The sequence below is a fragment of the Halorubrum xinjiangense genome (assembly GCF_049604745.1).
GTDB lineage: Archaea > Halobacteriota > Halobacteria > Halobacteriales > Haloferacaceae > Halorubrum > Halorubrum xinjiangense_A.
The window spans coordinates 607,595-716,766 of the sequence record NZ_CP187140.1 but is presented as its reverse complement, the minus strand read 5'-3'; the positions used below and the strand labels follow the sequence as shown (position 1 = coordinate 716,766).

At 68.6% G+C, this 109,172-nt stretch carries 114 protein-coding genes and 2 tRNA genes (2 of these 116 running past the window's edge); 51 read left to right on the top strand and 65 right to left on the bottom strand.

Annotation, left to right across the window (positions count from 1 at the left end; translation table 11 throughout):
• The 5 genes from ACOZ35_RS04600 to ACOZ35_RS04580 all read right to left on the bottom strand — a co-directional run.
• On the bottom strand, window positions 1-176 hold the start of the coding sequence (locus ACOZ35_RS04600) for a hypothetical protein (RefSeq protein WP_424015277.1). It extends 352 nt beyond the left edge of the window; 176 of the gene's 528 nt are visible here — the first part of the coding sequence; its start codon is at window positions 174-176; its stop codon lies beyond the left edge, outside the window.
• 120 nt (window positions 177-296) lie between these two features.
• Complete coding sequence (locus ACOZ35_RS04595) at window positions 297-620, bottom strand: BolA family protein (protein ID WP_424015276.1); 324 nt, start codon at window positions 618-620, stop codon at window positions 297-299.
• Between the two features lie 72 nt (window positions 621-692).
• The gene (locus tag ACOZ35_RS04590) at window positions 693-1,631 is read right to left on the bottom strand and encodes a DUF1028 domain-containing protein (RefSeq protein ID WP_424015275.1); all 939 of its coding nucleotides are present in this window, start codon (window positions 1,629-1,631) and stop codon (window positions 693-695) included.
• 100 nt (window positions 1,632-1,731) lie between these two features.
• Window positions 1,732-2,829: a TrmB family transcriptional regulator gene (locus ACOZ35_RS04585; RefSeq protein WP_424015274.1), complete on the bottom strand. Its 1,098-nt coding sequence runs from the start codon at window positions 2,827-2,829 to the stop codon at window positions 1,732-1,734.
• A gap of 73 nt (window positions 2,830-2,902) precedes the next feature.
• Entirely contained in the window at window positions 2,903-4,258 is a 1,356-nt protein-coding gene (locus ACOZ35_RS04580; RefSeq protein WP_424015273.1) for a sulfatase family protein, read from the bottom strand.
• Window positions 4,259-4,453: 195 nt separating this feature from the next.
• Between ACOZ35_RS04580 and ACOZ35_RS04575 the strand changes: the two genes are divergently transcribed.
• Together ACOZ35_RS04575 and ACOZ35_RS04570 are read left to right on the top strand one after the other, a co-directional pair.
• The gene (locus tag ACOZ35_RS04575) at window positions 4,454-5,698 is read left to right on the top strand and encodes an ABC transporter substrate-binding protein (RefSeq protein ID WP_424016029.1); all 1,245 of its coding nucleotides are present in this window, start codon (window positions 4,454-4,456) and stop codon (window positions 5,696-5,698) included.
• A gap of 2 nt (window positions 5,699-5,700) precedes the next feature.
• A complete protein-coding gene (locus tag ACOZ35_RS04570; RefSeq protein WP_424015272.1) occupies window positions 5,701-6,006 on the top strand; it encodes a hypothetical protein in 306 nt (101 codons plus the stop codon).
• A gap of 103 nt (window positions 6,007-6,109) precedes the next feature.
• Here the strand turns inward: ACOZ35_RS04570 and mvaD are convergent, their stop codons facing one another.
• A complete protein-coding gene (gene mvaD, locus ACOZ35_RS04565) occupies window positions 6,110-7,108 on the bottom strand; it encodes a phosphomevalonate decarboxylase MvaD (protein WP_424015271.1) in 999 nt (332 codons plus the stop codon).
• A 521-nt stretch (window positions 7,109-7,629) separates the two neighbouring features.
• Here mvaD and ACOZ35_RS04560 point away from each other — a divergent pair.
• Window positions 7,630-7,965 carry a 2Fe-2S iron-sulfur cluster-binding protein gene (locus ACOZ35_RS04560; protein WP_424015270.1) on the top strand — a complete coding sequence of 112 codons (336 nt, stop codon included), beginning with the start codon at window positions 7,630-7,632 and terminating at the stop codon, window positions 7,963-7,965.
• A 72-nt stretch (window positions 7,966-8,037) separates the two neighbouring features.
• Here the strand turns inward: ACOZ35_RS04560 and ACOZ35_RS04555 are convergent, their stop codons facing one another.
• From ACOZ35_RS04555 to ACOZ35_RS04540, 4 genes are all read right to left on the bottom strand, one after another.
• Entirely contained in the window at window positions 8,038-8,553 is a 516-nt protein-coding gene (locus tag ACOZ35_RS04555) for a hypothetical protein (RefSeq protein WP_424015269.1), read from the bottom strand.
• Between the two features lie 158 nt (window positions 8,554-8,711).
• Window positions 8,712-9,197, bottom strand: a complete 486-nt coding sequence (locus ACOZ35_RS04550; protein ID WP_424015268.1) for a hypothetical protein — start codon at window positions 9,195-9,197, stop codon at window positions 8,712-8,714.
• A 71-nt stretch (window positions 9,198-9,268) separates the two neighbouring features.
• Window positions 9,269-10,738: a short-chain fatty acid transporter gene (locus ACOZ35_RS04545; protein ID WP_424015267.1), complete on the bottom strand. Its 1,470-nt coding sequence runs from the start codon at window positions 10,736-10,738 to the stop codon at window positions 9,269-9,271.
• Between the two features lie 107 nt (window positions 10,739-10,845).
• Window positions 10,846-11,163 carry an ASCH domain-containing protein gene (locus ACOZ35_RS04540; RefSeq protein WP_424015266.1) on the bottom strand — a complete coding sequence of 106 codons (318 nt, stop codon included), beginning with the start codon at window positions 11,161-11,163 and terminating at the stop codon, window positions 10,846-10,848.
• A gap of 186 nt (window positions 11,164-11,349) precedes the next feature.
• Between ACOZ35_RS04540 and pyrB the strand changes: the two genes are divergently transcribed.
• The 3 genes from pyrB (at window position 11,350) to ACOZ35_RS04525 (ending at window position 13,927) form a co-directional block, all read left to right on the top strand.
• Window positions 11,350-12,297 carry an aspartate carbamoyltransferase gene (gene pyrB / locus ACOZ35_RS04535; protein WP_424015265.1) on the top strand — a complete coding sequence of 316 codons (948 nt, stop codon included), beginning with the start codon at window positions 11,350-11,352 and terminating at the stop codon, window positions 12,295-12,297.
• Window positions 12,294-12,752, top strand: coding sequence for an aspartate carbamoyltransferase regulatory subunit (gene pyrI / locus ACOZ35_RS04530; protein ID WP_004595636.1), 459 nt, complete (start codon window positions 12,294-12,296; stop codon window positions 12,750-12,752). Before pyrB ends, pyrI begins: the two co-directional genes overlap by 4 nt.
• Window positions 12,753-13,066: 314 nt before the next feature.
• Window positions 13,067-13,927, top strand: coding sequence for a hypothetical protein (locus ACOZ35_RS04525; protein ID WP_424015264.1), 861 nt, complete (start codon window positions 13,067-13,069; stop codon window positions 13,925-13,927).
• A 618-nt stretch (window positions 13,928-14,545) separates the two neighbouring features.
• Here ACOZ35_RS04525 and ACOZ35_RS04520 read toward each other — a convergent pair.
• A complete protein-coding gene (locus ACOZ35_RS04520) occupies window positions 14,546-15,289 on the bottom strand; it encodes a ThuA domain-containing protein (protein ID WP_424015263.1) in 744 nt (247 codons plus the stop codon).
• A gap of 91 nt (window positions 15,290-15,380) precedes the next feature.
• Between ACOZ35_RS04520 and ACOZ35_RS04515 the strand changes: the two genes are divergently transcribed.
• The gene (locus tag ACOZ35_RS04515; protein WP_424015262.1) at window positions 15,381-15,596 is read left to right on the top strand and encodes a hypothetical protein; all 216 of its coding nucleotides are present in this window, start codon (window positions 15,381-15,383) and stop codon (window positions 15,594-15,596) included.
• A gap of 33 nt (window positions 15,597-15,629) precedes the next feature.
• Here ACOZ35_RS04515 and ACOZ35_RS04510 read toward each other — a convergent pair whose 3' ends face one another.
• The gene (locus tag ACOZ35_RS04510) at window positions 15,630-16,016 is read right to left on the bottom strand and encodes a TlpA family protein disulfide reductase (protein WP_424015261.1); all 387 of its coding nucleotides are present in this window, start codon (window positions 16,014-16,016) and stop codon (window positions 15,630-15,632) included.
• Between the two features lie 594 nt (window positions 16,017-16,610).
• On the opposite strand from ACOZ35_RS04510, the gene ACOZ35_RS04505 reads away from it, so the two are divergent.
• From ACOZ35_RS04505 to ACOZ35_RS04490, 4 genes are all read left to right on the top strand, one after another.
• Window positions 16,611-17,540, top strand: coding sequence for a PLP-dependent cysteine synthase family protein (locus ACOZ35_RS04505; RefSeq protein ID WP_424015260.1), 930 nt, complete (start codon window positions 16,611-16,613; stop codon window positions 17,538-17,540).
• 56 nt (window positions 17,541-17,596) lie between these two features.
• Window positions 17,597-17,992, top strand: coding sequence for a hypothetical protein (locus ACOZ35_RS04500; protein WP_424015259.1), 396 nt, complete (start codon window positions 17,597-17,599; stop codon window positions 17,990-17,992).
• Complete coding sequence (locus tag ACOZ35_RS04495) at window positions 17,992-18,645, top strand: MOSC domain-containing protein (protein WP_424015258.1); 654 nt, start codon at window positions 17,992-17,994, stop codon at window positions 18,643-18,645. The genes ACOZ35_RS04500 and ACOZ35_RS04495 overlap by 1 nt, the downstream gene beginning before the upstream one ends.
• Before the next feature lie 151 nt (window positions 18,646-18,796).
• On the top strand, window positions 18,797-20,014 hold the full coding sequence (locus tag ACOZ35_RS04490; RefSeq protein ID WP_424015257.1) for an MFS transporter: 1,218 nt from the start codon (window positions 18,797-18,799) through the stop codon (window positions 20,012-20,014).
• A 57-nt stretch (window positions 20,015-20,071) separates the two neighbouring features.
• Here ACOZ35_RS04490 and ACOZ35_RS04485 read toward each other — a convergent pair whose 3' ends face one another.
• Window positions 20,072-22,132, bottom strand: a complete 2,061-nt coding sequence (locus ACOZ35_RS04485; RefSeq protein WP_424016028.1) for a peroxidase family protein — start codon at window positions 22,130-22,132, stop codon at window positions 20,072-20,074.
• A gap of 198 nt (window positions 22,133-22,330) precedes the next feature.
• On the opposite strand from ACOZ35_RS04485, the gene ACOZ35_RS04480 reads away from it, so the two are divergent.
• Window positions 22,331-23,116 (top strand): PHP domain-containing protein, encoded by a 786-nt coding sequence (locus ACOZ35_RS04480; protein ID WP_424015256.1) that lies wholly within the window; start codon window positions 22,331-22,333, stop codon window positions 23,114-23,116.
• 341 nt (window positions 23,117-23,457) lie between these two features.
• On the opposite strand, the gene ACOZ35_RS04475 is transcribed toward ACOZ35_RS04480, so the two are convergent.
• Window positions 23,458-24,696: a mandelate racemase/muconate lactonizing enzyme family protein gene (locus ACOZ35_RS04475; protein ID WP_424015255.1), complete on the bottom strand. Its 1,239-nt coding sequence runs from the start codon at window positions 24,694-24,696 to the stop codon at window positions 23,458-23,460.
• A 97-nt stretch (window positions 24,697-24,793) separates the two neighbouring features.
• On the opposite strand from ACOZ35_RS04475, the gene ACOZ35_RS04470 reads away from it, so the two are divergent.
• Window positions 24,794-25,279, top strand: coding sequence for a TRAM domain-containing protein (locus ACOZ35_RS04470; protein WP_424015254.1), 486 nt, complete (start codon window positions 24,794-24,796; stop codon window positions 25,277-25,279).
• Window positions 25,280-25,341: 62 nt separating this feature from the next.
• On the opposite strand, the gene ACOZ35_RS04465 is transcribed toward ACOZ35_RS04470, so the two are convergent.
• Together ACOZ35_RS04465 and ACOZ35_RS04460 are read right to left on the bottom strand one after the other, a co-directional pair.
• The gene (locus ACOZ35_RS04465; protein ID WP_424015253.1) at window positions 25,342-26,442 is read right to left on the bottom strand and encodes a geranylgeranyl reductase family protein; all 1,101 of its coding nucleotides are present in this window, start codon (window positions 26,440-26,442) and stop codon (window positions 25,342-25,344) included.
• 92 nt (window positions 26,443-26,534) lie between these two features.
• Window positions 26,535-28,775, bottom strand: a complete 2,241-nt coding sequence (locus ACOZ35_RS04460; protein ID WP_424015252.1) for a thioredoxin domain-containing protein — start codon at window positions 28,773-28,775, stop codon at window positions 26,535-26,537.
• Window positions 28,776-28,917: 142 nt separating this feature from the next.
• Between ACOZ35_RS04460 and purD the strand changes: the two genes are divergently transcribed.
• Together purD and ACOZ35_RS04450 are read left to right on the top strand one after the other, a co-directional pair.
• Window positions 28,918-30,201, top strand: a complete 1,284-nt coding sequence (gene purD, locus ACOZ35_RS04455; RefSeq protein WP_424015251.1) for a phosphoribosylamine--glycine ligase — start codon at window positions 28,918-28,920, stop codon at window positions 30,199-30,201.
• 65 nt (window positions 30,202-30,266) lie between these two features.
• Window positions 30,267-30,815 (top strand): acyltransferase, encoded by a 549-nt coding sequence (locus tag ACOZ35_RS04450; RefSeq protein WP_424015250.1) that lies wholly within the window; start codon window positions 30,267-30,269, stop codon window positions 30,813-30,815.
• On the opposite strand, the gene ACOZ35_RS04445 is transcribed toward ACOZ35_RS04450, so the two are convergent.
• On the bottom strand, window positions 30,812-31,171 hold the full coding sequence (locus tag ACOZ35_RS04445; RefSeq protein ID WP_424015249.1) for a DUF5798 family protein: 360 nt from the start codon (window positions 31,169-31,171) through the stop codon (window positions 30,812-30,814). The two genes, ACOZ35_RS04450 and ACOZ35_RS04445, sit on opposite strands and share 4 nt — an antisense overlap.
• A gap of 121 nt (window positions 31,172-31,292) precedes the next feature.
• Here ACOZ35_RS04445 and surE point away from each other — a divergent pair, with 121 nt between their 5' ends.
• Window positions 31,293-32,087: a 5'/3'-nucleotidase SurE gene (surE, locus tag ACOZ35_RS04440; protein WP_424015248.1), complete on the top strand. Its 795-nt coding sequence runs from the start codon at window positions 31,293-31,295 to the stop codon at window positions 32,085-32,087.
• A 39-nt stretch (window positions 32,088-32,126) separates the two neighbouring features.
• Here the strand turns inward: surE and grpE are convergent, their stop codons facing one another.
• Entirely contained in the window at window positions 32,127-32,825 is a 699-nt protein-coding gene (grpE, locus tag ACOZ35_RS04435) for a nucleotide exchange factor GrpE (RefSeq protein ID WP_424015247.1), read from the bottom strand.
• 75 nt (window positions 32,826-32,900) lie between these two features.
• Window positions 32,901-34,424 (bottom strand): trehalase family glycosidase, encoded by a 1,524-nt coding sequence (locus tag ACOZ35_RS04430; RefSeq protein WP_424015246.1) that lies wholly within the window; start codon window positions 34,422-34,424, stop codon window positions 32,901-32,903.
• Window positions 34,425-34,580: 156 nt separating this feature from the next.
• On the opposite strand from ACOZ35_RS04430, the gene ACOZ35_RS04425 reads away from it, so the two are divergent.
• Genes ACOZ35_RS04425 through ACOZ35_RS04415 form a run of 3 tightly spaced genes read left to right on the top strand, consistent with a single transcriptional unit; the run spans window position 34,581 to window position 37,545 of the window.
• Window positions 34,581-35,630, top strand: a complete 1,050-nt coding sequence (locus tag ACOZ35_RS04425; protein WP_424016027.1) for an ABC transporter ATP-binding protein — start codon at window positions 34,581-34,583, stop codon at window positions 35,628-35,630.
• 4 nt (window positions 35,631-35,634) lie between these two features.
• Window positions 35,635-36,573 (top strand): carbohydrate ABC transporter permease, encoded by a 939-nt coding sequence (locus ACOZ35_RS04420; RefSeq protein WP_424015245.1) that lies wholly within the window; start codon window positions 35,635-35,637, stop codon window positions 36,571-36,573.
• Between the two features lie 6 nt (window positions 36,574-36,579).
• Complete coding sequence (locus tag ACOZ35_RS04415) at window positions 36,580-37,545, top strand: carbohydrate ABC transporter permease (protein WP_424015244.1); 966 nt, start codon at window positions 36,580-36,582, stop codon at window positions 37,543-37,545.
• Between the two features lie 34 nt (window positions 37,546-37,579).
• Here ACOZ35_RS04415 and ACOZ35_RS04410 read toward each other — a convergent pair whose 3' ends face one another.
• The 7 genes from ACOZ35_RS04410 to ACOZ35_RS04380 form a co-directional block, all read right to left on the bottom strand.
• Window positions 37,580-39,139 carry a cryptochrome/photolyase family protein gene (locus ACOZ35_RS04410; protein ID WP_424015243.1) on the bottom strand — a complete coding sequence of 520 codons (1,560 nt, stop codon included), beginning with the start codon at window positions 39,137-39,139 and terminating at the stop codon, window positions 37,580-37,582.
• Between the two features lie 69 nt (window positions 39,140-39,208).
• Complete coding sequence (locus ACOZ35_RS04405) at window positions 39,209-39,655, bottom strand: phosphate-starvation-inducible PsiE family protein (protein ID WP_007344711.1); 447 nt, start codon at window positions 39,653-39,655, stop codon at window positions 39,209-39,211.
• Window positions 39,656-39,703: 48 nt separating this feature from the next.
• The gene (locus ACOZ35_RS04400; RefSeq protein ID WP_424015242.1) at window positions 39,704-42,157 is read right to left on the bottom strand and encodes a DEAD/DEAH box helicase; all 2,454 of its coding nucleotides are present in this window, start codon (window positions 42,155-42,157) and stop codon (window positions 39,704-39,706) included.
• Window positions 42,158-42,244: 87 nt separating this feature from the next.
• Complete coding sequence (locus tag ACOZ35_RS04395; RefSeq protein ID WP_424015241.1) at window positions 42,245-42,910, bottom strand: N-acetyltransferase family protein; 666 nt, start codon at window positions 42,908-42,910, stop codon at window positions 42,245-42,247.
• Window positions 42,911-43,028: 118 nt separating this feature from the next.
• On the bottom strand, window positions 43,029-43,817 hold the full coding sequence (locus ACOZ35_RS04390) for a mechanosensitive ion channel family protein (RefSeq protein WP_424015240.1): 789 nt from the start codon (window positions 43,815-43,817) through the stop codon (window positions 43,029-43,031).
• A 3-nt stretch (window positions 43,818-43,820) separates the two neighbouring features.
• Window positions 43,821-44,630 carry a diadenylate cyclase DacZ gene (gene dacZ, locus ACOZ35_RS04385; RefSeq protein ID WP_424015239.1) on the bottom strand — a complete coding sequence of 270 codons (810 nt, stop codon included), beginning with the start codon at window positions 44,628-44,630 and terminating at the stop codon, window positions 43,821-43,823.
• A 65-nt stretch (window positions 44,631-44,695) separates the two neighbouring features.
• Window positions 44,696-46,321 (bottom strand): GMC family oxidoreductase, encoded by a 1,626-nt coding sequence (locus ACOZ35_RS04380; protein WP_424015238.1) that lies wholly within the window; start codon window positions 46,319-46,321, stop codon window positions 44,696-44,698.
• Window positions 46,322-46,453: 132 nt separating this feature from the next.
• On the opposite strand from ACOZ35_RS04380, the gene ACOZ35_RS04375 reads away from it, so the two are divergent.
• The 4 genes from ACOZ35_RS04375 to ACOZ35_RS04360 all read left to right on the top strand — a co-directional run bounded on the left by ACOZ35_RS04375 (window position 46,454) and on the right by ACOZ35_RS04360 (window position 50,393).
• A complete protein-coding gene (locus ACOZ35_RS04375; protein WP_424015237.1) occupies window positions 46,454-47,074 on the top strand; it encodes a class I SAM-dependent methyltransferase in 621 nt (206 codons plus the stop codon).
• A gap of 93 nt (window positions 47,075-47,167) precedes the next feature.
• Window positions 47,168-48,280, top strand: coding sequence for an aldo/keto reductase (locus tag ACOZ35_RS04370; protein ID WP_424015236.1), 1,113 nt, complete (start codon window positions 47,168-47,170; stop codon window positions 48,278-48,280).
• A gap of 92 nt (window positions 48,281-48,372) precedes the next feature.
• Complete coding sequence (locus tag ACOZ35_RS04365) at window positions 48,373-49,038, top strand: hypothetical protein (RefSeq protein ID WP_424015235.1); 666 nt, start codon at window positions 48,373-48,375, stop codon at window positions 49,036-49,038.
• Window positions 49,035-50,393 carry a hypothetical protein gene (locus ACOZ35_RS04360; protein WP_424015234.1) on the top strand — a complete coding sequence of 453 codons (1,359 nt, stop codon included), beginning with the start codon at window positions 49,035-49,037 and terminating at the stop codon, window positions 50,391-50,393. Before ACOZ35_RS04365 ends, ACOZ35_RS04360 begins: the two co-directional genes overlap by 4 nt.
• 62 nt (window positions 50,394-50,455) lie before the next feature.
• On the opposite strand, the gene ACOZ35_RS04355 is transcribed toward ACOZ35_RS04360, so the two are convergent.
• Both ACOZ35_RS04355 and ACOZ35_RS04350 read right to left on the bottom strand, forming a co-directional pair.
• On the bottom strand, window positions 50,456-50,626 hold the full coding sequence (locus tag ACOZ35_RS04355; RefSeq protein ID WP_004595617.1) for an HVO_0758 family zinc finger protein: 171 nt from the start codon (window positions 50,624-50,626) through the stop codon (window positions 50,456-50,458).
• Window positions 50,627-50,837: 211 nt separating this feature from the next.
• Window positions 50,838-50,993 carry a hypothetical protein gene (locus ACOZ35_RS04350; protein ID WP_343777575.1) on the bottom strand — a complete coding sequence of 52 codons (156 nt, stop codon included), beginning with the start codon at window positions 50,991-50,993 and terminating at the stop codon, window positions 50,838-50,840.
• Window positions 50,994-51,153: 160 nt separating this feature from the next.
• Between ACOZ35_RS04350 and ACOZ35_RS04345 the strand changes: the two genes are divergently transcribed.
• From ACOZ35_RS04345 to ACOZ35_RS04335, 3 genes are all read left to right on the top strand, one after another.
• Window positions 51,154-52,338, top strand: a complete 1,185-nt coding sequence (locus ACOZ35_RS04345; RefSeq protein ID WP_424015233.1) for a CynX/NimT family MFS transporter — start codon at window positions 51,154-51,156, stop codon at window positions 52,336-52,338.
• 105 nt (window positions 52,339-52,443) lie between these two features.
• Window positions 52,444-53,610, top strand: a complete 1,167-nt coding sequence (locus tag ACOZ35_RS04340; protein ID WP_424015232.1) for a glycosyl transferase family 2 — start codon at window positions 52,444-52,446, stop codon at window positions 53,608-53,610.
• 1 nt (window position 53,611) lies between these two features.
• Entirely contained in the window at window positions 53,612-54,142 is a 531-nt protein-coding gene (locus ACOZ35_RS04335) for a DUF7109 family protein (protein WP_424015231.1), read from the top strand.
• Window positions 54,143-54,164: 22 nt separating this feature from the next.
• Here the strand turns inward: ACOZ35_RS04335 and ACOZ35_RS04330 are convergent, their stop codons facing one another.
• Window positions 54,165-54,617, bottom strand: coding sequence for a DUF5804 family protein (locus ACOZ35_RS04330; RefSeq protein WP_424015230.1), 453 nt, complete (start codon window positions 54,615-54,617; stop codon window positions 54,165-54,167).
• An 82-nt stretch (window positions 54,618-54,699) separates the two neighbouring features.
• Complete coding sequence (locus tag ACOZ35_RS04325; RefSeq protein ID WP_424015229.1) at window positions 54,700-55,902, bottom strand: methionine adenosyltransferase; 1,203 nt, start codon at window positions 55,900-55,902, stop codon at window positions 54,700-54,702.
• A 180-nt stretch (window positions 55,903-56,082) separates the two neighbouring features.
• Here ACOZ35_RS04325 and ACOZ35_RS04320 point away from each other — a divergent pair, with 180 nt between their 5' ends.
• Window positions 56,083-57,126: a hypothetical protein gene (locus tag ACOZ35_RS04320; RefSeq protein WP_424015228.1), complete on the top strand. Its 1,044-nt coding sequence runs from the start codon at window positions 56,083-56,085 to the stop codon at window positions 57,124-57,126.
• Between the two features lie 24 nt (window positions 57,127-57,150).
• Here ACOZ35_RS04320 and ACOZ35_RS04315 read toward each other — a convergent pair whose 3' ends face one another.
• The 4 genes from ACOZ35_RS04315 to ACOZ35_RS04300 form a co-directional block, all read right to left on the bottom strand.
• The gene (locus ACOZ35_RS04315) at window positions 57,151-58,272 is read right to left on the bottom strand and encodes a pyridoxal phosphate-dependent aminotransferase (RefSeq protein ID WP_424015227.1); all 1,122 of its coding nucleotides are present in this window, start codon (window positions 58,270-58,272) and stop codon (window positions 57,151-57,153) included.
• Window positions 58,273-58,307: 35 nt separating this feature from the next.
• Window positions 58,308-59,303, bottom strand: a complete 996-nt coding sequence (locus ACOZ35_RS04310; RefSeq protein ID WP_424015226.1) for a transcriptional regulator TbsP domain-containing protein — start codon at window positions 59,301-59,303, stop codon at window positions 58,308-58,310.
• An 83-nt stretch (window positions 59,304-59,386) separates the two neighbouring features.
• Complete coding sequence (locus ACOZ35_RS04305; RefSeq protein ID WP_424015225.1) at window positions 59,387-60,127, bottom strand: methyltransferase domain-containing protein; 741 nt, start codon at window positions 60,125-60,127, stop codon at window positions 59,387-59,389.
• A complete protein-coding gene (locus tag ACOZ35_RS04300; RefSeq protein ID WP_424015224.1) occupies window positions 60,124-60,543 on the bottom strand; it encodes a nascent polypeptide-associated complex protein in 420 nt (139 codons plus the stop codon). The genes ACOZ35_RS04305 and ACOZ35_RS04300 overlap by 4 nt, the downstream gene beginning before the upstream one ends.
• A 166-nt stretch (window positions 60,544-60,709) precedes the next feature.
• Here ACOZ35_RS04300 and ACOZ35_RS04295 point away from each other — a divergent pair, with 166 nt between their 5' ends.
• Complete coding sequence (locus tag ACOZ35_RS04295; RefSeq protein WP_424015223.1) at window positions 60,710-61,495, top strand: creatininase family protein; 786 nt, start codon at window positions 60,710-60,712, stop codon at window positions 61,493-61,495.
• Here ACOZ35_RS04295 and ACOZ35_RS04290 read toward each other — a convergent pair.
• The 3 genes from ACOZ35_RS04290 to ACOZ35_RS04280 form a co-directional block, all read right to left on the bottom strand.
• Window positions 61,492-62,202, bottom strand: a complete 711-nt coding sequence (locus ACOZ35_RS04290) for a 6-hydroxymethylpterin diphosphokinase MptE-like protein (protein WP_424015222.1) — start codon at window positions 62,200-62,202, stop codon at window positions 61,492-61,494. The two genes, ACOZ35_RS04295 and ACOZ35_RS04290, sit on opposite strands and share 4 nt — an antisense overlap.
• 162 nt (window positions 62,203-62,364) lie before the next feature.
• Window positions 62,365-63,651 carry a dihydropteroate synthase gene (folP, locus tag ACOZ35_RS04285; protein ID WP_424015221.1) on the bottom strand — a complete coding sequence of 429 codons (1,287 nt, stop codon included), beginning with the start codon at window positions 63,649-63,651 and terminating at the stop codon, window positions 62,365-62,367.
• A gap of 466 nt (window positions 63,652-64,117) precedes the next feature.
• Complete coding sequence (locus ACOZ35_RS04280; RefSeq protein WP_424015220.1) at window positions 64,118-64,678, bottom strand: DUF192 domain-containing protein; 561 nt, start codon at window positions 64,676-64,678, stop codon at window positions 64,118-64,120.
• A gap of 114 nt (window positions 64,679-64,792) precedes the next feature.
• Between ACOZ35_RS04280 and ACOZ35_RS04275 the strand changes: the two genes are divergently transcribed.
• Genes ACOZ35_RS04275 through ACOZ35_RS04260 form a run of 4 tightly spaced genes read left to right on the top strand, consistent with a single transcriptional unit; the run spans window position 64,793 to window position 67,356 of the window.
• On the top strand, window positions 64,793-65,383 hold the full coding sequence (locus ACOZ35_RS04275) for a hypothetical protein (RefSeq protein ID WP_424015219.1): 591 nt from the start codon (window positions 64,793-64,795) through the stop codon (window positions 65,381-65,383).
• Window positions 65,380-66,261 (top strand): RNA methyltransferase, encoded by an 882-nt coding sequence (locus tag ACOZ35_RS04270; RefSeq protein ID WP_424015218.1) that lies wholly within the window; start codon window positions 65,380-65,382, stop codon window positions 66,259-66,261. The genes ACOZ35_RS04275 and ACOZ35_RS04270 overlap by 4 nt, the downstream gene beginning before the upstream one ends.
• Before the next feature lie 2 nt (window positions 66,262-66,263).
• On the top strand, window positions 66,264-66,953 hold the full coding sequence (locus tag ACOZ35_RS04265; protein WP_424015217.1) for an AzlC family ABC transporter permease: 690 nt from the start codon (window positions 66,264-66,266) through the stop codon (window positions 66,951-66,953).
• A 46-nt stretch (window positions 66,954-66,999) separates the two neighbouring features.
• Window positions 67,000-67,356 (top strand): AzlD domain-containing protein, encoded by a 357-nt coding sequence (locus ACOZ35_RS04260; RefSeq protein ID WP_424015216.1) that lies wholly within the window; start codon window positions 67,000-67,002, stop codon window positions 67,354-67,356.
• Between the two features lie 25 nt (window positions 67,357-67,381).
• Here ACOZ35_RS04260 and ACOZ35_RS04255 read toward each other — a convergent pair whose 3' ends face one another.
• The 3 genes from ACOZ35_RS04255 to ACOZ35_RS04245 form a co-directional block, all read right to left on the bottom strand.
• A complete protein-coding gene (locus tag ACOZ35_RS04255) occupies window positions 67,382-67,750 on the bottom strand; it encodes a hypothetical protein (RefSeq protein ID WP_424015215.1) in 369 nt (122 codons plus the stop codon).
• Between the two features lie 103 nt (window positions 67,751-67,853).
• Window positions 67,854-68,192 (bottom strand): hypothetical protein, encoded by a 339-nt coding sequence (locus tag ACOZ35_RS04250; RefSeq protein WP_424015214.1) that lies wholly within the window; start codon window positions 68,190-68,192, stop codon window positions 67,854-67,856.
• A gap of 108 nt (window positions 68,193-68,300) precedes the next feature.
• On the bottom strand, window positions 68,301-70,232 hold the full coding sequence (locus ACOZ35_RS04245) for an aldehyde ferredoxin oxidoreductase family protein (RefSeq protein ID WP_424016026.1): 1,932 nt from the start codon (window positions 70,230-70,232) through the stop codon (window positions 68,301-68,303).
• A gap of 278 nt (window positions 70,233-70,510) precedes the next feature.
• Between ACOZ35_RS04245 and ACOZ35_RS04240 the strand changes: the two genes are divergently transcribed.
• Window positions 70,511-71,005 (top strand): VanZ family protein, encoded by a 495-nt coding sequence (locus tag ACOZ35_RS04240; RefSeq protein WP_424015213.1) that lies wholly within the window; start codon window positions 70,511-70,513, stop codon window positions 71,003-71,005.
• 11 nt (window positions 71,006-71,016) lie between these two features.
• Here ACOZ35_RS04240 and ACOZ35_RS04235 read toward each other — a convergent pair whose 3' ends face one another.
• A complete protein-coding gene (locus ACOZ35_RS04235) occupies window positions 71,017-72,906 on the bottom strand; it encodes a bifunctional metallophosphatase/5'-nucleotidase (RefSeq protein ID WP_424016025.1) in 1,890 nt (629 codons plus the stop codon).
• A gap of 214 nt (window positions 72,907-73,120) precedes the next feature.
• On the opposite strand from ACOZ35_RS04235, the gene ACOZ35_RS04230 reads away from it, so the two are divergent.
• Complete coding sequence (locus tag ACOZ35_RS04230) at window positions 73,121-74,215, top strand: archaeosine biosynthesis radical SAM protein RaSEA (RefSeq protein ID WP_424015212.1); 1,095 nt, start codon at window positions 73,121-73,123, stop codon at window positions 74,213-74,215.
• Window positions 74,216-74,418: 203 nt separating this feature from the next.
• Window positions 74,419-74,622, top strand: a complete 204-nt coding sequence (locus ACOZ35_RS04225) for a hypothetical protein (RefSeq protein ID WP_424015211.1) — start codon at window positions 74,419-74,421, stop codon at window positions 74,620-74,622.
• Here ACOZ35_RS04225 and ACOZ35_RS04220 read toward each other — a convergent pair whose 3' ends face one another.
• Window positions 74,623-75,372: a 5-formyltetrahydrofolate cyclo-ligase gene (locus ACOZ35_RS04220; protein WP_424015210.1), complete on the bottom strand. Its 750-nt coding sequence runs from the start codon at window positions 75,370-75,372 to the stop codon at window positions 74,623-74,625. It lies immediately after the preceding gene.
• 145 nt (window positions 75,373-75,517) lie between these two features.
• Here ACOZ35_RS04220 and ACOZ35_RS04215 point away from each other — a divergent pair, with 145 nt between their 5' ends.
• Together ACOZ35_RS04215 and engB are read left to right on the top strand one after the other, a co-directional pair.
• Entirely contained in the window at window positions 75,518-76,219 is a 702-nt protein-coding gene (locus ACOZ35_RS04215) for a DUF4013 domain-containing protein (protein ID WP_424015209.1), read from the top strand.
• 76 nt (window positions 76,220-76,295) lie between these two features.
• The gene (gene engB / locus ACOZ35_RS04210) at window positions 76,296-76,916 is read left to right on the top strand and encodes a GTP-binding protein EngB (RefSeq protein WP_423997922.1); all 621 of its coding nucleotides are present in this window, start codon (window positions 76,296-76,298) and stop codon (window positions 76,914-76,916) included.
• Between the two features lie 485 nt (window positions 76,917-77,401).
• Here the strand turns inward: engB and ACOZ35_RS04205 are convergent, their stop codons facing one another.
• The gene (locus ACOZ35_RS04205) at window positions 77,402-78,448 is read right to left on the bottom strand and encodes a hypothetical protein (RefSeq protein WP_424015208.1); all 1,047 of its coding nucleotides are present in this window, start codon (window positions 78,446-78,448) and stop codon (window positions 77,402-77,404) included.
• A gap of 58 nt (window positions 78,449-78,506) precedes the next feature.
• On the bottom strand, window positions 78,507-79,214 hold the full coding sequence (locus ACOZ35_RS04200) for a DUF1405 domain-containing protein (protein WP_424015207.1): 708 nt from the start codon (window positions 79,212-79,214) through the stop codon (window positions 78,507-78,509).
• 125 nt (window positions 79,215-79,339) lie between these two features.
• On the opposite strand from ACOZ35_RS04200, the gene ACOZ35_RS04195 reads away from it, so the two are divergent.
• From ACOZ35_RS04195 to ACOZ35_RS04185, 3 genes are all read left to right on the top strand, one after another.
• The gene (locus ACOZ35_RS04195) at window positions 79,340-79,984 is read left to right on the top strand and encodes an FxsA family protein (protein ID WP_424015206.1); all 645 of its coding nucleotides are present in this window, start codon (window positions 79,340-79,342) and stop codon (window positions 79,982-79,984) included.
• 103 nt (window positions 79,985-80,087) lie between these two features.
• Window positions 80,088-80,161, top strand: a tRNA-Ile gene (locus ACOZ35_RS04190).
• Window positions 80,162-80,716: 555 nt separating this feature from the next.
• Window positions 80,717-81,943 (top strand): threonine synthase, encoded by a 1,227-nt coding sequence (locus ACOZ35_RS04185; protein ID WP_424015205.1) that lies wholly within the window; start codon window positions 80,717-80,719, stop codon window positions 81,941-81,943.
• Window positions 81,944-81,964: 21 nt separating this feature from the next.
• Here the strand turns inward: ACOZ35_RS04185 and ACOZ35_RS04180 are convergent, their stop codons facing one another.
• From ACOZ35_RS04180 to ACOZ35_RS04165, 4 genes are all read right to left on the bottom strand, one after another.
• A complete protein-coding gene (locus ACOZ35_RS04180) occupies window positions 81,965-84,160 on the bottom strand; it encodes a type B DNA-directed DNA polymerase (RefSeq protein ID WP_424015204.1) in 2,196 nt (731 codons plus the stop codon).
• Between the two features lie 2 nt (window positions 84,161-84,162).
• Window positions 84,163-84,441: a hypothetical protein gene (locus ACOZ35_RS04175; RefSeq protein WP_424015203.1), complete on the bottom strand. Its 279-nt coding sequence runs from the start codon at window positions 84,439-84,441 to the stop codon at window positions 84,163-84,165.
• Window positions 84,441-85,139 (bottom strand): hypothetical protein, encoded by a 699-nt coding sequence (locus ACOZ35_RS04170; RefSeq protein ID WP_424015202.1) that lies wholly within the window; start codon window positions 85,137-85,139, stop codon window positions 84,441-84,443. The genes ACOZ35_RS04175 and ACOZ35_RS04170 overlap by 1 nt, the downstream gene beginning before the upstream one ends.
• Window positions 85,140-85,221: 82 nt before the next feature.
• Window positions 85,222-85,671 (bottom strand): DUF6653 family protein, encoded by a 450-nt coding sequence (locus ACOZ35_RS04165; RefSeq protein WP_424015201.1) that lies wholly within the window; start codon window positions 85,669-85,671, stop codon window positions 85,222-85,224.
• A gap of 64 nt (window positions 85,672-85,735) precedes the next feature.
• Here ACOZ35_RS04165 and ACOZ35_RS04160 point away from each other — a divergent pair, with 64 nt between their 5' ends.
• Together ACOZ35_RS04160 and ACOZ35_RS04155 are read left to right on the top strand one after the other, a co-directional pair.
• The gene (locus ACOZ35_RS04160) at window positions 85,736-85,948 is read left to right on the top strand and encodes a hypothetical protein (protein WP_424015200.1); all 213 of its coding nucleotides are present in this window, start codon (window positions 85,736-85,738) and stop codon (window positions 85,946-85,948) included.
• Window positions 85,949-85,993: 45 nt separating this feature from the next.
• Window positions 85,994-86,122: a hypothetical protein gene (locus ACOZ35_RS04155; protein WP_424015199.1), complete on the top strand. Its 129-nt coding sequence runs from the start codon at window positions 85,994-85,996 to the stop codon at window positions 86,120-86,122.
• 77 nt (window positions 86,123-86,199) lie between these two features.
• Here the strand turns inward: ACOZ35_RS04155 and ACOZ35_RS04150 are convergent, their stop codons facing one another.
• The 4 genes from ACOZ35_RS04150 to ACOZ35_RS04135 all read right to left on the bottom strand — a co-directional run bounded on the left by ACOZ35_RS04150 (window position 86,200) and on the right by ACOZ35_RS04135 (window position 90,027).
• A complete protein-coding gene (locus tag ACOZ35_RS04150) occupies window positions 86,200-87,015 on the bottom strand; it encodes a uracil-DNA glycosylase family protein (RefSeq protein WP_424015198.1) in 816 nt (271 codons plus the stop codon).
• Window positions 87,016-87,106: 91 nt separating this feature from the next.
• The gene (locus ACOZ35_RS04145; protein WP_424015197.1) at window positions 87,107-87,802 is read right to left on the bottom strand and encodes a hypothetical protein; all 696 of its coding nucleotides are present in this window, start codon (window positions 87,800-87,802) and stop codon (window positions 87,107-87,109) included.
• A gap of 12 nt (window positions 87,803-87,814) precedes the next feature.
• A complete protein-coding gene (locus ACOZ35_RS04140; protein WP_424015196.1) occupies window positions 87,815-88,948 on the bottom strand; it encodes a hypothetical protein in 1,134 nt (377 codons plus the stop codon).
• Window positions 88,945-90,027 carry a hypothetical protein gene (locus ACOZ35_RS04135; RefSeq protein ID WP_424015195.1) on the bottom strand — a complete coding sequence of 361 codons (1,083 nt, stop codon included), beginning with the start codon at window positions 90,025-90,027 and terminating at the stop codon, window positions 88,945-88,947. Before ACOZ35_RS04135 ends, ACOZ35_RS04140 begins: the two co-directional genes overlap by 4 nt.
• 509 nt (window positions 90,028-90,536) lie before the next feature.
• Between ACOZ35_RS04135 and ACOZ35_RS04130 the strand changes: the two genes are divergently transcribed.
• On the top strand, window positions 90,537-90,821 hold the full coding sequence (locus ACOZ35_RS04130) for a hypothetical protein (protein WP_424015194.1): 285 nt from the start codon (window positions 90,537-90,539) through the stop codon (window positions 90,819-90,821).
• Between the two features lie 37 nt (window positions 90,822-90,858).
• On the opposite strand, the gene ACOZ35_RS04125 is transcribed toward ACOZ35_RS04130, so the two are convergent.
• On the bottom strand, window positions 90,859-91,098 hold the full coding sequence (locus tag ACOZ35_RS04125) for a transcriptional regulator (RefSeq protein ID WP_424015193.1): 240 nt from the start codon (window positions 91,096-91,098) through the stop codon (window positions 90,859-90,861).
• 954 nt (window positions 91,099-92,052) lie between these two features.
• On the opposite strand from ACOZ35_RS04125, the gene dhaK reads away from it, so the two are divergent.
• From dhaK to ACOZ35_RS04110, 3 genes are read left to right on the top strand one after another with little or no spacing between them, the layout of a single operon-like run.
• Entirely contained in the window at window positions 92,053-93,051 is a 999-nt protein-coding gene (dhaK, locus tag ACOZ35_RS04120; RefSeq protein WP_424015192.1) for a dihydroxyacetone kinase subunit DhaK, read from the top strand.
• A complete protein-coding gene (gene dhaL, locus ACOZ35_RS04115; protein ID WP_424015191.1) occupies window positions 93,048-93,806 on the top strand; it encodes a dihydroxyacetone kinase subunit DhaL in 759 nt (252 codons plus the stop codon). Before dhaK ends, dhaL begins: the two co-directional genes overlap by 4 nt.
• Window positions 93,806-94,219: a PTS-dependent dihydroxyacetone kinase phosphotransferase subunit DhaM gene (locus tag ACOZ35_RS04110; RefSeq protein ID WP_424015190.1), complete on the top strand. Its 414-nt coding sequence runs from the start codon at window positions 93,806-93,808 to the stop codon at window positions 94,217-94,219. The genes dhaL and ACOZ35_RS04110 overlap by 1 nt, the downstream gene beginning before the upstream one ends.
• A gap of 30 nt (window positions 94,220-94,249) precedes the next feature.
• Here ACOZ35_RS04110 and ptsP read toward each other — a convergent pair whose 3' ends face one another.
• From ptsP to ACOZ35_RS04090, 4 genes are all read right to left on the bottom strand, one after another.
• Entirely contained in the window at window positions 94,250-96,004 is a 1,755-nt protein-coding gene (gene ptsP, locus ACOZ35_RS04105) for a phosphoenolpyruvate--protein phosphotransferase (protein WP_424015189.1), read from the bottom strand.
• Complete coding sequence (locus tag ACOZ35_RS04100) at window positions 96,001-96,345, bottom strand: HPr family phosphocarrier protein (protein WP_424015188.1); 345 nt, start codon at window positions 96,343-96,345, stop codon at window positions 96,001-96,003. Before ACOZ35_RS04100 ends, ptsP begins: the two co-directional genes overlap by 4 nt.
• A 99-nt stretch (window positions 96,346-96,444) precedes the next feature.
• On the bottom strand, window positions 96,445-97,647 hold the full coding sequence (locus ACOZ35_RS04095) for a redox-regulated ATPase YchF (RefSeq protein WP_424015187.1): 1,203 nt from the start codon (window positions 97,645-97,647) through the stop codon (window positions 96,445-96,447).
• Window positions 97,648-97,745: 98 nt separating this feature from the next.
• Window positions 97,746-98,003 (bottom strand): DUF5789 family protein, encoded by a 258-nt coding sequence (locus ACOZ35_RS04090; protein WP_424015186.1) that lies wholly within the window; start codon window positions 98,001-98,003, stop codon window positions 97,746-97,748.
• Between the two features lie 122 nt (window positions 98,004-98,125).
• Here ACOZ35_RS04090 and ACOZ35_RS04085 point away from each other — a divergent pair, with 122 nt between their 5' ends.
• A complete protein-coding gene (locus ACOZ35_RS04085; RefSeq protein ID WP_424015185.1) occupies window positions 98,126-98,704 on the top strand; it encodes a universal stress protein in 579 nt (192 codons plus the stop codon).
• 34 nt (window positions 98,705-98,738) lie between these two features.
• Here the strand turns inward: ACOZ35_RS04085 and ACOZ35_RS04080 are convergent, their stop codons facing one another.
• Window positions 98,739-99,740: a biotin--[acetyl-CoA-carboxylase] ligase gene (locus tag ACOZ35_RS04080; RefSeq protein WP_424015184.1), complete on the bottom strand. Its 1,002-nt coding sequence runs from the start codon at window positions 99,738-99,740 to the stop codon at window positions 98,739-98,741.
• 95 nt (window positions 99,741-99,835) lie between these two features.
• Between ACOZ35_RS04080 and ACOZ35_RS04075 the strand changes: the two genes are divergently transcribed.
• On the top strand, window positions 99,836-100,276 hold the full coding sequence (locus tag ACOZ35_RS04075; protein ID WP_424015183.1) for a 2Fe-2S iron-sulfur cluster-binding protein: 441 nt from the start codon (window positions 99,836-99,838) through the stop codon (window positions 100,274-100,276).
• A gap of 152 nt (window positions 100,277-100,428) precedes the next feature.
• Window positions 100,429-101,022 (top strand): hypothetical protein, encoded by a 594-nt coding sequence (locus ACOZ35_RS04070; protein ID WP_424015182.1) that lies wholly within the window; start codon window positions 100,429-100,431, stop codon window positions 101,020-101,022.
• Between the two features lie 28 nt (window positions 101,023-101,050).
• Here ACOZ35_RS04070 and ACOZ35_RS04065 read toward each other — a convergent pair whose 3' ends face one another.
• Complete coding sequence (locus tag ACOZ35_RS04065) at window positions 101,051-101,992, bottom strand: DMT family transporter (protein ID WP_424015181.1); 942 nt, start codon at window positions 101,990-101,992, stop codon at window positions 101,051-101,053.
• Between the two features lie 182 nt (window positions 101,993-102,174).
• Between ACOZ35_RS04065 and ACOZ35_RS04060 the strand changes: the two genes are divergently transcribed.
• Window positions 102,175-102,657, top strand: a complete 483-nt coding sequence (locus ACOZ35_RS04060) for an Lrp/AsnC family transcriptional regulator (RefSeq protein ID WP_121595868.1) — start codon at window positions 102,175-102,177, stop codon at window positions 102,655-102,657.
• A gap of 21 nt (window positions 102,658-102,678) precedes the next feature.
• Here ACOZ35_RS04060 and ACOZ35_RS04055 read toward each other — a convergent pair whose 3' ends face one another.
• The 4 genes from ACOZ35_RS04055 to ACOZ35_RS04040 all read right to left on the bottom strand — a co-directional run bounded on the left by ACOZ35_RS04055 (window position 102,679) and on the right by ACOZ35_RS04040 (window position 106,318).
• A complete protein-coding gene (locus ACOZ35_RS04055; protein WP_424015180.1) occupies window positions 102,679-103,152 on the bottom strand; it encodes a hypothetical protein in 474 nt (157 codons plus the stop codon).
• Between the two features lie 73 nt (window positions 103,153-103,225).
• The gene (locus tag ACOZ35_RS04050; protein ID WP_424015179.1) at window positions 103,226-103,750 is read right to left on the bottom strand and encodes a phosphate-starvation-inducible PsiE family protein; all 525 of its coding nucleotides are present in this window, start codon (window positions 103,748-103,750) and stop codon (window positions 103,226-103,228) included.
• 69 nt (window positions 103,751-103,819) lie between these two features.
• On the bottom strand, window positions 103,820-105,703 hold the full coding sequence (gatE, locus tag ACOZ35_RS04045; RefSeq protein WP_424015178.1) for a Glu-tRNA(Gln) amidotransferase subunit GatE: 1,884 nt from the start codon (window positions 105,701-105,703) through the stop codon (window positions 103,820-103,822).
• A gap of 530 nt (window positions 105,704-106,233) precedes the next feature.
• Window positions 106,234-106,318, bottom strand: a tRNA-Leu gene (locus tag ACOZ35_RS04040).
• A 164-nt stretch (window positions 106,319-106,482) separates the two neighbouring features.
• Here ACOZ35_RS04040 and ACOZ35_RS04035 point away from each other — a divergent pair.
• Window positions 106,483-107,043, top strand: a complete 561-nt coding sequence (locus ACOZ35_RS04035) for a DUF420 domain-containing protein (protein WP_424015177.1) — start codon at window positions 106,483-106,485, stop codon at window positions 107,041-107,043.
• 34 nt (window positions 107,044-107,077) lie between these two features.
• Here ACOZ35_RS04035 and ACOZ35_RS04030 read toward each other — a convergent pair whose 3' ends face one another.
• Together ACOZ35_RS04030 and purF are read right to left on the bottom strand one after the other, a co-directional pair.
• Window positions 107,078-108,163, bottom strand: coding sequence for a halocyanin domain-containing protein (locus ACOZ35_RS04030; RefSeq protein ID WP_424015176.1), 1,086 nt, complete (start codon window positions 108,161-108,163; stop codon window positions 107,078-107,080).
• Between the two features lie 123 nt (window positions 108,164-108,286).
• Window positions 108,287-109,172 carry the 3' portion of an amidophosphoribosyltransferase gene (gene purF / locus ACOZ35_RS04025; RefSeq protein WP_424015175.1) on the bottom strand. Its footprint extends 614 nt past the window's final position, so the window shows 886 of its 1,500 coding nt (coding positions 615-1,500); its start codon lies off the right edge, out of view — the gene reads right to left on this strand; the stop codon is at window positions 108,287-108,289.

Below are 109,172 nucleotides of genomic sequence, written 5' to 3'. Positions count from 1 at the left end.
CGGACTCCCGATCGGCCCGCGGCCGCGAGCAGCGTCGCCGTCCCGAGCGCGGCGAGCCCGCCGAGGACGGCCGGGGAGGTGACGCGCGCTTCGAGGGCGAGAAAGAGCACGACGAACGCGAGCAGCGAGACGGCGGCGAGGACCCCGCGGACGGCGCGAACGAGTTCGGAAGGCATCGGGTTTGGAGGGCGTTGGAGGACGGTGGAAGGCGTTGGAAGACGGTGGCAGGCGTTGGAAGCCGGTGGGTGGGTGGAAGGCGGTGGAGGGTCTGTGGAGGGTCCGACGCGGCCGAGCGGTCAGGCCTCGTCGACCGGGAACAGCCCGGCATCGCGGAGGTCGGCGTCGAGGCTCCCGTCGCCGTGTTCCGCGTACGCCTCGGGCGTGTACGTCTTGATCTCTAAGGCGTGGACGGACCGCGTCATGTGGTCGCCGACCGCGTCGTACACGCGCTGGTGCTGGTCGACGAGCGACTCGCCCTCGAAGGCGGGCGAGACGACGACCGCGGCGAAGTGGGCGTCCTCGTCCTCGTCGTTGTGGATCCGGGGCGCGGTCACGCGGGCGACCGCGTCCGGGAGGTTCTCCTCGATGAGGTCCGCGACCGCGTCGGGCTCGATGGTCATGGTCCCGCTCGGTCGCGGACGGGCAAAAGTCGACCGGCCCGGCGCGTCGCGGACCGGGGACGAACCGGAGGGCTACACCCGGTCGAGCCGCGAGAGCCCGCGCCAGATCGCATCGACCAGCCGCGCCTCGGGCCCGTCGCCGGGATCGGTCTCGTCCCACCCTCGCGCGATGGCGTCTTCCAGGACGGCGAGCGAGTGGTTCTCGAAGTTGTTCATGCCGCGGAAGGATTCGAGCGCGTCGCGGGCGTCCTCGCCGAACTCGGCGGTGGGTTCGCCCTCGTAGAACCCGAGGTCGGACAGCGCCGACTGGACAGCGGTCGCCGTCTCACCGGTCGGCGCCCGGGTCTCGTCGGGCGCCTCGCGTTCCAGGAGGGTCACGTCGTAGATCTTGAACACCCGCTCTAACTCGTCGATCGGGCGCTCGTGGTCGTCGACGCGGACGTCGACCCAGCGGTCGTTCTTCCCGTCGTAGCCGCCCTCGGGCTTGGCGACGTACAGCGCTGCGGACTGCTCGCCGCGCCTGTCGCCGCCCGCGTCGTTGCCCGCGTGAAGCGCGGCGATCAGGCGCTCCGGGAGGCCGCCGTCGGTCCCCTCGAACGCCTCGGCCATCGCGTCGAGGGTGTCTGCGTTCTCCAAGATGTTCCCTTGGACCGTGTAGTGGTCGCCCTGCCGATCGCCGGCGTGGTCGTGGCACTCGTCGCCGGTGAACGCCGCGGGGTCCTCGTCGGGGTCGACGCTCACGACGCCTACCTGTCGCGAGGGGGCCTCGTCGTCGGGGGCTGTGAGCCGATCGATCGCCTCGGCCGGCGCGCGTCCCTCGCGGAGCAAGTCGAGCCCGTCGGGGCCGTAGGCGACGTTCGCGAAGCTCTGCGTGGCGATCGCGCCCGCGTCCGCGCTCACGAACGGGACGACAGCGCCGACGCCGACGAACTTCGACTGAACGGCGACGCCGACCGCGTCCGTCTCCGGGTCGCGGGCGGCGATTGAGAAGGTCGAGAGTTGAGGTGGCATGCGGGACCGATGGTGGGACGCCGCGATCATAAATCCGATCGTCGCGCTGCCGCCGGACGAGGCCGACCCGATCGAGGTCAGTCGGTGGTCCCGTCCGGCGTCACTCCGCCGGTTCGGCGCCGAGCTCGGCGCCGGCGCCCATCACCTCGATCCGGTTCGCCTCCACCTCCTCGTAGGTCGCGCCCCACCCGCCGACGGTCCACCGCTTCTCCCCGTCGTCGACGACCATGGAGGCGGTGCCCGTCAGCGCCAACACGGACGGGGCGCCGTCCTCGTCGCCGTCGCCCTCGGAGAGGTTTTCGGCGTCGACGACCTCCCCGGAGATGGTCACGGACCGGTCGCTGTCGGTCTCGCGCCCCTCGATCTCGACGCGGAGGGGTTCGTCTCCGCGAATCAGGTCGCGGTTCTCGAGCAGGAACTGCCGGATGTCGGCGTACCGCTTCGGGCCCGCCGCGTCGGCCTCGTACGCGACGGGCGAGGGGAGCCACATGAAAAGCAGCGAGTGCCAGAAGAAGACGTAGGTGAACGACCGGTTGCGGAGGATGAGGCCGTAGTCCTCGACCGCCGCGGGGTTCGGCGCGAACGCCGTGCGCCGGAGGTCGGAGGTGAGCACGAACGGGGCGGGCCGAGAGAGCCGGTGTGCGACGCTCACGGCGCCCTCGTAGTCGGCGTCGTCGAGCGGCTCGTCGCCGTCGCGGGCGAGCATCGTGACGTTGACCGTGACGCCGCGGTCGCGGGCGTCTACCAAGTCGCCCCGAAGCGCGTCGAACTGGTCGCGGGTGAGCGTCGCGTGGATCTGGGTGTCCGCGTCGCGGACGAACGTCCGCGCCGCCTCAAGCACGGTGTCGAACCGCTTGACGATGCTGACCGTCTGGGTGTCCAGCGTCGGTCGCTCGTAGCGCTCCTCGATCTCCTCAGCGGCCGACTCGAGCGCGGTCGCGCGGTCGGTGAGCCCGGAGACGATTGTCTCGGGGTCCGTCGCGCGCGCCTGGAACGTCTCCTGTTCGTACAGCTCCACGTACCCGAAGTCGTCGAGGTCGCGGAGCACGTCGTAGATCCGCGCATCGGGCACGTCGCTGGCCTGCGCGACCTCGGTCGCGGAGGCGGTCCCCAGTTCGAGCAGCGTGACGTACGCGTTCGCCTGATAGTAAGAGAGGTCCGCGGCCTGGAGCGTCTCCAGGAGTTCCTCGGTGTCCATGACGATAGATTAACTACTTCGGTGCTTAAAAATCACCGAGTCCGGTCGGCGCCTCACACCACCGTCTGGCGGCTCACTCCACGTCCGGGTACGGCACGGGGCCGTCGAGCAGCGGGTCGTCGGTCGACGCCATCCACGTCTCCAGTTCGTCGCGCAGTCGGTCGAGGGCGTCGACGTGGGCCGGGTCCGGGTCGCTCGCCTCGGCCGCCGGCTCGAACGGCTTCTTGTCCGAGGCGAGGTTCTCCGACTCGTGCGGGTCGGCCTCGAGATCGTACAGCTCCTCGGTCGGGCGCTGCGGGACGTGGAACTCCTCGTGGACCGCTCGGCCGGAGGCTGTCGGCGCGACGTCCATCGGGACGAACACCTTCGGCAGCACGGAGAAGTTCCGGACGTACTTGTACCGCTCCGTCCGAATCGCGCGGATCGGGTTGTAGCGGTCGTGCCACGTCATCTCGGCGAAGATCCGGTCGCGCTCGTCGTGCGGGTCCCCCCGGAGCAGCGGCGCGAACGACTCGCCCGAGACGTCCGTCGGCGGGTCGATCCCGAGCAGGTCGAGCATCGTCGGCGTGAAGTCGGCGTTGGTGACGAGCGCGTCGTGGACTGCGCCGCCCTCGACGGCGCCCGGCTGGTGGAGTAAGAGCGCAGTCTCGATCCCCGGATCGTAGCAGGTCCCCTTCGCGCGGGGTATCGCCAGTCCGTGGTCGGTCGTGAACACGAAGACGGTCTCTTTGGCCAGCCCGTGGTCCGCGAGCGACTCACGGTAGCGACCCACCGCCGGGTCGAGGACCTCCTCGATCAGGGCCGCGAGGTCGGCGGCGTCCTCGCGAACGCCCGGTTCGTCGGGAAGGTACGGGAAATCGTCGAGGTCGACCGCCTCGGGGTCGGCACCCTCGTACGTCTCTTCCGGGAGATACTCCCGGCGGAAGGGGCGATGCGGCTCCTCGATGCCGATGGAGACGAAAAAGGGCTCGTCGTCGTCCGCGCGCTCGGCGAAGAAGTCGTCGACGACATCGACGAGTTCGAGCGCGCGCTTCGTCCCGCTGTCGACGTAGTCGTAGCCGAGCCGCTCTGGTTCGTCGGGGACCTCGTGCTGGAAGCCGAGCAGGGCCGTGTCGTACCCGGCCGAGCGGAGGCGCTTCGGGAGGGTCTCCCAGTCGTCGCCGAGCGCCCAGCCCATGTGCGCGAGCCCCATGACGCCGTTCTCGTGGGGGTAGTAACCCGTCATCATGCTGGACCGGCTCGGCGAGCACTGCGGGGCCGTACAGAAGCTGTTCGCCATCCGGGCGCCGTCGGCCGCGATCCGGTCGATGTTCGGCGTGTCGACGTCGGCCCCGTAGCAGCCGAGGTGTTGACCGAGGTCGTGACAGTGAACAAGGACGAGATTCGGGCGGCCCGACGTGTCGGGATCAGAGTCGGCTCTATCGGTCATATCCTCCACTACCGCCCGATACATCCATAAATAGCCGTGGTCGGGTTTCGTCATCGATCGGTTGAGATTAGTAACTATAGCGGTAATTAATAACCAAATTTGAAGTAACTGGGCCGAGTGGGTTGGGACGACATGTCCGATGATCGATCCTGTACTACGCGGCGGGACGTACTGAAGACGACCGGCACCGCGTCGGTGCTCGGGAGCGTTGCGCTCGCGGGCTGCTCCGGCAACGGTGGCGACGGCGGAGATGGCTCCGACGGCTCCGACGGCAGCGACGGTTCCGACGGCGGGAGTAACAACCTCGAAGTCACGGGCGTCTGGTCCGGCGGCGAGCAGGAGTCGTTCAGCAAGGTGATGGACTTCGTGGAGGAGTCGACGGGCATGAGCCTCGAGTACTTCCCGCGCGACACCGACAGCCTGCTCACCGGGACTCTGATGGACTACGAGTCCGGCGTCGCCTCCGCGGACATCGTCGTGATGCCCTCGCCGGCGCGGATCATCTCAGACGCCGAAAACGGCCACCTCGCGCCGGTCGGCGACGCGTGGGACGCCGACAACTTCGCGGTCGACCCGTCGCGAGTCACCGTCGACGGTGAGGTGTACGCCGCGCCGTTCAAGATGGACCTCAAGCCCGGCTTCTGGTACCGGCAGTCGTTCTTCGACGAGCACGGCCTCTCCGAGCCGGAGAGCTGGGACGAGTTCATGACCCTGCTCGACGACATCTCGGGGATCGAGGGCGTCGACGCGCCCATCGCCTCCGGGAACGGTACCGGCTGGCCCCTCAGCGACATCACCGAGGGCTTCTTCATGCGACAGGAGGACGGCGCCTCGCTCCAGCAGGGGCTCATCGACGGCGACGCCTCCATGACCGACGACCGGGTCGCGACGGCGTTCGACGAGATCAAAATGCTCCACGAGGAGGGGTACTTCAGCCAGACGCGCGACTTCGGCGTCCAGTACGAGTACTTCTGGGACAACAGCCTCCCGCTGTACTTCATGGGCTCGTTCACGCCGGCACAGGACGCGGTCGAGGACCCGTCGGACCTCGGCGTGTTCCGGCTGCCCGGCGTCGACGGGATCTCCTCGTCGGTCAACTGGTTCACTGTCCCGAAGTACTCGGACAATGTCGACGCCGCCCGCGAGGCCCTGAGCTCGTTCGTCTCCGCCGAGGGCCAGCAGGTGTGGGTCGAGGACGGCGGGTTCATCGCCTCCAACACCGAGGTGCCGGACGACGCCTACGATATCGAGGTCATGGCGAACCTGCCGGACCTCGCCGCCGAGGTGACGGTCGTGCCCGACCTCGACGACGCGCTCGGGAACCCGTTCCAGCAGGAGTTCTGGTCGGTGCTCAAGGGGCTGTGGGCCACGCCCGACACCCCGACCGAGGAGATCATCAGCTCCCTCGACGACGCCCACCAGGAGACGCTTAACGACTGACAATGGAGTCGACGTCGACCGCGGACGACCGAGGGGAGCGGCGCGGGTCGTTAGCGCAGATGTTCGACCCCGAGGAGCTCCGGCGACGGAACCTCGTCTCGCTCGGGATGGACGTGCTCATCCTCGTGACGACGGGCTTCCTCGCGATCCTGTTCACGATGGGGTTCTGGCCGTCGGTGATCGGGCTTGTCCCAATGGCGACGCTGCTGTACTTCGGGTGGGCCTCCTCGAAGGCGTTCTTCGTCGCGCAGGTGCTCGCGATCGGCGTGTCGCTTCTCGGCACCGCGACCAGCGTGCTGCCGTACTGAGACGACCGAACCACGGATTCTCTTTCCCGCTTCGCTGGAATTTCGGGTCGGACCTACCGCCGAAGCCGCCGGCGACGGCGATGCCGCCACGCCGCTCGTTAATTTAAAAGAGCGCCTCGCTCTCGTCGAGGACGCGCCCCGGGCCGCCGACCTCCCAGACGTCGGTATCGATGCCAATCTCGCTGATTCTGCTCTCGACCTCGTCGACGTGGTCGGCGAGCGTGTTCACGTACACCGACGCGCCGGTGTCCGTCGAGAAGTAGACGGGGACGCCCTCCTCCCGGAGCTCGCGGACCGCGTTGAACACAGCGATCGTTTCGGGCTGCCAGTACACCCACCCCGCGGGGCCGGTCATCGTCGTGGCCGTCAGGGAGAGCGAGTCGTGCTCCGCCGTCTCGAAGATCCGGTCGAAGTCGCCGTCGCGGAGCGCGTCCGTCATCTCGACCAGCTGGTCTTGGACGTGCGCGGTCCGCGCCTGCATCATGTGGCTCGCGGCGGCCTCGCGGTGGGCCTCCTCCGTCTCTTTATACGCCGGGACGTGCGCGGCGACGATTCGGAGGTCCTCCTCGGGGTCGAAGTCGTCCTCGCTCACGCCCACGTCGAGGCGGTAGGAGCGGCAGTCCTCGTCGTTGAGGCCGGCGTCGAGCCGCGAGTACGCGCCCGTGACGGCCCGGGCGGCCGAGGAGGAGCCGCGGCGGGCGACGGTGGAGACCTCGGGGAGCGACATATCGAGCCCCGCGGCCTCCACCAGCGCGAGCGCGGCGGCCGCGAACCCGGACGACGAGGAGCCGAAGCCGATGTTCGACGGGAAGGAGTTCTCGCTTTCCAGCCGCACGGCGGCGTCGACGCCGGCCAGCTCGCGGACGTGGTCGACGACCATATCGATGCGCTCGGCCGCGCGCCCGTCGACCTCCTCGCCGCCGATGACGTAGGCGTCCTCGCTCGCGTCGGGCTGCCACTCGACGGTCGTGGTCGTCGCTGTCGGGGCGGTACAGAGGCTGATGCTGTCGTGGTACGGGAGCCGCAGTTCCTCGTCGCGCATCCCGTGGTACTTGACGAGCCCCTGGATCGGGTGGGCTCGCGCGGTGGCCTTGCCGGTCATACCTCGGGAAGCGTCCGGCGGGGGATTAGTCGTTGCGATGAGTGAGAGGGAGTGGTGAGTACATAACAGGACTTGGTGGCGCGTGCCTCCGAACGCCCGCAGGGCGTTCGGAGGCACGCGCGAGGGAGTCAGTCGCCGGAGCGAAGCGGAGGCGACTGACGAGGCTGGGGAGGCGTGAGGCTGTGGTGCGGTTGCGGTCGGGTGGGACTCAAAGGGGCAGCCGGGAGGAGATCGTAGGCGACGCCAAGCACCGCAGCGAAGGAACGGAGTGACTGAGCGAGGAGCGCAGCGAGCGTACGGTCTCCTCCCGGCTGGGGCTTTGGCGACGTTCTCCGGCGATCCGGTATCAACCATTTATAAACGAGCGGCTGGGGCTTTGGCGGTGTTTACCCACCCGCTAACGGCAGAACCACACCAACTAGAAATGCCCCGACACCCGCCTTCGATTTACTCTTCCGTCCCCGCGACGGCGACGAGATAGAGGGGAACCCTTTTTGACCGGTCGGCGGGTACTCGGCGCCATGACCGAGTACACCGTCGAGTTCGTCGGCACCGGCGAGACGATCGAGGTGACCGACACGGAGACGATCCTCAGCTCCTGTTTCGACGAGGGGATCGCCCAGGAGTACTCCTGCCGCGTCGGGATGTGTCTCGCCTGTTCCGCCGAGATCGTCGAGGGCGAGGTGACCCAGCCCGCGGCCCGCGGCCTCACCGACGAGGAGGCCGAGGAGTTCGCGCTCACCTGTATGGCCCGCCCACAGTCCGACCTGAAGCTCGACCGCGGGAAGTACCCGCCGAGCATCGAGGACGACGAAGCGGTCTCCGCCGAGGACGGCGCGGCCGCGGACGACGACTGAGAAGGCGGCCCTCCGCATCGGCCGCCTCGAACCCCTTTCTCCGCCGACGCCGTGCGAGACGCCCCGGACGGATCAGTCGAGTTCAGCTTCGAGCCTCGGGTTTCGGTTCGTCGTGGGGATCTCGGACTCGATGAGCTCCCCGCACGCGTCGACGAACTCGGTGTCCCGGATCTCGCCGCAGAGGACGTGGGTCTCCGCGTCGGTGGCGATGTACACGTCGATCACGTCGCGCTCCGAGTGAGACAGGAACTCGTAGGTGGTGTTCCAGCCGCCGACCGCGAACAGCGACAGGAACCCGACGAGCGCGATTTCAGTCCGGGTCTCGACCTGTCCCTGATAGACGAGAACGGCCGTTCCGACGGTGAGGACGAGCGAGAGGACGAGGAAGAACAGCCCGAGGAACGCGTGCCGGCGGAGGCTGGTGTCCCGGCCGAACTCGACGCTGTTCGCCTCGCTGACGGGGATCGAGACCGCGGCGTCCTCATCCGATCGGGTGTACGTGAGTTCCCCGTCGGACGCGGCGAACACCCCCGTGTTCTCGCTGTCGATGACGTATTCGTCGACGTGTGCTTCCGTTGTGAACTCCATGGCAGGCGCGCCGTGTCGCGATGACACCGTCGCATGCCCGGTATGTAATCTTTGATACCTGTCCGCTTCCGTACGTTCCGTCTCGGTGTCCGGCGCGCGCGACCTCTCGAATCCTCCTCGACGACTCGCTGAACCGTCCGCCGATCGGATCCGCGAACCTACATCGCGACAGCGACGGCGTTGAACAGGGCGAACACGCCGACGAAAGCGAGCAGGGCGCTCGCGACGGCTCGACGGGGGTGTTCGCGACGGAACGCCCCCGCGAGACCGTAGGGGACGCTCAGTCCGAGCGTCGTCGCGAGGAACATCGCGACGTTCCGGAGAAGCTCGGCTCCGGCACCGGGGTAACCGCCGGGCGTTCCCATCGTCGCCAGAAACCCGACGAAGACCGAAACGGCGAGACTGACCGCTCCCCAGACGGCCAAGAGTGCGATCTCCCACCAAACGACCGCCTTTGCGAACCGGACGTACGCGACCAGCGAGATCGCGAGCGGGAGGATGAAGACGGCGAACAGCTGGAGGTTCGAGCCTCGAAGCGGGGACCCGGGGACGTTCGCGACGAGGAGGGCGACTCCGAGCGCGAGCAGTCCTATCAGGATTGCCGATACCGTTCGGGTGTCTGGCGTCTGTCTGGAGGGCGCCATGCGCGGGTGTCTCCTCGAAAACGGTAAATACCTTTTTGCGATCCGTTCGACGGAGCCGAACCCCTTCGCCCTCAGTACGGCACCGCGTACAGCGCGATCGCGAGGAACGGGATCAGCGCGATCAGCATCGCGATGGCGTAGCCGAACATCTCGCGCGCCTTCACGTTCGTGATCGCGAGCAGCGGGAGTGCCCAGAACGGGTTCAGCAGGTTCGTGTGCGCGTCGCCGACCGCGTACGCGATGGTGGCCTGCCCGTAGGGCACACCGAGCTCCTGGGCGGCCTGAAGCACCGACGGGCCGACGACGAGCCACTCGCCGCCGCCCGAGGGGACGAACAGGTTCGCGACGGAGCCGACGATCCACGCGACCACGGGGTACGTCGCCGCCGTCGACACGCTGAGCAGCCCCTCGGCGAGCAACAGCGCCAGCCCGGAACTGGCCATGATCCCCTGAATGCCGGCGAAGAAGGGGAACAACAGGACGATGCCGGCCGCGGCCCCGGCGGCGTCGTTGAACCGGTCGCGGTAGTACGCCGGGCGCTGGTAGATGAGCAGGCCGGCGAAGAGGAAGCCGAAGTTGACCGCGTTCAGCGTAAACGCGCCGAGCCCCTGCCCGGCGAACTGGACGGCGAGGATGGCGACCCCCGAGAGCGCGACCAGCCCGCCGATAATCCGGCTGTTGTTTAGCCGCTCGGCGGGGACGTTGGCGACCTCCGCCGGCGGCTCGTCGACCGGGTCCGCGGCGTCGGCGGCGTCGGTGCCGCCATCGGTGGCCGCGTCGTCGCTTGCGCGTCCCCCGTCCGCCGGCGAATCGAACAACTCGGACTCGTCGACGTACTCGGTGATCCCCTTCGCGCGACTCCCCGAGGGCGCGAGGACGTACAGCACGGCGCTCGCGAAGACGATCGAGAGCACGGTGAGTGTGAGCGCGTACGGGTGGAAGATGGTCTCGGCGGCCGGCACCGTCGACGTCATGAAGTCGAACCCGGTCCCCTCACCGATGTTGTTCGCGTCGGTCAGTTGGAGCGGCGCGGAGCCGGAGATGCCCCAGTGCCACGTCAGGCCGAGCCCCATGTAGCCGGCGACCGCCAGCAACGGATAGTGAATGGTAATGTCCTTCTTGTGGGCGACCTTCCCCATCTCGCGGGCGAAGATGGCACCCATGATGAGGCTGAACCCCCAGTGGACCCACGCCAGCGACATCGAGATGAAGCCGACGAACGCGGCGGCCTGCGCGCCGGAGTTCGGAATTTCGGCGAGCCGCTGGAGGATCGCGTTGACCCGCGGGTGGTACGCGATGACGAACCCGGTCATCAGGATGAGCACCATCTGCATCGAGAACCCGAGGAACGCCCAGAACCCGCCGTACCAGAACTCCAACAGTTCTACCGGCCCCGAATCGGTGGCGATCAGCCCGGCCACGTAGACGATATACGTCAACAGAATGGCGAAGACGAACGGGCTTGGCATCCACCGTTCGACGGCCTCAGACATTCGAAATCCGATACGTTCGATGATGCCAGCCTCGTCACTCGCTGCCATACACGCCGTATCCAGTATCCTACAGTATAAATAATGGGATACGGTCACACGGCGTGACACGTTCCAGATCCGAACTCGCGGGCGCACCGACCGCGCGAGGCGGCGCCCTACTCGACGCGCTCGAAGCGGTGCCGCACCACATCGGCGTCGTCGTCCCAGTCGAAGTTCCCGCCGTGAGCGTGGACCATCCGCTCTTTGTACGCCTCGAGCGACGGCGACCCCTCGCGCTTCGCGTCCTCGTCGGTCATGTCGCCGAGCGTGCGCTCGGTGACCTCGGTCAGTTCGAAGGCGACGCCGTCGATCTCGAACGTGTCGCCCTCCTCGCCGTACCGGTTCCCGCGGTGGAGCTGCGTCACCTCGCCGTCGAGGGCGGCCTGCTTCACGCGGTCGTTCGGGAGCAGATCGGCCGGATCGTTCTCAGACATAGTCCGTCGTTTGGCCCGGATCGGTTTATAAGCGTGGACGGGTGTCGGTGGCCGCCGAGCGTGTGAACGATCACCGCGTTCTGCGAATCTCGAAACCGTCGTTCGGGGGGATCCGCACGGACGTGAACACCCGTTTCGACGGCCGAGCCGAGGGATTCAAGATACTGCCGGGTCCCATCTCAGACGATGCGACAGGACCACCTCATCACCGCGACCCAGCTCTCGCGGGATGACATCGAGGCCGTGCTCGACCGGGCCCGAGCGGTCGCCGACGACCCCGCCGCCTACGCGGACCGGCACGCGGGCCGCGTGCTCGCGCTCTGCTTTTTCGAGCCCAGCACGCGCACCCGGATGAGCTTCGACAGCGCGGCCAAGCGCCTCGGGATGAACACCATCGACATGGGCGACGTCGACTCCTCGTCGGTGTCGAAAGGGGAGTCGCTCTCGGACACCGTCCGCGTCATCGAGGGGTACGCCGACGCCCTCGTCCTCCGCCACCCCAGCGAGGGCGCCGCGACGCTGGCGGGCGAGCGCGTCGACGTCCCGGTCGTCAACGCCGGCGACGGCGCGGGCCAACACCCGTCCCAGACGCTGCTCGACCTCCACACGATCCGCGAGGACCACGGGCTCGACGACCTCACGATCGGGATCATGGGCGACCTGAAGTACGGGCGGACGGTCCACTCGCTGGCGGCCGCGCTCACGGAGTTCGACGCCAACCAGCACTTCATCAGCCCCGAGTCGCTGCGGCTCCCCCGCTCCGTGCGCTTCGACCTCCACGAAACGGGCGCGCAGATCCGCGAACACGAGGAGCTCGACCCGGTCCTCGACGAGCTCGACGTCCTGTACGTCACCCGGATCCAGAAGGAGCGGTTCCCGGACGAAAACGAGTACCACCGCGTCGCGGGCGAGTATCAGATCGACGCCGAGACGCTCGACGACGCCGCCGACGACCTCACCGTGATGCACCCGCTCCCGCGCGTCGACGAGATCGCGCCCGACGTCGACGAGACCGACCACGCGCGCTACTTCGAACAGGCACACAACGGGATCCCGGTGCGGATGGCGCTGCTCGACACCCTCCTGGAGAACGCGAATCCGGACGGCGACGAGGGGACGGAGGTGGACCGATGAGCGAACACGAACTGCGCGTCTCGAAGATCCGCGACGGCACCGTCATCGACCACGTCGAGGCGGGACAGGCGCTGAACGTCCTCGCCATCCTCGGCATCGACGGCTCCGAGGGATTCGGCGTCTCGGTCGGGATGAACGTCCCCTCCGACCGGCTCGGCCGCAAGGACATCGTGAAGGTCGAAGACCGGGAGCTGTCGCAGTCCGAGGTCGACGTGCTCTCGCTCATCGCGCCCGAGGCGACGATCAACATCGTCCGCGACTTCGAGGTCGTCGAGAAGAACCGCGTCACCCGCCCCGACGGCGTGACGGGCGTACTCTCCTGTCCGAACCGCAACTGCATCACCAACGCCGACGAGCCGATCGAGACCCGCTTCGACGTCGTCGCCGACGGCGTCCGCTGCGACTACTGCTCGACGATCCTCCGGGCCGACATCGCCGACCACATCGACGTTTGACGGCGGGGTGATCCCGGCCGCAGTCGACGAGGCTCCGGTAGATTTTAGCGCCCGCCGCCCGACACGTCACGTATGAGCAAGAAACTGAAGCTCGTCTTGGTCCTGTCGCTGGTCGCACTCGCGTACTTCCTGTTCGCCGGCGACAAGCAGCCGGTCGAAGTCGAATAACCGCGCGCCGCCGCGCTCGCGCCCTCCGCGAACCGCATCGGCCGGCGAGTCGCATTGCCATCCGAATCGTATCGCGCGTCGGTCGCGTCCGCGCTCGACCGTCCCGATACCGTCCGTTTTTACCGACCTGTCCCGTAGCCGGACCCATGTACGGGGTCGTCACGCGCAACGCCGACGAGGTCGAGATGGAGCCGTTCGACCTCGGCTTCTACGAGGTCAAAGACGTCACGGGCCGGGCGGCGGAGCCCCTGCCGAACGCCGTGAACATGGTGTCGTGTTTCGGCGACAACGCCGCCGCGAGCGAAAACGACGACCTCGTCCCGGTCGATGAGCGCGGCGAGCCGGCGACCCGCGACCGCGAGTACTTCGACTGGGCGTACATCTGCCCGACGCACCCGGAGTACCGCGAGGGCCTCATGGAGATCATCGCGGACTGCGCGGCCGAGAACGGCGACGTCCGCCTCGACGATGTCGGGTTCCCCCGCGAGGGGTTCTGCCACTGCGACCGCTGCGAACGCCGGTTCGCCGAGAGCGACCGGGACGACTTCGCCGACTGGCGCGCGGACGTCATCACCGAGTTCGTCGCCGAGGCGGCCGAGCTGGTCCCCGATCGCCTCCTGCTCACGTTATACCCCGACCCCTACCCGGACCACCTCTACGAGCGCGCCGGGCTCGACATCGACCGGCTCGCCGAGCACGTCGACGAGTTCGTCGTCCCGCTGTACGACACGGAGTACGCGACGACCTACTGGCTGGAGACGATCGCGCGCGGGTTCCGCTCGCGGCTCGGCGGCGACTACGACCTCCACGGCGCCCCGCCGGAGACGCCGTTCTCGCTGGAGCTGTACGCGGTCGACGTCGACGTCGACGACCTGATCCACGCGACCGAAGTGGCCGAGACGTACGCGAAGGACGTGTTCTTCGGCTACGACGCGAACAACGCGGCCGCCGCGCTCCGGCGGAAGGACGCCGACTCGCGCGACGGCGAGGTTCACCGGCCGGACTGACGGACATCACGTCCACACGGCGACGTGAACGAGGGTTTATCAGTGGCCGCGGTCGAGACCCACGTGACCGGCCGCCGGCGTGCGACATAACCGGTCGTCTCGCGTTCGCGTGAGGCGGCCGCCTTTCAACGTCCGCGCCGTAGCGGCGGTCACTCTACACCGTTGAGCCGTCGGCTCGTCGATTTCTTCGGCTCTGTCGGAATTACAAAGCGACAACGATGCGAGATTTAAACGGAGCGAGTGACGGAGACGATTGTTTACAAAGGACGGCGGTGGCGCGTGCCTCCGAACGCCCGCAGGGCGTGAGGAGCACGCGCGAGGGAGTCGCGACCGTAGGGAGCGACGAGGCTGGGGAGGCGTGAGGTGCTGTGCGGTGCGGGGCGGGACTCAAAGGGGCAGCCGGGAGGCGGGCGCAGGCGACGTAAGCACCGCAATGAGGGAGCGAACGAAGTGAGCGACCGAGTGAGGAGCGCAGCGAGCGTGCGCCCGCCTCCCGGCTGGGGCTTTGGAGGTCTCAGCCGCGGAGCTGGAGTCGGCTATTTATAAGCAAGCGGCTAGGGCTTCGGAGCCGTTCGTCGTCGATCTCTTGTCAACTACCCCGTAAACTGCCAGCTCCAACTAGTGAACCGTGCGGTCGTCGCTCGTGTCGATGTCCTCGATCGGGTCGGCGTTGCCGAACTCGGGCGCGAGTCCGTCGCCCGGCTCCGCCCAGTCGACCGCGTTTCGGAGGACCTGCCGAACGTCCTCCTCGTAGTAGATCGGGTACGTCTCGTGGCCCGGGCGGAAGTAGAACACCTTCCCGCTCCCGCGACGGTAACAGCAGCCGGAGCGGAACGTCTCGCCGCCCTCGAACCAGGAGGTGAACACGAGCGTGTCGGGCGCGGGGATATCGAAGCGTTCGCCGTACATCTCGGCCTCGTCCAGCTCGATCCGCTCGCCGATCCCGTCCGCGATCGGGTGGCTCGGCTCAATCGTCCACAGCCGCTCGCGCTCGGCGGCCTCGCGCCACTTCAGTGAGCAGCTGGTGCCCATCAATCGTTTGAAAATCTTCGAGTAGTGCGCGGAGTGGAGAACCAGCAGTCCCATCCCGTCGAGGACGCGCTCGTGAACGCGATCGACGACCGCGTCGCGCACCTCGTCGTGGGCGGCGTGGCCCCACCAGACGAGCACGTCGGTGTCGTCCAGCACGGCCTCGGTGAGCCCGTGGTCCGGGCCCTCGTCGAGGGTCGCGGTGCGGACCTCGTGGCCGCCCTCTTCCAGCGCGTCCGCGACGACGGCGTGGATCCCGTCGGGGTAGACGTCGGCGACGACGTCGCTCTCGCGCTCGTGTCGGTACTCGTTCCAGACCGTGACGCGTGCCATACGCGGGGTCGACGCCGAACCGACTTGAGCGCTCGGCCTTTTGATCCGAGCCGACCCGAAGGTACTTGTTTCGCGTGCGACAGGATGCGGTATGGCTGGTCCCCGACAGTTGTACCGCAGAGCAGACGACTGGGCGCGCGGGCTCTCCCGGCTGCGCTACGCCCTCTTTACCGGCGTGATCGTGACGGTCTCTGTCCTCGCGGTCGGCGTCGTTCTCGACACGTCGACGACGGTCTACGCGGTCACGATGGGCGTCACGATGGCCGTGCTCTACTACGCGTTCGACGTGAACGCGGAAGACGACTGAGCTTCAGAAAACGACTGACCGGCGCGAGTCGAGTCAGGCAGTCGCTTCGACGTCGGCGAGCCGGTCGGCCAGGTACGCCGCGATGGAGACGGCTTCCTCCTCGACGAACCGCGCGATCTCCTCGCAGTCGGGCGACTCGACGACGACCGTCGGGATCAGTTCGATGTCGTACTCCTCGACCAGCTCGCCCTCCTTGCCGTTCGGTCCCTTCGTCACCGGGTACGCCTCGATCCGGTCGTCCGGGACCCCGGCGGCCGCGAGCGCGGCACCGAACTCGGGGAGCTGGCGCTGGCAGTCGCCGCACCAGTCGCCGCCCCACACCTTGAACACGTAGTCGTCGGCCGCGAGCGCTTCTAGGACGGCATCGTCGAACGCGTCCGCGTCGAGGTCGGCGGCGGGCGCGAGCGTTTCGAGTGTCATAGGAACTCGTTGGTCGCGGAGGCACCTAAACGACGCGTCGGTGGCAAGACGAAGTCTTGATCGTTCGCGACGGGAACGCACCGATGGTCCGGCATTAGGTCGATCTGAGTGTTTTTAAACAATGGATCGTCGCGCACACCTCCGAAGCCCCAGCCGGGAGGACGGCGCACGCTCGCTGTCGCCCGAAAATCGGAGATTTTCGGGATGACGAGACGCCTCCGGCGTCTCGAACCACGCTCCTCAGTCGCTCGCGCTGCTCGCTCCTTCCGGTGCTTACGTCGCCTGCGCCGTCCTCCCGGCTGCCCCTTCGAGTCCCGCCCCGGTCCGCACCACACAGCACCTCACGCCTCCCCAACCTCGTCAGCCGGCCTCCGCTTCGCTCCGGCCGGCTGACTCCCTCGCACGCGCTCCTCGTGGTCGCCGAGGGCGGCCACTCGGAGACGCGCGCCACCGTGTCTACCTCGGATTTTACCCATTATTTATAAACGAACTCGAGCGCTGGGAGATGGCTTATAAACAGAGACGACCGTCGCGGCCGACATCGATTGCCGGAGTCCGGGGGGCCTTTGGGTCGCGACCGCCTCCGATCGGGTAATGGACGACGACATCCTGTCGACGCTCGGCTCGCCGCTGGTGCGGGTCGACGCGCCCGCGGGAACCACGGTGGCGGCGAAAGTCGAGTCGCGCAACCCGGGCGGCTCGGCGAAGGACCGCCCCGCGCTGTACATGATCGAGGCCGCGGAGGAGGCGGGCGACATCGAGCCGGGCGACCGCATCGTCGAGCCGACCTCGGGCAACACCGGCATCGGGCTGGCGATGGTCGGCGCAACGCGCGGCTACGACGTCACCCTCGTCATCCCGGAGGGGAAGTCGATCGAGCGCCGCCGCCTGATGAAGGCGTACGGCGCGACCGTCGAACTCGTCGACGGCGACATCTCCGACGCGAAGGAGCGCGCCGACGAGCTCGAAGAAGACCCGAACACCGTCCAGCTCCGGCAGTTCGAGAACCCCGCGAACCCCCGTGCGCACTACGAGACGACGGGGCCCGAGATCCTCGACCAGGTCGGCGACCGGACCGTCGACGCGTTCGTCGCGGGCGTCGGCACCGGCGGCACGCTCTCCGGGATCGGCCGCCGCCTGCGCGAGGCGTTCCCGGACGTCCGGATCGACGCGGTCGAGCCCGCCGATAACGCCGTCCTCTCGGGCGAGGAACCGAGCGTCGACGGCTTCCAAGGGATGGGGCCGGGATTCGTCGCCCCCAACCTCAACGTCGACCTGATCGACGAGGTCCACACCGTCGAGCTCGAAGCCGCCGAGGCCGAGTGCCGCCGCCTCGCCCGCGAGGAGGGAATCTTGGTCGGCCAGTCGTCCGGCGCCTCGAACCTCGCCGCGAAGGACGTCGCGGCCGAACTCCGCGAGAGCGGGGCGTTCGCGGGCGACGAGCCCCTCGTCGTCACGGTCTTCTGGGACAGCGGCGAGCGCTACCTGACCGCGGGTACCTTCGACGAACCGGACGAGGCGTGAACGCCCCGCTCCGCGGCCACCCGGGAGTTGATTAGCGTCCGGCGCGCAGTCCGCCCGTGAACACGCGCGCAGAATCGACGGCATCAGACGAGGGGTCGGGAGACCGATCGGCACCCCCAGATCGCCGCTTCGACGGGCCGTGGCTCGCCGCGCTCGCGGCGACCGTCGGAGCTTGGACGCTGCTGTACGCGCTTGACTGGGCGTTCCTGACGCCCGAGACGCCGCTCGGCGCGACCGTCGGCTTCGCGCACGGCTACCTGCTCGCCCCGCTGGCGACCGCGACCATCCTGCTCGACGCGCTCTCGCTCGCCGAGCGGAACGTCGTCGACCTTGGCGTTTTTAAATGGATCTACGCGCTCGTCGCGCTCCCCGCGCCGCCGGTCGCCGCCGTCTACTACGCCCACCGCGAGTGGCTGAGACCCGGCGACGCGAACCTCCTCGGGGGACCGTGATGTCGGCCGACGATTCCGGTAACGACCCCGCCGACGGGTCCGCCCCCGAGACCGGCACAGTCGACGCGCTCGTCACGGCGCCCGAGAGCGGTGCGCCGCCCGTCCACCGCGATGCGGTCGAGATCCGACCCGACGGCGTCGCGGGCGACCGCTACCGAAGCGGCGACGGCCACTTCCAGCTCGACGCCTGCGCGGTCACCCTCGTCGCCGCGGAGGCGCTCGCGGCGGTCCGCGAGGAAACCGGTATCGACGTGCGTGACGGCCGGCACCGCCGGAACGTCGTCGTCGACGGGTTCGGCGCGGAGATGGACGCGCTCCTCGACGCGACCGTCGCGATCGGCGACGCAGTCCTGCGCCCGACCCGGCGTCGGCCCCCCTGCGCGCACGTGGAAGAGCTCGCCAGCGAGGACGGGCTCGCGTCGGCCCTGCGGAACCGCGGCGGGCTCTGCTGTGACGTGGTCGAACCCGGTCGCGTTTCCGTCGGCGACGCGGTGCGGATCCGCGAGGCCGACCCGCGAACAGCCGGCGCGGCCATCGCGGAGCGGCTCGCCGAACGGGAGCGAATCGCGGACGAGGAGCGAATCGCGGACGAGGAGCGAATCGCAGACAGGGAGCGAATTGCGGACGAGGAGCGGACCGCGGACTGGGAGTGAATCCCCCGACCGCTCGCCGCGAGAGGACGGTTTATAGGGGTCGCGTGAGTCGGCCGAGACGAGACGTGAGCCGCGAAGTCGACGCCACGGACGTGCGGAGCCCCTCGTCAGCGAGCCGACCGGACACGGCGGCGCGGAGGCGGCGGTCGGCGTGAACTGGCGCTACCGCCACACGGTGTTGACGCTGTGCATGCTTGCCTTCTTCGTGACGTACTTCGCCCGGCTGGCGATCAGCCCGGTCGTCCCCCTGATCATCGACGACTTCCAGGTTTCGAACACGGCGGTCGGCGTCGCGCTCTCCGGCATGTGGTTCGCGTACGGGCTCTCGCAGTTCCCGAGCGGCATCCTCGCCGACCGGTTCGGCGAGCGCCGCGTCATCCTCGTCGCGGTCGGCGGGACGACCGCGATGAGCCTCCTGCTCGCCGTCGTCCCGGTCTTCCCCGCGTTCGTGCTGGCGGCGGTGCTTCTCGGGCTCGCGGCGGGGCTCCACTACGCGGTCGCGACCACGCTGCTCTCGCGGACGTTCGACGACCTCGGCACCGCGGTCGGGATCCACTCGCTCGGCGGCCCGCTCGCCGGGCTCGTCGCGCCGGTCGCCGCGACGTGGGTCGGCGTCCGCTACGGGTGGCGCCCCGGCGTCGCACTCGCCGCGCTCGTCGGCGTCCCCATCTTCGTCCTGTTCGCCCGGCGGGTCCGTCCGACCGAACCGCGACGCCCGGACCAGCCGATGGCCGAGCGGCTCCGGCTCGGGCCCCTGCTCGAACTGATCGGGCGTCGCGAGATCCTCGTCCCGCTCGCGGTCGCGACGCTCGGCACGTACGTCGCGCAGGGCGTCATCTCCTTCCTCCCGACGTTCCTCGTCGAGCTTCGCGGGTACTCGCCCGCGTTCGCCGGCGGCGTCTTCTCGGCGTTCTTCGTCGTCCGTGCCGGGGCACAGGTCGGCCTCGGCCGGCTCTCCGACCGGCTGGGCCGGGACGCGAGCATCGCCGCCGCCCTCCTCGGCGGCGCGCTCGGCCTCGGGGGATTGGTCGCGCTCCCCGACCTCGTCGAACTCCCGACCGCGGTCGGGCTCCCCGCACTCCCGACGCTCGCCGGCCTCGGGGTCGTCGTGTTCCTCGCCGGCCTCGGTTCCTCGTTTTTCTCGGCGATCGACCCGCGCTTCATGGACGCGCTCGGCGACGAGGAGCGCGGCGCCGGCTTCGGGCTGATCCGGACCGTCTACACCGTGATCGGCTCGGCGGGCTCCGTCGGCGTCGGCCTCGTCGCGGACCTTCTCGGCTGGGCCGCGTCGTTTACGGTTATCGCCGGCCTGTCGGGGGTCGCGTTCCTCGTCATCTCGGCGAACGCGCTCGTCGGAGCGGGGCGGTGACGGGGTCGGGGGCGCGCAGCGCTCGCGGCACCGCCGACCTCGCCGTCCGCGTTCCGGTCAGCCGACGTACCGCCGCCGCGTCGAGCGCTCGCCGTCGGGGTCGTACACGGCCACGACCTCGCCGTCGTCGTCGAGGGCGGGCGCGCCCCGTCCGAGGTAGTGGTCGGTCGCGGTGTCCGTGCCGGCGCCGACGTGGACCGTCAGGGTCGCGTCGGGAGCGAGCGTCTCGTCGGGGAGGTCGTCCCGCTGGCCGCCGAGGTCGATGACGTAGCCTGTCAGGTCTATCGGGTCGTCCGCGGCGTTCCGCAGCGTCACCGACTCGTCGAGGGGGCCGCCCGCCCCGTCGCCGAGGTCGCTCCCCGGTCCCGGGTCGACGGCGTCGATCACGAGGCCGTCCGGGGTCGCCTCCGCCGCGTACGCCGTGATGTCGGCGAGCGTGTACCCGTCTGTCGGGGTCGGCTGGGGGAGGCTCGGCTCCCAGCCGTCCGGCGCCGCGTTCGGGTAGGCCGCCTCATCGGCCTCGATCAGCCCGATGAGCGTCTCGGCGACGATCCGACTCCCGACCGCGCCGAGGCGCTCACCGTTCTGTTGGTACTCGGCCTCCGCGAGCACGTAGTACCACAGCGGCGCGTGCGGGTCGGCGCCGCGGCCGTGCGCTCGGAGCGTCCTCATGATCGGCGAGTCCTCGCCGAACGCCTCGTTGCGTATCGGGTCGTACCCCATCCGCGCAGCGACGTCCTGGCCGGATGGGATCCCGAGCGCCTTCGCGCGGCGGAGGTTCCGGACGGCGAGCGACGAGTCGCCCGATATCGGGAGGTCGAAGAGCGCCGGGGCCAAGAGCGGCTCAGTCTTCCGCGCGGGCTGGTAGTCGCCGTCGCCGGTGTCTAGCAGGCGCGACCAGTCGACGACGAGGTCGCTCGGGACGGGGCGGCCGCCGCGGAGGTTCCGGTCGTCCCCGGGCCCGGTCGGGAACAGCGGCACCTCGCCGACCTCCTCGTTGACGTCGAACGCGTGCCGGATCATGCTGTGGCCGAAGCGGTAGGCTGCGCCGCCGAACTCGACGGGGATCGCGGGCGTGCGTCCCGGCGGGACGAAGTGCTGTCGGCCGCGCTCCTCGATGTCGTCGAGGACGTACCGGTCGCAGATCCGCGGCAGGAAGTCGTGCCGCACGACCCACTGGTAGTGCCACCGGACGAGCCGCTGTGCGGCCTCGAGGACGGACTCGTCGTCCTCGATGAGCGCCGAGCCGGGGCCGCGCAGGTGGTCGACGACGCGGTTGTGGAAGTTGACGAACGCCAGTTGGAGCTGGGAGACCACGACGTTCTCGTCGTTGCGCGGGTCGCCGATCACCGCGACGCCCTGCTCGTTACGCTGGAGGTCGGTCCCCGGGAGCCCAGAGAGGCCACCGCCGTCCTCCCCGTCTGGCGCTGCCGCCTCGCCGGTGAGCAGTTTGCGCTCGTCCGTCTCGTGGTCGTAGAGGAAGGGCGCCGCCTCGGCGTTCGTCCGGTACAGCGAGTCGAGGTCGAGCGCCGGGGTGCGGAAGTTCCGAAGCGCCGCCGGGTCGTTGCGCCGGCCGATGTCCGAGGTCGGGTCGAACGTGATGTCGTGGTCGACAAACTGGCCAAAGATCCCGTAGCCGGCTGGGACCTCGGCGTCGCCGACCGGGTCGTCGGGCGACTCCATCATCGGCGCGCCCGCCTCGCCGTCGGCCCCGCCCAGCGTCCGGAGGAAAGCGTCGTCGCGCTCGTACGGATCGAGCCCCGGGAACTGGGTATGGAATCGGTGGCTCCTGACGGGGCCCGCCGCCGTACACGCCGCGTCGTTCATCCCGCGGTGTTCGCTCCCTCCGTGGAGCGTCACGTCGCGCGCGTTCACCGTCAGGCGAAGCGTCGTCTCGCTCCCCTCCGGCCGGTCTCGTCCTCGGACCGGCTCGGCATCGCCCCCGCCGGCGGGGTTCCGGACCGTGAACGAGACGTCGTCGATGTCGACGCCGCCGTCCGTATCGAGGACGAACTCCCCGTCGTCGCCGGTCGTCCAGTAGCCGATCCGGTCCCCGTCGCCGCCCCGTCGCTCCCCGACCACGACCCGACCCGCTAGGGGCCGGTCGTCGCCGTCCACGACGCGACAGCTTATCTTGCCAGTAGTACCCATGGTACTATAAACCAATCATCATCGAGAAAAAATTTTCTAAATGAACTTTCAACGGGTTTGGCGGATCATGTTGCTGGTTCGATCGCGGCCTGCCGACCGGGTCTCGCGTGCGAACGCGCTCCGTCCGACCCGAACCTTCGAGTCGGATCGGACCGTACGTCCGCCGTGTACGACTACCACGCCCACACGAACTACTCGGACGGGGCGTTCCTGCGCTGGATGGTCGACGCGGCCGCAGACGCCGGGCTTGACGGGATCGGGTTCGCCGACCACTGCAACGTCTCGCCGGACCCGAGCGCGCGGCGCTACAAGCGCGCGTTGGGGTTCAACCTCGACCTGACGTACGAACGGCGCCGCGAGGCGATCGAGGCGGTCCGCGAGGACGCAGCAATCGACGTGTTCGACGCCGTCGAGATGGACTACGACCCCGCCCACGAGGCGGCGATCGCCGAGTTCCTCGACGACGCCGGCTTCGACTACGCGGTCGGCAGCGTCCACGAACTGGACGGCGCGAACGTCCACACGCGCTCGCACTTCGCCGACAAGCCGGAGTCTGAGCGGCGAGAGCTGGTGGACCGCTACTTCGAGAAGCTGGTCGCCCTAGTCGAGTCGGAGCTGTTCGCGATCGCCGCGCACCCGGACCTGATCGAGCGCAACCCGCACCTCCGCGGCTTCGCGACGGAGGACCACTACGCCGCGGTCGCCGACGCCCTCCGCGACTCGCGGACCGTCCCGGAGATCAACGCCGGACGCCTGCTCGGCGACTACGGGGAGTTCCACCCGGCACCCGCGTTCCTCGACCGCCTCGTCGACGCCGGGATCGAGGTGACCGTCGGGACTGACAGCCACGACCCGGACGAGATCGCGCCCCGACTGCGAGAGGTCGAGGCCGAACTCGACCGGCGCGGGCTGGAGGCGGTCCGGCTCGACCAGATAGTGAGCAACGCCTGACGCGAGTGATTATGTCATCCCGATATCAGTGTTACATCTGGGGCACTGCCAGATTTGGTGTCTTGGGTAGTCTGGGTGTTCTATCGGTTCTGGTGGCTTACTGTCTTGGCCGCAGTTAGGGCACGCCATGCGGTGACAATCATCAAACGGATATTTTATTAATTTTCTCCCCGCAAAGCGAGCCGGCATTACGCCGGATCGAACACCGATAGGCTCGCTCCGCTCGCCTATCGAGTTCGACTTCGCGTCACTCAGTCGAACTGCGAAAATCTACGATTTTCGCGCTTCGGCTTACGCCTCGTCAAACAACGCAGCGCTCCGCGCTGCTGGCTCGATCCGGCTTACGCCTCGTCAAACAACGTCTCGCCGTCGACCATATGCTCCTCGACGGTGTCCATGTCGAGGGTGACGCCGAGGCCCGGCTTCTCCGGCACCTTGATGTAGCCGTCCTCGATGACGTCCTCCTCGACGAGGTCCTCCCACCAGCCGAGCTCGTAGGAGTGGTACTCGATCGCGAGCGAGTTCGGGATCGAGGTGCCGACGTGGGCCGCCGCCATCGTCGCGACCGGCGAGGCGACGTTGTGCATCGCGACCGGGACGTAGTACTGGTTCGCCACGTCCGCGATCTTGCGGGTCTCGCGCATGCCGCCGACCTTCGGCAGGTCGGGCGCGACGATGTCGACCGCCTGGTTCTCGATGAGGCGGCGCAGTTCGGTGACGCGGTAGCGGTTCTCGCCGACCGTGATCGGCGTGGTCGTGCTCTTCGTGACCTCCTCCTGAACTTCGAGGTTCTCCGGCGGCACGGGATCTTCGAGCCACCACACGTCGTACTCCTCGATGGCCTCCGCGAGGCGCTTCGCGGAGCCGCCCGAGAACGTCCAGTGGCAGTCGAAGGAGACGTCGGCCTTGTCCTTCACGCGCTCGGTGACCTTCTCGACGATCTCCGCCTTGTGGCGGATCTCGCCGGGCCGGAGGTGGCGGTTCGCGCGGTCCTTCTCGAACCCGCTGGGCACGTCGAGGTCGAACTTTAAGGCGTCGTAGCCGAGCTCGTCGACGACGCGCTCGGCCTCGTCCGCGCAGGCCTCGGGGTCGGCCTCCTCCTCGGTGTGGCAGTCACAGTAGACGCGCATCTTGTCCCTGTACTTGCCGCCGAGCAGCTGGTAGGCGGGGACGTCGAGGATCTTGCCCGCGACGTCGTGGAGCGCGACCTCGATCCCGGAGATGGCCGTGACGGTGACGCCCTCGACGGAGCCCTCGCCGGACATCTTCTGGATCAGGTGCTCGTAGAGGCGGTCGATGTCGAGCGGGTTCTCGCCGACGACGAACGGCTTCATCCGCTCGATGAGTTCGGGCACGCCGGCCCCCCAGTAGGCCTCGCCGGTGCCGACAACGCCCGCGTCGGTGTACACCCGGACGAGCGTCCACGGGAAGTTCCCGTCGACCATCGTCGTCTGAACGTCCGTGATCTCGACGTCGCGGCCGCCGCCGCGCGTCCCCGTGGTCCCCATCGTCTCGGCGGAGAGCTCTCGCATCGTGTACTCCGCGTTCGGGTCGTGGAGCGACTCGTAGTTTCTGCTCATACGACCCCGATTAATTCGGAACAGGGTAAACGTTTACCTTCGCACGCACCACGCCCGAACAGGTGGCTTTTCATCCCCGTGCGCGCAACGGACGGCCATGGTCGAGATCACTGATTCTCTCGCGTGTCTGTACACGGGTCGGGTGGAGTCCCGCGGCGACGAGTACGTCGTCACCGTTCCCGCCTCGGAGATCGAACACGGAAGCGTCGACGTCGGCGAGACGTATCGGATCGCCGTCTTAGATCGCTCGGGGCCCGATGAAGGGGAGTCGGCGTCCAGCGCCAACGGCGACGCCGCAGCCGTTCCGGACGCGAACGGCAGCTCGGGCGAAACCCCGTCCGACGACGGCCAGCGCCCCACCTCGCGCGGTGCGGCCGGCGCGGTCCAGCCCGATCCGCCCGTCTCGGAGGGCGAGGTACGCGACGTGACGATCGAGACGCTCGGCGACAAGGGCGACGGGATCGCGAAGATCGAGCGCGGCTACGTCGTCATCGTTCCCGACGCCGAGCCCGGCGAGGAGCCGACCGTCGAGATCACGAGCGTCCGCGAGAACGTCTCGTTCGCGAACGTCGTCGAGGAGTAGCGCCGCGCACCTGAGGTCCCCGTCTCCGCGACCGGGACCCGCCCGCCGTCACGCGTTCCTTCTCACTCCGGCGGCTCGCCCCGCGAGAACAGCGCCCGGAGGTTCGACGGCGAGAAGAACGACGACGGCTCGTCCATGTGGACGCCGATCTCGCCCGACAGGGCTCGCAGCCCGACGCGCTGGACCGGTTCCGGGAGCGAGTAACACCGCCGGATCGCCTTCCCGAGACGGATCTCCGTGGCGAGCTCGTCGCGCCACCCGGACTCGTAGTCGGCGAGCGTCGCCGGGTCGCGCGGGTCGATCGCCGCCGCGGCGACGTCGGCCGCGCGCATCCCGTAGAGGATGCCGCCGCCGGTGAACGGCTTCGTCTGGGCGGCGGCGTCGCCGATCAGGAAGCCGCGCTCGCTCGTCGTCCGCGACGGCGGGCCGACGGGAATCGCGCCCGAGCAGCGGCGGTCCGTCGTCGCGCCGTACGCGTCGGTGAGCCCCTCGAAGCGCGCCGATACGTCCTCGCTCGGCGGTGCCGCCAGCCCGTACTCGACGCCGGCGTCGCCGCGGGGGATCCGCCACGCGAAGAACGTCGGCGCGGTGAGGTGGACGTCGACGTAGTCGCCCGCGTCCGACTCGGGGTCGAATCCGAGGACCCCGTGGAGCAGTTCGTCCGGCTCCGGGAGGTCGAGCGCGCGGCGCACCCGCGAGGTCGGGCCGTCGCAGCCGGCCACCATCCGCGCCTCGACTTCCTCGACGTCGCCCCCGGGCGTCCGAACCTCGACGACGACGCGGTCGGACCGCTCCTCGACGCCGACCACCGTGTGGTTCTCTCGCACGTCGGCGCCGGCCTCTCGCGCGCAGTCCGCGAGGGTTCGGTCGAGCCCGACGCGGTCGATCACGTTCGACACCGGCTCGCGCTTGTAGAACGGGTACGACCGCGAGCCCGGACCGCCGACGTGGAAGCGCGCGCCGTACACCAGGTTCTGGAGGAGCTCGTCGCGGGCGCCGTCGGGGACGTACTCCCACACGTCGTCGGAGACGTGGCCGGAGCAGGCGAGCGGCTCGCCGACCGATCCCTTCTCGAAGGCGACGACGTCGTGGCCGGCCTCGGCCGCGCGCCGAGCAAACCGGGAGCCCGGCGGGCCCGCGCCCACGACGACGAAATCGTACATGGAGGGAGCGAGGTGACGGAGATATTTAATTACGATGTGGTTTGTCGGTCGGACCCGGTTGTGTTGAGCCGGGAGGGGTGGACTCGTCGTCGCTATTCCGACGGGTCCCGCGTCTCCAACCACTCCAGCGCCGCGTCGAGGTCGGTCCGCGGCGGCGAGCAGGTGAACCCCTCGCAGACGTAGGCGGTCGGCTCGCCGTCGGTCGCGTCGCGGTCTGCCCAGATCGGCGGGGCCTCGGCCATGCCGAGGCGGTCGAGCCACTCGTCGAGTCCGTCTTCCGTGGCCGGGCGCGGCGCAACGAGGGCGCCCGGCAGGTACCGCTCGCCGAGCGTCTCTCGCCACTCGTCCGGCACCTCGTCGGCGGCGATCGTCACCTCGATGCCGCCGGTCTCGACGACGTTCGCGGCGCGAACGAGCGAGGCGTGTTCCAGCGGGCTCCCGCGGACTCGGTCAGCGTGCGTCCGAACGACGCGCTCGGCGATCTCCCGGAACTCCCCGTCCGTTCGGAACCCGTCGAGGAGCGCGAGCGTCTCGGCCGCGACGCCGAGGCTCGACGGCGTCGAGCGGTCGGTGAACTCCTGCGGTCGCGCGATGAGGGGGCCGGTGTCGGCGGTCTCGCCGCCTTCTGCGGTCCCCTCTCTGTCGAGGTCGCGCGTGAAGTAGATCGTCCCGTCGTCGGCGTCGTAGAACTCGTCGACGAGCGCGTCGGCCAGCTCCAGCGCGACGCCGAGCGGCTCCGGGTCGCCGGTCGCGGCGTAAACGTCGAGCGCGCCGCGCGCGAGGAACGCGTAGTCGTCGAGGTACCCCGGCCCGCGCACGTCGCCGTCGAGCCATCGACGGGCGAGCGCGCCGGTCTCGGCGTCGGCGTCGTAGAGCCGGTCGCGACAGAAGTCGAGCGCCTCCCGGGCGATGTCGGCGTACGGCTCGCCGAGGGTGTTCCCGGCCCGCGCGAACGCGGAGATGGCCCGCCCGTTCCACGAGGCCAACACCTTCTCGTCGCGGGCGGGCCGCGGCCGCGACTCCCGAGCGTCGAACAGCGCGGTCCGCGCCTCCGTCAGGACCTCTCGGACCTCGTCGGGAGACAGATCGCGATCAGCAGCCAGCTCCTCGACCGACGCGGCGATCGTCGGCACGGTCGTGCCGCGCTCGAAGTTGCCGCCGGACCGGATCCCGTACCGCTCCTTCGCCAGCGACGTCGCCGGCTCGTCGAGGACGGCGTCCACCTCCTCGGGGGTCCAGACGTAGAAGGCGCCCTCGACGTCCTCGGCTTCGGCGGAATCCTCCCGGTCGTCGCCCCGCCGACTCGCGGGCGGTCGGCTCCGCGCGTCGAGCGTGCTGAAGAAGCCGCCGTCCTCGTGCCGGAGTTCACGGTCGAGGAACGCGAGCGACTCGCTCGCGACCCGGGCGTACGCAGGGTCGCCGGCGAACCGGTAGCCGTCGAGGTATGCCATCGGCAGCTCGGCGTTGTCGTACAGCATCTTCTCGAAATGGGGGACCGTCCACTGGCGGTCGACCGCGTAGCGGTGGAACCCGCCGCCGATCTGGTCGTACATCCCGCCGTTGGCCATCCCGTCGAGGGTGCCCGTCGCGGCCGACAGGAGCGCGTCGCGGCCGCGGCCGGCATAGGCGCGCATGAGGAGGTCGATCCGGCCGGGCATCGGGAACTTCGCGCCGCCGCTCCCGAAGCCGCCGTACTCCTCGTCGTAGCCGCGGAGCGCGGCCGCAGCGGCCGTGTCGAGCAGGTCGTCGCCGGGAGGAGTTCCGCCATTCTCCCCGTCCGAGGCCGCCGCGTCCGGCGTCGGCACCGACTCCAGTTCGTCGCGCGCGCTCTCGGTCCACTGGTCGGCGCGCCGCTTCATCTCCTCGCGCTGTTCGGGGTCGCTCCAAGAGTCGGAAATCCGCTCGCAGAGCCCGCGGAAGCCGGGGTGGTTCTGCCGCGGCTCGGGCGGGAAGTAGGTCCCGACGTAGAACGGCTTCCCTTCGGGCGTACACCACGCCGAGAGCGGCCACCCGCCGCCGCCGGTGACGAGCTGGCAGACGGTCATGAACGTGCTGTCGACGTCCGGGCGCTCCTCGCGGTCGACCTTGATCGGGACGAACGACTCGTTCACTACGCTCGCGACCGACTCGTCCTCGAAGCTCTCCTCGGCCATGACGTGACACCAGTGGCAGGAGGAGTAGCCGATGGAGACGAACACAGGCACGTCGTGTTCGCGCGCGCGCTCGAACGCCTCGTCGCCCCACGGCTGCCAGTTGACGGGGTTCTCCGCGTGCTGTTGGAGGTAGGGGCTCGCCTCCCCGCCGAGGCGGTTCCGCTCGGTCGGCTGTGACATACGCCCGATTCGGCCCGGCGCGGCAAAAGGCGTCCGCACCGGGACGAGCGCCGGCCTCAGATCTCGAAAATAACCACGATTATGCGTATCTCGGACCGGACAGAGAGTAAGGTTTACACTACCGTGCGGGTATCCGTCGGACATGACGGAGACCGTACTCTTAGTGGGGGGCGGCGGCCGCGAACACGCGATCGCCCGCGCCGTGGCGGACGACTGCGCGCTGTACGCCTGCGCGAACGTCCGGAACCCGGGGATCCGACGACTCGCCGAGGGCTTCGAGACGATCGACGAGACCGACGCCGCCGCGGTCGCCGACTACGCGACCGACGTGGGCGCGGACCTCGCGGTCATCGGCCCCGAATCGGCGCTGGAGGCGGGCGTCGCCGACGCGCTCGACGACGCCGGCGTCTACGCGTTCGGCCCGCGGGCGGAAGAGGCGCGCCTGGAGACGGACAAGGCGTACCAGCGCGAGTTCATGGAGGAGAACGCCATCCCGGGCTGTCCCGACTACGCGGTGTTCGACGACATGGCGGCCGCCTGCGAGTACATCGACGAGTACGACGGCGACCTCGCGGTCAAGCCCGCCGGCCTCACCGGCGGCAAGGGCGTCAAGGTCATCGGCGATCAGGTGACCGCGGAGGAGGCGAAGGCGTACCTCCGCGACGCCGACTACGACCGGGTCGTCCTCGAAGAGCGCCTCGTCGGCGAGGAGTTCACGATCCAAGCGTTCGTCGCGAACGGCGACGTCCGGACGACGCCCGCGGTCCAGGACCACAAGCGCGCCTACGAGGGCGACGACGGGCCGAACACCGGCGGGATGGGCTCGTACTCCGACACGGGGCTCTCGCTCCCCTTCATGCGCGAGGGCGACTACGAGGCCGCCGTCGACGTCCTCGACTCCGTCGTCGACGCGCTCCCCGACTACAAGGGCGTCCTCTACGGCCAGTTCATGCTCACCGACGAGGGGCCGAAGGTCGTCGAGTTCAACGCACGGTTCGGCGACCCGGAGGCGATGAACACGCTGCCCGTCCTCGAGACGCCGTTCGTCGACGTGCTCGCCGCAGCGCGCGACGGCGACCCGCTCCCCGAGCTCTCCTTCTCGGGCGAGGCGACCGTCTGCAAGTACGCGGTGCCGGACGGCTACCCGACCGACCCCGACGCGGGCGCGGAGATAGCGGTCGACGAGGAGAGCGCGGGCGACGCGCTCCTCTACTACGCGAGCGTCGACGAGCGCGACGGACGCCTGTACACGACCACGTCGCGCGCGTTCGCCGTCGTCGGCCGCGGCGACTCCATCGCGGCCGCCGAGGCGCAGGCCGAGGACGCGCTGGCGGCCGCGGGCGACCGCGTCCGGATCCGCCACGACATCGGGACGGCGGACCTCGTCCAGCGCCGGATCGACCACATGGACGAGATCCGGAGCTGACCGGACCGCTCGCCGACCGCCGACCCGGAGCGACCCTTTTATTCTCCCCGTCCGAACGAAACGACGTGACCGACGACGACGCCACGCGCGCCGACGCGGACCCCGCCCGCAGTGACCGCCTCGACCGGTTCCCGACGCCCGGTCCTCGCAACTCCCTGTGGTCGTGGCCGGACGCGAAGTCGCCGCTCGCGGTCGTCCGCAACTACGTCGTCATCGTCCTCGCGCGGATCTGTCCGAGCCTCCGGCTGAAGAACTGGCTGCTGCGGCAGATTGGCGTCACGGTCGGGGACGGCGTCGCGTGGGGACTTGAGTCGACGCCGGACGTGTTCTGGCCCGAGCGCATCACCGTCGGCGACGACGCCATCATCGGGTACGACGCCACGCTGCTCTGCCACGAGTTCCTCCACGAAGAGTACCGGCTCGGCGACGTGGTCGTCGAGGACGAGGCGATGATCGGCGCGGGGGCGGTCGTGCTCCCCGGCGTCACGGTCGGCGAGGGGGCGCGCGTCGCCGCGAACTCGCTCGTCGCGGAGGACGTGCCGCCGGGCGCGACCGTCGCGGGCGTGCCCGCAGAGGTCGTCTCACAGGCAGATACGGCCGCAAGCGACGATTAAGCGGCGTCTTCCTCGGCCGCGTCGGAGCTGTCGGTCGCGTCCGCGTCGGCGTCCGTATCGTCGGCGGCGTCCGCGTCGGCGTCGCCTCCCTTGGCGGCCGCCGACTCCTCGGCGTCCGTGATGTGCGCCTCGGTGCTCACGCGCTCCAAGTCGACGCCGACCTCCTCGGCGACGGCGTCGAGGACGGCCCGCTGTTCGGCCATCTCGTTTTCGAGCGTCTTCACGCGCTCGGAGGTGTCTATCACCGTCTCCTGCGTCTCGTCGACCTCGTCGCGGAGCTCGCTGATCTTCTTGTAGGTGCGCTCCGCGCGGTCGGCGAGCGTCTGGATCTTCTTCGCGGTGTCCCCGAATCCCATATCGACGCGTCGGCCCGGCGATACGTGTGCTTTTCCGTTCGGTTCGGCGTCGACGGCCGCTTCGGTGCCGTCGCGTCCCGGCCGACGGTGGACTTTTGCCCGACTCGCCCGTGATACGGGTATGAGCGTCGACCGGATCATCCTGACCAACGACGACGGCGTCGACGCCGCGGGCCTGCGCGCGCTGTACGACGCGCTCGCGGCTGAGTACGCGGTGACCGTCGTCGCGCCGGCCAACGACCTGTCCTCGGTCGGCCGGGCCCTCTCCGCGGACGTCGCCGTCGACGACCACGAGCTGGGGTACGTCGTCGACGGGACCCCGGTCGACTGCGTCGTCGCCGGACTCGACGAGCTCGTCCCGGACGCGGACGCGGTCGTCGCGGGCTGTAACGAGGGAGCGAACCTCGGCGCCTACACGCTCGGCCGGTCCGGGACCGTCTCGGCCGCGGTCGAGGCGGCGTTCTTCGGCGTGCCCGCGGTGGCGACCTCGATGTACGTGCCCGGCGGCGACGACTGGTGGAAACGCGAGTTCAAGGCCGACGACTTCGCGCACGCGGTCCGCGCGACGAGGTTCCTCGTCGACGAGGCGGTCGGCGCGGGCGTGTTCGACCGCGCGGACTACCTCAACGTCAACGCGCCCATCGCGAACGACGCGCGCGCGCCGCTTCGCGTCACGACGCCCTCGACGTGGTACGGGATGCGCGCGGAGCGAAACGGTGACGGCCGCGTGGGCTTTTCCGACCCGATCTGGGGGCGGATGAACGACGGCGACGTGCCGGACCCGGTTGGGACCGACCGGCGCGCCGTCGTGGACGGCGAAGTGTCCGTCTCGCCGCTGTCGGTGCCGCACGCGGCGGAGCCGAACGCGGGGCTCGACGAGCTGGCGGACGCCTATGAGGCGGCGGTTCGGTCGTAAAAATGGACCCCACCGCTCGGTTGCGGCGGAGTCGGCGCCTTACTCTTCGTCGCCGGTGCTGACGGTGACCTTCGCCTCGCTCAGCACGCGGTCGCCCATCTCGTAGCCGGGCTCGTACACCTCGTGGATCGTCCCCTCCGGGCGATCGCTGTCGACGCGGAGCATCACCTGATGGCGCGCGGGGTCGACCTCCTCGCCGGGCTCCGGCTCTATCGATTCGACGCCCTCGTCGGCGAGCACCTCGTCGAACTTCTCTAACGTCGACTCGACGCCGGGACGGAGGTCGCTCCCCTCGTCCTGGTCGAGCGCGCGCAGGAGGTCGTTCCGGACGGGGGTGAGCCGCTCGACGAGCGCCTCGGAGGCGCGCTCGCGGATGTCCTCCTGCTTCCGCTTCGCGCGCTCCTTGTAGTTGCTGAAGTCCGCCTTCACGCGGGCGAGCTTGCTCGTCAGCTCCTCTGCCTCCTCGTCGCGCTCGCGGAGCGTCTCGCGGGTCTCGGCGAGGTCGGCCTCCAGCGCAGCCACCTCCCGGGCGAGCGCCTCGTCGTGTTCGGCGACGGCCGCGGCGATCGCCTCGCCGTCGCGGCGGGCGTCGCCGTTGGGCTCGCCGTCGGCCGATTCGTTGCCGGCCGACTCGCCAGCCGCTCCCTCGGCGGCCGCCTCCGCCGTGCCGTTCGCTCTCGCCGCGTCGCCCTCGGCGTCGTCGGGGGACTCGACATCGACGGCGTCGTCGTCGCTCATACCCGATCGAAGTCGGTCGTCGGGGATAAGCGTTCAGAACCGCGACGCGGCGAGCCCGAGTGCCCGCCCGGACCCCTATTGGCGAGCGGACAGCGCCGTGACGACGCCGTTCGTCCAGCCGAACCCGTACTGAGGCTCGTACTCGCCCAGATCGGTCGTTTCGCCCACCGTCCGGACGTCGTACTTCTCCGCCATGCGGCCGGTCTCCTCGAAAGAACTTCGCGCGAGGTCGACCCAACGGCTCGCGATCTCGTCGGCCAGGTCGTCGTGGCCGTACCGGCGCAGGCCGGTGACCGCCATCCAGTGGAGGGGCGCCCAGCCGCTCGGCGCGTCCCACTGCTCGCCGGTGGCCTCGAGCGTCGTCACCAGTCCGCCGGGGCGGAGGAAATCGCGACGGAGCCGGTCCGCGACCGCGGCCGCCCGGTCGTCGGTCGCCGCCCCGGTGAAGAGGGGCGCGACGCCGGCGAGCGTGAGGCGCGCCGACTGCTCACCGTCGGCCCACGAGTGGTCGACGTAGAACCCCGCCTCCGCGTCCCAGCAGTACCGGTTGATCGCCTCGCGGCGGTCCGCCGCCAGGTCGGCGTACCGCTCGCCGGCCTCGCTCCGTCCGACGCGCGGGAGCCACTCCGCGAGGGCGGACTCCATGCCGAAGAGGACGGCGTTGAGGTCGACCGGCACCAGTTCCGTCGTCCGGATGGTGGCGAGGTCGTCGCCCGCCAGCCACCGAGAGCTGAAGTCCCACCCGGACTCGCAGGCGGCTCGGACGTCGCGGAACAGCCCGGGTCGGTCGTCGACGTCGACCCGCTCGGCGAGCCGCCGGTCCTCGTGGTACGACTCCGGCCGCGGGCGGGCGCGGTCGTCCCAGTATCGGTTGAGGACCGTTCCGTCCGCGAGGCCGACGACGCGGCGGTGCGCCGCGGGGCCGTCGGCCGCGGCGACGCGGTCGGCCCCGTCCGTCCAGAACTCGTGTTCCGTCCGGAGCGCCTCGACGTGGGGCGCGACCGCATCGAACCCCTCCGCGCGCTCTAACACGCGGAGCATGCGGTAGAACAGCGGGACCTGCGACCGGCTGTCGTAGTACGCCCGGTTCCCGAGCGGGACGAAGCCGAAGCGGTCCAAAAGCGACGCGATGTTTTCGACCATCCCCGCGATCAGGTCGGCGCGGTCGGCCGCCGCCAGCCCCTCCGCGGTGAAGTAGCTGTCCCAGTAGTACATCTCGCGGAAGCGACCGCCCGGCACGACGTGCGGGTTCGGGAGGGAAATAAGGGTCGAGCCCGCCGAATCGGCATCATCGAACGTCCGGGTCAGCGTGCCCCACAGCGACGCGACGTGGTCCTCCATCGAGCGCGACGCGGTGAGGTCCGGGGTCGCGGCGACCGGATCCGGCAGCCGGAAGTGGTCCGCGACGAACGACTCGAGATCGAAGTCGGGTCGGTCCCGTCCGGTCAGATACCGCTCGAAGACGAGATCGGGGGAGACGCGCGGCTCGGCGTCGACGAACCGCTTGTCGTCGTCGAAGAGGTCCCGACGCTGGACGGTGCGAAAGAGCTCGCCGGAGATCTGCGGGAAATTGGTGTAGTCGAAGAGACCGGAACTCATCTTCCCCACGTAGTGAAAGGATCGCTAAGTAATTATTGAATTAGCCGGACAGAGAACGGATACTCCACAGCGGCGGCCATCCTCATATCCAAGGTCTATGATTAATTATAAGTGTAATAAATGAATACGGGCGGGTAGTTGATGACCCGCATTAGCATGCGATCGGTGAGCAAGTACTTCGACGGGGGTGACACGGTCGCCAACTACAAGCTGGACATGGAGGTGGACGACGGGGAGTTCGTGGTGTTCCTGGGGCCGTCCGGCTGCGGGAAGACGACCGCGCTCCGAATGATCGCGGGGCTGGAGGACCTCTCCGAGGGAGAGATCTACTTCGACGACGAGCGAGTCGACGGGATGCCGCCCGCCGACCGCAACGTCGCGATGGTGTTCCAGAACTACGCGCTGTACCCGCACATGACCGTGCGGGAGAACATCGAGTACCCGCTGAAGGTTAGGGGCGTTCCGCCGGAGGAGCGCGACGAGCGGATCGCCAAGGTCGCCGAGCTGTTACACATCGAAGACCAGATGGACAGCGATCCGGGCGAGATATCCGGCGGACAACGCCAGCGGACCTCGCTCGCGCGGGCGATCATCCGCGAACCGTCCGTGTTCCTCCTCGACGAGCCGCTCAGCAACCTCGACGCGAAGCTCCGCCTGGAGATGCGCTCCGAGCTCAAGCGGATCCAGAACGAGCTCGGGATCACGACGGTGTACGTCACGCACAACCAGGAGGAGGCGATGAGCATGGGCGACAAGATCGTCGTGCTGAACGACGGCACGATCCGGCAGGTCGCCGAGCCCCAGGAGCTGTACGAGCGACCGCGGACCACCTGGGTCGCGAAGTTCATCGGGTCGCCGCCGATGAACCTCTTCGAGGGCGAGAACCGCGACGGCACCGTTCAGCTCGCCGAGGGCAACACCCTCCCCATGCCGACTGAGACGTCGTCGCCGACCGTGTCCGTCGGGGTCCGACCCGAGGACATCGGCGTGTCGACGGACCCACCGGACACGGACTGGACGGTGCCGGGCACGGTGAAGACGGTCGAACCGCTCGGAGAGTACGTGCTGGTCAACGTCGAGGTGGGCGGCTCCGTGGTGAACGTCAAGGTCCCGCATACGGACGCCGTGGCGGGGGATCACGTCCACCTCACGTTCGACCCGACCGACGCGTACCTCTACGACGAGGACGGGGAACTGGTGGCCTGATACCATGTCAGTCGGAGCGTACCTGGAGGACCGGCTCGACCGCGACTTCGACGGGGAGAAGCTCACGGCGATCCTCGTGTTCATGCTCCCCGGCCTCACGCTGTTCGCCATCTTCTCCGTCGGGCCGATGCTCTACTCGGCCGTCGGGAGCTTCTTCACCTGGGACGGGTTCACCATCGGGCAGTTCGCCGGGTTCGACACGTGGATCGCGACGTTCCAAGACGACGCGATAATCAACTGGAGCAACCTCCTCGCCTTCGAGTACCCGATGGGGGCGCTCCCGCAGAACATCATCTGGATGGTGGTCCACGTTCCCTTCAGCACGCTGCTCGGGCTCGGCCTCGCGCTGCTGTTCGCCGACCTGCGCGGCCGGAGCATCCTCCGCTCGATGGTGTTCCTCGCGTTCACGACGCCCACCGTCGTGATCGGCCTCGTGCTGCTGTTCGTCTACGACCCGCAGGCCGGCATCTTCAACGGGCTGCTCCGGTCGATCGGACTGGAATCGGTGGTCCGGAACTGGGTCCAGGAGCCGCAGATCGCGATCTACGCGCTCATCGCCGGCGGGGTCTGGGTCCAGACCGGGTTCAGCATGCTGTTGTACAGCTCCGCGCTCGCGGGGATCGACCCCTCGTTGCTGGAGTCCGCCCGCGTCGACGGCGCGGGACGGTTCCGCCGGTTCAAGGACATCATCTGGCCGCTCGTCAAGCCCGTGACGGCGGTCGTGGTGATCATGAGCATGATCTGGGTGATCCGGATCTTCGCCATCGTCTACGCGGCGGGCGGCCCGTCCGGCGGTCCGGGCGGGGTGTTCTCCGTGTTGGGCCTCGAGGTGTACCAAGCGGCGTTCTCCGTCCCGATCGAGTACAGCAAGGCGATGGTCGTCGCGCTCATCGAGCTCGTGATCGCGCTCCCGATGGCGTGGTACATCGCGTCAATGGACTGATCGACAATGACCGACACACACAACGCAGACGATCCGACCGACGCCGACAGCGAGCCGAAGACCGACGGCGGGCGCGTGTACCACGAGCCGCCGGAGACCGCGCCGATCTCCGACCGACCGCTCCCCGAACGGATCCGCGCGGCGGTGCCGAGCGGCCCGCGCGCCCTTCGGTACGCGATCGCGATCGGCGTCGCGCTCCTGTGGCTCGTTCCGCTCGTGGGGCTGTTCATGGCCTCCGTCCGCCCGCTCGACCAGATCATTCAGGGCTGGTGGAACTTCGAGACGTTCACCGTCACCTTCGAGAACTACGCAGAAGCCTGGACGTTCCAGTCCGGGCCGATGCGGCAGGCCATGTACAACACCGCGATCGTCACGATCCCGTCCGTCCTCGCCGTGACGCTGCTCGGGACGATGGTCGCGTACCCGTTCGCCCGCTTCGACTTCCCGGCGAAGAAGTGGCTGTTCTTCCTGCTCATCGTGGTCATGGCCGCGCCGCCGGAGCTGGTGGCGATGGGCAACTACAACACGCTGCGGAACACCGGCCTGTTCGACACGTACATGGGGCTCATCCTGGTCCACATCGGCTGGGGGATGGGGTGGGTCGTCATGTTCCTCCGGAACTTCCTCCTCGGGCTCCCTGAGGAGCTTGAGGAGGCGGCTCGGATCGACGGCGCGTCCCGCTACCAGATCTTCAAGTCGATCGTGTTGCCGTACTCGGCCCCGGCGCTCGTTTCCGTGGCGGTCATCCAGTTCACGTGGGTGTGGAACTCCTTCTTCTTCCCCCTCGTGTTCATGCGGTCCCGCGAGAACCAGCTCGCGCCGCAGGTGTTACCCCTGATGAAGGGGCGCCTCCAGATCGACTGGGGGCTCGTCGCCGCCGGCTCGGTGCTGACGATGATCGTCCCCATCCTCCTGTTCGTCACGCTCCAGCGGTACTACAAGCAGGGGATGGTGGCCGCGGTCGCCGACTGAGTCGGCCCCGCCGCTCGGTTTTCCGTCGGAGATTTCAGTCGTCTGGGTCCTCGCCGCGCGCCCGCTTATACATCGCGAGGGCCTTCTCGCGCCGCTCGGAGTGATCGACGATCGGCGACGGGTACTCCGGCGCGGCGTTCGCGCGCTGCGTGGGCGAGAGCTCGTGCCACTCGTGGATCAGGTCGGCATCGAGCCCCCGGAGTTCGGGGACGTACTCCGTGATGTACTCGGCGTCGGGGTCGTACCGCTCACCCTGCGTCATCGGATTGAAGATGCGGAAGTACGGCTGCGCGTCGGTCCCCGTGGAGGCGGCCCACTGCCACCCGCCGTTGTCGTTGGCGGTGTCGTGGTCGGCCAGGTGCTCCCGGAAGTGGTCGTAGCCGTGGCGCCAGTCCGCGAGCAGGTCCTTCGTGAGGAACGAGGCGACGATCATCCGCACGCGGTTGTGCATGAACGCCTCCTCGCGCAGCTGTCGCATCCCGGCGTCGACGATGGGGTACCCGGTCTCGCCGCGCTTCCACGCCGCGATCTCCTCGGGGTCGTCGCGCCACGCGATCCCCTCCTCGTACGCCTTGTAGTTCTCCGTCACCACCTCGGGGTTGTGGAAGAGGACCTGCGTGTAGAACTCCCGCCACGCCAGCTGCTGTTGGAACTCCTCGACCTGTTCGGGGGCATCCTCGGGGCGCGCGTCCGACTCCGCCTCGGCCATCGCCTCCTCGGTCGCCGCGTACGCCTCGCGGACGCCGATCTCGCCGTACTTGAGGAAGGCCGACAGCCGGGAGGTCGCCTCCTCGGCGGGGTAGTCCCGCTCGGCCTCGTAGGCGAACACGGCCTCGTCGAGGAACTCGTCGAGGCGCTCGCGGGCGGCCGCAGTCCCGGCGGGGCCGATCTCGGCGTCGGGCTCCGCGAAGCCGAGGTCTGCGGGGGTCGGAAGGTCGCCGACAGCGAGACCGTCCGGAACGGCGTCAGCGGTGGTGCTTCCGGCGTCAGCGTCCCCGCCGTCAGCGACCGCGTCCCCCGCGTCGCCCCAGCCGAGTGCGTCGGCCGCGTCCGCGAGCCGGTCGGCGTCGACGAGCCCCTCAGCGGTCGGCGTCGGGGCGAGGTCGTCCTTTGCGCGGTCGGTCCACTTCTTCCAGTAGTAGCTGTACACCGAGTAGGGGTCGCCGGCGTTCGTCCGGATCGCGTCGGGGTCGTGGAGGACCGCGTCGTGGCGGGCCTCGCGCGCGACGTCGACCGCGTCGAGCGCGCGCCTGACGCCGGCGTCGCGCTCGCGGGCGAGCCCGGAGTAGTCGCGGTTCCAGACGACGCGCTCGGCGTCGAGGGCGCCGGCGAGCTCCGGAAGGACGGTCTCGGGGTCGCCATGCGCGACGAGCAGGTCACTCCCGCGCTCGCGGTAGTCGTCGCGGAGCGCGGCGAGCCCGTCGAGCAGGCGGCGGACCCGCACGTCGCTCGCGTGGTCGAGGACGTCCGGATCGAAGACGAAGACGGGCGCGGCCGGCCCCCTGTCGGCGTCGGCGTCGTCGGCCCCGGTCGCCGCCGCGAGCCCGACGTTGTCGGCGACCCTGAGGTCCCGTCGGTGCCAGAACAGCTCCATGGGATCGACACGTGCGCGTCCACCGTGAAACCACCGGGATCGCAGGTCGAGCGCTGCTCGGTGTTCCGGTCAGAGCTCCAGCCGCCCCGGAACGTTCACGCGGTCCAGCATGAAGTACCCGAGCGTGAGTGTGAGGATCAACACGCCGAGCGCCGCGGCCGCGAGCAGGGCCTCGTTGCCCCCGCCGTAATCCTCCAGCCGGAAGCTGATCACGCGCCGGGAGACCGCGATGATCGCGGCGCTCACGACGATCCGGAGGACGGGCTTGCCGCGCGCGTACGCCACGAGCGTCCGGTGGACCTCGACGATGATCAGGAGGAGGAGGACGCTGTCGAGCAGCTCGACCACCTCGGCCGGATCGGTGAAGTTACCGGCGACGAGGAGGCGGTACAGCGAGACGAACAGGTCGAACACGCCGATGAGAAAGAGCAGGAGGAGGAAGTACGCCGCGCCGAGGACGAGCCACTCCATCGCCCGGGCCGCGGGGTCCGCGGCGTCGTCGAGGTCGAACTCCATCGACAGTTCCCTCGGCGCCCGGCAGCAAGGAGTTTTGGGTGGACGCAGTCAGGAGCCCGCTTCGGCCCCGGTCAGCGATTCGAGGAGGCGGACGGCGGGCGCCTTCGCCAAGGGGTCGTTTCCGTTTCCGCAATGGGGCGACTGGATGCAGGCGGGGCAGCCGCCCTCGCAGTCGCAGGTGTCGATGAGCCGCGCAGTCCGGGTCATCAGCTCCTCGATTCGGCCGTGACCGCGGCGCGTGAGCCCGACGCCGCCCGGGTAGCCGTCGTAGACGAACACCGCCGGCCCCTCGGTGTGCGGGTGGTGCGGCGTCGAGATGCCGCCGACGTCGGCGCGGTCGCACAGCAGGTGGAACGGGAACAACGAGATGATCCCGTGTTCGGCGGCGTGGATGCCACCGTTGAACGCGTACTCGCCGCCCGGGATCGGTTCTCCCTCACCGTTCTCGGATTCGTCGTCAGGCGCCTCGCCGCCGTCGGCGCTGACCTCGCGGTCCTCGGCGCCGCCGTGGCCCTCGTCGAGCGCGTCGCCGAGGCGCCGCATTTCGCGCTCGATGTCCTCGGGGACGGGGAAGTACAGCGCCTTCGTGCGAAGCGTCGTCTCCGGGAGGTCGAGCGTCGACTCGCCGAGCGACTCCCCGGTCGCGGCGTCCTTCCGCACGAACCCCGTGATCTGCTCGGTTACCGTCACGTCCGCGAAGCGGACAGGGACGTCCTCGCGCGCGGAGAGCGCGCGCTCGTCGAGGTCCTCGTTCACGACGATGTCCTTGTCGGAGCACACCTGCGTGTAGTAGTCTGCCCACGACTGCTGGAGCTCGGCGACGTCGCGGTCGAGGTCCAGCTCGATCACCTCGTAGGTGCGGCCCTGCTGGTGGTAGATGGCCCCGGGGTGGGCGTCGCGGAGGGCGTCGGCGAAGCCGAGCGTCGCGACCGTCTCACCGCTCGACCGCTCGATCAGCGAGATCTCGCGCTCCTCGGCGGTGCGGAGGTTCACGGACTGCTGCGGGCTTGACCCGCCGGCGTGGACCCAGCGCGTGCCGGCCGCGGCCTCGCGCCGGTTCAGCACGCCCTCGTCGGTGAGGTCCGCCACCACGCCCGGGAACGAGTCGCCGAAGAACCGCTCGTCCTCTGGGGAGAGCCAGTTCTCGTCGGCCGCGCAGGCGACGTGGCCGGGCATGAGCTGGCCGTTCTCCGGGTCGCATATGGCGTCCTCGGGCGGTGCGTCGAAGAAGTCGCTCGGGTTGCGCATCAGGTACTGGTCGAGCTGGTCCTCGCCGCCGACCATCACCACGAGGGCGGGGTCGTCGCCGCGGCCGGCCCGGCCCGCGCGCTGGTGGGCGGACATCCGCGTGCCGGGGTAGCCGTCGAGGACGACCGCGTCGAGCCCGCCCACGTCGACGCCGAGTTCGAGGGCGCTCGTCGACCAGACGCCGCGCAGGTCGCCGGCGTGGAGGTCTGCCTCGATCTCGCGGCGCCGGTCGTCGGTGAGCGCCGCCTGATACGCCCCCACCTTCCCGGCGAGGTCGCGCTCGCCCCGCTCCCGGAGGTCGCTCGCGCTGTCGGTCGCGTACTGCTCGGCGGTCTGCCGAGCGCGGGTGAACGCCAGCGTCTGCTGGTCCGCAGTGACGAGGTCGACGAACAACCGCTTGCTCTCCGTGTGGCTCGACTTCCGGCGGCCGCTGCCGCGCTCCTGCCAGTCGTCGTCGTACTCCGGCGGGTTCCACAGCACCCAGTCGCGCGGCCCGCGGCCCGACGTGTCCTCGTCGACGAGCGTGATTCCGTCCGGGTCGCGGCCGGTGACGGTCGCGACGTGGTCGACGGGGTTGTTGATCGTCGCCGAACAGCAGACGAACTGCGGCGACGAGCCGAAGCGCTCGCAGGTCCGCGCGAGCCGACGAAGCGTCAGCGCGACCTGCGAGCCGAACACGCCGCGGTAGCTGTGGACCTCGTCGATCACGACGTACTCCAGCGAGGAGAAGAACCAGTCCCAGAGGCGCCCGGCGTACGGCAGCAGCGCGTAGTGGAGCATGTCCGGGTTCGAGAGGAGGACGGTCGGCCGGCGGTCGCGCACGTCGCGCTTCTCCGACTGAGAGAGCCGCCCGGTGTAGGAGTCGACGGAGACCCGGCTGCCGAAGCCGAGGTCGGCAGCGAGCTCCGAGAGCGACTCCTCCTGGTCCGCGATCAGCGCGTTCTGCGGGCCGACGTAGAGGGTCCGTCCGCCGTGATCCATCGCCGCCTCGAACGCGGGGACAGTGTACGCGAGCGACTTGCCGCTGGCCGTCTCGGTCGCGAGGACGGCGTCGTCGCCGCCGCGGACCGCCTCGATCGCGTCGGCCTGATGGCGGTAGAGCCGGTCGATCCCGCGCTCCGCGAGCGCGTCGGCGAGCCGCGGTTCGAGGTCGACGTCGGCGAACTCGGGCTCGCGCGCCGGGATCCGCCGGTGGTCGGCGATCTGTCCCTCGTAGAAGGGGCGGTTTCGCAGCCACTCGATGGCGTCGTCCACGGTTACGGTACCCTGGGGTCGGCGGGGCCTAACGGTTGCGGTGGCGCCGGGGCCCGCCCCGTGAGCGGTGTCGCGCGCCGCCCCGACTCAGTCGTCGGCGGGCGATCGCCCGGAACCGCCGTCGGTCGGTGAGAGGTCGACCGCGGGCTCGGTCGGCCCCTCGCGGGCGAGCGGCGGCCAGCGGACCTCGGTCGCGACCTGGTGATCGAGGTCGAGGCGCATCCGGAGGTCCCCGCGGCGCTCGACGACCTCGAACCCGACCGTCCGGTAGACGTTACGAGCGACGCGGTTCCCGGTCTCGACGTGGAGCTCGATCCCCTCACGGCTGGCCGCGGCGGCGTTTGCGATCACGTGCCGGCACAGCTCGGTCCCCACGCCACGATCCTGTGCGGCGGGGTGGACGAACACGGCGAGCTCGGGGACCGCGGCGTCGGTCGGCGTGTACATCGCGTGGCCGAACAGCTCGCCGTCCCGCTCCGCGACGACGTTATTTCCCTCCGTTAGCATCGACCGGATCCACTCGGCGCACCGGCTGCGGCTCACCGGGGGGAGCCCCTGCGCGCGGTCGGCGCGGTCGTACCGCTCGTACATCTCCGCGAGGAACGGCTCGTCCGCGTCGACCGCCGGTCGGATCGTCCAGCGCGCTCCCTCCTTGTCGACGAACCGCGGACAGCGCGGCGGACAGTGGGGCGTCCCCTCGCACTCGCTGCCGTCCCACCCGTCACAGGCGACGCTCGCGGTATCGGGGGTCATGTCTCGACGTTGGCGCCGCGCCGGGTTATACCAGGCCGGCTACTTTCATAGCGTGGGAACGGGTGACGGGGGTCGCCCACGACAGCGAGACGACCGCGATACGACCGAGAGGGCGGCGCTACTCGCGGATCAGTACGATCCCTTCGCGGAACACCGCGTGGTTCGGGACGACGTGTTCCTCGCCGTCCGTCTCGATGTGGGTGACGAAGAGGTCCACCTCCTGGACGACGCCGCGCTCGCCGGCGACGCGCACCTCGTCGCCGATGCCGTACGGCTGCCGGAGGAGGAGGAAGACGCCGGCCGCGGCCGAGGCGACGAGGTCCTTCGTCGCGAGCGCGGCGAACAGTACGAGCGCGAACGCGTACGCCGCGAGCAGCACAATGAGCGCGAGCGTCTGGACGCCGACCTGACTGAGCGCGACCAGCGTCGCGACGTACACGACGCTGTATTTCACGAGCGTCGGGAGCACGCCGAGTTCGGGGAGCTTGATTCCCCGGAGTCGCTCGGCGGCGAGCAGCTCGGCCTTATCGCCGACGACGATGCCGACGATGAAGACGATCACGGCGACGAACAGCCGCGGGAGGAACGCGGCGACACCCGACCAGAACTGTTCGAGGTAGTTCACGTCCGCGACGGTGAGCGCGACGATGATGGTGACGGCGACGATGAAGTAGCTCGACAGCTGTGCTAAGATCCGCACCGTCGAGGTGTCGAACTCGCGGGCCGTCCGCTCGAAGGCGGTCCCCTCGATCACCTCGGGGACGCCGGCGCGCCGGAGCAGCCGACGGTTGATCACGCCGGTGACGTACGCCAACACGAGCCCGAACGCGAGCACCGCGAGCGCCAGCCAGATCCGGTACGGCACGTTCACGAGGAAGTCGGGAACGGCGACCTGAGCCGCGGACATGGGTCAGTACTCCTCCGGATCGATCTCCAAGACGAGTTCCCCGGCCTTGAACGCCCGAACGAGCCCGTCTGACTCGGAGAGGACGATGGAGGTCGAGTTCGTGTCGCGGGTGATCGCCGCGCCGGACATGTGGCGCGCGCCGAGCCCCTTCGGGATGTCGACCCCCTCGGCGGCGGGTTCGAGGTAGCGGTACGCGGAGACGATCTTCCCAGAGTCGGAGACGACGAAGGCGCCGTCGAGCCGCGAGAACTCCTTGAGCATCACGTTCACGATGGGGTCGCCGACGTGGACGTGGCTCTTCTCGAAGGGGTTGTACGACAGCGGTCGCGACTTGTTCATCACCTTCCCCGCGTCGCCGACGACGAACAGCGCGCCCACCGGCTTCCCCTTCTGCCCCTTCTGTCCGAGCTCGATCGCGACCTCGAACACGTCGCGGATCACGCTCGGCTCCGCCCGCGAGTTGGCGAACAGGTCGTAGATCCCGGTGTGGACACCCTCGTCGACGGTCGCCCGGATCACCGCGTCCGAGCCGGCGTCGAACACCGAGGCGACGCACGCGACCTCGTCGCCCTCGGCGAGGAGTCCCTCGTCCATTGCGCCCTCGATGCCGAACCGGATCCGGTCTTTGACGTTGTCGAACGGGAGGGGGAGCTCGACGAACGTCTCCGCGTCGACGTCGTTGTCGGGCGCGACGACGACGACCTCGACCTCGGCGTCCGCGAATCGCTCGTAGAAGGAACTCGTCGGGGAGAACAGCAGCGCGGCGTCGACGTCCTCGACGAGGTCCGCCAGGTGGTCGGTGAGCGAGGCCATTATCACCCGTGACTCCCGGAGTCCGTATAGTCGTTGCGTCGTGCGGGCGTCTGACGCGATCCGGCTCAGTCGTCGGCGACCGAGACCGATCCCTCGGCCGTCGTCGTCCGCTCGTCTCGGATCAGGTCCGCCGCTCGCTCGGCGATCGCGATCGTCGGTGCGTTCGTGTTCCCGCCGACGAGCGTGGGCATCACGCTCGCGTCGACGACGCGGAGCCCCTCGACCCCGCGGACGCGGAGCTCGTCGTCCACGACCGCCGCCTCGTCGTTGCCCATCTTGCACGTCCCGACGGGGTGATAGACGGTGTGACACTCCTCACGGACGTGTTGCGCGATCTCCTCGTCGGTCTCGACGTCCTCGCCGGGCCACAGCTCGCGGCCGAGGTACTCCGAGAGCGCGTCCTGGTCGGCGATCTCGCGGGCGCGCTTGACCCCCTCGACGAGCGTGTCGAGGTCCGCGCGCTCGTCGAGGTAGTTCGGATCGATGGCAGGGGCCTCGACCGGGTCGTCCGAGGCGAGCGCGACGCGGCCGCGGCTCTCCGGTCTGAGCTGCGTTGCGCCGATCGATAACCCCCGTCCCTCCTCGGGGTTCTCGAGCCCGTGTTCCATGAAGTACGAGGGCGCGAAGTGGAACTGGAGGTCCGGCCGGGGCTCGTCCGCGTCAGTGCGAACGAAGCCGCCGGCCTCCCCGACGTTCGAGGTGAGCTTCCCGCGCTTGAAGACGAACCAGTTGGCCAGGTCCTTCAGACTCCCGGCGTCGTCCAGCGTGCTGACGTCGTCGTCCGTCTCGTAGACGGTGAACGCAAACAGGTGGTCCTGGAGGTTCCGGCCGACGCCGGGCGACGCGACCTCGACGTCGATACCGTGGTCCGCGAGGTGGTCGGGGTCGCCGATCCCCGAGAGCATGAGCAGCTGCGGGGAGTTGACGGCGCCGGCGCTCAAGAGGACCTCCTCGGTCGCGTCGACGGAGCGAGTCTCGCCGTCCTGCCTGTACTCGACGCCGGTCGCGCGACCGCCCTCAACGCTCACCTCGATCACCTGCGCGCCGGTCTCGGCGGTGAGGTTCGGGCGATCGAGCGCGGGCTTGAGGTACGCGTCCGCCGCGCTGTGGCGTTTCCCGTCCTTCTGTGTAACGTGGTAGAGCCCGACGCCCGCCTGCTCGGCCCCGTTGAAGTCGTCATTTCGGTCGTACCCCGCCTGCGTGGCCGCGCGGACGAACGCCTCGGAGGCCGGCCGCGGCGATGACTGGTCGGTGACATTGAGCGGCCCCGAGTCCCCGTGGTAGGACGAGCCCCCCGGCTCGAAGGTCTCCGCGCGCTTGAAATACTCCAGCATCGAGTCGTATCCCCAGCCGTCGTTGCCCAGCTCGGCCCAGCCGTCGTAGTCCGAGGGGTGGCCCCGGATGTAGATCATCGCGTTGGTCGAGGAACACCCCCCGAGCGTCTTGCCGCGCGGCCAGTAGAGCTCCCGGCCGGCGCAGCCGTCCTGCGGCTCGGTGTAGTACTCCCAGTCCGCGTCGGTCTTGAACAGCTCCGGGAACGCCGCCGGGATCCGCATGTTCCGGTCCTCGTCGGGCGTGCCCGCCTCCAAGAGCAGGACGCTCGTCTCCGCGTCCGCGGTGAGCCGGTTCGCGAGGACGCAGCCCGCAGACCCGGCGCCGACCACGATATAATCGTATTCATCGCTTGTCATAGTCAACCATGAGATAGTGTGGCAATTAAGTGTACTCGTGTGGCCGGACCACGAGACGGCGCGCGGATCGACGTGCTCCGCCGGCGGGACGCCGTCCGACGACGTTTTCCCTCTCTGGCGGCGTTGCCACACGTGGAACCAGATTCCGTCCGAGAGTCGTGGGAGAACCGGGCGGGCGAATACTCACCGGCGTACTACGCGCACTACGGGCCGAACGAGACGAGCGCGCTGATCCGCGAGGCCCTCGACGCGCACCTCGACCGCGACGCGGCCGTCCTCGAACTGGGGTGCGGCTCGGGCCGCCACCTCGAACACCTCGCGTCTCACGGGTTCGAGGACCTCTCGGGGATCGACATCAACGCCGAGGCGTTCGAGACGATGCGGGAGACCTACCCCGAACTCGCCGCCGACGGGACGTTCTACTGCGGCGCGATAGAGGACCTCGTCGAGGAGTTCGACGACGGCGCGTTCGACGCGGTGTACTCGGTCGAGACGCTCCAACACCTCCATCCGGACGTCGAGTCGGCCTTCGCGGAGATTGCGCGGATCACCGACGACATCCTCGTCACGGCCGAAATCGAGGACCCGACGCGAGAGTCGGCGCCGGACGAACCTGACGTGAACTACGTCGACGACGAGACGCCGCTGTACTACCGCGACTGGGGCGAGATATTCACTTCGCTGGGCCTCGTCGAGGTCGACATCGTCCGCGGCGACAGGGACACGACGCGGACCTTCCGCGTGGCCGACTGAGCGGCGGCCTCGACGGGAGCGGTACGGACCGGGGCGGCCCGGCCTCCCGACCTCCCGCGCGACTTTTACCCGCGAGCCGACTACCCCGACCACATGGCGACTCGCGAGGCCCTCTGGGGGTACCGGAACCGGTTCGGCGACGCCTTCGGGCGTACCTATTTCCGTCGCTTCGGGCCGGGCGTCGTCTCCAGCGTCGGGATCGGGACGTACCTCGGCGAGCCGACGCCTGCGGTCGACGAGGCCTCGCGCGAGTCGATCGAACTGGCGCTCCGGTCGGGGGTGAACCACGTCGACACCGCGGCCAACTACCGCTGCGGCCGCGCCGAACGCGTCGTCGGCGAGGCGGTTCGGAACGCCCCCGTCGACCGCAAGTCCGTGGTCGTCGCGACGAAGGGCGGCTTCCTCCCGTTCGACGGCGAGCGCCCGGACGACCCGAGCGCGTACGTCCGCGAGCGGTTTGTCGAGCCCGGAATCGTCGCCCCCGACGACCTCGCGAACGGCGCGCACGCGATGACGCCGGAGTTCTTGGAGTGGTCGCTCGACCGCTCGCTCGACCGCCTCGACCTCGACGCCGTCGACTGCTTCTACGTCCACAACCCCGAGACGCAGCTCGCGGCCCGGTCGCGAGAGGAGGTGTACGACCGGATCGGTGCCGCCTTCGAGACCCTCGAACGCCGTCGCGCAGCCGGAGACATCGGGGCGTACGGCGTCGCCACGTGGAGCGCGTTCCGCGTCCCGGAAGGCGACGAAGACTACCTCTCGCTCGGCGAGGTCCTCTCGCGGGCCGAGGCCGCCGGCGAGACGGTCGGCCCCGACGACGACCACGGGTTCGAGGCGATACAGCTCCCGTTCAACGTCGCGATGGCGGACGCGTTCACGCGGCGGAACCAGCCCGCGCCGCCCGGAAGCAACGCCGACGGGCCCGTCTCGACGCTCGAGTTCGCCCACGAGGCCGGGCTCTCGGTGGTGACGAGCGCGAGCGTCGGGCAGGGCGATCTGGCGGTCGAGGGCGCGATTCCGACCGATGTCGACGCGACGCTCGCGGGGGAGACGCCGGCCCAGCGCGCGCTCAACTTCGCCCGGAGCGCCCCCGGCGTCACCTCCTCGCTCGTCGGGACGACGGACCCCGACCACGTCCGCGAGAACGTCGCGGCCGGCACCTTCGACCCGCTCGGCGCGTCGGCGTTCGACGCCGTCTTCGAGTGAGGCGGGCGGCGGCCGCCACGCCGCGGAGCCGGCGCAAGAGACCGGACCGGCGGGCCACAAGACGTTTGACGGAACCCGTCCAAGCCGGTCGCATGTCCCCCACGCGACGAGCCCTCCTCCGTAGCCTCCCCCTCGGGGTCGGCGGCGCGCTCGCCGGCTGCCTCGGCGGGAGCGCGGGCGATCCGGAGGCGGAGTCCGATCGGCAGCAGGCGTCCGGTATCGAGTCGGACCCGACCGTGCTGAAGCCGCGGAACCCCGACGGCGAGAGCGTCCTCCTCGACGGGAGCGAGACGAACGACGAGGGCGAGCCGATCTCGATCGGCCGCGAACTCGTCGCGAGCGCGGACCGGGCGGCCGAACTGCTCGCCGCCGAGGGTGTCGCGGACGCGGACCGCGAGCGGATCCGGTCGTTCCTCGACGAGACGGACTACGACGCGGAGACCGTGTACGTCGCGCGCGCCATCGTTGATTCGTGTGAGCGGCTCGTAATCCGCTCGGTGTCGTGGGATCCGGGGCACGTCGAGTACGAGTACTGTAGCGAGCTCCGCCCGCCCGACGAGTCGTGCGAGGCCGACGCGCGGGTCACGCTCGCGCTCCTCTTTCGGCTCCCGGTCGCCCTCGACGGTCCGATTACCCGCTCCGGCGCCAGCGGGCACTCCCCGTGTCGGACTACCGACACCGAGTACGCGGTTATCGACGGGAACGCGACGGTGTCCGGGAACGAGACGGCGATCGACACGTGGGGTGAGGACGCATGACGCGTTGGACGACCCGGCGCCGCGCGCTCGCCGCTGCCGGCGCGGTCGCGCTCGGTTCGCTCGCCGGCTGTTCGGGAAGGGGGAGGGAACCGCGCTTCTGGGACGATCCGCCGTCGCTCGACGTGGAGGCGGTCCCACGCGAGTTCAACGACCCGATCCCCGACTCGCCGCGGCTCGTCCCTGTCGATGTCGAGCCGGCGGTCGAGCGCGCGTTCGCCGACCGCGTCGACCGCCTGCTCTCCCCTATTCCGGAGCCGTTGACCGCGGAGACGCTCCCGAACGGCGAGATCCGCGAACAGATCGAGACGGAGCGGGCGGCGGCGCGCGAGGCGTCTCCGGGCTCCGAGGAGTCGCTCCCGCCGCTGCGGGCCGCGGAGCGGTACGCGACCGCGCGCGACCACGCCGCGACCGCCGTCGGCACGTGGGCGGCGGTGACCGTCGAGGGCGACCCGGAGGCGGTGGCCGCCGACATCGGGACGGTTCGGCGGCGGGCGTCCGACACGCTGGAGGAACTACCGGGCCAGGCGACGGATCCGTTGGCTGGAGCCGCCGTCTACGGCCCGATCGAGCGCTGGTACGACGAGTCGCGGCGGCGGACGCTGGTCGGCGGGAGAGCGGGCCCCGCCTCGCGAGCAAATCCGCTCCGGACCGGCGAGTCGATCGGGGACGTCGAGCGCGTCCAGTCGTACGTTGAGGCGGGTCGGTACCTCAGCGACCGGTACCGGGACTCGCTCGCCGATCCGGTGCCCGTCGCCGAACCGCTCCGCCGCGGAGCGGAGCGGTTGGGGGCCGAGATCGGCGACCGCCTCCGGGCCCTCCACGGAGGGGAGACCGACCGACTCCGGTCGAGCCCGGGGACCGAGGCGTTCCTCGACGATCGGCCCGTCGCGCGGGACGCGCCGAGCGTCTCGCTGCTCTCGACGGCGACCTACCGGACGTTCGAGGACCTCCGGTTCGACCCGGTTCCGGTCGACGACTACGTGCCTGACCACCCGGCGACCGCGTTCACGCGGACGCTCCTCGCGCGCGTCCGGTTCCGCGGGCTCGACGCGCTCGCCTCCCGTATCGAGGACGGCGAGGCGATGTTCCCCGCGGACGCCGAGGCGGTCGGCGCCGCGCGCTCCGCGGCGATCGAATCGACGACGACGCTTGCGGGGAGCGAGGACCCGCTGGACCGATACCTGGCGACGCGGTTCCTCCCGCTGTTCGCGGTCCCGGACGGAACGCTCGCCGCGGGCGACCGGAACGCCCGGTCAACGGTCGAGGCGTTCACTGCGTACCGATGGATCGAAACGGTCACCGACGAGGCGCGGACGGTGACGGAGTCGGTCGGGGACTCGTTCGAGCCGAATTGAGCGCGATCGACGGGGACGAATCGACCGCGACGGGAGAGAGGGCGAGACGGGTGGTGACGGCGTCAGCGAAGCTCCTTGAACCGCGCGCCGCACTCCGGACAGATGCGGACCGAGAACACCTCGTCGGGGTCGTTCTCCTTTTTCAGCACCTGTTCGCAGTCGGCGCAGTTCAGCCGCTCGTAGGTGTCCTTCATCAGGTCGCCGTCGCGGAGCCCCTTGCGCGTGGATTTCATACCCGGGGTTTGTCGCCGGGGCGCATAAAAACCCTGTACGACATCGGTCTGACGAGTTCGCCGAAAGCGACGCCAAAAAGGGCGAGATGGGCGTCGACGGTGGCGGGCGGAGTGTCGAGTCAAAGCTAGGCGGCTCTGTTGAAATCCTATTCTTCAGACATATTATTGCCTGAAACAGCCAGTCGATGAGAGCTGCGTACTGAGTAATATTTCAGTTTTTAAACCAACCAAACAGTCCGAGTGAAATAGCGAATAATCCCCATAGAACTGTGCGGAAATTGGGTTGTGCCAAAGCGATACCAAGAATACCTACTCCGGCAATAACAGAGAGAATCCCGGTGAGTTTTCGATACTGCTGTAGCGACATAGATGTGAGGAGTCTATTGTATTATTTAGAGCGTTTCGTCATAATTACTTGGCTTGTACTGACCACACCCCGGTCAGAATATATCACTACCCAAGGATTTCAACAGAGCCAGCTAGGCCGCTTTCGCAACGCTTGTGTCCGGGCGCGCGGAATCGCCGCCGTGTCACGGACCAGGCTGTTCGGATCGCTTTGCGCGCTGGTCTTCCTCGTCAACTTCGCGCGCGTCGTGTTCGCTCCCCTCGTGGGCGAGTTCATCGACGCGTTCGGGATCCGCGAGGGGACCGCTGGGCTCATCGTCACGCTCGCGTGGCTCGGCTCGGCCGCCCCGCGGCTCCCCGCCGGCTGGGCGCTCACGCGCTTCACGCGGCGCAGCGTGATCGTCGTCTCCGGCGCGATGTTGACCGCGGGCGCGCTCGGCGTCGCCCTCGCGCCGAGCGTCCTCGCGCTGATGGTCGCCGCCTTCGCGATCGGCCTGGCCTCCGGCGTCTACTTCGTCGCCGCGAACCCGTTCATCTCGGAGCTGTTCCCGCAGCGCGTCGGGCGCGTGATGGGCGTCCACGGCATGGCCAGCCAGCTCTCCGCCGTCATCGCCGCGCCCGCGGTCACCGTCGCGCTGTGGTACGACTGGCGGTACGCCTTCTACGCGCTCGCGCTCGCCGCGGCGGCCAGCACGGTCCTGTTCGTCACGCTCGCGAAGCGGACCGACCTCCCCGACGCCGGCTCGGGCGACACCGACTTCCTCGCGGCCGCCCGCCGGGAGTGGAAGCTGATACTCGCCGGCGTCGTGCTGATGGGGCTCACGAGCTTCGTCTGGCAGGGCCTGTTCAACTTCTACGAGCTGTACATGATCGACAAGGGGCTGGCGCGGTCGACCGCGCGGAACCTCCTGACGGTGATCTTCGCCGCCGGCGTGCCCGCGTTCCTCGTGTCCGGCGACCTCGCTGACCGGCTCCCCCACGTGCCGTACCTGCTCGGCATCGTCACGGCGTTCGTCGGCGGCGTCGTCCTCGTCGTCGTCGCCGAAGGGTTGGCGGCGGTGATCGCGGCGAGCGTCGTCGTCGGCTTCGCCATTCACATGCTGTTCCCGGCCGGCGACACGTACCTGCTGGCGTCGTTGCCCGACGAGTCGCGCGCGTCGGCGTACGCGATGTTCTCGGCCGGGATGATGTCCACGCAGGCGGCCGGCTCGTGGGTCGTCGGCGAAGCGATCGAGGCGGGTGCGGGGTACGACGCCGTCTTCCTCTCGCTCGCGGGCGGGTTAGTGGTCCTCGTCGCCGCGTACGCGGCCCTCTACCGCCTCGGACGCGTCCCCGGCGGCGCCGCGGGATCGACGCGGGCGGCGTGACGTAGGATCGGCGTCGGATCCGGAGGGCGTGAGCCGGTCCCGGGCGGCCCGCCCCGGTTGGTGGTACCGCACCTGTTTTGGGCTTCGCTCCCGTGTGATCGGTAAATGGAGTACGTACAGGAGCGCGTGACGACCCTTCACGCGTTGACCGACCACCGGCCCGACGCCCCCACGGACCGCGCGGCGGTGGTCGTGCCGATGACCGAGCGCGAGTACGGGACGCTCGCGGCCGATCGTGTGCTCTCGACGCTAGAGACGGTCGACCCGGGTCGGGTGATCGTGCCGCTGCGCGCATCCGCCGACCGCGCGGGCCCGTTCGCGGACTGGCTCGACGGGTTCGACCTCGACGTCGAGACGCTGTGGTGCGACGGCCCCCGGCTCGCGTCGCTGCTCGAATCGCGCGGGCTCGACGGCGAGCGCGGCAAGGGCCGCGACGTGTGGCTCGCCTTAGGCCGCGCGCTCGACGAGGAGTTCGTCGTCGTCCACGACGCCGACACGAAGACCTACTCCTCGGCGTTCGTCAACCGACTGCTGTTCCCGCTGGGTCAGGGGTACCGGTTCTCAAAGGGGTACTACGCCCGCGTCGAGGACGGCTCGCTGTACGGGCGGCTGTTCAGGCTGTTCTTCCGGCCGCTCGTCCGCGCGCTGGGCGACGCCGCGCCCGGGCGGAAGCCGGACGTGTTGGAGTACCTCTCCGCGTTCCGCTACGCGCTCGCCGGCGAGTTCGCGGCGACGAGCGACCTCGCCTCGCGGCTCCGCGTCCAGCGCGGCTGGGGGCTGGAGGTCGGGACGCTCGGCGAGGCGTTCGGCCACGCCGGCTTCGCGGACAGCGCGCAGGTCGACCTGGGCCGCTACGAGCACGACCACCGCTCCGTCGAGGGACCGACCGGCCTCGCCGACATGAGCAGAGCGGTCGGCGAGGCGACGCTGCGCGCGGTCGAGGACGCCGGCGTCGCGGTCGACTACGACGGTCTCGCCGAGCGGTACCGCGAGGCCGCGGAGACGCTGGTCGACGGCTACGCGACCGACGCGGCGTTCAACGGCCTCTCGTACGACCCCGACGACGAGCGCTCGCAGGTGGCGACGTACGCCGAGGCGCTCGGCGAGCCCGGCCCCGACACCCGGCTCCCGGCGTGGGAGGACGCGCCCGTCGACCCCGACGAGGTCCGGGAGGCCGCGCGCGAGGACCTCGGCGCGGTGCGCGGGAGCGACCGGATCGACGGCTCGGTGACGGGAGACGCTCAGACGGAGCCCGCCCCGGGGGAGGACTGAGATGGCCGACGGAAGCGGCCCGAGCGTCGCCGCGCGCGACGACCTCGCCGGCGTCGTCGACATGTTCGAGTGGCTCACCCGCGCGGAGCTCTCGCGCGCGCTCTCGGAGCTGGCGTTCAAGCAGCGCGCCGAGGTCGATGAGGACGCCATCGACGCCGCTATCGACCTCGCGGTCGCCGAGTACGCGCTCGTTCCGGCGCCGGTCGAGTCGCTCTCGGGCGCGGAATCCGAACCAATCTCCGACGGGGAAACTGCCCTCGCGGTCGGCCCGGCCGCGTTCCCGACGCTCCCGGAGGGGGCGGAGGACCTCCCGCACATCCTCGACGTGCCGGACCGCGAGGTCGACCGCGAGGCGCTCGCGGACGCGGTGCTCGAACGGCTTCGCGACGAGGCGGTCGAGGCGATAGGCGAGGGCGACGACGACCGCTTGGAGACGCTGGCGGACGTGACCTACGACGTGGAGGCGTGGGCGCCGGTCGACGTCGACCCGGTCCGGACGCGGATCCTCGCCGAAGTAGACGAGGGGGCGTGAGTCGGCGAGCGACGCGATCGCCTCACCCGGAGAACTCGGACTCGCTCACGCGGACGATCACGGTCTCGTCGACGTCGCGGAGGTCGTACTCCGGCGTTTCGCCCTGTCGCCGTCGGACGAAGAGGGGCTCGACCGGCCGGCCGTCGACGAGGCCGAACACCTTCAGCCGCTGGTCGGTCTCCTCGGGGGGCACGTCGCCGTCGCGGACCTCGCGGGCGAGGTCCCGGGAGAGCCACTCGTCTTCCGCGACGGACGGCTCCAACACGAGCGCCTCCTCGACGAAGCGGACGAGGTACCAGTCGATGTCGTTGAGGAGGGAGACGGCGGCGCCGAGGCTCACGGTGTCGACGGCGACGCTGTTCTCGAACGGCTCCTCGATGTCGTAGGTGGCGAGCGCGTCGCGAGCCGTCTCGCGGGAGAGCAGCTCGTAGGAGAGCTCCACGTCGGGGTCGCCGAGGAGACACACCCGCGTCATGTCCCTTTCTCGGACCGGCCGGCGCAAATCCGTTGCGGTCGTCGGGCGGGCCGGAGCGGGGACCGAGCGGTCGTCGACGCGCTCAGAACGTCGAGACGTCGCCTTCGATGACGCTGCGGGTCACGTCGGTCACGTCGGCCAGCTCGCGGTCGACGATGGCGAGGACGTCCGCCTCGATGTCGTCCAGCTCGACGCCCTCCTCCGTGACGATCTGCGCGTCCGCGACGTGCGGCTCGTCGATCGGGCGGCCGATCTGCGAGAGCAGTCTGACCTGGAGGTCGCGGATGCCGTCGACCTCGCTCGTGACGGACTCGGCGACGCGGGTCGAGAGGAGGTTGTAGATCTTCCCGATGTGGTTGACGGGGTTCTTCCCGGAGGTCGCCTCCATCGACATCGGGCGGTTGGGCGTGATGAGGCCGTTCGCGCGGTTGCCGCGGCCGACCGAGCCGTCGTCGCCCTGCTCGGCGGAGGTGCCGGTGACGGTGAGGTAGACGGAGCCCTCGTCGTAGTCGTCGGCGGTGTTGACGTCGACGTGGACCTCGCGGTCGGTGTACTCGCGGGCGAGGTCGTCGACGTACTCGCGGACGGACGCGACCGCGTCGTCGTACTCGTCGAGGCCGTCGACGTACGCGTCGACCATCGCGGCGGCGACGGTGATGTCGATCCGGTCGCCCTCGCGTTTGCCCATGATCTTCACGTCGGGCCCGAGCTCGGGGTGGTCGTCGTGGTAGGTCGTGTTGAGCGCGTGCTCGGCCTCGTGGACGATGGTCTCCGTCTCGGTGAGCGGGGCGTGGCCGACGCCGAAGGAGGTGTCGTTGGCCATCGGGACCTCCTGGGTCTCCTCGCCGAAGACGTCCTGGAGGTCGCCCGACCCCTCGCCGAGCTTCACGTCGACGACGACGTCAGTGCCGTACTCCAGCTCCGGGATCGCCTCGGCGAGGTACTCTCGGGCGGCCGCCAGCGCGGTCGAGTCGACGGGGAGCTGCTCGCCGTCGTACTCCTTCGTGGCGCGGCCGACGATGAGGATGTAGATGGGCTCGACGACCTCGCCGCCGCCGAACGCGGGGGCCGCGCGGCCGGCGACCAGCTGCGTCTCGTCCGTGTTGTAGTGGAGCACCTTGCCGACGCGGTCGAGATAGAGCTGCGAGAGCGCCCGCGAGACGGACTCCGCGACGCCGTCGCAGATGGAGTCGGGGTGACCGATCCCCTTTCGCTCGACGATTTCGACCTCCTGGTCCTCGACCGCCTGCCGGTCGAGGCGGCTGACCTGTATGTTCCGGTCCATTACCGCCGGATACTCCGCGGGCGACGGTATAACTTGCGGAAACTCTTCGCCGACATCGAATAACCAGAGGTAATTCACAACCGCGTCGACCGGGCCCGCCCCGTCGGCGTCGATCCCGGTGACTCAAACCGGCGTTTGCGTCTCGGCAATACCTTTCAGTGGTCTGTCTGTACGGTCCGTATGGACGAACTCGCACCCTCCCGCCGTCGCCTCCTCGCCGGCGCGCTCGCGGGCGGAATCGGCGCCGCCGCTGCTGGCTGTCTCGGAACCGGTAGCGACGGCGACGCGGGCGACGGCGATGCGGGCAACGGGGCGGAACTCAGGCTCTCGCTCTCGCGGGTCGACGGGGCGCTGCGAGACCGCTACGTTCACGACCGCGACGATCCGCCCGAGGAGTGGGACGAGGCGGCCCTCGACGCGGTTCTGGCCGGCGAGTCGTACACGACTCAGGGCCGGAAGCCGTTCTTCGCGAGCCCCGACGACCCGGCGTACGTCCTCCGTGACGGGACCTACTCCCAGGTCGGCTCCGTCGTCGTCGACGAGGTCGACGAGACGTATCCGGTCCTCCGCCTCTACGAGGTCGACGGCGAGGGGTCCGGGGGCGACGACGGCGGCGATTCGGCGGGCGACGGAGATTCGGCGGTCGACGCCGGCGAGGACGGTGACCTGCCGCAGGCCGACCAGCGCGCGGTCCACATCGCGCACTTCGCGGCCCGGGCCCGCGGGAACGTGGGCGGCTACCCCGTCGGGCTGGTCCAGCGGGGCGGCTACGCGTACCGCAACGAGACCGCCCGCGCGGAGAGCGTACTACTCGACGACGGCCCCGACCGCGTCACCTACAGAGACACCACCTACCGGGTCGAAATCGAGCGAGAACGGTTCCACGAGGCGGTGTACCGGCCGACCGCGGAGGCGGTCGCCAAGAGCCCTGAACGGATGGAGGCGATCCTCCGAGCGACGCTCGTCGGACCCAGAACCGAGCCGGACGACCTGTCCGAGGAAGCCCGGCGGATCGTCGAGCAGGCGGACACCGAGGAGTACAGCGAGACGCACCCGTACTCCGACGCGTACGTCGAACTGCTCCGCGCGCTCGACGCGCGGCCCTTCATCGACGGGAACGTCCGAAAAGACGCCGGCGTCCGCGAGACTGAGGAGGAGATGATTCGGTACGGGGAGGAGTATTACGAGCGGTACCTCCGGATTTTGGACGGAGCGGATAACTGAGGAACAAGGCGTTTCGAGCGCGCCTCAGCGGACCGCTTCGTACGCCTCGGCCATCACGTCGAGCGCCTCGCGGAGCTCGTCCTCGTCGGTCGCGTACGAGATGCGCGCGTGGCCGGCGCCGCCCTCGCCGAACGCTTCGCCGGGGACGACGACCACACCGCGGTCGAGGCACTCGTCGACGAACCCCTCCGGGACGCGCGGCATCGCGTAGAACGCACCCTGCGGTGTCGGGCAGTCGATCCCGATGTCGTCGAAGCCGTCGAGCAGGATGTCGCGCCGGCGCTCGAAGGAGGCGGTCATCTCGTCGACGACGTCGCGGTCGCCGCGCAGCGCGGCCTCCGCGGCGTACTGGGCCGGCGCCGAGGCGCAGGCCTGCGCGTACTGGTGGACGCGGAGCATGCGCTCGACGCGCTCCTCGGCGCCGTACACCCACCCGAGCCGCCAGCCCGTCATCGAGAACAGCTTCGAGGCGGAGTTGACGACCACGACGTTGTCCGTCTCCGCGAACTCGATCGGAGAGTGATGCTCGCCGTCGAACACGGTGTACTCGTATACCTCGTCGGAGACGCAGAGCACGTCGTGTTCGTCGGCGATGCGCGCGAACTCGCGCACGTCTTCCTCGGAGGAGACGGCGCCCGTGGGGTTGCCGGGGGAGTTCACAATGAACGCGGCGGTGTCCTCGGTGATCGCGTCCTCGATCGCCGCCGGATCGATTGTGAGGTCGTCGCGGAGCGGCACCGGAACCGGCTCGCCGCCGGTCAGCTTCGTCAGCGCGTCGTAGGAGACGAACCCCGGATCCGGGATCAACACCTCGTCGCCGGCGTCGACGTGCGCTTCGAGGGCGACGTGGAGCGCCTCGCTGCCGCCCGCGGTCGCGATGACGTTTCCGGGGTCGAGGTCGATCCCCTGGTCCGCCCGGTGCTTCTCGGCGATCGCCTCCCGGAGCGACCGGGTGCCCTTGTTCTCGGTGTAGGCGTCCGCCTTCCCGGACTCGATGGCGTCGACCGCGGCCTGTCTGGCGTGGTCCGGCGTCGGGAAGTCGGGCTGGCCCAGCCCGAGGTTGATCGCGTCGTCGCCGGCCGCCTCGAACACCTCGCGGATCCCGCTTATCGAGATCCGCTCGACCCTGTCGGAGAACGTCGTCATATCCGTTGGAGGGCGCCGCCGCGAGTTAGTTCTTGTCACCACCGACGCCGCTCCCACACGGCTCTCCGCCCCTCACGGCTCGCGTCGTCTCGGACCCGCCCCTCCGCGTCGGTCGGCAGCGCGAACCGCCCTCGGAGGATGCTCGGCACCTCCTCGGCCCGGGCGCGCAACAGCGCGTCGTCGACCGCGCGGAGGCGAAGCAATGGCCGCCCCGGCCCCATCGGCACCTTGATCGACTCGATCAGCCCCCGATCGACGAGCGCCTGCCGGTCGGCGGTGAACTCCTGTGCCGGCGCGATCCCGACGCCGTCGGTCCCGACCCACGTCCGCAGGTCCCGGAAGAGGTGGTCGTGTCGCGCCGCGAGCGCGACGAGGAGCGCCCGGTCCGAAACCTCGGTCGTGCGGCCGAACTCGCCGGGGTCGAGCGACGCCAGCAGGGCCGCCAGGTCGTCCGCGAACCGGTCGTCGAGGGTCTCGCGCGCGGCGGCGAGCAGTCGAGTCCGCGAAGGCATCTCGACAGTCGTCGCGGACGCCGCGTCGAACCGCGACTCGGCCGTCGCGCGGGCGCCGTCGACCGCGTTTGGATCGGCGTCACCCTCCGTCGTCGCAAGCGTCCGCTCCCCGCGGGGGCCGACGACGGCGTCGGCGCGCTGGGGGCTCGCGAACAGCGTCCCGCCCGTCCCGTGGCCGAGCGGCTCGCCGGTTCGGATCCGTATCTCGTCGCACTCAATCGCCTCGGCGACCGCGCTGCCGAGGACGAGCGCGCGCGAGAGCGCGTCGACAACGCTGGGGCGGCACGCGATCCGCCACGGGTCTCCCGACGAGCGCTCGCGAGCGGCGAGCACTGACGGGAGCAGCCGGATCGGCACGCCGACCGCGACGACGGTGGACCGTCCCGCCAGCGCGGCCTCGACCGCCTCGGCGAGCGGGTCGTCGGGACGCGGGAGGACGTCGGCGACCTCGGACGCGTCGCCGAAGTCGTCGCTGGCGGCGTCAGCGTCGGTCCCGGTTCCGGCGTCGTTAGCGGTCACATCGATCGGTGACTGTCGCGATCCGAAAGAGCGTTCCGCTGGGGTCGGGGGCTGTCTCAGGAAAAGCAACGAAAGCGCCGAGTTCAGGGCGCCCGCGCGAACACGAGGTACCCCGTGTGGCCCACGCCTGCGGTGGAGGGGCGCGAGCCGCGGTCGGAGAAATCCATCTCGCGCTGGATCGTTTCGAGGGTCTCGACCTCGCTGAATCCGGCCTCGCGGGCCGCGAGGGCCGCCTCGCGGGTCCCCTCGACGAACGGGGAGTAGACGGCGAGGCGGCCGCCGGGCGCGAGCAGCTCGTCGGCGCGCTCGACGACCGCCGGAGCGTCGCCGGTGTCGAGCGTGAGGACGTCGAACGGCTCGCCCTCGGCGAGCGCGTCCAGCTCGTCGGTGAGGTCGCCGGTGCGAACCTCGACGCGGTCGGCGACGCCCGCCGTCCGCATGTTGTCGCGGGCGACGTCGGCGAACTCGTCGTCGACCTCGTAGGTGGTCACGTCGGCGCCGGCCCGGCCGAGGTACGCCGCGAGGATGCCCGTGCCGGTGCCGGCGTCTAGGACGCGGTCGCCGTCGGACGCGCCGGTGTGGCCCATCACGAGCCCCACGTCGCGGGGCATCATCGGCGCGCCGGTGCGTTCGAGGTGGTTGAACAGGTCGGGCCCGCGGAGCGCGCGGACCTCGAAGACGGTGCCGAGATGGGTCTCGACCTCATCGCCGGCCGCGACGTCTTCGGGGACCTCGATCACGCCGAGGTCGGTGCCGAACTCCTCGCCGGGCTCCAGCAGGTACTCGCGGTCCTCGTGGACGAGCAGGTACGCGGCGTCCGTCACTGCAGGTCGGAGATCGCTCGCGCGGGCTCGCCGTTGGCCGCCTCTAAGGCTTCGCGGGCGGCTTCTTTCGAGACGCCGGCCTGCTGAGCGACCAGTTTCACGTCTTCCTCGGGGATGCCGTCGTCGCCGGCGTCCGCGTCGTCCGCATCGTCGAGCGCGGGCTCGTCGCCGCCCTCGACCGCGGCCGCGCCGCCACTCGCGCCGGCGTCGGCCACTTCATCGGGGGAGCCAACGATCTGGTAGGTCTCCTGGCCTTGGGCGTCCATCTTGGTCACCTGAGCGCCGTCGAAGACGAGATCGTCGCCGTCGGCCGTCTCGATGACGACCCGCTCGGCGTCGAGCTCCTCGACGTCGATCCCCATCTGTTTCATCATCTGTTTCATCTTTCGCGGGTTCATGCCGCCGCCTCCGAACATGGTCCTCGGTTCGGCCGGACGACACAAAAAGGGTGTCGACACGGGCCGCAGGGCCGGCGCGGCGGGGAGGGGCGGCGCGCCAGATGCCGGCGGCGTCCGCCCACCCGGTCCCGGCGACACGCACCGAGACGGCTGGGTTGATACGTGTCGCGCGCGAGGCGGAGATATGTACCTCGCGGACCACACCTGGCCGGAACTGGGCGACGCGCTCTCTCCCGGTTCCGTCGCGCTCGTCCCGCTCGGCTCGACCGAACAGCACGGCCCGCACCTCCCGCTGGCGACCGACCACCTGATCGCGGAGGGGCTCGCGACGGCGGCCGCGGACCGCTCGGACGCGTTCCGAACGCCGACGATCAACGTCGGCGTCAGCCCCCACCACCGGCAGTTCCCGGGGACGATGTGGGTCGACCCGCCCGAGTTCCGCGACTACGTCGAGTCGTTCTCTCGGAACCTCGCGTACCACGGCATCGACCGCGTGGTGTTCGTCAACGCCCACGGCGGCAACGTCCAACACCTCCGGGAGGTTGGCCGCCGGCTCCACGAGGACGAGGTCGCCTACGCCGTCGAGTGGATGTGGGACGAGTCGATCCCGGAGCTGGTCGACGACCTCTTCGAGCAAAACGGCCCTCACGCCGGCCCCAAGGAGACCGCGATGATCACTCACCTCGCGCCCGAGCTCGTCCGCGAGGACCGGCTCGAAGACGCCCGGGACGGGGGTCTCGTCGACCTCGAGAGCGCAGAAACGATGGTCCACGGCGCCCGGACGTTCTACGACTCGGTCGACAACTCCGCGAACGGCGCATTCGGCGACCCGACCGACGTGACCCCGGAGAAGGCCGAGCGGCTGTTCGAGGCCGCCGCGGACCAGCTCGTCCAGCTGGCAGAGTGGATCGGCGAGCGCGACGAGGCGGAGCTGTTCCCCGAGCCTCGGGTCGAGCGGGAGTCGATTTAGTCGTCGAACCGGTCACCGAGGGTCTCCCGGAGCGCGGCGTCGACCGCCTCTCGCCGCCCGTCCAGAATCTCGAACCGCTCGCCGCGCCGGCGTTCGAGCCAGCGCAGCAGGCGGGCGGCCCAGTCGAGCTTCCGCGCCTTCATCGGGTCGACGGCGGGGTCGTCGAAGTTCCACCCCGGGAAGACGAGTTTGCCGGCCCCGACGTGGTCGGCGAGGAACGCCGCGCGGTCGCCGTCGGTGAACCCGCCGGTGTTCCGGACCGGGCCGACGGGGGCCGCCTGCGTCGTCGCCAGCGTCCACTCGTCGGCGAAGCGCGGCAGCCACTCGCGGACCGCCGGAATGTTGTCACCGTGCGCGTGAGCGGCGACTGGCACGCCCTCGCGGGTCAGTTCGGCCGCCCTCTCCGGGTTCTTGTCGAGGTCAGTCACCATGCAGTCGACGCTGACGCCGCGGTCGTCGAGGACGTCGGCGGCGGTGGAGGCCGCGACGACGACGTCGGCGTCGCGGGCCAACCCGACCTCGTCAGCGAGGCAGGGCGCCGCGCCCGCGACGGCGACCGTTTCCCCTTCCCAGTCGCCGAGGCGGTCGAGCGGGAACGGCGTCGCGAGGTCGGCGGCGACGTCGCGGGCGCGTTCGTCGGCCGCGCGGTCGAACCCGAAATCGGCGAGGATCGCCTCGTAGACTGGCTCGAAGGTCGAGAAGTTCACGGGCGGATCACGCTCCGGGAGCCCGTCGCGCCGGGCGCAGAACGGCGCCGCCGCTCGCCGGGCGAATTATGGTATGGACCGGAGTGGCACAGAGTACCCCTACCCGCGTGCCCCTCCGGCGTCCGGTCGATCGGTTGTCTACACGAGGGCATAAACTTTCTCTTAACTCACGTTGGGGTTGATACCCGCGAGCGCGGCGTCGAGCGGGTCGGAGACGTCAGATACGGCCTCTCTGACCGACTCGATCGCGGCGGGCGTCCCGATGAGGAGTCCGCGGCGGTCGTTCACGGGGCCGTCGCCGGCGGATCCGTCGTTCGCGGGGCCGGCCGAGCCGCCGGCCCCGCCGGTGCCGCCGTCGGTCGCAGAGGAGGGCGTCGGCGTCCCCGCGCGGTTCGGGTCGCCCAGCGCGAACGCCGCGCCGCTCGCGTCGCCGCCCACGGTCGCGGCGCGCAGGGCGCCGACCGCCGCGTCGTCGAGGCCGGAGAGCTCGTAGGTGCGGACGACCGCGTTGCCGGCGACGTCGCGGTCGCCCTGCGTCGCCCCCGACGCGCCGATTCGGTCGAGGTGGCGCTCGGCCTCGCGGACCGTCGTCACGTCGAGCTCCTCGACGGCGACGGCGCCGGACTCGCCGCCGTAGCGGTCGCGGGCGAACTCGGCGCCGACGAGCGCGGCGTCGCGCGTCTCGGCCACGTCGTGGGTTCGGATCACGTGGGCGCCACGCTCGACCGCCATCGACGTCGCCGCGAGCGAGACCGGGAGCGCCTCCTCGGTGCTGCGGCCGGCGATGGTCTTGAGGAAGCTCTTGCGGTTGATCGAGACGAGCAGGGGGCGGCCGTAGCCGCGGAACTCGCGCAGGCGGTGGAACGTCTCGCGGTCGTCCGCGTGCGTCTTCGCCTCGGACCAGCCGCCGAACGCAGGGTCGAGGATGGTCTTATCAGTGAGGCCGTTCATCGATAGGGCCTCGTAGATGTCGTCGACGTCCTCAATGGCGCCCGGGCGCTCCAGGTCTGGCGGCGAGGCCATCTTCGAGACAGCGGCGTCGTGTTCGCGGCAGACACGGGGCATCTCCGGGTCGGCGAAGCCGCAGATGTCGTTGACCATGTCGAAGCCGCGCGACAGCGCCTCATCGGCGACCTCGTGGTATCGAGTCTCGATCGACCAGACCGCGTCGCCCGACGTGGATTCGAGCGTCTCGACGGCGGTGTCGAGCCGATCGAGCTCCTGTTCGGCCGAGAGCACGTCGAGGTCCTTGTTGGCCGATTCGAGGCCCACGTCGACGATGTCGGCGCCCTCGCCGATCAGCTCCTCGTCGACGTACGCGGCGGCCTCCCCCGGGTCGTCGTACACGCTGGGGTCGTACGGCGACTCCTCCGAGACGTTGAGCACGCCCATGATCCGGGGCGGGTGGTCGTCGCCGATCCCCAGCCCCGCAGCGTCCACATTTCGCATACGATCAGCACGGACGCGAGCGACATAAACGGGACGAGTACCCGAGGCGCTCGCCGGGGAACCGACCACGCATTCGTTTATAAATGGTCGGCGGTGCGGTCGGCGCGTGCCTGCGAGCGGCCGCCCCTGGCGGCCGCGAGGAGCACGCGCGAGGGAGTCAGTCGCCGGAGCGAAGCGGAGGCGACTGACGAGGCTGGGGAGGTGTGAGGCTGCGGTGCTGTGCGGGGCGGGACTCAAAGGGGCAGCCGGGAGGCGGGCGCACGCTCGCTGCGCTCCTCGTCACTCGCTTCGCTCGTTCCTGCGGTGCTTGCGTCGCCTGCGCCCGCCTCCCGGCTGGGGCTTTGGAGGTGTCCGCGGTGGATCCGTTGTCAACCATTTATAAACGAGCGGTCAAGGCTTTGGAGGTGTTCACCGTGGGTCTGCGACTGGTTGTTTATAAACAAGCGCACAGCAACCTAAACTCCATTTATAAATCGAAGCGCAGCGAATCGCCGACCTCGACGCCGTGGCGGTCGGTCCACTCGTAGGGGACTTCCAACACGTACTGACCCGATCCGTCGTACTCCTGCTCCTCGCCGTTCTCGTTCGGACCCGGCTCGGACGCGTTGTGGATCCGGGTGATTTCCCGATCGCCGTCGACGTAGACGATGTCGATCCCGAAGCTCATCCGCCGCATCACGTAGGTGAGCGAATCGCGCGGCGAGTCGTACACGAACAGCATCCCGCCGTCCTCCGGGAGCGCCTCGGCGTCACTGAGCCCGAGGAGACGCTTGTCGCCGTCGTCCGCGATCGCCGCTGTCACCGACCCCCGAGCCTCGCCGTCGGGGCTCTCGACGGTCACGGTCGTCGTCTCGTAGTCGGCGTACGGTCCGGTAGGCCACTCGATATCGCCGTCGGTTCCGTCGCCCGTATCGCTCCCGCCGTCCGAACCGTCACCGTCGTCCCCCGCGTTCCCATCGCCGAGACAGCCCGCCGCGGCACCGGCGACCGCACCAGCAGTCACTCCGAGAAGCCGACGGCGTCTCATGTTCGCACCGAAGCGGTTCGAGAATTTAAATGACCGGCTCCGGCGGACGGCGTCGCGACCGCCCTCGTGCCGGGAAGGACGCGCTTTTATCGCCGCCGGAGCGTAGCGTGAGACATGGCGAAAGTGAGCATCGGCCTCCGCGGATGGCGCTTCGAGGAGGACGAGATATTCACCGACGACGAGGAGCTGAAGCCCCTCGACGAGATCCCGGAGGACCCGCGAGAGCGACTCCTGCGGCTCGTCGGCCTCGTCGAGGAGCCCTGCGACGTCTGTTACCTCGACTACGGCGAGGAGGAAATCCATCTCTGTAACGAGGCGGAGATCGTGTACGGCGAGCCGGACGGCGAGGTGCTGCTCTGTCCCGAACACGAGCCCGACCTGCTCTACTGGTTCCGTGAGGAAGGCGGCAGCGACCACAAGGGCTCGGTCGAGTTCGCCGACCGCTTCCACGAGTGGGTCGCCGCCGGCAACGAGGCCCCCGAGGACTACGCGTCCGTCGAGCACGTCGAGGAGGACCCCGACGGGCTCCCGGACCTGCCCGACCAGCAGGAGGTCCAAGAGCGCCTCGAAGCCGACTTCGAGGGCGAGCGGATCGACATCCTCGAACTCGCCGGGCGGGAGGACACCGAACGCGAGGAGCTGACCGAGGAGGAGCTCTCGGAGTCCGACCTCGACCTCTCGGCCGACTACCCGTCGGACCGATGAGCGGCGGCGAAGCGGAAGATACGGCCGAAGCGGACGACACGGCGGAGACCGACGCGGCCGAAGAGCGCCCCGGAGAGGCCGATCAGTCCAGAGAGACCGACCGGGCTCGGCAAAAGCCCGTGGTCGTCGTCGTCGAGCCCGAGACGCCGGGCAACGTCGGCACTATCGCGCGAGCGATGAAGAACTTCGGGCTCTCTGACCTCAAGCTCGTGAATCCGCCCGAGCTGGAGGAGGACGGCGAGGCGTACGGCTTCGCCGGCCACGCACGCGAGGACGTGCTCCCGAACGCTGAGGAGGTCACCTTCGACGAGGTCGTCGCGAACTACCACACCGTCGGCACCACCGCGATCACCGGCGAGGACGACCGCAGCCACGAGCGCTTCCCGTTCAAGACGCCCGCCGAACTGCGCGAGTCGCTGAAGACCGTGGACGCGCCCACCGCCATCGTCTTCGGCCGCGAGGGGCGCGGGCTCAACAACGAGGAGCTCTCGCGGCTCGACGAGGTGTGCTCGATTCCGGCCGACGACGACTACCCCGTCCTGAACCTCGGGCAGGCCGCGACCGTGCTCTTATACGAGCTCCGCGACCTCACCGTCGACGAGACGCAGCTGCCCGACACCGAGGTGACCCGCGCCCCCGAGGCCGACGTCGAGCGCTTCCACGAGTACTTCGGCGAGTTCCTCGCGGCGACCGGCCAGCGCGAGCACGTCCGTGAGAAGAACGCGCTGCTGATGCGCCGGCTGCTCGGCCGCGCGCATCCGACGGAACGCGAGATCCATTCGCTGCTCGGCACCTTCCGGAAGGCGAACACGAAGCTGGAGCACGCCGACCACCTCGCGGCCAAATACGACGAGCCGCCGTACCCCAAGGAGCAGTAGCCGTGGCCCGCTCCGTACTCGACGAGGACCTGCTGGCCGGCGTGCGAGACGTGTCGCCGCTAATGTTAGGCATCGCGCCGTTCGCGCTCGTCGCCGGGATCGCCGCCGTCGACGCCGGCCTCGGACTGGCCGAGGCGGTCGGGATGTCCGTGATCGTGTTCGCGGGCGCCTCCCAGCTCGCCGCGCTGGACCTGCTCGGCGAGAACGCCCCTCTCGCGGTCGTCGTCGGCACGGCCGTCGTGATCAACCTCCGGATGCTGATGTACTCGGCGTCCATCGCGCCGCACTTCGCCGACTACGGGCGCCGGCTCCGCGCGGGGCTCGCCTACCTGCTCACCGACCAAGCGTACGCGCTCTCGGTCGCCGAGTTCGACGAGAACCCGGACCGCAGCCGGTGGCGCTACTACCTCGGCGCGGCCGCGTCGCTGTGGATCGTCTGGCAGATCGGGACGGTCGCGGGCGTCGTCCTCGGTGCCGGCGTCCCCGACGCGTGGGGGCTCACCTTCGCCGTGCCGCTGGTGTTCCTCGCGCTCCTCGTCCCCGCGATGAAGGATCGACCCACCACCGTCGCGGGCGTCGCCGGCGGCGCGGTCGCGGTCGTCGCGGCCGGGCTCCCGCTCAACCTCGGGCTGCTCGTCGGCGCGCTGTGCGGGATCGCGGCCGGGCTGCTGACGGAGGTGACGGCGTCGTGACGGGCGCGGTCGTGACGGACACGGTCGACGCGGAGGTGACGGCGTCGTGACCGACGCACTTGCCGGGCTCGTCGCCTCCCCGCGCGCCTGGGTCGCCATCGTCGTCATCGGCGCGATCACCTACGGGATCCGGCTCTCCTTCATCCACCTCTTCGGCCGGATCGACGGGGTTCCGACGCGCGTTCAGCGCCCGCTCCGGTACGTCCCACCGGCGGTCCTCGCGGCGCTCGTCCTCCCCGATCTGGTGACGCTGCGCCCGTCGGTCGCCGCAACACTCATCGACGAGCGGCTGATCGCCGGCGCCGTCGCCGGCGCGGTCGCGTGGCGGACGGAGAACGTGTTCGCGACCATCGCGACCGGGATGGCGACGCTGTGGCTGTTCAGATTCGTCGTGTTCGCGTGAGGCGCGTGGCGTTCAAAAATTCGAGTCAGCCGAACCGCTCCGGCCGTCGCCTCGCGAGCGCGAAGGCGACGACGCCGACGAGGAGGGCGACGGCGAGCGCGCGCTCGACGCTCACGAGCCCGCGGACGGACGAAATCGCGTACGAGGCGGCCGCGAGGGCAACGACCGCGTAGCCGACCGCCGCGACGCCGAGCAGCGCGGGGCGAGCGCCCGGACTCTTCCAGAGGCGAAGCCACGTCGCCGCCGCGGACGCGGCGCCGAGGAGGATTCCGACCGGGAGCCCGACGAGCGCGGAGAACTCGATCGACGCCACAAGCAGTTCCGTGACGCCGGCGGCCGCGAGGAGGAACGCAGTCACCCCGACGCCGAGGGTCGCAACGAGTCGCCAGTTCATGGCCCCGGATCGTCGCGAGAGTACTTAAATAGGGGCGGCGGACGCGGCGGGATAGATGCCGCTCACACGGTCACAGACCCGCAAGACGTCCCCGCCTAGCGCGTCAGCGTTCGCGTTCGGTCTCACGTTCCGACGGGCGTTCGCGGCCGGGAGCGGCGCCGCTGTCGACGGGGCGGTCGAACCTGGCGTCGCCGTCCCCGTCGACCTCGCGTTCTCGGGCGGCGGCGATCCGCTGCGCGCCGTCCGCGAGCGAGTCAAGCGCGGCGAACAGACGGTACGAGAGGTACGGGCCGACCGAGAGCACGAGGACGACCCAGACGCCGAACAGGATCTGGCCGATGATCAAAAGCGAGTACACGAACACGAGGAGACTCACGGCCGCGAGGACGGCACCGATCGGCGTGCGGAGGGCCTCGGAGGGAGAGAGCGGGTCGTGCGCCATGGACGGGGGTACCGGCGCAGGTCACTTAAAAATAAGCGGACGGTGTCAGCGGGTCGCGCGAACGGACCGCGAGCGCGGACCGCAACCGCGCTCGCGACGCGACCTTGCTCAGTCGTCGGCCGGGGCCGCGGAGTCGCCGGACGAGACGCCGGTGCCGGGCCCGATATCGATGCCGAGCTCGTCGAGCTTCTCGTCGGGGACGACGCCGTCGACCCAGTCGCGGGTCTCGTAGTACTCGGCCTTCAGCTGGTCGATTTCGACGAGTTCGCCCTCGCTGGCGCCCGTGCCGGGGATGGCGTCCGGGTGCCCCTCGATGAAGCGGTTCGGCAGCGTGTCGTCCGCGCCGTCGAAGCCGGCGAGGTTGTTGAAGTAGCGCTCGAGGTTGTACACGCGCTCGCCGGCCTCGAAGAGCTCGTCCTCCGAGAGGTCGCGGCCGGTCATGCCGTTGTACTGGAGCACGTACTCCTCGATCCCCTCCGCGAACGCGCTGAACTTGCAGATGTCGAACGAGTCCGACACCGCGTGAAGGTCCTGGAAGGTGGCGGTGAGCTCCCCTTTGCCCTCCCACTCGTACGGGTCGACCTTCTCCGGGATCCCGAGGATCTCGGCGGCCGGCGTGTAGCCGCGCAGGTGGCAGGCGCCGCGGTTGGAGGTCGCGTACGCGATCCCCATGCCCTTCATGCAGCGCGGGTCGTAGGCGGCCATCGTCTGGCCCTTGACGGAGAGCTTGTTGCCGTGCGCGTCCTTCGCGTCGGCGACGCGCTCGGGGCCCTCCGCGAGGAGGTCGCCGAGGTCGCTGGAGCGGTGGCCGATCTCGTCGATGAGGTCGATCATCGTCTCGGAGTCGCCCCAGTCGAGGTGGCCGACGCCCTCCAGTTTGCCCTCCTCGCTCATCTCCATCGCCATCGCCATCATGTTGCCCGTCTCGATGGTGTCGATGCCGAGGTCGTTACACCGGTCGAGCATGACCGCGATCTCGTCGCGGTCGTCGTGCCCGGAGTTCGGGCCGAGCGCCCACGCGGACTCGTACTCGTACGACTCCATGCGGACGTTCAGGTCCTCGCCCTTGTGCGTCACGTCGACCTCGACCTCCTTCTTACACGCCACCGGACAGGAGTGACAGGTCGGCTCGTCGACGAGGATGTTCTCGCGGACGTTCTCGCCGGAGACGCGCTCCGCCTGAACGTCGACGCCGTCGGCCTCGCTGTACGCCTCCGTCGAGGTGTGTTTCGCGTTCTTCGTCGGGAGCCCGTCCATCTCCTCGGTCGCGTTCATCAGGACGTTCGTCCCGTACATCGAGAGCCCGCCCTCGTTGGGCGCGGTGACATCAGACTCGCGGATGACCTCCATCGCCTGCTGGTAGCCTTCCTGGAACGTCTCCGGATCGGCGGGCTTGGGCATGTCGGTGCCCGACTTCACGACGACCGCCTTCACGTTCTTCGAGCCCATCACGGCGCCGGTGCCGCCGCGGCCCGAGGCGCGGTCGTCCTCGTTGATGACGCAGCCGTAGCGCACCTCGTTCTCGCCGCCCTGCCCGATCGCCATCACGGAGATATTACGCCCGACCTTCCCGTCGACCTCCTCGCCGATCTGGTCGATCGTGTCGTGGACCCCCTGACCCCAGAGGTGGGAGGCGTCGCGTACCTCGACGTCGCCGTCCTCGACGAACAGGTAGACCGGTTCGTCGCTCGCGCCGTCGAGCAGGATGCCGTCGAGCCCGGCCCACTTCAGCCGCGCACCGGACCAGCCGCCGTGGTGCGAGTCGGTGACCGTCCCCGTCAGCGGGGACTTCGTCACCAGGGCGATCCGACCGCTCATCACGGTCTGGGTGCCCGTGAGCGGGCCCGTCATGAACGCCAGTCGGTTCTCCGGTCCGAGCGGGTCCACGTCGGGACCCTTGTCGAAGACGTACTTGACGCCGAGCCCGCGCGCGCCGATGTACTTCTCCGCGTCGTCGTCGTCGATCCCGCGGTAGCTGACCTCGCCACCGCCGAGATCGACCTGTGCCACACGGTCTCTGTAGCCGCCCATTTCAGTCATGTAATGCTCGTTCATTATAGAGGGACCACAGCGTGTTAGTTGTTCACCTCCGAGCGCAACGGGTACTGGTTACGGAACGAGGCGTGTCGTCAGGCCGATGTTTATAAATAAAGCGCCCCTTCGACGCGGAAATATTCGGAGACGGCGGCGGGGTGTGAACGGCTCACAGCGGCCGGCAGCGACGTGGTGTGAACGACCGGTTTCGGTCGGTATCACGGGTCAGCCGCCGAATCTCTCGAAGTCGCAGCCCATAATTGCCGGCGAGACGAAGCGCGGCCGTGACCGACCGAGACGAGCGGACGCGGGCGACCGGGCGCGGTCCGGAGCCGACCGGCCGCAGTTCGGAGCCGACCGGCCGCGACCGAAGGAGAGCGCTCGGGTTCGCGCTCGTCGTGTTCGTCGGGTCGGTGGTTCCGGTCCCGGCGTCGTCCGGCGGAGGTGGCGGTGCGCTCGGCAGCGCGCTCGGCGCGCTCCTCGACGCCCTCCCCGCCGGAGTCGGCCTCACCGATCCGTTTCATCTCGTCGGGTATGCGGTCCTCGCCGCCCTGCTCGTCCCAGCGACCCGTGAGCGTCGATTCGGCCCGCTTCTCGCTGTGACCGGCGCGGTCGCGTTCGGGTTCGGGATCGAACTCGTCCAGGCGCCGATCCCGTGGCGGTCGTTCGCGTGGCGCGACGCCGCCGTCAACGCGGGCGGCGCGGTAATCGGAGCGGGGATCGCGGCCGTTCGCGGCCGGGGGCCGGCATCGACGAGCGATAGCGACGCCGGGAGCTGACTTCCCCTGCGTCAGCGTCCGGGCGCGCCGGCGCGACCACGCCCGCGGCGGCGAACGGTCGCCGCCACGTCGGCGTTCAGCCGCGAGCGCTCGAAGTAAATGTGGTCGTACTCGCTGGACTCGTACTCGGCGTAGAGGTTGAGCGGGACCTCGTCGCCGTCGTCCGCGTCCCCGATCGTCTCCGCGAGCTCGCCATCGTCGACGCGGACGACGATGGTCTCGTCGTCCTTGTCGTAGACGACCTGCTCGGCGTCGGCGGTGTCGCCATCGGGGGTCCACACGGCGACGGTGTCTTCGGCGACCGACTCCACGTCGTCGGGCGCGTCGAACTGCGCGACGACCTTCCCGTTCCCATCAACGGTGACGGCGGCGTCGGGGAGGTCGCGGTCGACGCGCTGCATCCGTCCCTCGACGGTCGGGGCGATGGTCTCCTTCTCCTCTAAGTAGTTCACGACCGTCGTCGCCTGAAGTTCGCCCGTATCCTTGACCACGGGCTTGTCTTCGAGCGGGTAGCCGCTCCCGCCGTTCGCGATGAAGCTGTTGACGGCCACCTCGTAGGTGTCGTCGGGGTCGAGCGGCTCGCCGCCGACGTACACGTCGCGGACCAGTTCGTCCGCGTCCTCGTGGGGGACCCACTCGAAGCGCACGCCGCTGGTCTGCTGGGACACCTCCTCGCCGAAGCTCTGTCCGGTACCGCTCTCCAGCGTGATGATCTGGCCTTCCAGCGCCTCGACGAGCTCCTCGCCCGTGAGCTCCAGCGAGACGACCGTATTCGGGAACGGGAGCGTGTTGAAGATGTCTCCGCCGGTGATCTCGCCGGGGCCGTACACCGAGTCCGAGCGGATACCGCCCGCGTTCGTGATCGCGACGTCGGCGTCGACACGCTCGCGCATCGCGTCGGTGATCACGTTTCCGTAGTTCGTCTCGCGGTGGTAGTTCGAGCCGAACGTGGCGTCGAGCGGCGTCTCCGTCTCCACCACCGGCGAGTCGAGGCTCACCTCCGCGCGGTAGTCGTTGATGATGTCGGACGCGGTGGAGTCCTTCTCGATGTCGTCCGTGACCTCGATCAGCTCTCCGTCCCACGCAGTGACCTCACCGTCTTCGATGGTCAGTTCGATCTCGCTGAGGTAGGCCGCGCGGGCCCGCGCCTCCGAGATGATCGATCCATCGACCTCCTCAGGGGGATATAGCTGCTCGTCGTCGCCGACGACGATGACGTCGATGTCGTCGTCGGTGTCGTCCTCGGCGAGCGCCTCGGCGTCTTCAATGCCTGTGTGCGCGAGCGCGACGACGACGTCGACGTTCTCGTCCTCCTTGAGTCGCTTCGCCTCCGCGGGGCCGGTTTCGGTGTAGTCTTCGAGGGTGATGCCCTCCGCTTCGAAATCGATGTTCGTCTTCCCGTACGTCGCGCCTTCGTCGACGAGGCCGATGATCCCGACGCTGACGCCGCCGCGCTCGACGATATTGGTGGATTCCGTGCCGTCGAACGCCTCGCCCGTCTCGCTGTCGACGAGGTTCGTCGCGAGCCACGGGAACTCGGAGTCGGCCGTCACCTCCGAGATAGGGTCGAGCCCGTAGTCGAACTCGTGGTTCCCGATCACGTCGGCGTCCGGATCGACCTCGTTGAGCACGTCCACCGGCGCGCGCCACTGCGAGATAGGGCTCAGCGCGTGCGGCCCCACCTCGTCGCCGCCGCCGACCACGACGACCGGCCCGTCGGCCGCCGCCCGGCGCTGTTCGATGAGCGTCACCAGCCGCGGGAAATTCTTGTCCTCCGCGGCTGCCGTCTGGATGTCGTTGTACGACAGAAGCGTCAGCGTCGTCGACCCGTCGCCGTCCGCGGCCGCCGCCGACCCGGAAACGAGCGACCCGCCAAGTACGATTCCACCCGCTCGCAGCACGTCACGCCGTCCGTAGTCACGGTCCCGTGACATCGATTTCTTCCACTTAGCGGTGTTTATAAAATCTTTCTATAGATTAGTATATATTTATATTGACGGGACTTTTTACAACAGTACTCGATCGGTCGAACAGGAACCGCGACCCCGGAACGACGGGACAGCGCCGGTCCGCGAGGACGACACCGCTTTACGCGCTCGCCCGCTTCCCCCGACAATGAGCAAGCCGAGCCCCGACGCGTACGAGCAGGGGCGCGGAATGGACGCGCACAACGCCGTGATGCGCGACATCCGCGCCGAGCGCTCGGAGACGTACGACCCGACGGAGCCCACCCGCGTGTGGATCGACGAGGACAACACGCCAGACGGCGTGGTGAACTCCCTCACGATCATCTTAAACACCGGCGGCTGCCGGTGGGCCCGCGCCGGCGGCTGCACGATGTGCGGCTACGTCGCGGAGTCCGTCGAGGGCGGCAGCGTCGCCCACGAGGATCTCATGACGCAGATCGACGCGTGCCTCGACCACGAGGCCGAGGAGGCGGACGAGCCGGCCGAGCTGATCAAGATCTACACCTCCGGCTCCTTCCTCGACGAGCGCGAGGTGCCGGCGGAGACCCGAGGCGCCATCGCCGAGACGTTCGCGGACCGCGACCGGATCGTCGTCGAGTCGCTGCCGGACTTCGTCGACCGCGAGAAGATCGCGGACTTCGCGGACCACGGGATCGCCACCGACGTGGCGGTCGGGTTAGAGACCGCGACGGATCGGGTGCGCCACGACTGCGTGAACAAGTACTTCGACTTCGCCGACTTCGAGGACGCCTGCGCCGAGGCGGCCGCGGCCGACGGCGAGTTCGACGCGGCCGTGGGAATCAAGGCGTACCTCCTCATGAAGCCGCCCTTCCTCGCGGAGCCGGAGGCGGCCGCCGACATGATCGACTCGATCCGGCGCTGCGCCGACGTGGACGGCTGTCACACCGTCTCGATGAACCCGACGAACGTGCAGCGCTACACGATGGTCGACGAGCTGTTCTTCGAGGGGGGCTACCGCCCGCCGTGGCTCTGGTCGGTCGCGCACGTGCTGGAGGAGACCGCCGACGTCGACGCCATCGTCGTCTCGGACCCCGTTGGCCACGGCTCCGACCGCGGCGCGCACAACTGCGGCGAGTGCGACGACCGCGTCCAGACCGCGATCAAGGACTTCGACAAGCGCCAGGACCCAAGCGTCTTCGAGCAGGTGTCCTGCGAGTGCGAGGCCACCTGGGAGTACGTGATGGCCGAGGAGACGAGCTACAACATGCCCTTAGCGCGGTAGTTTGGGAGAACGGGCGGGCGTTCCGCGCGGACCAGCGGAATCCCGCGAACGATGGTGACGTTTGCCGATCAGTATATTCCTTATTTTAGAAATGATCGATCTATTTTCTCTAAAAATGCGTGACAGACACGTTTGTGAATCCCGATCATACTAAACGATCAGGTCGAACAAGACCCTTATAGCTCCGGCTCCTACCCAGTCCCATGAACGCAGACGCCAGCGGTTCCCCGCCCTCCCGCGGGAAGTCGGTCCTCTTCTGTCCGGAGTGTCGCTTCGAGAGTTCCCTGTCGGACGGGTGGCTCGTCGTCAGCGACGGCGACGAGCGCACCGTGGTCTGTCCGAAGTGCGGCCACGTCGCCGACAACCGGCCGGAGCGGTCCGCGCCGACGCCGCAGCACGCGGACTAGTCACTTCTTTTCCGGCGCCCGTTCCGCGAGGACGGGAATTTCCGACAGCTTCTCGTCGTCGAGCGCGTCCCAGTCGACTCCGTCCGGACGCGGGTGCGGCGTCTCAGTCCGGATCGTCCGCGCCGGCGTCACGACGAGGTCGAGCGGAACGTCGTGCGCGTCGGGGTCGGGGAGGTCAGCGTCCTCTCCGACCGCCGATTCGGGCCCGTCGAGGACGGAGAGCTCGTGGACGGTCGTTGCCACGGTCGTGTCGTCATCGACTGCGCCGATCTCGCAGAGGACCGCCCACTCCAGGTCGCTGTACCCCTCGCCTTTGCCGATCCGGGCGCCGTCGGTCGTGACGCCGACGGAGCCCGCGACGATCAGGTCGACGTGCGCGACGGCCTCGGGCGCGGTCGGCGTCCCGTACTCTGAGATCCCGGAGACGGTCGTCGCGTCGTCGATCTCCTCGGGCGGGATCTCGGCCGGATCGAGCCGGAGGAACGGGTCCGGGTCGCGGAGGCGCGGCTGCGCGACGTAGACGGTCTTGCCGGCGCGGAGCGCGGCCCGGCGGACGGGGAGCTGCGGTGCGTCGGGGTTGGCCTTCAGCGTCGCGGCCGACTCCCACGCCTCGGTTTCCGCGAGTCGCTCCGCCGCGGCGTCGGCGCCGGCGAAGTTGGGGATCCGGTCGTGGGGCGGGAACGGGAACCGCGCCTGATCGCCCTCGTCGAAGGCGTCCCACACCGCCTCGCGGACGGCCTGCTTGTCCATGTCGGAACGAGCGGCGTGGGCGACAAGTAGTCGGCGGAAACCGGATTCGGCCCGAGCAAGATCCGGTCTCACACGTGGGACGCACGGCGCCCCACCGGTAGCCGTGTCGCCGTCTTTATATATCAAATCGGTGTTGCGTCCGGACATGATCGAAGACGGACTGTCGTATCCCGTGCGCGGCGACTGGGTCGGGCGAATTGTCATCGGCGGCGTGCTGGGACTCCTCTCGGTGTTCGTCATCCCCGCGTTCGCGATCTTCGGCTACCTCGTCCGGGTGCTGGAGCGGACCGTTGCGGGCGACGACATCCCGCCGGCGTTCGACGACTGGGGAGACCTGCTGGCGAAAGGCGTCGTCGCGACGGTCATCGCGCTCGTCTACTCTATCGTCCCGGTCGTCGTGTACGGGTTCGTGATCTCGGCCGTCGCCGGGGTCGGATCGGGCGTCGGCGGCGACGTCGGCGCGCTGATCGGCGTCACCGGCGCGCTGCTCGCGCTGGCGTTCATCCCCGTGTTGCTGTTCATTTACTACGCAGTTCCCGCGGCGCTCACGGCGTACGCGGCCCGCGGCGAAGTGCGGGCGGCCTTCGACCCGGAGATCCTCAAGCCGACGCTGTTCAGCGCGGAGTACCTCCTCGCCGTGTTGATGCCGCTTCTGGTCTCGATCGGCGTGTTCGTCGTCTCGATCGTGCTCCTCGTCACCGTCGTCGGCGCGGTGTTGGTCCCGTTCGTCCAGTTCTACAGTCAAGTCGCCGTCTTCCGGATGTTCGGCACCGCGTTCGCAGACCAGAGCGACCAGATCGAGACCGGGGCAGACGGACTCGGCGACGAGACGACGGTCCCGGCCTGACGACGACACGACCGTCCCGGCCTGACGCCGCCGCCGCGACGCGCCTTTTAACCCGTTCAGGCGCGCACGGTCGGATATGTTCGAAGACCGGCCGGACCGCGACGCCGAGGTCGTCCTCGTGGGGCGCTCGAACGTCGGCAAGTCCACGCTGATGCGCGAGCTGACGGGCCACGACTTCTCGACCGGCGGCAAGCCGGGGGTCACCCGCCAGCCGAATCACTTCGACTGGGCCAGCGAGAGCTTCATGTTCACGGACCTGCCCGGGTTCGGGTTCATGTCCGGCGTCGAGGACGAGCACCGCGAGCAGATCAAGACGAATATCGTGCGCTACCTGGAGGACAACGCCGACTCGATTCTGGCCGGAGTCGTCGTGATGGACGGCAAGGCCGCGGTCGACATCATCGACCGCCACGCGGAGCGCGGGAACATTCCCCACGACGTCGAGATGTTCGGCTTCTTGGAGGACGTGGGCGTCGAGCCCATCGTCGCCGTCAACAAGACCGACAAGATCGACGACGTCGACGAGCGGCTCGACGAGATCTGTGATCGTCTCGGGCTGTACCCGCCGTGGCAGCAGTGGTCCGACCGGGTGGCGCCGATCTGCGCGAAGCGCGGCGACATCGAGGCGTTAGAGGAGTGTCTGCGGACTCGTTTTCACGACCACAACCGCGACGATTTACTGAAGTTCGTTTCGTAAATATCGGTGTGCGACGGTTGGATCGGTTGCTCCGTGAGTTCGCTTGTTCGTTTATAAGTTATCAGCGACTTGGCGGTGAAGGCCTCCAAAGCCCCAGCCGCTCGTTTATAAATGGTTGCCGACGGATCGACGGTGAACACCTCCAAAGCCCCAGCCGCTCGGTTGTACACAGGTGGCTACTGCTCAAAGACGGACACCTCCAAAGCCCCAGCCGCGAGGTCGCCGTACGCTCGCTGCGCTCCTCGGTCGCTCACTCCGTTCGCTCCCTGCGGTGCTTGCGTCGCCTACGGCGACCTCGCGGCTGCCCCTTTGAGTCCCGCCCCGCACAGCACCGCGCCTCACACCTCCCCAGCCTCGTCGGCCTCCCTACTGTCGGCCGACTCCCTCGCGCGTGCTGCTCGCGGCCGAGGGCCGCTCGCAGGCACGCGCCACCGCGTATCCATTTATAAATCGTTGACCTTGGCGGTCGGCTGATTCGCGTCTCCTCAGAACTCGAAGCCTGCCGCGTCGCGGTTCGGTCGGAGCGGGCTCTTCGGGTACGGCGGCTCGGCGTCGGGGTCGTTGTACGCCCGCGGCGCCACGTCGTTCGGCCCGTCCGGGTAACAGAGCGCGGCGAGCGTCTGGATCGCGGTGCGGCCGCTCGCGAGCTCGAACTGCCCGCCGCCGTACATCTCGATCCCGTTCCGGTCGCAGTAGGCGATCGTCTCGAACAGTGATTCGAGCGTGCCGAACCGCGAGGGCTTGATGTTACACCACCCGGGCTCGACCGGGAGCGATTCGAGGCTCTCGACGCCGTCGATCGGGTAGTCGAACGAGAGGCGGTCGGCCTGCGGCTCGACGAGCGCGCTCGTCGCTGGCGTGAACGCGGGGTCCTCCACGACCGCGCCCGGGAACGCGGCGAACACGTCGCGGTACAGCTCCGGGTCGGGCTCGACATCGACGTCGGTCCCCTCGTACCACCCCTTCAGGTCGAGAATCCGCACGGCGTCGGTTTTCCGGAGGGTCTCGAACGCCTCCTCAGGCCACTCCGGGGTGGGGTCGAGCTTGAACTCCAGATCGGCGTTGCGCGCGAGCAGCGCCTCGACGCGATCGGTCGAGGGCGGGTCCCCGAGCCGCGTCGAGACGACGAACCGGACCGGCTCCGGATCGACGCCGAGGCGCTCGCCCAGCGACTCCTCCTGCTGCCGGAGCGCTAAGTCGAGCGCCGCGCTCTCGACCGCCCACCGGCGGTGATTTCTGGATTTCTCGCTCTCCGGCGGGTTCCCGTGGAAGAGGTCGATCTCGTCGAGGCGGGCCGACAGCTCGTCGATCGTCCACTCCCCCTCGATGTCGATCGGGTCGGTCTCGGCGAGCGCGTCGTGGTCGGCGGTCTCGTAGGTCACGTCCTCGCCGCGACCGACGAGGCCGTCGCCGGAGAGCCGGTACTCCGTGGTCGTGCGCTCGAAGCCGCTCGTCGTGTCCGCAGTCTGTCGCCGCCGCACGACCGACTCGATCGTCACCGAGAGGTCCGCGATCCGCTCGTAGTGGCTCATGCTCTCGTCGAGGTCGCCCGATCACTTAAATCGGTGAGCGGGTCGGCGCTGGAACCGGTCAGGGCCCGGAGTCGCTCGCGCGGTTTCGGAGCGTCGCGATCCGGGTCCCGAGCGTCCAGAACAGCGGGACCACGGTGAGCGCGACCGCGCCCGCGGCCGCAACCTGGAGGACGGTCGTGGTGAACCACGGCGCGCTGTCGGCGTACGGCAGGGAGGTGTGGGTCACGTCGCCGATCACGGGCACGAAGTAGTCCATCAGCAGGTCGACGGTGTACCACGCGGTCGCGATCGCGACCGCGCGGAGCGGGAAGTCGGTGATCCGGTGGAGGACGAACGCCTGGACGACCATCGCGAGGTGGCTAAAGAGGAGGAACGCGTACATCGCCGGGCCGTTGAGCGCGAGGAACTCCGGGTAGAAGACGACGAGGACGTACGGCGTCCACAGCCCGAGCTTGACGTTCCCGAAGAAGGCGAGCGCCGCGAGCGTGTCGCTCGACCGGCCGAGCGCCCACGCGCCGAGCGCGAGCGCGATGAGCAGCGTCGCCCCGGGGCTGTCCGGGATGAAGATCCACATCTCGCTTGGGAGCTCCTGAAACTGGAACCGGTAGTACCAGAAGCCGAACGCGGTGCCGACGAGGTTGATCGCGACGATGACCCACGCGAACCGGAAGGCGACGTCCTCCAGCCGTTTCGGGAGCGGCGCGACCCACCGCGGGAGCGACTCGCGGTCCGGCGGGTCGCGGCCGAGCGCGCCGACGATGTCCATACCGCCGGCTCGGACCGGGCGGGCAAAGCCGTGGCGGTCGCGGCGGGCGCCACGCGACGGAAAACCGCACCCGACCCGCGGCCGCGACGAAAAGGGCTATGGGCGCCCGGCGGAAAGGCGGGGGTATGCGCCCGCGAACGCTGCTCGCGCTGCTCCTCGTCGTCCCCCTCGTGGACGCGCTGTTTTTGATCGTGGTCGCGACGCGGCTCGGGTGGCCCGTGACGGTCGCGCTCGTCGTGTTGACGGCCGTTCTCGGGATGCTCCTGTTGCGCGCCGAGGGGCGCGCGACCCTCGCGCGCCTCCAGCGCAAGGTGGCGCAGGGGAAGCCCCCGACCGACGAGCTGCTCGACGGCGGGCTGCTCATCGCCGCGGGCGCGTTCCTGCTCACACCGGGCCTCGTCACCGACGCGGTCGGCTTCCTGCTCGCGCTCCCGCTCTCGCGGGTCCCCATCCGCGTGGCCCTGAAGAAGTACGTCGTCGTCCCCTACATCGAACGCGAGACGGACGGCTTCTTCTCGGGCAACGTCTACATCGGCGGCTTCCCGGACGACGGCGAGGGCGGCTTCACGATGGGCGGCGGCGGGTTCCCCGGCGGACCGGGGGGTGGTCCCGGCGCCTCCGGCGGCCCCGACGGGTTCGACGGCGGCGACGGTGCCGACACCGACGGGAGCGCCGGCGGGAGCGCGGATGCCGGCGGCGCGTCGGCGGACGACGACGTCGTCGACGTGGAGTACACGGTCGAAGACGAGAATCAGCGGCGGACCGACTGACGGCGCGGGCGTCGTGAGTCCCCGTGAAACCGCCACACGGCGGCCGGCTCGCGAAAGGAAACCCTTAAAATCCTACCCGCGCAACGACTGAATGCGCTCACCTGGGCCAATAGCTCAGTCAGGTTGAGCGCTCGGCTGATAACCGGGAGGTCCACGGTTCAAATCCGTGTTGGCCCACCTACAACGCGCACGGTCTTTGGCCGTGCGGGATTGGTGGGCTGGGACTCCCCAGCCACCCAATTTCGTCGTTCTACACCGCTAGCGTGTCTTGTCCGGGCTAAAATTACGCCGGTAGTCGCCGCCATCACCCGATCCGCGATAGTCGGCCGAGATCGTCGCTCGTTCGTCCGTAACCAGCCATTTGTACACCGCCCGCGAGGGTGAGGTATGGAGCAGCTGGCGTGTTACGGAGGTGCGAGGAGAAAGCCCCGCCGTTCACGGCGGGGATGAATCCGACAAACCCTCTAGGAACTACGTTCGACATGCCGAACGGATATTTAAGTAGCTTGAGACCGTATTTAAACACAACCGAGGCGGTCTCCCCGCCCCACTAATCGGACAATATCGGGATTCCCTCATTTCAAGCGGAAGACACCCTCTTCCGTGCCGAAATAGGGTTGAGGCAGGAAAAAGTACCTCCGAATCCCATGCCGGGATAGGAGTAACGGCTGGTTGGCACAGCCAGTAGCCGTCATCGAGGCGTCTACAAACCGTAATCATCCCAACCCAGCGGTGCAGTGCCGTGGGAATCTTCGCCCTTCAGGGCGGAGAGGATGTCAAGACTGCGGCGAGACGTACGCGTTCGGCGACGCGGCCCGCTGTCGCTGTGGCGAACCGCTCTGGTTCGAGACCGACACCGCGGCGTTCGACTGGCCCGACGCGAGCGGAACAACGGGGAGCGACGTCTCTCTCGGACAGGACACCCTCTGGCGCTACGAGTCGGTGCTTCCCGCGGCGCGCCCGACCGGGCTCGCCGCCGCCGCGGGCGGGACACCGCTGTTCCGCGCGCCGTCGATCGAACCGCCGGACTGCCCGCGGATCCACCTCAAGCTCGAGAGCGTCAACCCGACTGGGAGCTTCAAAGATCGGGGAACCGCGGTCGGCATCGGTCGGACCGACGGCCCGGTCGGAACCGTCTCACACGGCAACATGGCGCTGAGCGTCGCCGCGCACGCCGCCGCGGCGGGCAGGGAAGCGGTCATCCTCGTGGCCGAGGACACCCCCGATTCCCGGCTCGCAATGATCGCCCAGCACGACCCGGACCTGTTCCGGGTCCGCGGCGACTACGGGCGGCTCTACGACGACACCCTCGAAGGCGACCTCGGCGTCGCGTTCCTCAACTCGGACTCGCCGCTCCGGGTGGTCGGCCAGAAGACGGTCGCGTACGAGATCTGCGAGGCGTTCGCCCCCGACGCGCCCGACGCGATCGTCCTGCCGGTCAGCAGCGGCGGGCAGGCGAGCGGGGTGTGGAAGGCGCTTCGAGAGCTGGACACGGCGGGACTGCTCTCGGCGGTGCCGCGGATATACCTCGCGCAGGCCGCGCGCTGTGACCCGATCGCGCAGACGTACCGCCGCGGGGCCTCGCGCGTCGAGCCCGTCGAAGGCGAGCCGACGGCGGCCGTCTCGATCAACAACGCCGACCCGCCGAGCGGGAACAGGGCGCTGGCCGCCGTCTCGGAGACGGACGGCGGCGTCGTCTCCGTCGAGGAAGAAACGATGATCGCCGAGAGGGACCGCCTCGCGGGCGATGCGGGCGTCTCCGTCGAGCCGTCCTGCGCCGTGGCCACGGCCGCCGTTCGGGAACTCGCCGCCTCCGGCGAGTTCGGCTCCGAAGACGACGTCGCCGTGATACTGACCGGGTCGGGGTACAAGTACGGCGCGTCCGACGCCGATGCCTCGTCGGTTCGTGAGATCGACCGGGCCGACATCCCCGCCGCAGTCCGCGACGCGGTGTCGTGATCCGTCGAGGGCCGAGGAGTCTCAGTAGCTCGCCAACGTCTCGTCGGTGGTTCCGGCGAGGTAATCGCTGATCTCCCCCTCGCGCCATCCGACCGGAGCAAGCACGCTCTCGACGGCGCGCACTGCGGCGTCCTCGTACCACGCGACGTCGTAGCGGTCGACGTCCTCGAACGCCAGCCGGACGCGCGCCGGGCCGCGAGCGTCCGCGTCGACAACGACGTACCGAACCGTCTGCCCGGGCGCCAACCCGGCCCCCTCGATCTGCGCCCGTTTCAGGGCGGCCACGGTGAGCGTCTCCCGCGAGTAATTGTCCACGTCCTTCGACACGCGGTTGTCGACGACGAGGTCGGCGGAATCGACCGCTCCGTCCTGTAACTCGCGGAGGCGGCGTCGAAGCGCGTCGCACACCGCTTCCGGAGAGCGCGTCTCGTCGAAGACGCGGAGCGCCTCGCGCTGGACGTCCTCGACCCACGCGGGGGTCGAGCGCTGGCGGCCCTCGATCCCGCGGGTCTTGACCGCGTCGCCGAGTCCGGTCTCGGGGTACGTCTCTCCGCGTCGCTTCCCGAAGTAGCGCGTCAGCGCGCCTGACGACGAGTGCCTCGTCGGGCAGAACGCCACCCAGTCGAACGCGCACTCGTACTCCAGCTCGACGCCGGCCTCCCGGCTTATCTCGTCGGCGACCGTGGTCAGCGGGCGCTGCTCGCGGCCCTCGGCGGGCGTCACCCAGATGGAGTCGACGATGCCGTGGAGGACGCGCCAGCCGGCCGCCTCCAGCGTGGTCTTCGCGTCGAGGAGGAGCTCGCGGGCGTAGGCGTTGATCGCCTCGTGGCACTCGATGCGGCCGAACTTGGCGTTGCTGAACCCCTGGTAGCCGAAACAGGAGACGAGGATCCACTTGATCGCCGACGAGGCGGCCGCCAGCCGCTCGCGCTCGTCGCCGGCGGCGTCGGCGAGGGCCGCGAGGTCAGCTTTGATCTCGCTGCGCGCGTCGATGAGCGGTCCCAGCACGTCCGGCAGGTAGCCGTCGCGGTCGCAGACCGAGTAGCCGAGCCCCGGGACGTCGTCGGTGGCGCAACACCCGCAGCGGACGGTCTCGGGCGAGAGGTTCCGGGTTCGGATGATGTTCGGGTACAGCGACGCGAAGTCGAGCTCGTGGACGTCCTCGTGGACGCCGACCTCGGGGGCGAGCGTCGTCCCGCCGCGGTCGGCGTCGTCGAGCGTCCGCGCCGACTTGAACAGCTCCGGGCGCCACGCCCGCCAGGGGACGACCACGTCGCGGCGCCGGGCCTCGCGGATCTGCATCGCCGTCAGCACCCGGCCGATGGAGGCCCAGCCGAGCTCCTGGAGGGGCAGCCCGGAGCGTTCGACGAGGTCGAGACAGCCCGCAAGCCCCGATTCGTGGTAGAAGAAGGAGTTGGACTCGTCGAGGACGACGCGCCCGGGCACCGCGTACCGCGCCGGCGAGTGGCCCACCCGCCCGTAGGAGGTGTACGTCGATTCGCTGGCGAGCTTCGTGTACCCCGGGCGGCGGCCGAGCTCGAGGTCGACCCCGACCGCGTCGGCCGCCTCGAACAGCAGCGGGACGAGGTCGGCGGTCGAGACGATCATCACGTCGGGGTCGCGGCCGTCGAGCGCGGTCCGGACGTTCGCGACGACCTCTCCCGGCGACGACCCGACCCGCTCGCCGTCGACCGTGAGGGACGGGAGCGACTCGACGCCCGACTCGTGGCGGGGGCGTTCCAAGCGCATGGTCCGGAGGTCGCGAACCGATCGGTCGGGCGCGGCCGGCGTGTCCGTTTCGAGGCAGTACCGGAGTTCGCGCGTGAGGTCGACGTCGTAGCAGGTGTACGCGTCCGGGCGGTCGAACCGCCGGACCCGCTTCGCGATCGTCCGGACGGCGTCGATTGACGCCGCGTCGACGCGGAGGAGCGGGCGGGCGGTCGTCCGGAACGTCTGGCGGTGCGACTCGACGCCGAGCGCGTCGACCGCCGCCTGCCCGTCGAGGAAGGACCGGAGGTCGCACAGCGCGTCCGAGAGCCCGTCGCGGGCGGGCGGCGTCGGGTCGGGGCCGCCCTCGCGGCCGTAGAGGTCGTCGACCGGGTCGCCGATGAACAGCGTCGGGCGGTAGTTCTCGCGGACCTCGCGGGCGACGCCGTCCGGCGTGAGCCGCCACTCGGCGACGCGCCCCTCGGCGAGGTGGTCGACCGTGAGGACCACGGCTACGCGTCGGCGAGCGCGTCGACCCGCGACTCGAGTTCGGCGATCCGCGATTCGAGCTCGGCGATGCGGCGCTCCTGTTCGAGCGCGATCGCCATCCACACCGGCGCCAGCGGGTCGGCGTGGTTGAGGTGGCCGGCGGCGTCGGCGCGGTCGCGGGCGTAGGCGAACAGCCGGTCGAACCGGGCCTGGTCCCCGCGGCGCAGCGCGCGACGGAACGGGCCCCACTCGTCTTCGATCGCCGTCAGCCGGTCCCGGTACGTCGGGGTCGTCCGGCCCATCAGCGGGCCCCCGCCGCGGCGACCGGGCGATCGAGCGCTGCGGACTCGTACATCCGGGCGCGGTGTTCGAGGACCTCGCGCCAGTACGCGAGCGTCGTCTGTATCCAGCCGTCCGCCCCGTGGTACACGAGCGTCTCCGTCTCGCCCTCGGTATCCTCGAAGCGCGGGCCGAACGCCGTCGCCCGGCACGCGAGGTGCGTCTCGGCGGCGCGGCGGAGTGGACGCGAAAACTCGTCGTCGCGGCAGCGCGTCACGAGGACGGGGGCGTCGTGGACGCGGGCGACGCGCGCGACCGACGCGACGGCGCGGATGAACATCGCCTCGGCGACGTCGCCGTCGACGTCGGCGTCGCGGTAGCGCGCGTCGAGGCCGGTCGCGAGGACGACCGACGGCGATTCCCGGGCCGCGAGCCGGCCGGCCAGCCGGTCGAGCAGCGCTGTGTGCTGGTGGGCCGTGAACCCGCGGGCGACCTCGACGCGGTCGAGGACGCGGTCGGCCGGGGCGAGCTCCCGGAGGCGCGTCGTGTTCGCTCGGTTCGCGCCGTCGACCCAGAACGCCGGGCCGTCGCTCCCGAGCACGCGGTCGAGCAGCAGCGCCTGGACTGGCGTGACGCCGAGGTCGTCGTCGACGTCGACGAGCGTGACCCCCGGTGCGAGCTCCGGGAGGTCCGCGGTCGGTCGATTGGAACGAGTGGACATGTGAGTGCGAACGGGGAGACGACAAAAAGGGGTGAGCCATACCCGGGGAGTGAAAGTGGAAGTGGCGAGCGGCGGGGCGCGTTCAGTCCTCTCGCGGTTCGGCGTCGTCGTATCGCCGGACCAGCGCGCCGACGTACCAGAACTTCAGCGCCATCGCGAGCGCTCCGGCGAGGCCGGCCCGGAGGGGTCGCCGGCGGTACGCGGCGACGAACGCGTACACCGAGACGGGGACGTTGAGCAGGTTGAGCCAGTTCGGGTAGGTGCGGTCGAAGAGGCCCGCCTTCCGTTCGCGCGACCACCAGCGCTCGGCCAGCACCACGCGAGTCATCCAGGCGTCGTCGTCGTCCGGCGGGGAGAACAGGATCGGGTTCACCGCGGTGAACAGGAGCGCAGCGCCCGCGAGTCGCGGCTTCCGGTGATAGACGGCGAAGAGGAGCGCCGGCAGCAGGACCGTGCGACTCCAGCCGCTCTTCGGATTGGAGTGGCGGCGCCAGAACCGCTCCTCGAAGTCGTCCGGCAGGGTGGGGGCCATGCGTGAGCGTGTCTCCGAGCGAGCAAATAGCTTCGTCCGAGTCAGGAGGTGTCGCGCATACGCGGTGATTTTCGACTGTCTCGGCGAGTTCGCAGAGCGATTCGGGGACGTGGTCGTCGAGAACCTTGACTGGGCCGACGTCTTCGAGAAGTGCGACAGCGAGGACACCGTGTTCTACTGCGCCTCGCCGTACGTCGACTGCGAAGATTACTATCTCGTGAACACGATCGGCCACGAGGCGCTCGTCGACGGGCTCGCAGGATTGGAGGGTGACTGAATCTGCTCGTACGAGGACCTGTCAGAGACCATTAAGGACGTGTGCGTGCTCGACCGCGACGAGAAGCGGTTCATCAACAGCGGGAAGCGTGGCGAGGCGAAGGACGCCAAAGAGCGGTTGGTGATGAGCTTTGAGCCGAATAAGAGTGGTATGGGCGATGAAACACCCGCATAGACACAATTGGAAACTCTGGGCTGGTGTTCACGTAGCACATCACGCCGACTGCTAACGAGTCGTTCTTTTAGTCCGGATCAGATTTCACCGCTCTTTACTTGAGAGACAAGGTCGTCTGCGAATAATTTGTAATAGCGCTCGGAATCGTTCTTTCCACTCAGGCCACTCAGATCGACTTCTTCCTTCGTTTCAGGCCGCACACCCCGAGACGGATGCGCAGTTGGGATGTATTTGAAACTGAAGCCGTCAACATCGAGCACTCTAAGCCCGGATGCTGAGGTACCGGTCGCGATCGGTCTATTAAATCCGCCTCCCAGCGAGTCGACATCAAATACGTCAGAGAAGATACGATAGACATCCGATCCAAGTCCAACAACATAGCCCGGATCAACCGCAGAGAGTTCTTCAGCAAGATACCCCTCGTGATTATCTCCAATCCCCGCACACTGTTTCTCTGCTGAGCGGTTATTCTGTGCCAGTTCATTACATTTCTTAGCTTGAGTCCAGTAAGCCGATAACTCGGAATCAATTCGCTCGAATAGTGGTTTGGTCAGAGATAGGCTTCCCGCGTTATCTGGGACTTCGCTTATGTCTGGATTCCGAACATCCTCAAATGAGTTCATTGTATGGTTCGTTTCGTTGTCCCCCTCGTCTCCGATACTACCTCTCCCCGGTTCATGGCCAAGAATCACAACCTCAACGTCGTCAAGATCTCCATCGCCGTACCAGGGGCGGTGACCGTGAGAGCTCTGTCGCGTGTTGCGATCTCCTGGAAAGTCAGATCGATTCGACCAGTGTGCTGGACAGTCTTCACACTGATTCTTTCCGTTTCTTGGTGTCCAATTGTCCCAAAGCCGGTTACAAAATTCAAGTGTCGTCTCACTTGGTACCATGCGAACTGATATTAGCCTATCATAATGAATGTGTAGGATTAGTTTTAAAAAAACGATCAGGCTGGGGACACTCGCGTAGTCGGAGACCCTGTCAGCTCTCTTCAGTAAATATCTCTAGCTCGGCTGTATCGTATCCGTACTTCTCCATTACCTGTCTAATCCGCCGAACACAGTCTTTTGCGGACAAATTGGTTTCGAGGTACAGCTCGGTGTCCGGTATCTTTTGAGGTCGAATGAGATCAGATTGATCGCCTTCTTTGGCGAAGTATGTCCGTGTTCGCCCTTGGATTTCCATGATCCGGTCGTGGTCGTCGACGTCGTGAAGTATCTGTGTGACCGCGGTCGTGAGCGTTTCCCCCCAAGTGTCGACGTCGTGCGTCTCGCCGAGGATCTTGATCACCGAAGGCGTCGTCCCGGTGTAATCGTCGACGTCGTCGGGCTCGCTCGACGCCGACTCCGTGGCGAGGTCGTCGCGACTGACGTTCCGGAGGAGCATGTTGACCGTCTCGGCGAACTCCTGGTACGCGCCTTGGAGGAAGACGAACTTCTCGCTCTGTTTGTCGTAGGCGTACTTCTCGGCGATCGCGTGGACGCCGCGCTCGGCGGTGGAGAGGGTCTTTTCGGGGTTCGGCGTCCACATGTCGAGCAGTTCGATGTCGCGGTTGCCCCGGCTGTACTGTCGGAGGGTGTTGTCGATGTCGGTGGACTTGCCGATCTTGATGTCCATGATTTTGAGCCCGGAGTATTCGAGGTGAGAAATCCGAATCGCGTAGACCACGTCGCTCATAGGCAGTCTCGTCTATTCGACTTCAGTAGAACTGAAGTCGCTCAGTCCTTTCTGACCCGTGCTAAACTCAGACTTTGCTTGCTCAAAGGCTTGAATTTGTAGCCGGTTCTCAGCCACTTTTTCAATATACTTAGTGAATACTGCATCTTCTGCCGTCTTGGCATCGTCAGATCCTTTATACATTATGCGGTAATCACTTCTATCAAGCTTGGGACTCGATTTTGAGAAGATTCCAATTTGAACACCAGTAGTAAGCATGTCTCTAACCGCGCTATCTATCATTTCGTCTTTTTTAGGTTCAGGCGTGCTAAGCTTGAGTTTTTCAGCAAATTTGCTTTTAAACTCTGATCTTGTGAATTCAAGAGGTTCCTCAGCATCTTCGTAGATGTCTTTTCCACGAACAAGTCGGTATACCACGTTTGACAGAGGTACCACCTGATCAGTACCTAAAGTGTACTCAATAGGATTTTCCGCAACATCATAATCAAAGCAATTCTGTATGACATCCAATAATTCCTTGTGGATCAACTCGCCACCTTCATGACATATTTCCGACATCCCATTCTTTTTCACAGACCAAACCGCATACTCTGATGGGTTACAACGCCCGTTTAATTCCGAAAAGGAGAGGCTACCGTAGTCTTCTGGCTTGATTAACGTGATGTACTGTATCTCGTCAAGAGTTTTTGATCCCGCGCCAATCTGATCCAGAATTTTATCTCTGTTGGACGGGTCACTGAATGTAGAATGTATACTGTTTATATTGGAGATCCAGCTGGGGACTGTCGAGTCATCGACCTCACATGCGACGACACACAATTGAACTCGACTGAATTCCCTTGTTCTAGCAAGTAGCACATCAGCCCCATTGTCGAGACCGACTTCCTCTGAAAGAGGATCTACACATGAAAACTTGAATCCACTCTCGGAACCGGGTGCTCTACTTGTTTGATGGAACCCAGATGAAACTGCTCTGACCAGATCTACATGCTCCTGTTCAAGACTGATGTCCGTTTGAACTGACGGCTTGATTTCTTCAACCTTGTTATCGTCCAAGATCTCTTCATATCGCTCCTTGAATCGAGCTTTTTTATTCGAATGGAAACGCTCAGCGTAATCATTCACATCTGGTAGATCCGAGATCATAGTGCGATAGGCTGAGCATTTGAATCAATATGGTCGCTTACAAAGCTGTAGATGCGCATAAACTGGCTAAATGTCGTATGCTCTCGTGGATAGACCCGGATCAAGTCATTTTTCGTCCTCATTCCCGCTCTTCCGTATGAATTCTGATCGACGATTTCTGCACTAAATCCAGGGATATCACCAAACGAAGAAGTTAGACGAGAGAGTTCAAAATCCCAATCCCTCGATTGGATATTCGCAGCAAAATTATCTACATCCCGTCTTTCCAATCCACTCTCTAGCTTTATTCCCCAAGGCTCACTCATTTCCAAGTTCTGTTCGGAAACAAACTCGTTACTCACTTGATCGAAATCAGATGTCTTTATTTTGCTTTTGACCTCACGGAGACGATCAATCGACGATTGAATAATCGTAAGTGGTTCTGAGAGCCCAGAATTAATCGTAAATACGCCGTCATTTGTAATTCTAAACTTGAAACCATTTGGTTTCTTAAAACGGACATTCGTTGGGAAGACTCCGTACTTACTTTTCACTTCTTGGAATGTTCTCCTGCCATCTTCCCCGTAGTACTGTATGGTCCTTTCAAAATCAGGGCGTGTTATTCCACCAATCGTATCCTCTGACGTCGGGGAGTGGTGAGCAGTAAAGTACGGTATTCTCACATCAGGATGCTTATTAGCAATCCCTCTGCGGATAGTATCCATTTGCTTTTTTCCAACCCATAATCGGCTAACACTGCCCTCTCTTTTGAAATACGTATCAATTGTCGCTGGTAGATCCTTTGTCTTGGTCCCAGTTGTCAAGAACACCGGACAAAAGTCATTTATGTGTACATAGAAAGGCGTATTATTCGGGCCACCAGAGATTAATAAAAGATTTCCTAGGTCTCTGATTATTTCAAATGTAGGATTCAAACTGCTAACAAGTTGCTCCTTGCTCTCAAATTCAGAGATAGATCCGATTAAACTGAGTTTCCCCTCAATTTCCGCTAACTCTACATCTTCTTTGATGTAGTCTACGAAGTCGGGGAACTCTTCGTAGGATTCTGACCCAACATCTAGAAAATCTAGTTTGCTCATGTGTTTTGGTTACACGGGCTTTCGCGTTAGGAGGTAGCCCTCAGTCTTATCTACAGTTTAGTAGGCGCCCTGTTAAACATTTCTCAAGGAAATTTGATTATCATTCGTTCAACCGATTTAATAGACGTCTTCTCTCTCGGCGTAGATCTCCCGCTTCATCAAATAGGTCTTTGTGGTCAGACATTGGGAGCGTCTGGGTTGACTTATCTTTCGGGTCTTCCTCATGAATCATTCTAATAGTTGCTTTATGCCTAATGAGAGTTGAATAGAATTGGACAATCTCCTCTACGGTTTCTTGATCTAGCCGAGACAACGACTCTGTATTATTCTCATAAACTAGCGTAGGTAACGCTTCCGCGGGTGGGATCGCGTCGGGAGGAATTCGTTCCTTTGTAGGAGTTTTGTCCAAATCGTGTAAGCTGACAGGGAGTTTAGAAAGAGTCGATAGCTCACGCAGCTCCGCGACAAATGCCTTCTTTAGTCTCTTCCGCCGATCTTTCTCTCGTTTAATGTACAGCAAGAAACTTCCAAAGACCGTTAGAACCGCTGGTATCCAAACGCCATCAGCAAGCCCAACAAGTATATTCGGTATTTCAAATACGCTTGGCGTATTTTTAAATATTATTAGAAATAGTACGGAAGTAATTATGGATCCAAGTACAAAAGCAAGAGTTGACTTGCCGGTTATTGATATAACTCTCTTCAATATTGACACTGCTTTTGATCCACTCATTTTTGGGGACACTTGTACGATTTTACAACCCTATTCCAATGATATTAGGCCAGTATTCTAATTGAAGCATCGTGTATTGAGCTGTAGCCATCATCAATTCAACTGGATCTGTTCTGTAGATCATCAACAGCAACCTCCCCTGTAAGATAACTCTGACCAGAGTCTGTAATCTCGTATCTGCCGCGCTCGATTCGGTCAACAAGGCCTGCCTCTGACAATTTGGAGAGTCTTCTTCCTACAGCTTCTCGACTCTTGTCGATATTATACGCGATAATAGTAGGAGAAAGGACTAGACCCGCATCAAGCACCTCAAGGACTCGGTCATCCATGGGTGTCATCCAATCTGCGGGCTGGCGCATATCCTAAAACATTAATTGGCTCTCAAAATCCTACCGGATCGCTGATAATAATCACGGTACAGTGACTCAAAAATCACGCTTTAGTGATTAGATTTATCATCACGTAGTCGTGATTCCTCAATCACGGAAGCACTCTCGCGGACTCGTCGCTCCTCGATGGGTCCACTCTGAAAGGATGCGGACCCCGCTGCTAGGGACAGCGGGTCCGCGTGGGCTTCCGTGAGGTAGCACGAAAGCCATGTATGCCTTCGCCACTGGGGAGCAAGAATTCCCCGGACTGAACGCCGACGGATCGACACTGACTGACGAGTACCCGGCAGCGCTCGCGACGCTCGTCCGCGCCGATTGGGGAGCTACGGTTTGAGGTACACACCCACCGAACCCCTCATTTCGATTTCCCGCAACGATCCCGACCACAGCAGTTTACACGCAGTTCTCCGTCGGGCGGGGTATAGATCCCTTCGACAACGGCGGTAGCTGCGCGAACGGCCACTACTTCGCGTCGCCGAAGCAGGCGGGCGACGGGACCTATTATTGCCCCAAGTGCAACGTCAAGAACGTCTCGCCGGGCACGGACGACGTCACGGACAGCGGGCGCTGCCGGAAGGGCCACTACTTCGAGGCGCCGACACAGCTGGGCCACGGCGCGTTCGCCTGCCCGGCCTGCGAGTCGACCGACATCGAACCCAGCGACGAGGCGTTCGAGAACGGCAGCGTCTGCGAGAACGGCCACGAGTTCCGCGTGCCGGACCAGAGCGACGCCGGCGTGTTCCGCTGTCGGGAGTGCGGCAGCCTCGATCTGGAGCCGAACTGACCGCCGGCGGGCGCGGCGACGATTCCCCGGAGAAGGCTGCGACATCCCCGGAGGCAGGGGGGCGTAGACCCCCGGGGCCACTATGTTTAACCGGTCAGCGTGAGTCGGTAGCAACGACCATGAAGAAGCTGATCAACGATCCGGACGACGTCGTCGACGAGATGCTGGAGGGGATGACCGCGGCGCATCCCGACCGCCTGCGGCGCCTGCCGGACACGCAGGTGCTCGTGCGCGACGACGCGCCGGTCGACGACAAGGTGGCGCTGGTGACCGGGGGCGGCAGCGGCCACGAGCCGACCCACGCGGGGTACATCGGCGACGGGATGCTCGACGGGGCGGCCGCGGGCGACGTGTTCTCCTCGCCGACCGCCGACGAGTTCGAGGAGCTGATCGGCGCCTGCGACGCGGGCGACGGCGTCCTCGCGATCATCAAGAACTACGAGGGCGACGTGATGAACTTCGAGACCGCCATCGAGCTCGCGGAGATGGAGGGCGTCGAGGTCGAGAGCGTCGTGGTGAACGACGACGTCGCCGTCGAGGACTCGCTGTACACCTCCGGCCGCCGCGGCGTCTGCGGGACGATCCTCGTCCACAAGGCCGCGGGCGCGAAGGCCGCGCAGGGCGCCGACCTGTCCGAGGTCAAGCGCGTCGCCGAGAAGGTGGTCGACAACGTCGGCACGATGGGCACCGCGCTCACCTCCTGTGTCACCCCGGAGAAGGGCGAGCCCACCTTCGACCTCGGCGAGGACGAGATCGAGCTCGGCATCGGGATCCACGGCGAGCCCGGCACCGAGCGCACCGAGACGATGCCCGCCGACGAGATCACCGAGCACCTGACCGAGGCGGTCCTCGACGACCTCGACCTCGACGAGGGCCAGGAGGTACTTACGGTCGTCAACGGGATGGGCGCCACGCCGCAGATGGAGCTGTTCGTCCTCAACCGCCGGCTCCAGGAGCTGCTCGGCGAGCGCGGCCTCGAGACCTACGACGCGTGGGTCGGCGACTACATGACCTCGCTGGACATGGCCGGCGCGTCGATCACGGTGTGCGCGGTCGACGACGAGCTGAAGGAGCTGTTCGACGCGCCGGCCGACACCCCGGCGCTGACCGTCAAATGAGCGACGACGGAACGACCGGCGACGGGACGAGCGACGACGGACCGGCGGTCGTCGCCGCGGTCGAGGCGGTCGCCGAGCGCATCGAGGCGGAACGCGACCACCTCACGCAGCTCGACTCCGCCATCGGCGACGCCGACCACGGGGGCAACATGGCGCGCGGCTGGGCCGAGGCGGCCGACGCCGCGCGCGACCTCGACGACGCGGACGCCGAGACCGTCGCGAAGACGGTCGGCAAGACGCTGATGGGCGAGGTCGGCGGCGCCTCCGGCCCGCTGTTCGGCGGGTCGCTCGTGTTCGCGGCGGCCGAGCTCGACGAGGGGATCACCCCCGAGACCGCGGTCGCGTTCGCGGAGACCTACCTGGAGAAGGTCGAGGACCGCGGCGACGCGCGCGTCGGCGACCAGACGATGGTGGACGCGCTGACGCCCGCGGTCCACACGTTCAAGAAGTCGATCGAGACCGACGACCTCCCGCCGATCGAGGCGCTCGCGAAGGCCGTCGACGCCGCCGAGCGCGGCGTCGCGTTCACGGTCCCGATCAGAGCCCGAAAGGGCCGCGCCTCCTACCTCGGCTGGCGCTCCGTCGGCCACCAGGACCCGGGCGCGACGAGCGCGCTGTTCATCCTCGAAGAGCTGCTCGCGGTCGCCGCGGCGCGACTCGACGTCGACGTGCCCGAAACGGACGCGACCTCGCCGACGATCCCGGACGAGGATCCGGACGAGGCGAGCGACGACCCCGCCCCGGAGGACGACTGATGGTCGGGCTCGTCGTCGTCTCGCACAGCGAGCGCGCCGCCGAGGGGATCGCGGAGGTCGCCGCCGAGATGGCCGGCGACACCCGCATCGAACCGGTTGGCGGCGACGGGAAGGGCGGTATCGGCACCGTCCCGGACGCGATCGAGGACGCCATCGACGCCGCGGCCGGGGGTGCGGGAGGCGATGGCGACGCGGGGGACGGAGGCGATGGCGTCGTCGTCCTCGTCGACCTCGGCAGCGCGGTGATGAACGCGGACGTCGCGGTCGAGCTGAGCGACGCGGAGGCAGTCATCGCGGACGCGCCCGTCCTCGAGGGCGCGGTGAACGCGGCGGTCGCGGCCACCGACCCGTCGGCCACGATCGAATCCGTCCGCGAGCAGGCGGAGGCGGCCCGCGACATCGAGAAGCTGTAAGCCGAGGACGGCCTTTTATTCCGGGTCGGTCTACGCCGCGCGGTCGTCGAGGCCCAGCACGTCCAGCACCTCGCGGCGCGTCTCGCAGGCGAGCGCGTCGGCCGCGAGCGACCGGGCGTCGTCCCCGTCGACCTGGCGGACCCGGCGTTTCACGTCCGGGACCGTCACCGCGCTCATGCTGAGCTCGTCGAAGCCGAGGCCGACGAGCAGGTCCGTCAGTGCCGGGTCGCCCGCCATCTCGCCGCACATTCCCACCCACGCGTCGGCGCCCGCGTCCTCGACCGCCGCAGTCGTGCGGTCGAGCGCGCGCAACACCGCCGGATGGAGCGGGTCGTGGTAGTCGGCCACGGCGTCGTTCCCGCGGTCGGCAGCCATCACGTACTGCGCGAGGTCGTTCGTCCCGACGCTCAGGAAGTCGAGGCGCTCGGCGAGCGCGTCCGCGAGGAACGCCGCCGCCGGCGTCTCGACCATCGCGCCCAGCTCGGGGACCGCGTGGTCGACGCCCTCGCTCGCGAGGTCGTCGGCGACCTCCTCGACGGCGTCGACCGCGCGCTCGACCTCATCGACCCGCGTGACCAGCGGGAACATCACGGCCAGCCCGTCGCCGTCCTCGGTCGCCGCGGCGCGCAGCAGCGCCCGGAGCTGCGTCTCGAAGAGGTCGGCGTGCTCGTTGAGCGACAGCCGAATTCCGCGCCGCCCGAGGAACGGGTTCTCCTCGTCGGGGAGGTCGAGATACGGGACCGGCTTGTCCCCGCCGACATCGAGCGTTCGGACGACGACGCGGTCGTCCGGGAACGACGACAGCGCGGCCGTCACGGCCTCGTACTGCTCGTCCTCGCTCGGCGGCGCCTCGCGGTCGACGAAGAGGAACTCGGTCCGGAACAGCCCGATCCCGTCCGCGCCGCGCTCGGCTGCCGGAGCCAGTTCGGCCTCGCCGCCCACGTTGGCCGCGACCTCGACGGGCCGGCCGTCGCTCGTCTCGACGCGCTCGCGGATCGCCTCCGGGCCCGCTTCCCGGACCGCGGCGCGCCGCTCCTCGTCGGGGTCGACGACGACCGTTCCGGCCTCGCCGTCGACGAGGACCGTCTCGCCGTCCGCGACAGATTCGAGTTCGGCGCCGACGCCGACGACCGCGGGGATCGCGAGCGACCGCGCGATGATCGCGGCGTGGGAGGTCCGACCTCCTTCGACCGTCGCGATCCCGGCGACTGCGTCGGGGTCGAGCGCGGCGGTGTCGCTCGGCGTGAGGCGCTCCGCGAGCAGGATCGTCCCGTCGGGGAGCGCGGCGAGGTCAGTGACGGCTGGATCGGCGGCGGCCGGGTCGTCGGTGCCCGGGCCGCCGTTGTCCGCGCCGAGGAGCGCGCGAAGCAGCCGGTCGCGCACGTCGCGCAGGTCGTCGGCGCGCTCCGCCATCCGCCCCTCCATCCCCTCGAACTGCGCGACGGCCTCGTCGAACCGGTCCGCGACGGCGTGTGCCGCCGGCGTCCCCTCACCGATCGCGGCCTCGACGTCCTCGACGATCGTCGGGTCGTCGAGGAAGCTCTCGTGGGCCTCGAACACCGCCGCCTCCTCCTTGCCCACGCGCTCGGCCGTCCGGTCGCGGGCCTCGCGCAGGGCCTCGCGCACGTTGTCCCGAGCCGCCTCGTAGCGGTCCAGTTCCGCGGCGACGTCGACCGACTCGGGATCCGGGCGGTCGGGGAGCGTCAGGTCGTCGTCCGGGCGGTACCAGCGCGCCGTCCCGACGCCCGAGCGCGGCGTGCTGCCGACGCCGTCGAGCGTCCTCACGGCGCGTCCTCCCCGTCCGCGTCGCCGCCGTCCGTCTCGGTTCCCTCCCCGTCCGCCTCCTCCTCCGCCGGCTCCTCGACTGGGCTCGTGAGCAGGTCGCAGACCGCGTCCAGCGCCGCCTCGGCGTCGGAGCCCTCGGCGACCACGCGGACCGACTCGCCGTGCTCGACGTTGAGCCCGCTGACGGAGAGCATGCTGTCGGCGCGGACGAGGCCGTCGTCGCCGTCGTCGTCGCGGCCGATCGACACGTCGGCGTCGAATCGGTTCGCCGTCTGTACCAGCTTCGAGGCGGGTCGCGCGTGGATGCCGGCCTCGGGTTCGACCGTGACGGTCCGTTCCATGGAAGTGGGTTGGACCCTGGCGGGTAATAGCTGATCGGAGTCGCGGGGACCCGGACGCAGGGGTCGGAGCGGTCCGGGCCGACTACGATGCCGCCCCGGCTACGGCGCCGCCTGCTTCGTCGAGACCAGTTCGATCACGTCGCGGTGGGAGAGCTCGTTGTCGGCGCCGACCTGCCGGCCGCTCCGGCAGTCGGTGCCGTGGAGGAGCCCCTCGCCGATGTCCGAGTGGATGTGGTACGCGAAGTCCTCGGTGGTCGAGCCCTCCGGGAGGATGAAGCAGTCGCGGAACACGCCCTTCTCGTCTTTGCTCCCGTTCGCGGAGCCGGGGAAGACGGCGATACAGCCCAGCACGTCGAAGACGGCGGCTTCGAGCGCGCCCTGGACCCCGGTTCCGTCGTACTCGTCGACGAACTCACCGATCTGGTCGAGGCCGGTCTCCTGCTCGCCGGAGACGTCGCCGACGACGTCGAAGTCGCTCTCGCCGGGCGTGTAGTCGACGACGCCGGCGTCGTCCGCGTTTTTAAGCGCTTTCTCCGCGTGGGCGCTCGCGGGGACGAAGGAGAGGTGGTCGTAGTCGGGGTCGGTCGTTATCTCCTCCCAGTTCGCCTGGGCTTCCGGGGTGTCCATCTTGTTGGCGGCGACGACCATCGGCTTCGTCCGCTTGCGGATCTCGCGGGCCAGCTCGATCCGGTCCATCTCGTCCCACGTCTCCGGGTCGAGTTCCAGCCCCTCGGCGAGGATGACGCGCTTCATCCGGTCCTTGTCGATGCCGAACGCGGACATCTGGTCGGCGAGCTCGGCCTCGATCGCCGCGTCCGCGCCGTGGTAGCGTGTCTCGAACTTCTCTAACCCCTTCTCTAACACGTCGAGGTACCACGCGTCCAGCTCCTCCTCCAAGAAGTCGATGTCCTCGCGCGGGTCGTGGCCCTCGGTCGCCTCGCCCTCGATGTCCGTCTTGCCCGAGAAGTCGACGACGTGGATCAGCACGTCGGTCTCGTTGAGGTCGGTGAGGAACTGGTTGCCCAGCCCGCGCCCCTCGTGGGCGCCCGGGACGAGCCCGGCGACGTCGACAAGCTTGACGGGGACGAACCGCGTCCCCTCGCGGCAGACGCCGACGCTCGGCGTGCACGTCTCGTCGAACTCGGGCGCGGCACAGTCGACGCGGACGTACGCCTCGCCGACGGTCGGGTCGATGGTGGTGAACGGGTACGCGCCCTCCGGCACGTCGTTCATGGTCGCGGCGTTGAAGAACGTCGACTTCCCCACCGAGGGCTTGCCGACGAGACCGATCCGATAGCTCATTACCACCAGTGCGCGATCCGCGGTAAAAAGCGATGCGAGACGCGCCGTGGCGTGGTGAGCGGTGACGAGGATCGGGATCCGGGGCCGGTCGGGCGCGGTTACGCGTCGCCGTCGGACTGCCCCGGCTCGCCGAGCGCCTCGATCGGGAGGACGTTCTGGAGCGCGGCCTGCGCGTCGGCGGCGCTCGCGAACGTCTCCTGGTCGACGTCGGCGAGGAGGTCGCCGAGGTCGGCGTCGCCGTCGGCGAACAGCACCGTCGTGCCCGCGAACGACTCGGCGAGCGCCTCGCGGTCTGCGGGGTACTCGTGGTCTTCGAGCGTCGGTTCGAGCCGGGAGAGGTTGATCTCGTCGGTCATACCGTCCCATCGGCGGGACGAGGCATAAACGCGCGCCCTGGTATGGGTTCGACGGATACCGGCGAGAAACCGGCAAGAACCGCAAAGAGTTATCCGCCGTCGGTGACACGGTACATGTGAACATGCCCCTATACGACCGAATTCTGGTTCCGACCGACGGCTCCTCGGAGGGGGAGCTGGCGGTGTGCCACGCGCTCGACCTCGCCGCGGTCCACGGGGCCTCGGTCCGCGCGATCTACGTGGTCGACACCGCGCGGTACGCCGGGATGCCGATGGAAACGACTTGGGAGGGCGTCGGCGACCTGCTGTACGACGACGCGGAGGCCGCGCTCGAAACCGTGTGCGAATTCGCCGCGGACCGCGACGTCGACGTCGAGACGGCCGTCGTCGAGGGGTCGCCCAGCCGCGAGATCATCACGCACGCGGAGGAGACGGGCTGTGACCTCGTCGTGATGGGGACCCACGGCCGCGGCGGCATCGACCGACTGCTTCTCGGCAGCGTCGCGGAGAAGGTCGTCCGCGGCTCGTCGGTTCCGGTGTTGACCGTGCGGATCGGTGACGAGGAGGCCGCCGCGAGCGCGGCCGAGTCCGCGAGCGCGAGCGGCGCCGCGGGAGGCGAGGAGTCAGCGACCGCGGGCGGGACGGGGGCGGCCGGAACCGACGCGGACGGGTCGGTCTCCGACGCGACTGAGACGGGGTAGGAGGGCGCGGCGACCGCGCTCCGGCAGGCCGGACTCACTCCGCGTCGCGGAGGTGTTCGCAGTCGCCCGCGTGGACGCGCCGGCGCCCCTCCTCGGTGTCGACCACCAGCGCCCCCGGCTCCGCCACGTCGACCGCGGTGCCCTCCACGACCCCGTCCGCGGTGTCGACGCGAACGCGCCGGCCGAGCGTGCTCGCCCGCTCGCGCCACGCCGGGAGAACCCCGTCGAGCGCCGACGGCGACTTCGTCAGCTCCGCGTAGCGTTCGAGCAGCGTCGCGGCGAAGCGCCGCCGGTCGACCGGGGCGCCCTTCTCGGCCGACAGCGACGTCGCGCCCGCGGGCAGCGTCTCGGGGTCGATGTTGGCGTTGACACCGACCCCGACGACGAGCCAGCCGACCCGGTCGGCCTCGCCCTCCATCTCGGTGAGGATCCCCGCCAGCTTCCGGCCGCCGCGGCCGGTCGGGTCCGAGTCATCCGCCTCGTCCGATTCGTCCGCCTCGTCCGCCTCGTCCCCCACGAGCACGTCGTTCGGCCACTTGATCCGCGCGTCCACGCCGGCCTCGCGCGCGGCGTCGGTCGTCGCCACCGCGGCCGCGAGGGTGAAAAGGGGCGCCCGCGCGGTCGGCACGTCGGGGCGCGTCAGCACCGACAGCCAGACGCCGCCGCTCGGCGCCACCCACTCGCGGTCAAGGCGCCCCCGGCTCCCGGTCTGTTCGTCGGCGACCACCGCGACGTCGGCGGCGCCGTCTCCCACGAGCTCGCGGGCCCGCTCGTTCGTCGATCCGATCCGGTCGTGGTACTCCACCGAGTAGGGGGCGTCGAGCCCGAAGGCGATACCCGCCCCGGAGTAGCCCGGGTCGTCGGGGGCGACGTACCCCTCGGGCGTCGACTCGACGGCGAACCCCTCCTCGCGGAGCCCCTCGACGGCCTTCCAGACGGCCGCCCGCGAGACGCCGAGCGAGTCGGCGAGGGCGGGGCCGGAAACGGGGCCGTCGTCGACCGCGAGGGCGTCCAGCAACGCGCGCCGCGTGTCCATGTGGCCCGATTACCGCCCGCGCCGAAAGCCGTTCCGGGTCTCGAACGCCCGGGCGGGTCAGGCACGCTTTGTGCCCGGCGCGCGAAGGACCGGTGATGAGCGACGACGACCGCGGCGATGGAGACGGCGACCCCCGCGGTGGCGACAATGGCGGCGACGGCAGGGCTGACGACGAGTCCGAAACAGTCCCGCTCGTCGTCCTCGACGGCGACGAGCGCGTCGAGTTCGATGTCGAACGCGGCCGCAATCTCCGTCGGGTCCTCCTCGACGCCGGGCTGTCGCCGTACGCGCCCGCGACCCGCCGGTTCAACTGCGGCGGTCGCGGGCTCTGTGCCACCTGCGGCGTCCGCGTCCGCGAGGGACCGCCGGCCGACCACTGGCACGACCGCCTCGCCAACCGGTTCGGCTATCCACGGCTCTCCTGTCAGATCTCGGTCGACCGCCCGATGACGGTCGCGCTGGTCGACAAGCGCGTGTGGGGCGGGCGACGGTCTGACGCGGGAGAGGGGGAGGACGGCCCGGATAGCAGCCGCTGAGCGCGGCGAACCGACGGACCCCACACCTCGTTTCCGGTGAAACGGCGAACGGTACCGCGTCACACGCGACCGCGCAGCGTCCGCGCGGCGACCGTCGACGCGAAGGGCGAGCGCGGCACAAAAGCCAAGTCCGCGGGCCCGAACCGTCCGGTATGCAACCCTCCAAGGAGCGCGAGTCGTCCGACGACGACCCGATGGACGACCTCGACGACCTCCTCGATGACGACCTCGCGGGCAGCGGGGGGGCGTCCGGCGCCGATTCCGGCGACGCCGCGGCGGCCGAAACGGCCACCGAGAGCGGGCGGAGCGCCGGGAGAACCGGTAGCGGCGGCGAATCCGGCGGCACCGGCAGAATCGGCGTCTCGGGTCGGTGGTTCTCGGCGAAGGCGTTCGGACTCGCGCTCGTGGCCGTCGCGGTCGGCGTCTTCGTCGGCGGCCTGATCCCGCTCATCGGCGGGACGGTCGGGACCGCGGGCGGCGTGTTCCTCGCCGCGTTCCTGCTCGGGCTCGTCCTCTCGACGCGCCGGTACGTCGAGACGGGGATCGCCGGCGGTGCGGCGGGCGCGGCGAGCGCGGTGACGAGCGTCCTCGGCGTCGGGTTCCTCCCGATCGGAATCGACTACCTCTCGCAGTGGGGACTTCCGCTCGTCGCGGTCGGCGGCGGCGTCGGGCTGGTGCTCGCGCTGCTCGGCCACTACTTCGGTCGCGACCTGCGCGCGGGGCTCAGTCAGGATATCGGCGAGTAAAGGTTCGAAACCGTCGGCGGCGACCGCCTCAGTGCGCTCGGAGCGCGTCCTCGACGCCGACGTAGGCGGCGATCTCGTGGCGTTCCAAGACGAGGAAGCCGGCGAGGATCGCGACGAAGCCGAGGATCGCCTCCGCCTCGATCAGGCTGCCGAGCAGGACCCAGCTCCCGACGGCGGCGACGACCGGCTCCGCGTAGCCGACGAGGTGGAGCTGGGCCGGGCCGACCTCATCGAGCAGCGCGAAGTAGATCAGGAACGCGACGACGCCCGACAGCAGCGTGAGGTACGACAGCGACGCGACCGACGTCGCGTTCCAGACGATCGCCGCGGGCGACTCGCCGAGCAGGGCGGCGCCGACGAACAGGAGCCCGGCGCCGGAAACCATCGCCCACCCCTGGAGCGCGGCGATCGGGAGGTCGGTCCGGAGCGGGCGGAGCAGCACGGCGCCCAGCGAGAAGGCGACCGCGCCGGCGAACGCGAGAGCGACCCCGAACAGGGCGGCGCTCCCGAGTCCGGCCTCCATCGGGTCGGCGATCACGATCACGCCGAGGATACCGAGGGCGAACCCGCCGATCTCGAAGGGGCCGAGGCGCTCGTTCGGGAGGAGGACGGCCGCGAACACGGCCGTCAACACCGGTGCGAGGCTCACGACCACGGCGGCGACCCCGCCCGAGATGCGGAGCTCCGCGACGTAGAGGAGTCCGTGGTACGCGGCGATCACGAAGGCGCCGGCGACGGCGACCCCGAGCCACTCGTCGCGACCTCGGGGGACCGTCCTGCCGGAGGCGACCGCGGCGACGCCTAACACGATCGCGCCGGCGATCGCGTAGCGGACGCCGGCGAACAGCAACGGCGGGAAGTAGTGTAGCCCGGCCTCGATGGCGACGAAGGAGGTACCCCACAGCGTCGCGAGGAGGACGAACGCCGCGAGGATCGATTCGGGAGTGGGGAGTAGGTTCCGCAAGTTCATTGACTACCGATTCAAAATTATCTGAGATAGTTAAACTCATCTCTTGAATTCGGCGAGATCGGAAATGATCAACCACACATACGAATTGCGTGCGATACGGTTCCGAAATGAGCGCGAATCTTGAACTCGACTCCAACCGTATCGGTCGCAATATATAACAGACCATCACGGGAAGGGGACGTATGGACGAGCGCGACGTGCGGCTGTTGAAGGCCATCTCCGATCTGGGCACCGGGAGCCCGGAGCGGCTCCACGAGGAGACGGGGATTCCGGTGTCGACGATCCACTACCGCCTGAACAACCTCCGCGAGGACGGCGTCATCGAGAACGACCTGTACGACCTCGACCACGAGGCGCTCGGGCTCGGCGTCACGGTCATCGTCGAGGTGCTCGCGAGCTACGAGGGGCCCTACGAGGAGTTCGCAGAGGAGCTGCTGGCGGTCGAGGGCGTCACGGAGGCGTTCTTCACGATGGGCGAGACGGACTTCGTCGTCCTCGCGCGGCTCTCCTCGTCGGACACCGTCGAGCGCCTCATCAGCGACTTCGAGGCGATCCCGGAGGTAGAGCGCACGAACTCGACGTTCACCATCGCCACGCTGCGCGACGAGCCGCGCGCGCCGGCGACGTACGACCTCGACACGCTGATCGAGGAGCTGACGGACTGACCCGGAACGCCGGCCGGTCGGTCAACGCGTCTCGTCGTCGAGCCCGGGGATCCGTCGGGCGTCCCCGCCGTCGGGGTAGCCGATCGGCGGTTCGAAGCGCCGTCGGGCCCGATCGGCGGCGGTGGCGCCGAGATAGCCGAATATCGCCATCATGGGCGCGTAGCCGATCATGTCGCCCATCGAGTAGACCGCGGTGGCGAACAGTAGGTCGGGGTCCGTTCCCGGCGTCGGCACGCCCCCGATCCGGTAGACGAACACGAGCAGGTACAGCGGGATCGTGGCGAGCGCCACGCCGAGGAGCGCGTTGTTCGCGCTCGCGTCGTAGAACCCGCCGAGCATCGTCGCGATCACGCCGACGGTGATGGCGGCGGGGAGCATCCACGCCGGGCGGTTCAACACGAACAGCACGGTCACACACAGGAGGATCGTCGTCGCGGTGACCGCCGCGACCGTCCCGCGGTCGAAGTCGAACCCCGGGTCGAACGGCTCTCGCATAGAGCGGAGTTCCGCACCGACGAACAAAAAGTGTCGGGGGCGTCACGTGTTTCGGGTCGGGCCGAAGCGGGTCTCACTCGGCCAGCAGCGAACGCCCCACCGACCGCTCGACGTACAGCAGTGCCACGAGGCCGAGTATCACGAGCGTGTAGGAGAACGCGGCGAATAGGGCGTCCTGCGTCGACGGGTACTCCGTGGTGCGGAAGATGATCACCTTCCGAACCATCGCGATGACGCCGGTGTAGATCACCAGCCTGACGATTCGACGGGTGTCGCTCTGCTCGATGTAGGCGACCACCGTCTCGTACACCTCGACGATGATGAGCAGGAGCAGTCCCGTCTCGATGAATCCGATGACCGTGTTCGGATCCGTTATCTCGCCGGTGGGGACGGACTCGGCGATCTGGATCGCGAGGTCGATTACGCCGATGCCGAAGAGGAGCGCGAAAAGCGCCGCCGCGGCCAGCTCGACGCCGTGGATGAAGCGGTTCGTCGCGTCGGAGACGCGGTCGCCGCGCGTCTTCGCGACTGACGGGTTGGGCGTCCGGTCCGGCGAGGACGGGTCGTCAGACGGGTCGGCCGGAGACGAGTCTGCCATCTGGGGTCCCTCGGATCGAAGCAGGGCCTTCCGACACGTAAAAAACGGGCCTAACGGACGGAGCGGACGCTACGACCGCTTGCCTATCTCCTCGCGTAACACGTCGGAGACGACCTCGCCGTCGGCCTTCCCGCGGAGCGCGCCCATCGCCTCGCCCATCAGCCCGGAGAACGCGCCCATCCCCTCGGCCTCGATCTGGTCGGCGTTGCGCTCGACGACCTCGACGACCGCCTCGCGGACCTCCGCTTCGCTCACGCCCGAGAGCCCGGCCGCCTCGACGGCCTCGGCGGCCGACAGTGAGGGCTCCTCCGCGAGCGTCGTTAACACCTCGGGGACGCCCTCCTTCGCGAGGTCGCCGTCCTCGACGAGGTCGAACAGCGCGAGGAAGTGGTCGTCGGTGAGGTTCTCGACGGGCGCCCCGTCGCGGCGGATCTCGGTCGTCGTCGACTCCAGCGTCGACGCCGCGAAGGTCGGGTCGACGCCGCGCTCGACCGCGGTCTCGAACAGCGGGAACCGCTGGCCGAACGCGACCTGCTCGGCGAGCCCGGCGTCGAGGCCGAACTCCGCTGCGTAGCGCTCGGCCTTCTCGTCGAGCAGCTCGGGCGTCTCTACGTCGGAGGGGTCCGGTTCTACCGGCGGCACGTCCGTCTCAGGGTACATCCGGGCGGCGCCCGGGAGAGGGCGGAGGTAGCGCGTGGTCCCGTCGTCGTTGGCGCCGCGGGTCTCCTCGGGGACGCCCTCGATCGCGGTCTCAGCGCGGTCGGCCGCGGCCTCGATCGCGAGGTCCGCGGTCTCGGGGTCGGCCGCGACGATGGCGACCGCGTCCTCGGGGCCGGCGCCGACCGCGTCGCGGAGCGCGTCGACCTCCTCGGCCGTGACGCCGTACGCCGGCAGCTCGTCGGTGTGGAAGATGCCGCCCGCGCCGTGGCGCTTCGCGTGGTCGGAGAACTCGGTGCCGAGCCGGCGGTCGGGCTGGATCTCGCGGCCGACGAGGCCGTCGAAGCCGAAGAGGGGGACCGCGGTGACCTTCCCGCCCGAGTCGAGCGCGCCGCGGATGACGCCCGACTCGGTGTCGGCGAAGACGTCGGTCACGTCCGAGACGTCGCCGACGCTCGCGTCGCGCTCGCGGAGCTCGTCGCGGATCTCGAGCAGTTCGGCCTGCCGCCCGACCTCGCCGCGGACGATGTCCTCGATGCCTTGGAGGTCCTGAACGCCCTTCACCTCGACGCGGGCGCCGTCCGCGATGGAGACGTTCACGTCCTGGCGGATCGTGCCGAGCCCGCGCTTGACCGCGCCCGTCGAGCGGAGCAGCATCCCGATGCGCTCGGCGGCCTTCCGGGCGCCCTCGGGGCTGCGGATGTCCGGGCCCGTGCCGATCTCGACGAGCGGCACCCCCAACCGGTCGAGCGAGTAGACGACGCCGTCGTCAGTCTCCTCGACGCGCTTGGCGGACTCCTCTTCGAGCATGAGGTCGACGACGGACACCGAGCCAGACTCCGTCTCGATCTCGCCGTCCTGTCCGAGGAGGATCGAGCGTTGGAAGCCGGAGGTGTTCGAACCGTCGATGACGAGCTTCCGCATGACGTGCGCCTGGTCGACGACGGAGAGGTCGAGCAGGTCGGCGATCTGGAGCGCCACCGAGAGCGCCTCGCCGTCGACGCGCCGGGGCGGCTCGTCGTCCTCCTCGACGAGGCAGGTGGTGTCGTACGCGAGGTAGGTGAACTCGCGGTCGACGCGGCTCTCCTCCATCGCGGCGTCGTCGAGTTCGCCCAGTTCGCTCTTGGTCGGGTGGAGCTGCCGGGTGATCGACCGCTCGGCCTCGTCCGGGTCGCGCTCGACGGTCGGGGAGTCGCAGAACAGCTTCGTCTCCGTGTCGAGCTGCTGGTGGATTTCCAGCCCGGCGACGAGCCCCAGCTCCTCGTAGTCGTACTCGGGGGTCGCGTCCGTACTCATTACGCCTCACTCCGACGGCGCGCGACTAAAAGGGTGGCAGTTCGCGCGAGCGATGCGGAGCGACATAACTGTGGTTGTTTATAAATGACTGAAGCGGTGGCGCGTGCCTGCGAGCGGCCGCCCCCGGCGGCCGCGAGACAGCACGCGCGAGGGAGTCAGTCGGCCGGAGCGTAGCGGAGGGAGGCCGACGAGGCTGGGGAGGCGTGAGGTGCCGTGCGGTCGCGGTCGGGTGGGACTCAAAGGGGCAGCCGGGAGGGCGCCGTAGGCGACGCAAGGACCGCAAGGAACGAGCGGAGCGAGTGACTGAGGACCGCAGCGAGCGTGCGCCAGCCTCGCGGCTGGGGCTTTGGAGGTGTTCACCGCTGATCCGTTATGAGATATTTATAAACGATCGGCTGTGGCTTTGAAGGTGTCCACAACCACAGCGTTCCGATCGTAGTTGCCACTCGCCGAGTAACGTTCGAAAGGAATTGTGCGTGGGTGCTGTCGTAGAGACAACACCTGCATCGTTGGGGGTGTGCCCCGAGCGATGCGTGGGACCGGATTTGAACCGGCGGACCTCTACAGGACAGCGCCCTCAACGCTGCGCCGTTGGCCTGGCTTGGCTACCCACGCTCGCGGTGTTCTGTCGCGTCTCCACGTACCCTTCCCCTAATTAAAAGCCCTTCCATTTGGCGGGAGCGTGGCGGAGTTTCGCAGACCGGCGAGCGGCGGCGCGCCGCCGCGGCTCGGCGACCGCAACCGGCACGCGTTTGGGGGTCGCGTCCCACCACACGAACATGTCCGACTGGGCCCGCGAGAACGTCCCCGTGTTGACCGCCGTCGCCTCCGGCGTCGCGCTCGCACTCGTCTTCGCGGCGGTCGGCGGCGTCGTTCCGAGTTCGCTGCTGCCGCGCGCGAGCGACGCCGTCCTCGCCGCGATCCCACACTTCAACGCCGCCGTCTCCGCGACCGCCATCGCCACTATCGTCCTCGGCTGGCGTGAGATCTCCCGCGGGAACGTGGAGCGCCACCGGAACTTCATGGTGACCTCGTTCGCGCTGTTCGTCGCGTTCCTCGGCGCGTACCTCTACCGGCTGATCCTCGTCGGCACGACCGAGTTCCCCGGCCCCGAGGCGGTCTACTCGTACGTCTACCTCCCCTTCCTCGCGATCCACATCCTGCTCGCGATCGTCTGCGTCCCCTTCGTCTTCCACGCCCTCTTCCTCGCCGCGACCCGCCCGTACGAGGAACTCTACCACACCCGACACGCGCAGGTCGGGCTCGTCGGCGCCGTCCTCTGGCTGATCTCCTTCACGATGGGGATCGGCGTGTACCTGCTGCTGTATCACGTGTACTGAAAACCACCAGCAGAGAAACCGTTGCGACCGAGGATTACGCGTTTCGGTCCGCGTTTCGCTCGGCCATCTGGTGTGCCGCGTAGAACAGCGGGACGAGCAGCGCGCCGGCGAAGCCGAAGCCGAGCGCCAGCGTCCCGATGTCGCTCGCGGAGAGCCCGCTCCCGCCGCCGGAGCCGCCGGAGCTACCGTCACCGCCGATGATGTCGTCGTCGACGTCGCCGACCGCCACCGCGCCCTTCATGCCGACGCTCTGGTGCGGTTCGCAGGCGTACCGGAACACGTCGCCTTCGCTCGCGTCCTCGAACGTGTACTCGAAGGTCTCGCCCTCCTCCGCAACCGCCGACCCGCTGGAGAAGACGTCGTTCTCCTCGACGACGTTGTGGCCGCCGCCCTCGCCGGTCCACTCCCAGGTCACGGTCGTCCCCTGATCGACGAGGATCGCGGGCGGGTCGAACAGCAGGCCGTTCTCGCCCGCGCCGACCGAGACGGTGACCTCGCTTTCCCCGCGGAGGTCCTGTGTCCCCTCGTAGTTGCCGACGTCCTCGAACCAGTCGCCGTAGCCGGACGCACCGCTCCCTTCGCCGTCGCCGCCGTCGCCGCCGTCGCCGCCCTCCGCCTGCGGGTCAACGAGGTCGTCGTCGACGGAGCCGACCGCGACGACGCCTTTCATGCCGACCGACTGATGCGGCCCGCAGTAGTAGTTGAACGTGTCGCCGTCGCCGGCGTCCTCGAACGTGTACTCGAAGGTCTCGCCCTCCTCCGCGACCGCCGACCCGCTGTCGAAGGTGCCGTCGTCCGCGACGACGTTGTGACCGCCGCCCTGTCCGGTCCACTCCCACACCACGGTCGCCCCCTGATCGATGAGGATTGCGGCCGGGCCGAACAGGAGCCCGTTCTCGCCCGCCCCGACCTCGACGGTGACCTCGTCCTGTCCGCGGTAGTCGTGGGTGCCGTCGTAGTTGCTGACCCCCTCCAGCCAGCCGTCGTACTGCGCGGCGGCGGTCCCGCTTCCGGCCGCGACGCCCGCGGCGACCGCCGCCCCGGCGGCCCCGGCGCGGAAGAACCCGCGGCGGCTCATCGACGCGGCGTCGTCCTCGGCAGCGTCGGCGTTCCGTGTCATACCTCTACGTCTGATCGTGAGCGTATTTAAGCCCCCGATACGTCTCGCCCCGCCGGACCAGTGCCGAACGTGTGCGGGGTCGCGTTCGAAAAGGGAGTCCCGCTCAACCACGCATCTGCGCCGCTAATCGTCCGCCGGCGTCGGGTCCGAGACCGGCGCGTCGACGTCGCGGTCGGTCGCCTCGCCCTCGACGTCGAAGGGGTACTCGCCGGTGACGCAGCCGAGACAGAGGTCGGCGCGGCTCTCGCCGAGCGCGTCCGCGACCGCGTCGATGGAGAGGTACGACAGCGAATCGGCACCCACCTCTTGGCGGATCTCCTCGGTCGAGGCGTCGGCGGCGATCAGCTCCTCGCGCGTCGCCATGTCGATGCCGAAGTAGCAGGGCGCGAGGATCGGCGGCGCGCCGATCCGGAGGTGGACCTCCTCGGCGCCCGCCTCGCGCACCAGCTCGACGAGCTGGGTCGAGGTCGTCCCGCGGACGATGGAGTCGTCGATGATGGTCACCGACTTCCCCTCCACTGTCGACCGGATCGGATTCAGCTTCAGCCGGACCGCGCGCTCGCGCTCGTCCTGTGTGGGCATGATGAACGTCCGGCCCACGTACCGGTTCTTCATCAGCCCCTCCGCGAACTCCACGCCGCCGTCGTCGGCCGCCCGGGGCTCGCCGTCGGCCGTGGTCTCGCCCGCGGCGTCGGCGTAGCCGGAGGCGAACGCGCGCCCGGAGTCGGGGACGGGCATCACCACGTCGGACTCGACGCCAGACTCCTCCCAGAGCTTCCGGCCGAGTTTCCGGCGCACCTCGTACACGAGGCTCTCGTCGATGACGGAGTCGGGGCGGGCGAAGTAGACGTGTTCGAAGAAGCAGTGCGCGGTCGACTCGCGCTCGACCAGCTGATACGTGTCGTAGCCGGTGCCGTCGGGGTCTAAGACGACGAGTTCACCGGGTCGGACGTCGCGGATCAGCTCGCCGTCGAGGGTGTCGATCGCGGCCGACTCGCTGGCGATGACG

Excerpts from the sequence above, each read along its gene's own strand:
- ACOZ35_RS04365 (WP_424015235.1), top strand. The coding sequence starts at position 48,373 with ATGTCCCCCACGCGACGAGCCCTCCTCCGTAGCCTCCCCCTCGGGGTC.
- surE (WP_424015248.1), top strand. The coding sequence starts at position 31,293 with ATGAGCGTCGACCGGATCATCCTGACCAACGACGACGGCGTCGACGCC.
- ACOZ35_RS04130 (WP_424015194.1), top strand. The coding sequence starts at position 90,537 with ATGTACAGCAAGAAACTTCCAAAGACCGTTAGAACCGCTGGTATCCAA.
- ACOZ35_RS04545 (WP_424015267.1), bottom strand. The coding sequence starts at position 10,738 with ATGGCAGCGAGTGACGAGGCTGGCATCATCGAACGTATCGGATTTCGA.
- ACOZ35_RS04245 (WP_424016026.1), bottom strand. The coding sequence starts at position 70,232 with ATGACTGAAATGGGCGGCTACAGAGACCGTGTGGCACAGGTCGATCTC.
- ACOZ35_RS04055 (WP_424015180.1), bottom strand. The coding sequence starts at position 103,152 with ATGCGAGAGCCGTTCGACCCGGGGTTCGACTTCGACCGCGGGACGGTC.
- purD (WP_424015251.1), top strand. The coding sequence starts at position 28,918 with ATGACGGAGACCGTACTCTTAGTGGGGGGCGGCGGCCGCGAACACGCG.
- ACOZ35_RS04220 (WP_424015210.1), bottom strand. The coding sequence starts at position 75,372 with ATGGACAAGCAGGCCGTCCGCGAGGCGGTGTGGGACGCCTTCGACGAG.
- ACOZ35_RS04320 (WP_424015228.1), top strand. The coding sequence starts at position 56,083 with ATGGACGAACTCGCACCCTCCCGCCGTCGCCTCCTCGCCGGCGCGCTC.
- ACOZ35_RS04335 (WP_424015231.1), top strand. The coding sequence starts at position 53,612 with ATGGCCGACGGAAGCGGCCCGAGCGTCGCCGCGCGCGACGACCTCGCC.
- ACOZ35_RS04590 (WP_424015275.1), bottom strand. The coding sequence starts at position 1,631 with ATGCCACCTCAACTCTCGACCTTCTCAATCGCCGCCCGCGACCCGGAG.
- ACOZ35_RS04085 (WP_424015185.1), top strand. The coding sequence starts at position 98,126 with ATGCCCCTATACGACCGAATTCTGGTTCCGACCGACGGCTCCTCGGAG.
- ACOZ35_RS04555 (WP_424015269.1), bottom strand. The coding sequence starts at position 8,553 with ATGGAGTTCACAACGGAAGCACACGTCGACGAATACGTCATCGACAGC.
- ACOZ35_RS04520 (WP_424015263.1), bottom strand. The coding sequence starts at position 15,289 with ATGGCACGCGTCACGGTCTGGAACGAGTACCGACACGAGCGCGAGAGC.
- ACOZ35_RS04300 (WP_424015224.1), bottom strand. The coding sequence starts at position 60,543 with ATGTTCGGAGGCGGCGGCATGAACCCGCGAAAGATGAAACAGATGATG.
- ACOZ35_RS04110 (WP_424015190.1), top strand. The coding sequence starts at position 93,806 with ATGGTCGGGCTCGTCGTCGTCTCGCACAGCGAGCGCGCCGCCGAGGGG.
- ACOZ35_RS04080 (WP_424015184.1), bottom strand. The coding sequence starts at position 99,740 with ATGGACACGCGGCGCGCGTTGCTGGACGCCCTCGCGGTCGACGACGGC.
- dacZ (WP_424015239.1), bottom strand. The coding sequence starts at position 44,630 with ATGGCCTCGCTCACCGACCACCTGGCGGACCTCGTCGAGGACGTCGAC.
- ACOZ35_RS04170 (WP_424015202.1), bottom strand. The coding sequence starts at position 85,139 with ATGTCCACTCGTTCCAATCGACCGACCGCGGACCTCCCGGAGCTCGCA.
- ACOZ35_RS04410 (WP_424015243.1), bottom strand. The coding sequence starts at position 39,139 with ATGGAGCTGTTCTGGCACCGACGGGACCTCAGGGTCGCCGACAACGTC.
- ACOZ35_RS04460 (WP_424015252.1), bottom strand. The coding sequence starts at position 28,775 with ATGTCACAGCCGACCGAGCGGAACCGCCTCGGCGGGGAGGCGAGCCCC.
- pyrB (WP_424015265.1), top strand. The coding sequence starts at position 11,350 with ATGCGACAGGACCACCTCATCACCGCGACCCAGCTCTCGCGGGATGAC.
- ACOZ35_RS04430 (WP_424015246.1), bottom strand. The coding sequence starts at position 34,424 with ATGAGTTCCGGTCTCTTCGACTACACCAATTTCCCGCAGATCTCCGGC.
- ACOZ35_RS04095 (WP_424015187.1), bottom strand. The coding sequence starts at position 97,647 with ATGAGCTATCGGATCGGTCTCGTCGGCAAGCCCTCGGTGGGGAAGTCG.
- ACOZ35_RS04420 (WP_424015245.1), top strand. The coding sequence starts at position 35,635 with ATGTCAGTCGGAGCGTACCTGGAGGACCGGCTCGACCGCGACTTCGAC.
- ACOZ35_RS04195 (WP_424015206.1), top strand. The coding sequence starts at position 79,340 with ATGCGCCCGCGAACGCTGCTCGCGCTGCTCCTCGTCGTCCCCCTCGTG.
- ACOZ35_RS04215 (WP_424015209.1), top strand. The coding sequence starts at position 75,518 with ATGATCGAAGACGGACTGTCGTATCCCGTGCGCGGCGACTGGGTCGGG.
- ACOZ35_RS04165 (WP_424015201.1), bottom strand. The coding sequence starts at position 85,671 with ATGGCCCCCACCCTGCCGGACGACTTCGAGGAGCGGTTCTGGCGCCGC.
- ACOZ35_RS04275 (WP_424015219.1), top strand. The coding sequence starts at position 64,793 with ATGGCGAAAGTGAGCATCGGCCTCCGCGGATGGCGCTTCGAGGAGGAC.
- ACOZ35_RS04280 (WP_424015220.1), bottom strand. The coding sequence starts at position 64,678 with ATGAGACGCCGTCGGCTTCTCGGAGTGACTGCTGGTGCGGTCGCCGGT.
- ACOZ35_RS04595 (WP_424015276.1), bottom strand. The coding sequence starts at position 620 with ATGACCATCGAGCCCGACGCGGTCGCGGACCTCATCGAGGAGAACCTC.
- ACOZ35_RS04560 (WP_424015270.1), top strand. The coding sequence starts at position 7,630 with ATGACCGAGTACACCGTCGAGTTCGTCGGCACCGGCGAGACGATCGAG.
- ACOZ35_RS04370 (WP_424015236.1), top strand. The coding sequence starts at position 47,168 with ATGGCGACTCGCGAGGCCCTCTGGGGGTACCGGAACCGGTTCGGCGAC.
- ACOZ35_RS04330 (WP_424015230.1), bottom strand. The coding sequence starts at position 54,617 with ATGACGCGGGTGTGTCTCCTCGGCGACCCCGACGTGGAGCTCTCCTAC.
- ACOZ35_RS04380 (WP_424015238.1), bottom strand. The coding sequence starts at position 46,321 with ATGACAAGCGATGAATACGATTATATCGTGGTCGGCGCCGGGTCTGCG.
- ACOZ35_RS04470 (WP_424015254.1), top strand. The coding sequence starts at position 24,794 with ATGGTCGAGATCACTGATTCTCTCGCGTGTCTGTACACGGGTCGGGTG.
- mvaD (WP_424015271.1), bottom strand. The coding sequence starts at position 7,108 with ATGACCGGCAAGGCCACCGCGCGAGCCCACCCGATCCAGGGGCTCGTC.
- ACOZ35_RS04475 (WP_424015255.1), bottom strand. The coding sequence starts at position 24,696 with ATGAGCAGAAACTACGAGTCGCTCCACGACCCGAACGCGGAGTACACG.
- ACOZ35_RS04550 (WP_424015268.1), bottom strand. The coding sequence starts at position 9,197 with ATGGCGCCCTCCAGACAGACGCCAGACACCCGAACGGTATCGGCAATC.
- ACOZ35_RS04100 (WP_424015188.1), bottom strand. The coding sequence starts at position 96,345 with ATGGAACGGACCGTCACGGTCGAACCCGAGGCCGGCATCCACGCGCGA.
- ACOZ35_RS04340 (WP_424015232.1), top strand. The coding sequence starts at position 52,444 with ATGGAGTACGTACAGGAGCGCGTGACGACCCTTCACGCGTTGACCGAC.
- ACOZ35_RS04580 (WP_424015273.1), bottom strand. The coding sequence starts at position 4,258 with ATGACCGATAGAGCCGACTCTGATCCCGACACGTCGGGCCGCCCGAAT.
- ACOZ35_RS04150 (WP_424015198.1), bottom strand. The coding sequence starts at position 87,015 with ATGGTACCAAGTGAGACGACACTTGAATTTTGTAACCGGCTTTGGGAC.
- ACOZ35_RS04390 (WP_424015240.1), bottom strand. The coding sequence starts at position 43,817 with ATGTCCGCGGCTCAGGTCGCCGTTCCCGACTTCCTCGTGAACGTGCCG.
- dhaK (WP_424015192.1), top strand. The coding sequence starts at position 92,053 with ATGAAGAAGCTGATCAACGATCCGGACGACGTCGTCGACGAGATGCTG.
- ACOZ35_RS04140 (WP_424015196.1), bottom strand. The coding sequence starts at position 88,948 with ATGATCTCGGATCTACCAGATGTGAATGATTACGCTGAGCGTTTCCAT.
- ACOZ35_RS04230 (WP_424015212.1), top strand. The coding sequence starts at position 73,121 with ATGAGCAAGCCGAGCCCCGACGCGTACGAGCAGGGGCGCGGAATGGAC.
- ACOZ35_RS04145 (WP_424015197.1), bottom strand. The coding sequence starts at position 87,802 with ATGAGCGACGTGGTCTACGCGATTCGGATTTCTCACCTCGAATACTCC.
- ACOZ35_RS04030 (WP_424015176.1), bottom strand. The coding sequence starts at position 108,163 with ATGACACGGAACGCCGACGCTGCCGAGGACGACGCCGCGTCGATGAGC.
- ACOZ35_RS04050 (WP_424015179.1), bottom strand. The coding sequence starts at position 103,750 with ATGGCAGACTCGTCTCCGGCCGACCCGTCTGACGACCCGTCCTCGCCG.
- ACOZ35_RS04065 (WP_424015181.1), bottom strand. The coding sequence starts at position 101,992 with ATGAACTTGCGGAACCTACTCCCCACTCCCGAATCGATCCTCGCGGCG.
- ACOZ35_RS04495 (WP_424015258.1), top strand. The coding sequence starts at position 17,992 with ATGTCGGCCGACGATTCCGGTAACGACCCCGCCGACGGGTCCGCCCCC.
- ACOZ35_RS04200 (WP_424015207.1), bottom strand. The coding sequence starts at position 79,214 with ATGGACATCGTCGGCGCGCTCGGCCGCGACCCGCCGGACCGCGAGTCG.
- grpE (WP_424015247.1), bottom strand. The coding sequence starts at position 32,825 with ATGAGCGACGACGACGCCGTCGATGTCGAGTCCCCCGACGACGCCGAG.
- ACOZ35_RS04395 (WP_424015241.1), bottom strand. The coding sequence starts at position 42,910 with ATGACCCCCGATACCGCGAGCGTCGCCTGTGACGGGTGGGACGGCAGC.
- ACOZ35_RS04540 (WP_424015266.1), bottom strand. The coding sequence starts at position 11,163 with ATGTCTGAGAACGATCCGGCCGATCTGCTCCCGAACGACCGCGTGAAG.
- ACOZ35_RS04360 (WP_424015234.1), top strand. The coding sequence starts at position 49,035 with ATGACGCGTTGGACGACCCGGCGCCGCGCGCTCGCCGCTGCCGGCGCG.
- ACOZ35_RS04090 (WP_424015186.1), bottom strand. The coding sequence starts at position 98,003 with ATGACCGACGAGATCAACCTCTCCCGGCTCGAACCGACGCTCGAAGAC.
- ACOZ35_RS04445 (WP_424015249.1), bottom strand. The coding sequence starts at position 31,171 with ATGGGATTCGGGGACACCGCGAAGAAGATCCAGACGCTCGCCGACCGC.
- ACOZ35_RS04295 (WP_424015223.1), top strand. The coding sequence starts at position 60,710 with ATGTACCTCGCGGACCACACCTGGCCGGAACTGGGCGACGCGCTCTCT.
- gatE (WP_424015178.1), bottom strand. The coding sequence starts at position 105,703 with ATGAGTACGGACGCGACCCCCGAGTACGACTACGAGGAGCTGGGGCTC.
- ACOZ35_RS04515 (WP_424015262.1), top strand. The coding sequence starts at position 15,381 with ATGGCTGGTCCCCGACAGTTGTACCGCAGAGCAGACGACTGGGCGCGC.
- ACOZ35_RS04405 (WP_007344711.1), bottom strand. The coding sequence starts at position 39,655 with ATGGAGTTCGACCTCGACGACGCCGCGGACCCCGCGGCCCGGGCGATG.
- ACOZ35_RS04255 (WP_424015215.1), bottom strand. The coding sequence starts at position 67,750 with ATGAACTGGCGACTCGTTGCGACCCTCGGCGTCGGGGTGACTGCGTTC.
- ACOZ35_RS04570 (WP_424015272.1), top strand. The coding sequence starts at position 5,701 with ATGGAGTCGACGTCGACCGCGGACGACCGAGGGGAGCGGCGCGGGTCG.
- ACOZ35_RS04075 (WP_424015183.1), top strand. The coding sequence starts at position 99,836 with ATGAGCGACGACGACCGCGGCGATGGAGACGGCGACCCCCGCGGTGGC.
- ACOZ35_RS04525 (WP_424015264.1), top strand. The coding sequence starts at position 13,067 with ATGTACGGGGTCGTCACGCGCAACGCCGACGAGGTCGAGATGGAGCCG.
- ACOZ35_RS04510 (WP_424015261.1), bottom strand. The coding sequence starts at position 16,016 with ATGACACTCGAAACGCTCGCGCCCGCCGCCGACCTCGACGCGGACGCG.
- dhaL (WP_424015191.1), top strand. The coding sequence starts at position 93,048 with ATGAGCGACGACGGAACGACCGGCGACGGGACGAGCGACGACGGACCG.
- ACOZ35_RS04205 (WP_424015208.1), bottom strand. The coding sequence starts at position 78,448 with ATGAGCCACTACGAGCGGATCGCGGACCTCTCGGTGACGATCGAGTCG.
- ACOZ35_RS04425 (WP_424016027.1), top strand. The coding sequence starts at position 34,581 with ATGCGATCGGTGAGCAAGTACTTCGACGGGGGTGACACGGTCGCCAAC.
- ACOZ35_RS04270 (WP_424015218.1), top strand. The coding sequence starts at position 65,380 with ATGAGCGGCGGCGAAGCGGAAGATACGGCCGAAGCGGACGACACGGCG.
- pyrI (WP_004595636.1), top strand. The coding sequence starts at position 12,294 with ATGAGCGAACACGAACTGCGCGTCTCGAAGATCCGCGACGGCACCGTC.
- ACOZ35_RS04315 (WP_424015227.1), bottom strand. The coding sequence starts at position 58,272 with ATGACGACGTTCTCCGACAGGGTCGAGCGGATCTCGATAAGCGGGATC.
- ACOZ35_RS04505 (WP_424015260.1), top strand. The coding sequence starts at position 16,611 with ATGGACGACGACATCCTGTCGACGCTCGGCTCGCCGCTGGTGCGGGTC.
- ACOZ35_RS04060 (WP_121595868.1), top strand. The coding sequence starts at position 102,175 with ATGGACGAGCGCGACGTGCGGCTGTTGAAGGCCATCTCCGATCTGGGC.
- ACOZ35_RS04355 (WP_004595617.1), bottom strand. The coding sequence starts at position 50,626 with ATGAAATCCACGCGCAAGGGGCTCCGCGACGGCGACCTGATGAAGGAC.
- ACOZ35_RS04465 (WP_424015253.1), bottom strand. The coding sequence starts at position 26,442 with ATGTACGATTTCGTCGTCGTGGGCGCGGGCCCGCCGGGCTCCCGGTTT.
- ACOZ35_RS04070 (WP_424015182.1), top strand. The coding sequence starts at position 100,429 with ATGCAACCCTCCAAGGAGCGCGAGTCGTCCGACGACGACCCGATGGAC.
- ACOZ35_RS04585 (WP_424015274.1), bottom strand. The coding sequence starts at position 2,829 with ATGGACACCGAGGAACTCCTGGAGACGCTCCAGGCCGCGGACCTCTCT.
- ACOZ35_RS04175 (WP_424015203.1), bottom strand. The coding sequence starts at position 84,441 with ATGGGCCGGACGACCCCGACGTACCGGGACCGGCTGACGGCGATCGAA.
- ACOZ35_RS04225 (WP_424015211.1), top strand. The coding sequence starts at position 74,419 with ATGAACGCAGACGCCAGCGGTTCCCCGCCCTCCCGCGGGAAGTCGGTC.
- ACOZ35_RS04325 (WP_424015229.1), bottom strand. The coding sequence starts at position 55,902 with ATGGACCGGAACATACAGGTCAGCCGCCTCGACCGGCAGGCGGTCGAG.
- ACOZ35_RS04125 (WP_424015193.1), bottom strand. The coding sequence starts at position 91,098 with ATGACACCCATGGATGACCGAGTCCTTGAGGTGCTTGATGCGGGTCTA.
- ACOZ35_RS04250 (WP_424015214.1), bottom strand. The coding sequence starts at position 68,192 with ATGGCGCACGACCCGCTCTCTCCCTCCGAGGCCCTCCGCACGCCGATC.
- ACOZ35_RS04415 (WP_424015244.1), top strand. The coding sequence starts at position 36,580 with ATGACCGACACACACAACGCAGACGATCCGACCGACGCCGACAGCGAG.
- ACOZ35_RS04350 (WP_343777575.1), bottom strand. The coding sequence starts at position 50,993 with ATGTCGCTACAGCAGTATCGAAAACTCACCGGGATTCTCTCTGTTATT.
- ACOZ35_RS04035 (WP_424015177.1), top strand. The coding sequence starts at position 106,483 with ATGTCCGACTGGGCCCGCGAGAACGTCCCCGTGTTGACCGCCGTCGCC.
- folP (WP_424015221.1), bottom strand. The coding sequence starts at position 63,651 with ATGCGAAATGTGGACGCTGCGGGGCTGGGGATCGGCGACGACCACCCG.
- ACOZ35_RS04135 (WP_424015195.1), bottom strand. The coding sequence starts at position 90,027 with ATGAGCAAACTAGATTTTCTAGATGTTGGGTCAGAATCCTACGAAGAG.
- engB (WP_423997922.1), top strand. The coding sequence starts at position 76,296 with ATGTTCGAAGACCGGCCGGACCGCGACGCCGAGGTCGTCCTCGTGGGG.